Annotated in this window: 104 protein-coding genes and 2 tRNA genes (1 of these 106 only partly in view); 46 read left to right on the forward strand and 60 right to left on the reverse strand. The window is 68.0% G+C overall.

Annotation, left to right across the window (positions count from 1 at the left end; all coding sequences use genetic code 11):
- The first annotated feature begins 76 nt into the window (after positions 1 to 76).
- Together ILP92_RS02895 and ILP92_RS02900 are read left to right on the forward strand one after the other, a co-directional pair.
- Positions 77 to 153 (forward strand) — tRNA-Asp (locus ILP92_RS02895).
- 35 nt (positions 154 to 188) lie between these two features.
- Positions 189 to 265: transfer RNA gene (locus tag ILP92_RS02900), tRNA-Asp, on the forward strand.
- Positions 266 to 274: 9 nt separating this feature from the next.
- Here the strand turns inward: ILP92_RS02900 and ILP92_RS02905 are convergent.
- Positions 275 to 1681, reverse strand: coding sequence for a hypothetical protein (locus ILP92_RS02905; RefSeq protein ID WP_235971055.1), 1407 nt, complete (start codon positions 1679 to 1681; stop codon positions 275 to 277).
- Between the two features lie 448 nt (positions 1682 to 2129).
- Between ILP92_RS02905 and ILP92_RS18375 the strand changes: the two genes are divergently transcribed.
- Positions 2130 to 5711 (forward strand): Hint domain-containing protein, encoded by a 3582-nt coding sequence (locus ILP92_RS18375; protein ID WP_268968477.1) that lies wholly within the window; start codon positions 2130 to 2132, stop codon positions 5709 to 5711.
- Here ILP92_RS18375 and ILP92_RS02935 read toward each other — a convergent pair.
- The 3 genes from ILP92_RS02935 to mazG all read right to left on the reverse strand — a co-directional run bounded on the left by ILP92_RS02935 (position 5708) and on the right by mazG (position 8172).
- The gene (locus ILP92_RS02935; RefSeq protein WP_198914883.1) at positions 5708 to 6085 is read right to left on the reverse strand and encodes a response regulator; all 378 of its coding nucleotides are present in this window, start codon (positions 6083 to 6085) and stop codon (positions 5708 to 5710) included. The genes ILP92_RS18375 and ILP92_RS02935 overlap by 4 nt on opposite strands.
- Positions 6086 to 6285: 200 nt before the next feature.
- On the reverse strand, positions 6286 to 7287 hold the full coding sequence (locus ILP92_RS02940; protein ID WP_198914884.1) for a Fe(3+) ABC transporter substrate-binding protein: 1002 nt from the start codon (positions 7285 to 7287) through the stop codon (positions 6286 to 6288).
- Positions 7288 to 7374: 87 nt separating this feature from the next.
- Entirely contained in the window at positions 7375 to 8172 is a 798-nt protein-coding gene (gene mazG, locus ILP92_RS02945; protein WP_198914885.1) for a nucleoside triphosphate pyrophosphohydrolase, read from the reverse strand.
- A gap of 62 nt (positions 8173 to 8234) precedes the next feature.
- Between mazG and ILP92_RS02950 the strand changes: the two genes are divergently transcribed.
- The 5 genes from ILP92_RS02950 to ILP92_RS02970 all read left to right on the forward strand — a co-directional run bounded on the left by ILP92_RS02950 (position 8235) and on the right by ILP92_RS02970 (position 12630).
- On the forward strand, positions 8235 to 9401 hold the full coding sequence (locus tag ILP92_RS02950) for a M20 aminoacylase family protein (RefSeq protein ID WP_198914886.1): 1167 nt from the start codon (positions 8235 to 8237) through the stop codon (positions 9399 to 9401).
- 22 nt (positions 9402 to 9423) lie between these two features.
- Positions 9424 to 9843 (forward strand): DUF1499 domain-containing protein, encoded by a 420-nt coding sequence (locus ILP92_RS02955; protein ID WP_198914887.1) that lies wholly within the window; start codon positions 9424 to 9426, stop codon positions 9841 to 9843.
- A 41-nt stretch (positions 9844 to 9884) separates the two neighbouring features.
- Positions 9885 to 10934 carry a peptide chain release factor 1 gene (gene prfA / locus ILP92_RS02960; RefSeq protein ID WP_198914888.1) on the forward strand — a complete coding sequence of 350 codons (1050 nt, stop codon included), beginning with the start codon at positions 9885 to 9887 and terminating at the stop codon, positions 10932 to 10934.
- On the forward strand, positions 10931 to 11782 hold the full coding sequence (gene prmC, locus ILP92_RS02965) for a peptide chain release factor N(5)-glutamine methyltransferase (protein WP_198914889.1): 852 nt from the start codon (positions 10931 to 10933) through the stop codon (positions 11780 to 11782). The genes prfA and prmC overlap by 4 nt, the downstream gene beginning before the upstream one ends.
- Positions 11783 to 11988: 206 nt before the next feature.
- Positions 11989 to 12630, forward strand: a complete 642-nt coding sequence (locus ILP92_RS02970) for a DUF4167 domain-containing protein (RefSeq protein WP_198914890.1) — start codon at positions 11989 to 11991, stop codon at positions 12628 to 12630.
- Between the two features lie 57 nt (positions 12631 to 12687).
- Here ILP92_RS02970 and rsmA read toward each other — a convergent pair whose 3' ends face one another.
- The 6 genes from rsmA to lptF all read right to left on the reverse strand — a co-directional run bounded on the left by rsmA (position 12688) and on the right by lptF (position 20182).
- Entirely contained in the window at positions 12688 to 13524 is an 837-nt protein-coding gene (rsmA, locus tag ILP92_RS02975; RefSeq protein ID WP_198914891.1) for a 16S rRNA (adenine(1518)-N(6)/adenine(1519)-N(6))-dimethyltransferase RsmA, read from the reverse strand.
- Positions 13525 to 13597: 73 nt separating this feature from the next.
- Complete coding sequence (pdxA, locus tag ILP92_RS02980; protein ID WP_198914892.1) at positions 13598 to 14566, reverse strand: 4-hydroxythreonine-4-phosphate dehydrogenase PdxA; 969 nt, start codon at positions 14564 to 14566, stop codon at positions 13598 to 13600.
- Complete coding sequence (locus ILP92_RS02985; protein WP_198914893.1) at positions 14563 to 15786, reverse strand: peptidylprolyl isomerase; 1224 nt, start codon at positions 15784 to 15786, stop codon at positions 14563 to 14565. Before ILP92_RS02985 ends, pdxA begins: the two co-directional genes overlap by 4 nt.
- Before the next feature lie 43 nt (positions 15787 to 15829).
- Positions 15830 to 17968 (reverse strand): LPS-assembly protein LptD, encoded by a 2139-nt coding sequence (locus ILP92_RS02990; RefSeq protein WP_198914894.1) that lies wholly within the window; start codon positions 17966 to 17968, stop codon positions 15830 to 15832.
- Between the two features lies 1 nt (position 17969).
- Positions 17970 to 19064: an LPS export ABC transporter permease LptG gene (lptG, locus tag ILP92_RS02995; RefSeq protein ID WP_198914895.1), complete on the reverse strand. Its 1095-nt coding sequence runs from the start codon at positions 19062 to 19064 to the stop codon at positions 17970 to 17972.
- Positions 19061 to 20182: an LPS export ABC transporter permease LptF gene (gene lptF / locus ILP92_RS03000; protein ID WP_198914896.1), complete on the reverse strand. Its 1122-nt coding sequence runs from the start codon at positions 20180 to 20182 to the stop codon at positions 19061 to 19063. Before lptF ends, lptG begins: the two co-directional genes overlap by 4 nt.
- A gap of 130 nt (positions 20183 to 20312) precedes the next feature.
- Here lptF and ILP92_RS03005 point away from each other — a divergent pair, with 130 nt between their 5' ends.
- Together ILP92_RS03005 and ILP92_RS03010 are read left to right on the forward strand one after the other, a co-directional pair.
- Positions 20313 to 21788, forward strand: a complete 1476-nt coding sequence (locus ILP92_RS03005; RefSeq protein ID WP_198914897.1) for a leucyl aminopeptidase — start codon at positions 20313 to 20315, stop codon at positions 21786 to 21788.
- A 4-nt stretch (positions 21789 to 21792) separates the two neighbouring features.
- Positions 21793 to 22251: a DNA polymerase III subunit chi gene (locus ILP92_RS03010; protein WP_198914898.1), complete on the forward strand. Its 459-nt coding sequence runs from the start codon at positions 21793 to 21795 to the stop codon at positions 22249 to 22251.
- A 63-nt stretch (positions 22252 to 22314) separates the two neighbouring features.
- Here ILP92_RS03010 and ILP92_RS03015 read toward each other — a convergent pair whose 3' ends face one another.
- The 4 genes from ILP92_RS03015 to ILP92_RS03030 are packed head-to-tail and all read right to left on the reverse strand — an operon-like array spanning position 22315 to position 25861.
- Entirely contained in the window at positions 22315 to 22890 is a 576-nt protein-coding gene (locus ILP92_RS03015; RefSeq protein WP_198914899.1) for a retropepsin-like aspartic protease family protein, read from the reverse strand.
- A 37-nt stretch (positions 22891 to 22927) separates the two neighbouring features.
- On the reverse strand, positions 22928 to 23557 hold the full coding sequence (locus tag ILP92_RS03020) for a MarC family protein (RefSeq protein ID WP_198914900.1): 630 nt from the start codon (positions 23555 to 23557) through the stop codon (positions 22928 to 22930).
- Positions 23554 to 24012 (reverse strand): DUF2267 domain-containing protein, encoded by a 459-nt coding sequence (locus ILP92_RS03025; RefSeq protein WP_198914901.1) that lies wholly within the window; start codon positions 24010 to 24012, stop codon positions 23554 to 23556. The genes ILP92_RS03020 and ILP92_RS03025 overlap by 4 nt, the downstream gene beginning before the upstream one ends.
- A gap of 1 nt (position 24013) precedes the next feature.
- Positions 24014 to 25861 (reverse strand): ABC-F family ATP-binding cassette domain-containing protein, encoded by a 1848-nt coding sequence (locus tag ILP92_RS03030; RefSeq protein WP_198914902.1) that lies wholly within the window; start codon positions 25859 to 25861, stop codon positions 24014 to 24016.
- 48 nt (positions 25862 to 25909) lie between these two features.
- Here ILP92_RS03030 and ILP92_RS03035 point away from each other — a divergent pair, with 48 nt between their 5' ends.
- A complete protein-coding gene (locus tag ILP92_RS03035) occupies positions 25910 to 26524 on the forward strand; it encodes a glutathione S-transferase family protein (protein WP_198914903.1) in 615 nt (204 codons plus the stop codon).
- 187 nt (positions 26525 to 26711) lie between these two features.
- The gene (gene ndk / locus ILP92_RS03040) at positions 26712 to 27134 is read left to right on the forward strand and encodes a nucleoside-diphosphate kinase (RefSeq protein ID WP_198914904.1); all 423 of its coding nucleotides are present in this window, start codon (positions 26712 to 26714) and stop codon (positions 27132 to 27134) included.
- On the opposite strand, the gene ILP92_RS03045 is transcribed toward ndk, so the two are convergent.
- From ILP92_RS03045 to ILP92_RS03075, 7 genes are all read right to left on the reverse strand, one after another.
- Complete coding sequence (locus ILP92_RS03045) at positions 27131 to 27565, reverse strand: DUF4112 domain-containing protein (RefSeq protein WP_198914905.1); 435 nt, start codon at positions 27563 to 27565, stop codon at positions 27131 to 27133. The two genes, ndk and ILP92_RS03045, sit on opposite strands and share 4 nt — an antisense overlap.
- 35 nt (positions 27566 to 27600) lie before the next feature.
- Positions 27601 to 27936: a TfoX/Sxy family protein gene (locus ILP92_RS03050; protein WP_198914906.1), complete on the reverse strand. Its 336-nt coding sequence runs from the start codon at positions 27934 to 27936 to the stop codon at positions 27601 to 27603.
- A 240-nt stretch (positions 27937 to 28176) separates the two neighbouring features.
- Positions 28177 to 30393 carry a hybrid sensor histidine kinase/response regulator gene (locus tag ILP92_RS03055; RefSeq protein WP_198914907.1) on the reverse strand — a complete coding sequence of 739 codons (2217 nt, stop codon included), beginning with the start codon at positions 30391 to 30393 and terminating at the stop codon, positions 28177 to 28179.
- The gene (locus ILP92_RS03060) at positions 30390 to 31577 is read right to left on the reverse strand and encodes an FIST N-terminal domain-containing protein (RefSeq protein WP_235971056.1); all 1188 of its coding nucleotides are present in this window, start codon (positions 31575 to 31577) and stop codon (positions 30390 to 30392) included. The genes ILP92_RS03055 and ILP92_RS03060 overlap by 4 nt, the downstream gene beginning before the upstream one ends.
- A gap of 23 nt (positions 31578 to 31600) precedes the next feature.
- Complete coding sequence (locus tag ILP92_RS03065; RefSeq protein WP_368667828.1) at positions 31601 to 32296, reverse strand: response regulator; 696 nt, start codon at positions 32294 to 32296, stop codon at positions 31601 to 31603.
- 89 nt (positions 32297 to 32385) lie between these two features.
- Positions 32386 to 33795, reverse strand: coding sequence for a GAF domain-containing sensor histidine kinase (locus tag ILP92_RS03070; RefSeq protein WP_198914909.1), 1410 nt, complete (start codon positions 33793 to 33795; stop codon positions 32386 to 32388).
- Positions 33796 to 33968: 173 nt separating this feature from the next.
- On the reverse strand, positions 33969 to 35738 hold the full coding sequence (locus ILP92_RS03075; RefSeq protein WP_198914910.1) for a PQQ-dependent methanol/ethanol family dehydrogenase: 1770 nt from the start codon (positions 35736 to 35738) through the stop codon (positions 33969 to 33971).
- Between the two features lie 247 nt (positions 35739 to 35985).
- Here ILP92_RS03075 and ILP92_RS03080 point away from each other — a divergent pair, with 247 nt between their 5' ends.
- Both ILP92_RS03080 and ILP92_RS03085 read left to right on the forward strand, forming a co-directional pair.
- Positions 35986 to 36960, forward strand: coding sequence for an ABC transporter substrate-binding protein (locus ILP92_RS03080; RefSeq protein ID WP_198914911.1), 975 nt, complete (start codon positions 35986 to 35988; stop codon positions 36958 to 36960).
- Positions 36961 to 37662, forward strand: coding sequence for an ABC transporter ATP-binding protein (locus ILP92_RS03085; protein ID WP_368667829.1), 702 nt, complete (start codon positions 36961 to 36963; stop codon positions 37660 to 37662).
- Here the strand turns inward: ILP92_RS03085 and ILP92_RS03090 are convergent.
- The 6 genes from ILP92_RS03090 to ILP92_RS03115 all read right to left on the reverse strand — a co-directional run bounded on the left by ILP92_RS03090 (position 37602) and on the right by ILP92_RS03115 (position 42438).
- On the reverse strand, positions 37602 to 38135 hold the full coding sequence (locus tag ILP92_RS03090; protein ID WP_198914912.1) for a tetratricopeptide repeat protein: 534 nt from the start codon (positions 38133 to 38135) through the stop codon (positions 37602 to 37604). The two genes, ILP92_RS03085 and ILP92_RS03090, sit on opposite strands and share 61 nt — an antisense overlap.
- Before the next feature lie 53 nt (positions 38136 to 38188).
- Positions 38189 to 38977, reverse strand: coding sequence for an ABC transporter permease (locus tag ILP92_RS03095; RefSeq protein WP_198914913.1), 789 nt, complete (start codon positions 38975 to 38977; stop codon positions 38189 to 38191).
- A gap of 97 nt (positions 38978 to 39074) precedes the next feature.
- Positions 39075 to 39788, reverse strand: a complete 714-nt coding sequence (locus tag ILP92_RS03100) for an ABC transporter ATP-binding protein (protein WP_198914914.1) — start codon at positions 39786 to 39788, stop codon at positions 39075 to 39077.
- Complete coding sequence (locus ILP92_RS03105) at positions 39789 to 40211, reverse strand: cupredoxin domain-containing protein (protein WP_198914915.1); 423 nt, start codon at positions 40209 to 40211, stop codon at positions 39789 to 39791.
- A gap of 11 nt (positions 40212 to 40222) precedes the next feature.
- A complete protein-coding gene (locus tag ILP92_RS03110) occupies positions 40223 to 41182 on the reverse strand; it encodes a YVTN family beta-propeller repeat protein (protein ID WP_198914916.1) in 960 nt (319 codons plus the stop codon).
- Positions 41183 to 41274: 92 nt separating this feature from the next.
- Positions 41275 to 42438, reverse strand: a complete 1164-nt coding sequence (locus ILP92_RS03115; protein WP_198914917.1) for an ABC transporter substrate-binding protein — start codon at positions 42436 to 42438, stop codon at positions 41275 to 41277.
- Between the two features lie 145 nt (positions 42439 to 42583).
- On the opposite strand from ILP92_RS03115, the gene pedF reads away from it, so the two are divergent.
- From pedF to ILP92_RS03145, 6 genes are all read left to right on the forward strand, one after another.
- Positions 42584 to 43279, forward strand: coding sequence for a cytochrome c-550 PedF (pedF, locus tag ILP92_RS03120; RefSeq protein WP_198914918.1), 696 nt, complete (start codon positions 42584 to 42586; stop codon positions 43277 to 43279).
- Positions 43276 to 44178 carry a substrate-binding periplasmic protein gene (locus tag ILP92_RS03125; protein ID WP_198914919.1) on the forward strand — a complete coding sequence of 301 codons (903 nt, stop codon included), beginning with the start codon at positions 43276 to 43278 and terminating at the stop codon, positions 44176 to 44178. The genes pedF and ILP92_RS03125 overlap by 4 nt, the downstream gene beginning before the upstream one ends.
- A 75-nt stretch (positions 44179 to 44253) precedes the next feature.
- On the forward strand, positions 44254 to 44805 hold the full coding sequence (locus tag ILP92_RS03130; RefSeq protein ID WP_198914920.1) for an SRPBCC family protein: 552 nt from the start codon (positions 44254 to 44256) through the stop codon (positions 44803 to 44805).
- 36 nt (positions 44806 to 44841) lie between these two features.
- Positions 44842 to 45333, forward strand: coding sequence for a (2Fe-2S)-binding protein (locus tag ILP92_RS03135; RefSeq protein WP_198914921.1), 492 nt, complete (start codon positions 44842 to 44844; stop codon positions 45331 to 45333).
- A gap of 67 nt (positions 45334 to 45400) precedes the next feature.
- A complete protein-coding gene (locus tag ILP92_RS03140) occupies positions 45401 to 47770 on the forward strand; it encodes a xanthine dehydrogenase family protein molybdopterin-binding subunit (RefSeq protein ID WP_198914922.1) in 2370 nt (789 codons plus the stop codon).
- A gap of 63 nt (positions 47771 to 47833) precedes the next feature.
- Positions 47834 to 48622, forward strand: a complete 789-nt coding sequence (locus ILP92_RS03145; RefSeq protein ID WP_198914923.1) for an FAD binding domain-containing protein — start codon at positions 47834 to 47836, stop codon at positions 48620 to 48622.
- A 155-nt stretch (positions 48623 to 48777) separates the two neighbouring features.
- Here the strand turns inward: ILP92_RS03145 and ILP92_RS03150 are convergent, their stop codons facing one another.
- Both ILP92_RS03150 and ILP92_RS03155 read right to left on the reverse strand, forming a co-directional pair.
- Positions 48778 to 49629 (reverse strand): FAD:protein FMN transferase, encoded by an 852-nt coding sequence (locus tag ILP92_RS03150; protein ID WP_198914924.1) that lies wholly within the window; start codon positions 49627 to 49629, stop codon positions 48778 to 48780.
- The gene (locus ILP92_RS03155) at positions 49626 to 51749 is read right to left on the reverse strand and encodes a 4Fe-4S binding protein (protein ID WP_198914925.1); all 2124 of its coding nucleotides are present in this window, start codon (positions 51747 to 51749) and stop codon (positions 49626 to 49628) included. The genes ILP92_RS03150 and ILP92_RS03155 overlap by 4 nt, the downstream gene beginning before the upstream one ends.
- 86 nt (positions 51750 to 51835) lie before the next feature.
- Here ILP92_RS03155 and ILP92_RS03160 point away from each other — a divergent pair, with 86 nt between their 5' ends.
- The gene (locus ILP92_RS03160; protein WP_198914926.1) at positions 51836 to 52621 is read left to right on the forward strand and encodes an ABC transporter permease; all 786 of its coding nucleotides are present in this window, start codon (positions 51836 to 51838) and stop codon (positions 52619 to 52621) included.
- Between the two features lie 235 nt (positions 52622 to 52856).
- Positions 52857 to 53096 (forward strand): EF-hand domain-containing protein, encoded by a 240-nt coding sequence (locus ILP92_RS03165; protein ID WP_198914927.1) that lies wholly within the window; start codon positions 52857 to 52859, stop codon positions 53094 to 53096.
- A 57-nt stretch (positions 53097 to 53153) separates the two neighbouring features.
- On the opposite strand, the gene ilvN is transcribed toward ILP92_RS03165, so the two are convergent.
- Positions 53154 to 53711, reverse strand: coding sequence for an acetolactate synthase small subunit (ilvN, locus tag ILP92_RS03170; RefSeq protein WP_198914928.1), 558 nt, complete (start codon positions 53709 to 53711; stop codon positions 53154 to 53156).
- Positions 53712 to 53800: 89 nt separating this feature from the next.
- A complete protein-coding gene (locus ILP92_RS03175) occupies positions 53801 to 55552 on the reverse strand; it encodes an acetolactate synthase 3 large subunit (protein WP_198914929.1) in 1752 nt (583 codons plus the stop codon).
- A gap of 378 nt (positions 55553 to 55930) precedes the next feature.
- Here ILP92_RS03175 and ILP92_RS03180 point away from each other — a divergent pair, with 378 nt between their 5' ends.
- The 4 genes from ILP92_RS03180 (at position 55931) to ILP92_RS03195 (ending at position 61602) form a co-directional block, all read left to right on the forward strand.
- Complete coding sequence (locus ILP92_RS03180) at positions 55931 to 56779, forward strand: YihY/virulence factor BrkB family protein (protein WP_198914930.1); 849 nt, start codon at positions 55931 to 55933, stop codon at positions 56777 to 56779.
- Between the two features lie 206 nt (positions 56780 to 56985).
- A complete protein-coding gene (locus ILP92_RS03185) occupies positions 56986 to 58068 on the forward strand; it encodes a TRAP transporter substrate-binding protein (RefSeq protein ID WP_198914931.1) in 1083 nt (360 codons plus the stop codon).
- 169 nt (positions 58069 to 58237) lie between these two features.
- Positions 58238 to 59230, forward strand: a complete 993-nt coding sequence (locus tag ILP92_RS03190) for a TRAP transporter small permease subunit (RefSeq protein ID WP_198914932.1) — start codon at positions 58238 to 58240, stop codon at positions 59228 to 59230.
- 17 nt (positions 59231 to 59247) lie between these two features.
- Complete coding sequence (locus ILP92_RS03195) at positions 59248 to 61602, forward strand: TRAP transporter large permease (RefSeq protein WP_198914933.1); 2355 nt, start codon at positions 59248 to 59250, stop codon at positions 61600 to 61602.
- Between the two features lie 84 nt (positions 61603 to 61686).
- Here ILP92_RS03195 and ILP92_RS03200 read toward each other — a convergent pair whose 3' ends face one another.
- The 4 genes from ILP92_RS03200 to ILP92_RS03215 form a co-directional block, all read right to left on the reverse strand.
- Complete coding sequence (locus tag ILP92_RS03200; RefSeq protein ID WP_198914934.1) at positions 61687 to 62514, reverse strand: arginyltransferase; 828 nt, start codon at positions 62512 to 62514, stop codon at positions 61687 to 61689.
- 78 nt (positions 62515 to 62592) lie between these two features.
- A complete protein-coding gene (locus ILP92_RS03205) occupies positions 62593 to 63039 on the reverse strand; it encodes an RDD family protein (RefSeq protein ID WP_198914935.1) in 447 nt (148 codons plus the stop codon).
- 76 nt (positions 63040 to 63115) lie between these two features.
- Complete coding sequence (locus ILP92_RS03210; RefSeq protein ID WP_198914936.1) at positions 63116 to 63529, reverse strand: DUF2852 domain-containing protein; 414 nt, start codon at positions 63527 to 63529, stop codon at positions 63116 to 63118.
- Between the two features lie 101 nt (positions 63530 to 63630).
- Positions 63631 to 64116, reverse strand: coding sequence for a YbaK/EbsC family protein (locus ILP92_RS03215; RefSeq protein ID WP_198914937.1), 486 nt, complete (start codon positions 64114 to 64116; stop codon positions 63631 to 63633).
- A gap of 76 nt (positions 64117 to 64192) precedes the next feature.
- Here ILP92_RS03215 and glnE point away from each other — a divergent pair, with 76 nt between their 5' ends.
- Complete coding sequence (glnE, locus tag ILP92_RS03220; protein WP_198914938.1) at positions 64193 to 67252, forward strand: bifunctional [glutamate--ammonia ligase]-adenylyl-L-tyrosine phosphorylase/[glutamate--ammonia-ligase] adenylyltransferase; 3060 nt, start codon at positions 64193 to 64195, stop codon at positions 67250 to 67252.
- 22 nt (positions 67253 to 67274) lie between these two features.
- On the opposite strand, the gene ILP92_RS03225 is transcribed toward glnE, so the two are convergent.
- Both ILP92_RS03225 and edd read right to left on the reverse strand, forming a co-directional pair.
- The gene (locus tag ILP92_RS03225; protein ID WP_198914939.1) at positions 67275 to 67916 is read right to left on the reverse strand and encodes a bifunctional 4-hydroxy-2-oxoglutarate aldolase/2-dehydro-3-deoxy-phosphogluconate aldolase; all 642 of its coding nucleotides are present in this window, start codon (positions 67914 to 67916) and stop codon (positions 67275 to 67277) included.
- Positions 67917 to 67983: 67 nt separating this feature from the next.
- Complete coding sequence (gene edd / locus ILP92_RS03230; protein ID WP_198914940.1) at positions 67984 to 69789, reverse strand: phosphogluconate dehydratase; 1806 nt, start codon at positions 69787 to 69789, stop codon at positions 67984 to 67986.
- 112 nt (positions 69790 to 69901) lie between these two features.
- Here edd and ILP92_RS03235 point away from each other — a divergent pair, with 112 nt between their 5' ends.
- Positions 69902 to 71095: an RSP_2647 family RNA methyltransferase gene (locus tag ILP92_RS03235; protein ID WP_198914941.1), complete on the forward strand. Its 1194-nt coding sequence runs from the start codon at positions 69902 to 69904 to the stop codon at positions 71093 to 71095.
- 127 nt (positions 71096 to 71222) lie between these two features.
- Positions 71223 to 71765, forward strand: a complete 543-nt coding sequence (locus tag ILP92_RS03240; RefSeq protein WP_368667830.1) for an RSP_2648 family PIN domain-containing protein — start codon at positions 71223 to 71225, stop codon at positions 71763 to 71765.
- On the opposite strand, the gene ILP92_RS03245 is transcribed toward ILP92_RS03240, so the two are convergent.
- From ILP92_RS03245 to ILP92_RS03255, 3 genes are all read right to left on the reverse strand, one after another.
- Positions 71762 to 72445: a M48 family metallopeptidase gene (locus ILP92_RS03245; protein ID WP_198914942.1), complete on the reverse strand. Its 684-nt coding sequence runs from the start codon at positions 72443 to 72445 to the stop codon at positions 71762 to 71764. The two genes, ILP92_RS03240 and ILP92_RS03245, sit on opposite strands and share 4 nt — an antisense overlap.
- Positions 72446 to 72490: 45 nt before the next feature.
- Positions 72491 to 74494, reverse strand: coding sequence for a DEAD/DEAH box helicase (locus tag ILP92_RS03250; protein ID WP_198914943.1), 2004 nt, complete (start codon positions 74492 to 74494; stop codon positions 72491 to 72493).
- Positions 74495 to 74684: 190 nt separating this feature from the next.
- Positions 74685 to 75113 carry an OsmC family protein gene (locus ILP92_RS03255; protein ID WP_198914944.1) on the reverse strand — a complete coding sequence of 143 codons (429 nt, stop codon included), beginning with the start codon at positions 75111 to 75113 and terminating at the stop codon, positions 74685 to 74687.
- A gap of 178 nt (positions 75114 to 75291) precedes the next feature.
- Between ILP92_RS03255 and ILP92_RS03260 the strand changes: the two genes are divergently transcribed.
- Positions 75292 to 75738, forward strand: a complete 447-nt coding sequence (locus ILP92_RS03260) for a MarR family winged helix-turn-helix transcriptional regulator (RefSeq protein ID WP_235971057.1) — start codon at positions 75292 to 75294, stop codon at positions 75736 to 75738.
- Between the two features lie 13 nt (positions 75739 to 75751).
- On the opposite strand, the gene ILP92_RS03265 is transcribed toward ILP92_RS03260, so the two are convergent.
- From ILP92_RS03265 to ILP92_RS03290, 6 genes are all read right to left on the reverse strand, one after another.
- Complete coding sequence (locus tag ILP92_RS03265; RefSeq protein WP_198914945.1) at positions 75752 to 76045, reverse strand: chorismate mutase; 294 nt, start codon at positions 76043 to 76045, stop codon at positions 75752 to 75754.
- Positions 76045 to 77229: a vWA domain-containing protein gene (locus tag ILP92_RS03270; protein WP_198914946.1), complete on the reverse strand. Its 1185-nt coding sequence runs from the start codon at positions 77227 to 77229 to the stop codon at positions 76045 to 76047. Before ILP92_RS03270 ends, ILP92_RS03265 begins: the two co-directional genes overlap by 1 nt.
- Before the next feature lie 10 nt (positions 77230 to 77239).
- Positions 77240 to 77407 (reverse strand): hypothetical protein, encoded by a 168-nt coding sequence (locus ILP92_RS03275; RefSeq protein ID WP_198914947.1) that lies wholly within the window; start codon positions 77405 to 77407, stop codon positions 77240 to 77242.
- Positions 77404 to 78780, reverse strand: a complete 1377-nt coding sequence (locus ILP92_RS03280; protein ID WP_198914948.1) for a DUF2927 domain-containing protein — start codon at positions 78778 to 78780, stop codon at positions 77404 to 77406. The genes ILP92_RS03275 and ILP92_RS03280 overlap by 4 nt, the downstream gene beginning before the upstream one ends.
- Positions 78781 to 78874: 94 nt before the next feature.
- Positions 78875 to 79774 (reverse strand): AEC family transporter, encoded by a 900-nt coding sequence (locus tag ILP92_RS03285; protein ID WP_198914949.1) that lies wholly within the window; start codon positions 79772 to 79774, stop codon positions 78875 to 78877.
- 109 nt (positions 79775 to 79883) lie between these two features.
- The gene (locus ILP92_RS03290; RefSeq protein ID WP_198914950.1) at positions 79884 to 80723 is read right to left on the reverse strand and encodes an AAA family ATPase; all 840 of its coding nucleotides are present in this window, start codon (positions 80721 to 80723) and stop codon (positions 79884 to 79886) included.
- Between the two features lie 171 nt (positions 80724 to 80894).
- Here ILP92_RS03290 and dksA point away from each other — a divergent pair, with 171 nt between their 5' ends.
- Together dksA and ILP92_RS03300 are read left to right on the forward strand one after the other, a co-directional pair.
- Positions 80895 to 81317, forward strand: coding sequence for an RNA polymerase-binding protein DksA (dksA, locus tag ILP92_RS03295; RefSeq protein ID WP_198915268.1), 423 nt, complete (start codon positions 80895 to 80897; stop codon positions 81315 to 81317).
- A gap of 74 nt (positions 81318 to 81391) precedes the next feature.
- Positions 81392 to 82546 carry an FAD-dependent monooxygenase gene (locus ILP92_RS03300; RefSeq protein WP_198914951.1) on the forward strand — a complete coding sequence of 385 codons (1155 nt, stop codon included), beginning with the start codon at positions 81392 to 81394 and terminating at the stop codon, positions 82544 to 82546.
- A gap of 22 nt (positions 82547 to 82568) precedes the next feature.
- Here the strand turns inward: ILP92_RS03300 and tpiA are convergent, their stop codons facing one another.
- On the reverse strand, positions 82569 to 83318 hold the full coding sequence (gene tpiA / locus ILP92_RS03305) for a triose-phosphate isomerase (protein WP_198914952.1): 750 nt from the start codon (positions 83316 to 83318) through the stop codon (positions 82569 to 82571).
- Between the two features lie 104 nt (positions 83319 to 83422).
- On the opposite strand from tpiA, the gene ILP92_RS03310 reads away from it, so the two are divergent.
- Positions 83423 to 84358 (forward strand): isopenicillin N synthase family dioxygenase, encoded by a 936-nt coding sequence (locus ILP92_RS03310; protein WP_198915269.1) that lies wholly within the window; start codon positions 83423 to 83425, stop codon positions 84356 to 84358.
- A gap of 60 nt (positions 84359 to 84418) precedes the next feature.
- On the opposite strand, the gene ILP92_RS03315 is transcribed toward ILP92_RS03310, so the two are convergent.
- Entirely contained in the window at positions 84419 to 85153 is a 735-nt protein-coding gene (locus ILP92_RS03315) for a DsbA family protein (RefSeq protein ID WP_198914953.1), read from the reverse strand.
- Positions 85154 to 85301: 148 nt separating this feature from the next.
- Between ILP92_RS03315 and ILP92_RS03320 the strand changes: the two genes are divergently transcribed.
- From ILP92_RS03320 to ILP92_RS03330, 3 genes are all read left to right on the forward strand, one after another.
- A complete protein-coding gene (locus ILP92_RS03320; RefSeq protein ID WP_198914954.1) occupies positions 85302 to 86447 on the forward strand; it encodes a pyridoxal phosphate-dependent aminotransferase in 1146 nt (381 codons plus the stop codon).
- Positions 86448 to 86620: 173 nt separating this feature from the next.
- Positions 86621 to 87781 carry an N-acetylmuramoyl-L-alanine amidase gene (locus ILP92_RS03325; protein WP_235971060.1) on the forward strand — a complete coding sequence of 387 codons (1161 nt, stop codon included), beginning with the start codon at positions 86621 to 86623 and terminating at the stop codon, positions 87779 to 87781.
- A gap of 117 nt (positions 87782 to 87898) precedes the next feature.
- Positions 87899 to 90397 carry a penicillin-binding protein 1A gene (locus tag ILP92_RS03330; protein ID WP_198914956.1) on the forward strand — a complete coding sequence of 833 codons (2499 nt, stop codon included), beginning with the start codon at positions 87899 to 87901 and terminating at the stop codon, positions 90395 to 90397.
- An 84-nt stretch (positions 90398 to 90481) separates the two neighbouring features.
- Here the strand turns inward: ILP92_RS03330 and ILP92_RS03335 are convergent, their stop codons facing one another.
- Complete coding sequence (locus ILP92_RS03335; protein WP_198914957.1) at positions 90482 to 90637, reverse strand: hypothetical protein; 156 nt, start codon at positions 90635 to 90637, stop codon at positions 90482 to 90484.
- Between ILP92_RS03335 and ILP92_RS18670 the strand changes: the two genes are divergently transcribed.
- Positions 90630 to 90764, forward strand: coding sequence for a hypothetical protein (locus ILP92_RS18670; RefSeq protein WP_268968479.1), 135 nt, complete (start codon positions 90630 to 90632; stop codon positions 90762 to 90764). The two genes, ILP92_RS03335 and ILP92_RS18670, sit on opposite strands and share 8 nt — an antisense overlap.
- 103 nt (positions 90765 to 90867) lie before the next feature.
- Entirely contained in the window at positions 90868 to 91995 is a 1128-nt protein-coding gene (gene prfB / locus ILP92_RS03340) for a peptide chain release factor 2 (protein WP_198914958.1), read from the forward strand.
- Here the strand turns inward: prfB and ILP92_RS18820 are convergent.
- The 7 genes from ILP92_RS18820 to ILP92_RS03370 all read right to left on the reverse strand — a co-directional run bounded on the left by ILP92_RS18820 (position 91992) and on the right by ILP92_RS03370 (position 98958).
- Positions 91992 to 93737: a fused MFS/spermidine synthase gene (locus ILP92_RS18820; protein ID WP_368667831.1), complete on the reverse strand. Its 1746-nt coding sequence runs from the start codon at positions 93735 to 93737 to the stop codon at positions 91992 to 91994. The two genes, prfB and ILP92_RS18820, sit on opposite strands and share 4 nt — an antisense overlap.
- Complete coding sequence (locus ILP92_RS18385) at positions 93665 to 94168, reverse strand: hypothetical protein (RefSeq protein ID WP_235971062.1); 504 nt, start codon at positions 94166 to 94168, stop codon at positions 93665 to 93667. Before ILP92_RS18385 ends, ILP92_RS18820 begins: the two co-directional genes overlap by 73 nt.
- Before the next feature lie 30 nt (positions 94169 to 94198).
- A complete protein-coding gene (locus ILP92_RS03350) occupies positions 94199 to 95494 on the reverse strand; it encodes a glycosyltransferase (RefSeq protein ID WP_198914959.1) in 1296 nt (431 codons plus the stop codon).
- A 176-nt stretch (positions 95495 to 95670) separates the two neighbouring features.
- Positions 95671 to 96213, reverse strand: coding sequence for a bactofilin family protein (locus ILP92_RS03355; protein ID WP_198914960.1), 543 nt, complete (start codon positions 96211 to 96213; stop codon positions 95671 to 95673).
- Positions 96203 to 97519: a M23 family metallopeptidase gene (locus tag ILP92_RS03360; RefSeq protein ID WP_268968480.1), complete on the reverse strand. Its 1317-nt coding sequence runs from the start codon at positions 97517 to 97519 to the stop codon at positions 96203 to 96205. The genes ILP92_RS03355 and ILP92_RS03360 overlap by 11 nt, the downstream gene beginning before the upstream one ends.
- Before the next feature lie 159 nt (positions 97520 to 97678).
- Positions 97679 to 98503 carry a ferritin-like domain-containing protein gene (locus ILP92_RS03365; RefSeq protein ID WP_368667832.1) on the reverse strand — a complete coding sequence of 275 codons (825 nt, stop codon included), beginning with the start codon at positions 98501 to 98503 and terminating at the stop codon, positions 97679 to 97681.
- Positions 98500 to 98958 (reverse strand): peroxiredoxin, encoded by a 459-nt coding sequence (locus tag ILP92_RS03370; RefSeq protein ID WP_198914962.1) that lies wholly within the window; start codon positions 98956 to 98958, stop codon positions 98500 to 98502. The genes ILP92_RS03365 and ILP92_RS03370 overlap by 4 nt, the downstream gene beginning before the upstream one ends.
- A 156-nt stretch (positions 98959 to 99114) precedes the next feature.
- On the opposite strand from ILP92_RS03370, the gene ILP92_RS03375 reads away from it, so the two are divergent.
- From ILP92_RS03375 to ILP92_RS03400, 6 genes are all read left to right on the forward strand, one after another.
- A complete protein-coding gene (locus tag ILP92_RS03375) occupies positions 99115 to 99375 on the forward strand; it encodes a hypothetical protein (RefSeq protein ID WP_198914963.1) in 261 nt (86 codons plus the stop codon).
- Between the two features lie 59 nt (positions 99376 to 99434).
- Positions 99435 to 102743: a DUF3971 domain-containing protein gene (locus ILP92_RS03380; protein WP_198914964.1), complete on the forward strand. Its 3309-nt coding sequence runs from the start codon at positions 99435 to 99437 to the stop codon at positions 102741 to 102743.
- The gene (gene queA, locus ILP92_RS03385) at positions 102740 to 103798 is read left to right on the forward strand and encodes a tRNA preQ1(34) S-adenosylmethionine ribosyltransferase-isomerase QueA (RefSeq protein ID WP_198914965.1); all 1059 of its coding nucleotides are present in this window, start codon (positions 102740 to 102742) and stop codon (positions 103796 to 103798) included. The genes ILP92_RS03380 and queA overlap by 4 nt, the downstream gene beginning before the upstream one ends.
- Positions 103799 to 103881: 83 nt before the next feature.
- Positions 103882 to 104535 carry a protein-L-isoaspartate O-methyltransferase family protein gene (locus tag ILP92_RS03390; protein ID WP_198914966.1) on the forward strand — a complete coding sequence of 218 codons (654 nt, stop codon included), beginning with the start codon at positions 103882 to 103884 and terminating at the stop codon, positions 104533 to 104535.
- A complete protein-coding gene (locus ILP92_RS03395; protein ID WP_198914967.1) occupies positions 104532 to 105965 on the forward strand; it encodes a TolC family outer membrane protein in 1434 nt (477 codons plus the stop codon). The genes ILP92_RS03390 and ILP92_RS03395 overlap by 4 nt, the downstream gene beginning before the upstream one ends.
- A gap of 98 nt (positions 105966 to 106063) precedes the next feature.
- On the forward strand, positions 106064 to 107380 hold the full coding sequence (locus ILP92_RS03400; protein WP_198915287.1) for a midas domain-containing protein: 1317 nt from the start codon (positions 106064 to 106066) through the stop codon (positions 107378 to 107380).
- Positions 107381 to 107386: 6 nt separating this feature from the next.
- On the opposite strand, the gene ILP92_RS03405 is transcribed toward ILP92_RS03400, so the two are convergent.
- Positions 107387 to 108850, reverse strand: coding sequence for a cobyric acid synthase (locus tag ILP92_RS03405; protein ID WP_198914968.1), 1464 nt, complete (start codon positions 108848 to 108850; stop codon positions 107387 to 107389).
- A gap of 56 nt (positions 108851 to 108906) precedes the next feature.
- On the opposite strand from ILP92_RS03405, the gene ILP92_RS03410 reads away from it, so the two are divergent.
- Positions 108907 to 109473, forward strand: a complete 567-nt coding sequence (locus ILP92_RS03410) for a cobalamin biosynthesis protein CobQ (protein WP_198914969.1) — start codon at positions 108907 to 108909, stop codon at positions 109471 to 109473.
- 72 nt (positions 109474 to 109545) lie between these two features.
- Here ILP92_RS03410 and ILP92_RS03415 read toward each other — a convergent pair whose 3' ends face one another.
- Entirely contained in the window at positions 109546 to 109863 is a 318-nt protein-coding gene (locus ILP92_RS03415; protein ID WP_198914970.1) for a DUF6280 family protein, read from the reverse strand.
- A 211-nt stretch (positions 109864 to 110074) separates the two neighbouring features.
- Between ILP92_RS03415 and efp the strand changes: the two genes are divergently transcribed.
- A complete protein-coding gene (efp, locus tag ILP92_RS03420; protein WP_198914971.1) occupies positions 110075 to 110638 on the forward strand; it encodes an elongation factor P in 564 nt (187 codons plus the stop codon).
- Here the strand turns inward: efp and ILP92_RS03425 are convergent.
- Together ILP92_RS03425 and ygfZ are read right to left on the reverse strand one after the other, a co-directional pair.
- Entirely contained in the window at positions 110635 to 111453 is an 819-nt protein-coding gene (locus ILP92_RS03425) for a fructosamine kinase family protein (protein ID WP_235971064.1), read from the reverse strand. The genes efp and ILP92_RS03425 overlap by 4 nt on opposite strands.
- Positions 111434 to 112071 carry the 3' portion of a CAF17-like 4Fe-4S cluster assembly/insertion protein YgfZ gene (ygfZ, locus tag ILP92_RS03430; protein WP_198914972.1) on the reverse strand. It continues 100 nt past the right edge of the window, so 638 of the gene's 738 nt are visible here — the last part of the coding sequence; the start codon falls outside the window, past its right edge; it ends in the stop codon at positions 111434 to 111436. The genes ILP92_RS03425 and ygfZ overlap by 20 nt, the downstream gene beginning before the upstream one ends.

Consider the following 112071-nt stretch of genomic DNA (forward strand, 5'->3'; position numbering starts at 1 on the left):
CACGCCGGGGGTCGCGGGTTCGAGCCCCGTCAACCGCGCCACCATTGCCCCACGATCCCCCGCCAAACGCCGATGCGCGGTTGTAGCTCAGTTGGTTAGAGTACCGGCCTGTCACGCCGGGGGTCGCGGGTTCGAGCCCCGTCAACCGCGCCACCATTGCCCCACGATCCCCCGCCAAACGCCGATGCGCGGTTGTAGCTCAGTTGGTTAGAGTACCGGCCTGTCACGCCGGGGGTCGCGGGTTCGAGCCCCGTCAACCGCGCCATCCATCCCGTCACAGATACGCGGCCACGGCGCAGATCCATCCCGATAGCACCAGCGCGCAGATCAGGGCATAGATCCCGTTCCAGCGCAGGCCCACATGCACGGCCGAGACGCCGCCATAATTGCCCACCAGCATCGTCGACGCGGTGAAGGGCGAGGTCGCGCCGCTCAGCGCCCAGCCCGCGGTGATCGCAGTGATGATCGCGGCGGGGCTGATCCCTAGGCTGGCGGGCGCGGGCAGCAGCGGCAGGATCAGCGATGCCGACAGGATTGGGTTCATGCCGATCTGTCCGGTGATCGGGATCACCCAGAACAGCGCGAGCAGCAGCAGGTAGGGCGACACGCCGCTCAAATCGATGCCCGCGTCGGCGATCAGCGGCGCGCTGAGCGCGGCGCCCAGCGTGCCGATGAAGCCCGCCATGGCCAGCAGCACGATCTCGGCGCGCATGGCGGGCAGCTCGACGAAGCCGTAATCCCAGGCGCGCCGGGCCACGTGGCGAAGCACGTGCGTTTGGCGGGCGGCCACGTCCTGCTGGGCCATCCACAGAAGCGACAGGACCGGCACCACCACCATGACGACGCCGACCACGCGCACCCCGGTCCAGAGGTGCAGCCCGGTGATGATCGTGCCCAACAGGGCCAGCAGCGCCAGCAGCGGCGCGAGCTTGGCGATCCAGCGGCCTTCGGGCGGCGTGAAGACGGGGCGCGGGCCGGTCAGCTTGGGCTTCACGGCGGTGTCCAGCGCCCACCCCGCACCGGCAAGGATCAGCCCCGAGACCAGGCAGGGCAGCAGCGCGCCCGCCCAGCTCGATCCCGGCACCAACGAGGTCGAAATCGCTATCGCGAAGGTCAGCGGCGACCAGGGCAAGGTCGCGATGAAGCCGCGCTGGATAGCGACCATCATGCGGCGGATGCGGATGCGGCGCACCTCGGGGGTGGCGTCGTCGCGCGCCCCGGTGGCCAGCGAGCCCAGCAGCGTGATCGCGCCGTAAAGCAGGATGATCCCGAAGAGCGCGCCGCCCAGGGTTAGTGCGAGGTAGCGGCGTCCGGGCGGTTGGCTGGACAGGAAGGCCCCGCAATCGGCGATGGGACGCGCGCTGATGGCGGCGCTGCGCAAGCTCGTCAGCGCCGAGAAGAACGCGATAATGAAAGCAGAACTGGCCAGCGCCCGGCGGATCGCGTCCAGCCCGTCGGGCAATCGGGCCAAGGCAAGGGCGGACAGCACCAGGCCGATCAGCAGGAAGGCCCGCCGCGACCGCGCGACATGCAGCGACAGAAGCGCGAGGGCCGAGACCGCGGTCAGCGCCGAGGCATGCGCGAACACGCGGCCGCCGCCCCACTCGAAGGCCGCCACGCAAACCGTGGTGGCGACAAGCAAAAGCCCCGCCAAGCCGTCTGTCTTGCGGGTATCGACCATCAGCCCCCCGGATGCACGCCGGGCCATGCTAGTGACCGGCCAAGGCGCTGCAAGGGCACGCCGACCCGGCACGCGCCCCGATCCGCCGAAATGTGGCGGAAGTAAGGCGGTCGGTTCGGGGCAGAATGGATGGCGCTGGCCGAAGCGGACGCGTTCGGCACTCAAGCCGGGGATCAGCGCGACATGCCACCTCCTCGATCGAACTCGATAAAATTTATCTAAAATAAATAGTTACTGTCAGTTTCTCACGTCGCCGATCCCCCTCCGCGCCACGGCAGAACGCATCCGGCGCCGGTCCGGGAAGATCGAACAGCATCCACTGCCACATTTCCGCCCCATTCCTCACCGGCTGCGAAAGATCGGGATTGGGCCACATATTCGTCCTAAATTTTAGGCAAATTAACCATGAGGCAGACGCAAGACCCAAGAACCAGAAGACGCAGACCCCATGGCCACAACATTCAGCGTATTTGCCCTCGGCGCTCGGGCGGTGATCGACCCGACCGAGGGCAACGCCTTCAGCGAGAACGCGGCGCTGCTGTTGGGCACCTACGGCTCGGTCGACGATCCCCTGTCGAACGCCATCAACAGCTTCTCGGGAAATTTCTCGAACGGCTCGACGACCGCCTACGACAGCAACGACGCGGGCGACACGTTCCGCATCAATGGCGGCCCCGCCCAGACTTATGACAGCGCCGTCGTCTACAATGCGACGATTACCTATGTCGACGGCTCGACGGCGTCGATCACCGCCGTCGTCTTCCAGGACGACCAGGGCAACACCTACTGGGCGCCCGAGATCACCAACAACGCCGACCAGGCGGCCATCCGGGCGCGGCCGATCCGCTCGCTGACGCTCGACAGCGTCGACAATGCCAACGTCAACCTGGGGGCCGACCGCTTCGCCGAGGATTTCGGCATCGTCGACGGCACTGGCGGCGACGACCTGATCGACGCCGGCTACACCGACCCGCAGGGCGATGTCGTCACGGCCGGGGACGATACGGTCCTGGCGGGCGCTGGCAACGACACGATCGAGGCGCTGGGCGGCAACGACGTCATCAAGGGCGGCGGCGGCAATGACAGCGTGCTGGCCGGCGGTGGCGACGACCGTGTGGACGGCGGCAGCGGCGCCGACACGCTCGAGGGCAATGCAGGCCGCGATACCATCGACGGCGGGGCCGGAAACGATTCGATCCTGGGCGGCGCCGACCAGGACACGCTGCGCGGTGGCGACGGCGACGACACCATCCTGGGCCAGGCGGGCGCAGATTTCATCGAAGGCGACCTGGGCGCGGACAGCCTGGTTGGCGGGGGCGGCGACGACACGATCTTCGGCGGCGCGATGCCGGTCGCCCGAAGCTCGGGCGGGACCACGACCGTCGGGCCCGAATGGTCGGCGATCTTCCTGGCCAACACCGCCGACGTGGACCCGGACGAAACCAACGGCATCTCGGAAAACGCGGCCGACCTGCTGGGCACCTATGGCGGCGCCGGGTCCGAGCTTTTCGACCGGCTTCGCAACGTCGTGGTCAACGACGCCAATGGCGACAACGTGCTGGCCGACAACGACAGCGGTGCCACGCCCGAGACGTTCACCATCGACGGGGCGGCCGACACGCTCGATTCGACCCATGTCTTCAACGCCACCGTCACCTTTCTCGACGGCTCGAGCGGAACCTTCACCGCGGTCGTCTTCCAGACCGCCAGCGGCGATGTCTACCTGGCGCCGGAATTCACCGACAATGCCGACAACGCGCTGCTGACCAGCCAGCCGATCGTGTCGATTTCCCTCGACAGCGTCGTCCAGGACAACACGGGCCTCGTGGCCCAGCGGGTGGATGCCGACTACCTGCTCTATGCCGATGAGGACGCGTCGAACGACACGATTTCGGGCGGCGCGGGCAACGACCTGATCGACGGCGGCGGCGGTGACGACCGGCTGTCGGGCGGTCTGGACGATGACACGGTCCTGGGCGGCGCGGGCGACGACACCATCGCGGGCGGCGCGGGCGCGGACAGCCTTGCGGGCGGCGCGGGTCGCAACCTGCTGGACTATTCCACCGACGGCAGCGGCGTCACGGTCGATCTGGGCCTGAACACCGCGTCGGGAGGCGATGCCACCGGCGATACGATTTCCGGCTTCGTCGACGCCATCGGCGGCTCGGCGGCCGACGACATGACGCTGTCGGACATGTCGGGCCAGCTTTGGGGCGAGGCGGGCGACGACACGCTGACCGGCGGTCTTGGCGACGACACCATCGAGGGCGGCCTGGGCGCGGACCGGATCACGGGCGGTGCGGGCAATGACGTCCTGCGTGGCGGCGCGGACCAGGACACCTTCCTGATCGGTGACGGCGCGGGCTCGGACACGATCGACGGCGGCGAGACCGGCACCGACGCCGATACCTTGGACCTGGGTGCAGTCACCGGCGCCGTCACCGCCATTTTCGACAGCGGCGAGGCGGGCACGATCGCAACGCCCACGGGCACCGTCACCTTCACCAATATCGAATTCTCGACCCTGACGGCCCTCAACGATACGGCGGATGGCACGGGCGCCACGACCGGCATCAATGTCGACGGGGCGGGCGGAAACGACACGTTGCTGGGTGGCAGCGGCAACGACACGCTGCTGGGCGGCGCGGGCGACGACCTGCTGTCGGGCGGCGACGGCAACGATCTGCTTTCGGGGGGTGTCGGCACGGACACGCTTGTGGGTGGGGCGGGCGACGACACGCTCGCGGGTGGCGACGATCAGGACCTCTTCGTCCTCACCGACGGCGCGGGCACCGACAGCATCGTCGGCGGCGAAGGCGGCGCCGACCAGGACGCCGTCGATTTCAGCGCGCTGAGCGGACCGGTATCGCTGAGCTACACGGGCGGCGAGGCGGCGACGTTCTCCACCCCCGGTGGCACCGGCACGTTCGAAGAGGTCGAGATCGCCGCGCTCACCGATTTCGACGACACGGTGGATGCGTCGGGCGCGACCGGCGGCATCATCGTGGGCGGCGGTCTGGGCGACGACACGCTGCTGGGCAGCGACTTCGGCGACATCCTGGCGGGCGGCGACGGCACCGACACCATCGACGGCGGCGCGGGCGACGACAGTATCGAGGGCGGCATCGGCGGCGACGTGCTGACCGGCGGCGACGGCGATGACAGCTTCTTCTACGCGCCCGGCGACGGCCTGGACACGATCACCGATTTCAACTTCGGCAATTCCGGGGCCATCGGCGACAGCGACCCGACCAACAACGACTTCATCGACCTGTCGATCTATTACGACCGCGTGTCCGAGATGCGCGCCGATTTCGAGGATGACGGCATCCTCAACCAGTCCAACGGCGCCACGGTGGACTATTCGGACAACACCGCTTTCGCGCCGGGCGACGGCATTGTCTTTGCCGGGGCGACCCGCGATGATTTCACCGCCGACACCACCGGCGTGGCCTGTTTCACCGCCGGAAGCCTGATCGACACGCCGGACGGTCCGCGCCCGATCGACGAGCTGCGCCCGGGCGATCTGGTCTTGACCCGCGACGACGGCGCGCAGCCCGTGCGCTGGATCGGGTCGACGCATCTGGACCGGGCCGCGCTGGACGCGAGGCCCAAGGATCGGCCCATCCGGATCCGCAAGGGCCGCTTCGGAGCCATCCGCGACACGCTGGTCTCCCCCCAGCACTGCCTTCTGGTCGAGGGCGAGCGCTTCGCCCGCGCGACGCACCTGGTAAAAGCGGGGCGGCGCGGCCTGCGCCGGGCCGAGGGCCGCAAGACGGTGACCTATGTGCATCTGCTGCTCGACCGGCACGCGGTGCTGCGGGTGGACGGGGTGGCGTCGGAAAGTTTCTATCCCGGAGCGCTGGCCTTGAAAGCCATGGCGCCCGCCACGCGCAAACGGCTGGAAAAGATCCTGCCCCCGGTCGCGCGGATCACCTGCCGCGACACCGCGCGCCTGGCCTATGGCCCCACCGCCCGGCCGGTGCTGAGCATGGCCGAGCTGCGCGCCCTGGTCCTTCAGGCTGCCTAGACCTCTGCCGGGTCGCCCGCGCCCAGCAGCCGCGCGACGGCGGCGCTGAGCTGGCGGTCGTTGAAGGGCTTGGCCAGGCTGGGTGCGCCGCGCAGGGCGTCGGGCAATGCGTCGGTGACGCTGGCCTGACCGCTCAGAAACAGGAAGGGCGCGCCCAGCGACGACAGCCGCTCGGCCACGGGCAGGCTGGTCGTGCCGGATCCCAGGTTCAGGCCCAGCACGGCCGCGCGCGGCGGATGCAGGGCGATCTGCTTCAGCGCGTCGGCCGCGCTGTCGCTGATCTGCACGGGGCCAAGGCCGCCGTCGCTCAGCGTCATCTCGATGTCCATCGCGATGAACGGTTCGTCCTCGACGACCAGGATGTAATCATTCATTGGCGATCCTCGCTGCGTCATCGGACAGGGGTAGGGGGGCTGCGGCGCGGTGTCGACCGGGGCACCGCCCAAGCCCCGCGCGCCATAGCGTCGCAGATCGACACCGTGCAAACGGGGAAATCTTGGGAACGGCCGCGTCAGAACCAAGAACGGGGCGCCAGGTTGTCCCGGCGCCTTCATTTCGCAGTTTCGGCAAGGCTTCAGCCGTCGAAATCGACCTCTTCGACCAGCTGCAGCGCCTGCGCGCGGTTGTCGGCGATGGCGCTCAGCGCCGTCAGGTCGGGCTCGAGATCGCCCCAGCCTGCCACCATTTCAGACGGCGCCGTGTCGGGATCGGCGGGGTATTCGTAGTTGGTCTCGGCATAGATCGCCTGCGCTTCGGGCGAGGCAAGGAATTCCATGAAGGCCAGCGCATCCTCGGGGTTGGGGGCGGACGCCGTCATGGCCACGCCGGACACGTTCACATGGGTGCCGCTGCCATCGGCGAAGGTCGGCATCTCGATGCGCACCGAGTCGGCCCAGGCCTGCTGCTCGGGGTCTTCGAGCATCTGGCCCATGTAATAGGTGTTGCCCAGGCTGATGTCGCATTCGCCCGACCAGATCGCCTTGACCTGCGCGCGGTCATTGCCCTGCGGGGCGCGCGCCAGGTTGGCCTTCACGCCTTCCAGCCACTCGCGCGTGGCCTCTTCGCCGTTATGCGCGATCATCGCCGACACCAGGCCCAGCGTATAGACATGGGTGCCCGAGCGGGTGCAGATCCGGCCCTGCCACTTCGGGTCGGCCAGGTCTTCGTAGGTCGTGACCTCGCCCTCGGGGACGCGGTCCTTGCTGGCATAGATCACGCGGGCGCGGGTGGTGACGCCGAACCAGTGGCCGTCATCGTCGCGCAGGCTTTCGGGGATGTTCTCGGTCAGGATGTCGGACGTGACGGATTGCGTGACCCCCGCTTCCTTGGCCTCGGACAGGCGCGAGATATCGACGGTCATGATGATATCGGCGGGCGAGCGCGCACCCTCGGCCTTCAGCCGCTCGGTCAGGCCCTTGTCGATGAAGGCGACATTCGTCTCGATTCCGGTCTTTTCGGTGAAGGCGGTGGTGATCGGCTCGATCAGTTCGGGCTGGCGGTAGGAATAGATGTTGACCTCGGCCAGCGCGGGCAGGGCTGTGGCGGTCATCAGGGTGGCAAGGGTCAGTGCGCGCATGGCGTTGCTCCGTTTGGTGCTCGTGTCTGCGGCGATGTAAATCCGACTCTTTTGGTCGGGTCAATACCCGACGAAAGAAGTCGGAAATTATTTTCCCGCCCGCTTGGCGTCGTTCCAAAGCGCGTCCATCTCGTCCAGGTCACTGTCGGCGGGGGTCTTGCCGACGTCGGCCAGCCGCGCCTCGATATGGGCGAAGCGGCGGGTGAACTTGTCGTTGGTGCCGCGCAGGGCGGCCTCGGGGTCGACGCCCAGATGCCGCGCCAGGTTGGCCAGCGCGAACAGCAGATCGCCCATCTCGTCGGCGATCTGCGCCGGGTCCGCGGTGGCGGCCGCCCCGGCCAGCTCGGCCGCTTCCTCTGCGATCTTGGCGGCGACCTGCGCCGTCTCGGGCCAGTCGAATCCCACCCGCGCCGCGCGCTTCTGCAGCTTCTCGGCCCGCGTCAGGGCGGGCAGTCCCAGCGCCACCCCGTCGAGCACGCCCGCAGGGCCGCGTTCGCGCGCTTTTGCGGCTTCCCAATCGGCGGTCTGCTGGGCGGCAGACTTGTCGCGGCTTTCGTCGCCGAAGACGTGCGGATGGCGGTCGATCATCTTGGTCGTGATGCCCGCGATCACGTCGTCCAGGTCGAAAAACCCGGCCTCTTCGGCCAGTTGCGCGTGATAGACGGACTGGAACATCAGGTCCCCCAGCTCGCCCCGCAGCTCGTCCATGGCGCCGCGCTGGATGGCGTCCGCGACCTCGTAGGCCTCTTCGATGGTGTAGGGCGCGATGGTGGCGAAGTCCTGCTCCAGGTCCCACGGACAGCCCGTGTCGGGGTCGCGCAGCCGCGCCATCACCGCGCGCAGGCGGGGCAGGCCGGGCGGCACACTGAAGATCGGATCGGGCATTGCGAAGTCCCTTCTCATGCGTGACATAGGCGTCGTTGCCCAATCCCGCCCGGAGTGTCCAGATGCCCGTCCTGAACCGTATCGCCGCCTTTGCCGACGACATGGCCAAGTGGCGCCAGCATCTGCACCGCAACCCCGAGCTGGGATTCGACTGCCACCGCACCGCGCAATTCGTGGTCGAACGGCTGCGCGAGATGGGCGTGGACGAGCTGCACGAAGGCATCGCGCAGACCGGCGTCGTGGCCCTCATCAACGGGCAGGGCGCGGGACCCACGATCGGGCTGCGCGCCGACATGGACGCGCTGCCCATGCCCGACAAGTCGGGCGCGGACCACGCGTCCAGCGTGCCGGGCCGGGCCCATGCCTGCGGCCATGACGGGCACACCGCGATGCTGCTGGGCGCCGCGCGCTACCTGGCCGAGACGCGCAATTTCTCGGGCCGCGCGGCGCTGCTGTTCCAGCCCGCCGAAGAAGGCGGCGGCGGCGGCCGCGTCATGGTCGAGGAAGGCGTGATGGAGCGCTTCGACATCGCCGAGGTCTATGCCCTGCACAACGCGCCCCAGTACCCGTTCGGCCATTTCCTGACGGCGCCGGGTCCGATCATGGCGGCGGTGGACGAGTTCGAGATCACCATCACCGGCAAGGGCGGCCACGCGGCGCATCCCGACGGCTGCGTCGATCCGATCCCCGCGGCGCTGGCGCTGGCCCAGGGCTTCGACACCATCGTGTCGCGCAACGCCGATCCCATCGACCGGCTGGTGGTGTCGGTGACCCAGGTTCACGCGGGCACGGCCTTCAACGTGGTGCCAGGCGACGCGCGTGTCAGCGGCACCGTGCGGACCTTCACGCCGCAGATGCGCGACATGGCCGAGCACCGGATCCGCGAGATCGGCGCGGGCATCGCCACCATGTTCGGGGTCGAGGTCCACGTGGACTACACCCGCGACTACCCCGCCACCGTGAACCACGCGCGCGAAGCGGCGCTGGCGGCGGACGTGGCGGCCGACGTGGTGGGCGAGGCGCATGTGGTGCGCGACAGCAAGCCCAGCATGGGGGCCGAGGATTTCGCCTACATGCTGGAAGCCCGGCCCGGCGCCTACCTGAACCTGGGCTCGGGCGGCGGGCCCATGTGCCACAACCCGGCTTTCGATTTCAACGACCGGATCTCGCCCATCGGGGCAAGTTTCTTCGCCCGGCTGGTCGAAATGCGCCAGCCCGCTACGTCGTAGGCCTTGGTATAGGGGCGCTGGGATGAAATGGATCATTGGGATCGTGGCGGCCGCCGCCGTCGTGGTCATCGCCCTGGGCATCTGGGTGCGCCTGAAACCGGTGCCGGACAGCGCGCTGGCGTTTCCGGAAGTGACGCAAGGGGTCGGCGATTACCCGTCGCAGGGCGGCTTCGTCGCGGTGCGCACGCCCGACGACACGCAAGCGGCGCTCGCCCGGCTGCTGGACGCGGCGCGCGCCACGCCGCGCACCGACATCGTGTCGCAGGGCGACGACCGTTTCGTGGCCATCACGCGCTCGCTGGTCTTCGGCTTTCCCGACGTGGCCCATGTCTGGGCCGAGGGCGACCGGGTGATCGTGCAAAGCCACCTGGTCATCGGCAAGGGCGACGCGGGCGTGAACGCGGCCAAGGTGCGCGGCTGGCTCGAGCGCGCGGGCCTTTAGCCGCTTGACGCTGCGGCCCGTTTCAAGGGATGACGCAGCCCATGGTTCCCCTTGATCGCCTTCAGCAAATCACCGAGCGGTTCGAATATGTCGAAGCCGCCATGTCGCAAAGCGGCGCCGACATCGCCGCCCTGGGCCGCGAATACGCCGAGTTGCGCCCGGTGGTGGCCGAGATCCACGAATATCGCGCGCTTCTGAAGGGCATCGCCGAGGCGGAAGCCATGCTCGACGATCCCGAACTGCGCGAGCTGGCCGAAGAAGAGCTGCCGCTGCTGCGCGCCCGCCTGCCGCAGGTCGAAGAAAAGCTGCGCCTGTCGCTGCTGCCCAAGGACGCCGCCGACGCGCGGCCCGCGATCCTGGAAATCCGCCCCGGCACCGGCGGCGACGAGGCGTCGCTTTTCGCCATGGACCTGATGCGCATGTACCAGCGCTTCGCGGAATCCCAGGGCTGGAAATTCAACATCGTCGAGATGCAGGAAACCGAGTTGGGCGGGCTGAAGGAACTGGTCGCCAACGTCGAGGGCGAAGGCGTCTTCGCCAAGCTGAAATTCGAATCGGGCGTGCACCGCGTGCAGCGGGTCCCGAGCACCGAATCCGGCGGCCGCATCCATACCTCCGCGGCCACCGTGGCGGTCCTGCCCGAGGCCGAGGACGTGGACATCCAGATCGAACCCGGCGACATCCGCATCGACACCATGCGCGCCTCGGGGGCGGGCGGCCAGCACGTCAACACCACCGACAGCGCGGTGCGCATCACCCATATCCCGTCCGGCATCGTGGTCGTGTCGTCCGAGAAATCCCAGCACCGCAACCGCGAGATCGCCATGCAGGTGCTGCGCGCGAGGCTCTACGACGCCGAACGCCAGCGGATCGACGCCGAACGCTCGGGCGACCGCAAAAGCCAGGTGGGCTCGGGCGACCGGTCCGAGCGGATCCGCACCTACAACTTCCCGCAAGGTCGCCTGACCGATCACCGGATCAACCTGACGCTCTACAAGCTCGACCAGGTCATGCAGGGCGATCTCGGCGACGTGGTGGATGCGCTCATCGCCGAAGACCAGGCCACGCGGCTGGCCGAGATCGACGGATGACCGACACCCACGCGCCGCGCACCGGGCGCGATGCGTTGGCCGCGGGGGTCGCCCGGCTCCGGCGCGCGGGCATCCCCACGCCCGAACGCGATGCGCGCCTGCTCATGGCGGCGGCCTGCGACACCGATCCCGGGCTGCTGGTCGCGCGGCTGCCCGACCCGCTGGACCCGGCGACGGGCGACCGGTTCGACCGCTTCATCCTGGCGCGATGCGACCGCGAACCGGTCTCCCGCATCCTGGGTCGGCGGGAATTCTGGGGGCGCCTGTTCCGCGTCACACCCGCCGTGCTCGATCCCCGGCCCGAGACGGAAAGCCTGGTCGAGCTTGCGCTCGCCGAACCCTTCGACAGCGTGCTCGACCTCGGCACCGGGTCGGGCTGCATCGCTCTGACGCTTCTGGCCGAACGGCCCCGCGCTCGCGCCACCGCCACCGACCTGTCGCCCGACGCGCTGCAGACCGCGTCGGCGAACGCGGCGCTTTTGGGGGTCGAGGACCGCGTCCGGTTCGAGCGGTCCGACTGGTTCGACGCGGTCCAGGGCCGTTTCGATCTGATCGTGTCGAACCCGCCCTATATCCACCCGCGCGAGCGGGGCGACCTGGCACCGGAAGTGGTGCGCTTCGATCCGGATCTTGCGCTCTTCGACACCGAAGACGGGCTGTCGGCCTATCGCCGCATCGCGGCCGGTGCGCGGTCCCACCTGGCTCCGGATGGCCGCCTGCTGGTCGAGATCGGCTGGCAGCAGCGCGACGCCGTGATCGCGATTTTCAGGTCCGCGGGCCTTGCGCAGGTCGCCTGCCATACCGATCTTGGAGGCAGGGATCGTGTGATTTCCGCCCGACTGGCGTGAAAACGCTCGATTATCGAACAGATTGCGGCGAATCGGGTTGTCAACGAACCGATTGCGTGGTCTGACATTGCGCACAGCGGCGGGACATCGACATTGTCCCCCTGTTATCGCCAGAACATCGACGCCAAGGGCCCCCTTCCGCAACAGGCGGATCATCAAGACAACGGGCTGGCGCGTGTCACGAACAAGGCCGGAACCTCTTTCACATGCGATCTTCGAACAAACGCTCGCGGAACAAGAACAACCGCAATCGTCCGTCGGGCGGTAGTATCATCAATCGTGTCTTCGACAGCTCGGGACCCGAGGGCAAGGTGCGCGGCACCCCCCAGCAGATCATCGACAAGTACAACCAGCTGACCCGCGACGCGCAGCTTTCGGGCGACCGGGTCAACGCGGAAAACTTCGCCCAGCACGCCGAGCACTACACCCGGATGCTGGCCGAGGCGCAGCGCGAGATCGACCAGAAACGCGAGCAGCAGGAGCAGCAGAACCAGCCGCGCCAACAGCAGAACAACGACCCGCGCCAGCAGAACGAGCCGCGCGGCGACGACGGCGGACAGCAGGGCGGCAACCAGCCGTCGGGCGATGCGCAGCAGGGCGGCGGCGATCAGCCGCAGCCCGCCCAGGCCGATGGTGGCGCTTCGAACGAGCAGCCCCGCAAGCCGCGCAACCGGCGCAAGCCCGCGCCGCCCAGCGACGTGATCGACACCAAGGATGGAGACAGCTCGGGCCTGGTCGAGACGCCCGAGAACGCGCCCAAGCCGCGCCGGACGCGCAAGCCGAAGGCCGAGGCTCAGGGCGGCGATGCGCAGAATCCGGATGACGGCAAGAACGCCGCCGCCGAGTAGCATCTTTTCAACCGACGGATCCAACGGCGCGCCCTGACCGGCGCGCCGTTTTCCGTTTCATCCCAGCGACCTGGCGATCGCGCAGAATTCTTCCAGCGACAGCTCTTCGGCGCGGCGGGTGGGCGCGATGCCCAGGCCCTCGAGCCGCGACACGATCTGCGGATCGAGCCCTTTCAGCGATGCGCGCAGCATCTTGCGGCGCTGGTTGAAGGCGGCGGCCGTGACGCGGAACAGCGTGGGCGCGGGCGCCGGGAAGCGCGGCTCCGGCAGGGCGGTCAGGTGAACCACGGCCGAGCGGATCTTCGGCGGCGGCGTGAAGGCTTCGGGCGGCAGCTCCATCACGATGCGCGCGTCGCTGCGCCATTGCGACAGGATCGCCAGCCGCCCGTAGGCCTTGCTGCCCGGCCCCGCGACGATGCGCTGGGCGACTTCCTTCTGGAACATCAGCGTGAGCGAGGTCCAGAAGGGCGGCCAGTGCACGGGATCGAGCCAGCGGGTCAGAAGCTCGGTGCCCACGTTGTAGGGCAGGTTGGCGACAACCCGGATCGGCGGCGTCAGATGCGCGGTCGGATTGAGCTGCAGCGCGTCGGCGTTCAGGATATCCAGGCGCCCGGGATAAGCGTCTGCGATCTGGGCCAGCGCGGGCAGGCAGCGGGCATCCTTTTCCACCGCCAGCACCCGGCGCGCGCCTTCGGCCAGCAGCCCGCGGGTCAAACCGCCCGGACCGGGGCCGATTTCCAGCACGTCGCACCGGGTCAGATCGCCCGCCTGCCGCGCGATCTTGGCCGTCAGGTTCAGATCCAGCAAGAAGTTCTGGCCCAGCGATTTCTTGGCGCTGAGCCCGTGTTCCGCGATGACGGCGCGCAGGGGCGGCAGGGTGTCGATGGCGCTCATGGCCGGGATCGGCGAGGGGCGCGGCCCCGAGCGGCCCTGCCGAGCCCCCGGGGCATGTGGCGAACAGGGACGATCATGCGCGGCGTCGGGCCATGTCGGCGGCCATCCTGAGGGCGGCGATCAGCGACGTGGGATCGGCCGTGCCGGTGCCCGCGATGTCGAAGGCCGTGCCGTGGTCGGGCGACGTGCGGATGAAGGGCAGGCCCAGCGTGACGTTGACGCCGCCCGCGAAGTCGATGGTCTTGATCGGGATCAGCGCCTGGTCGTGATACATGGCGATGGCCGCGTCGTAGCGGGCGCGGGCGGCGGCGTGGAACAGCGTGTCGGCCGAGGCGGGGCCGCGCAGGTCCATCCCTTCGGCCGACAGGCGCGCGATGACCGGCGCGATCACGTCCGCGTCCTCGGACCCCATGGCGCCGCCTTCGCCCGCGTGGGGATTGAGCCCGGTCACCGCGATCCGGGGGGCCGGGATCCCGAAATCGCGGATCAGGGCGGCGTGTGTGATGCGGATGGTGCGCTCAAGCAGATCGGGGGTCAGCGCTCGGGGCACGGCGCTTATGGGGATGTGGATCGTGGTGGGCACCACGCGCAGCGCGTCGCAGGCCAGCATCATCACCACGTGGTCCACGCCCGCCAGTGCGGCCAGGTATTCGGTATGGCCGGGATAGGCGAAATGCGCGCCGTCGATCAGCGCCTTCTTGTGGATGGGCGCGGTGCACAGCGCCGACGCGGCGCCCGATCGCACCAGGTCCACGCCGCGGGAGATGACGTCGATCACGCCCTTCGCGTTGGCCGGATCGGGTTTGCCCGGGGTGGCGGGCGCGTCGAACCCATGGGGCAGGACGGGCAGGCCGGTGGCCGTGGCCATGGCCGCATCGCGCGGATCGTCGAGCAGGACGGTGGGTGTGCCGCCCGGCAGGTGTCCCGGATCGCCGATCCAGAAGAACGGCAGAGCGGGGCCGAGCGTACGCCAGGCGGCCACCGCGATTTCCGGGCCCACGCCCGCGGGCTCGCCACAGGACAGCGCGACCGCCGCGCTCATGGATAGGTGATGGTGGCGTTCGCCCTCAACTCGGCCAGGTAGGCCTCGGCGACCCGTCCGATGCGCTGTTGCACCAGCGCGTTGCGCACGGCGGGGCGGTCGGCCTGCTCGATCTCGTCTTCGGTCTTGTAGAACCGCTCGCACAGCATGAGATAGACCAGCGTCTGCCCCTCCGCGCGGGTCAGCGCGATGGACACCTCGTTCGCGTCCAGCTTGGCCAGCTCCAGCGCCACGTCCGCGGGAATGGCGCCCGGCGCCAGCGTGTCGCGCTGCAGACGCTCCGCGGGCAGGCCCTGGGCGATGCCGTAAAGATCGTCGCAGGTCTGCACGTCGGCATTCAGGCGCGCCGCGGTGGCCAGCGCTTCGGGACTGCGGCCACCGGGAATGTAGAAGGCGGCGTAATCTATCGCCTGGATCTGGGCCTGGGGCTGGGTTTCCTCCAGCGCGCGCAATTGGAAGAAGGCCAGCGCGTTCGGGACCGAGATCGGGTCGGTGACCTGGCCGGGCTGCAGGGCGCGAATGGCGGTGGCGATGGGCCCGGGCAGGTTCGACAGCTCCAGCCATTCAAGCCGACCGCCCCGCTCGCGCGAGGGCGAGGCCGAATATTGCCGCGCGGCGGCGGCGAAGCCGGGCAGGGTGTTGATGGCGCTGATGCGCGGCGCAAGCGACTGGGACCGGGCCGCGTTCTGGGGCGTGTTGGCGGGCAGGATGATTTCGCTCAGCAGCACGCGCAGGCCGGGCTCGGGGCGGGCGCGGATCCGCTCTTCCACGTCGTCCTCGGTGATCGTCAGCGCCTGCGGGCCGAACCGATCGCGCACGATCTGGCGCCAGGCGGTGCCCGCGCGGACGAAATCCTGGAAGGTCGAGACATCGACCCCGTCCGCCGCCAGGACCTGCACGAATTCCGCCCCGGTCAGGTCGGTGCGCCCGGCGAATTCGTCCATCCCTTCAAGCACTTGCTGGTCGGTGATGCGGATGCCCATGCGCTTGGCTTCGGCCATCTGCAGGCGCTCGTTGATCAGCGCCTCCAGCGCCTCTTCGCGCGGATCGCCGGGCGCACGGAACAGCGTCAGCAGCCGCGCGCGCTGGTCCAGCTCGAACTGGGTGATGACACTGCCGTTCACGCGGACCACGGGCGCGAACATGTTCTGCGCCTGCAGGGCCGGTGCCGCGAGGCAGGCAAGGCAAAGGATCGTCAGAAGTCTGGCGAGGTAGGTCATGGGGCGCGGGCTTCCGTCATCGGTGCAATTCAGCACGGTCATATCATCCCTTGCAGGTTTTGCGATAGCTCGCGTCGCGCTGGCCGCCGCCGAAGCCGACAAGCGAGACGCCGAATCCGAACTCGGTCGACGGGTCGACCCTGGCGGATTCGGTGAAGCGGCGCGACACCGACAGATCGACGGTGATGCATTCCGAGCGGTATTCCAGGCCCAGACCGGTGCTCTGGGCTTCGTCCTGGTCGAAATCGTAGCGGGTGTTGAACTTGCCGATCCAGTGGCGCGACAGGCGCAGGCTGCTGTCCAGGGTCAATTCGTGGGTGTCGCGGGGGCGGTTCTCGAACGGCTCACCATTGAGAAAGACGTAGGTCGCGTCCAGCGTCAGCCGGTCGCCGGTATAGCCCATCCGCGCCTCGTTCTTGGTGATGACCAGCTGGTCGTCGAACAGCGCGCGGGCCGTGATCGAGAAGCGATCGCCCAGGCGCAGCTGCGCCGCGGCCAGCCAGTCCGACCGGCGGCCCGACAGGCCCGAGCTTCCGGTGAAGCCGCCGAAGACCGGTTCGTCGGGGTCGATGTCGTTGAGCGCGTCGTCGCGCAGCACGCGGCCGCCCACGGCGCCCAGCGTCCAGCCCGACGGATCCGTGCGCGTGTAGCGCAGCCCCAGGTTGGCGCGCAGGCCCGTCTCGATCCGATCCCGGCCCGGAAACCGGCTGAGCGCGAACAGGTTGCCCTCGTCGAACTCGACCAGGATGCTGTCCTCGTTGGGAACCGCGCTGCCGGACACGTCCGACCAGGCCAGTTGCACGACCGGCTCGAGCAGGTGGCGCACGCCGCCCGCGCCGCTGCGTTGCATGGGCAGGCGCAGCGTGGCTTCCACGTGGGGCGACACTCGCTCGGTGATGTCGTCGAAGCGGCTGTCGTCCTTGGTGAAGAACAGATCGCCCGACACCCCGGCCCGCGCGTCGCCGACCAGGCCCGACGGCAGGATCCAGCCGCGCCGGTATTCCGCCGACAGGCCCACGCGCGACGTGTCCCTGCCGTCCTGGTCGGCGGACGATTCGCGGGCCAGGGCGGCCAGGTTGGCCCCGAAGACCAACTCCCCCGCACCCAGCGGCACGCGGCGTTCGTAATCCACCGTGCCGTAATAGCGCGGAAGCTGCTCCTCGATCGCGAATTCGGCGTCGCGCAGGGTGTCGAAGCCGACGAGGCTGGCGTTGAACAGGTCCTTGTCGCGCGCCCGGAACACCCGCACGCCGGTTTCCAGCCGGTCCTGGTCCGAATAGCCGTAATCGATCAGATAGGCCTCGTCGGACAGCAGCTCGAGGTCGAATTCCAGCTTGAAGTCCCGCGGCAGGTCGAACGCACCGCGTCCGAACAGGTAATAGCGCGACACGTCGGGCAGCAGGTCGTCATTGGTGAACGCGCCGTCGAACTGGACCCGGCCGTTGCGGAACACCTGGCGGTATCGCCCCTCCAGCGTCGTGGTCGAGCCCGAAAGATAGGGCGTCAGCGTCAGATCCGCCCGCCGCCCGATGGCGATGAAATAGGGCAGCTTGATCCCGGTGCCCAGCTGCGACGTGGTGCGGACGCGCGGAATAAGCAGCCCCGTGGCGCGGTCGCGGGTGCTGTCGGGCAGGCGCAGGCGCGGGAAATAGGCGATGGGAAGGCCCAGCACGCGGAACGTGGCGTTCTCGAAATACAGCTGCCGCTCTTGTTCGTCGTGGATCACCCGGCGCGCGCGGATCTCCCAGGTGGGCGTGGGGTTGTTCGCGCAGATCTCGCAGGACGACGCGACCGTGTTGTCGAGCTGGGTATAGCGCCCGCCCACCCGCGCCAGCTGCGTGGCGGCCAGCTGCAGCTGCTGGTCCAGCACCATGCGAGCCGATTGCAGGATGCCGTTCTCCAGGTCGGCGTCCAGCTCGGCCGCGTCCGCCAGCACCAGGATCGCGTCGCCGTCGTCCAGCGTGATCGGGCCCTCGATGAACAGCCTGTCGCTGGGCTGGTCGTAGCGGATCCGCGATGCGCGCAGGCGCACGCCGTCGTAGAACACCTCGACCCGGCCGGTGGCCACCAGCTGATCGCCACGCTCGACGCTGACCCGGTCGGCCACCAGCGTCGCAAGCTGCTGCGCGCCGGCGATAAGCGGCGCGCAGCAGATCAGAAGGGCAAGGCAGATTGCGCGCATGTCAGCCGTCTTCCCAATGCAACAGCAGCCCCAGCGGCAGCAGGATCGCGGCCACGGGCGGGCCCCAGGCCGCCAGGGCGATGGGGATCTGCCCGCTTTCGCCAAGGATCTGCGCGAAATTGCGGATGAAGAACAGGGTAAAGCCCATGGCCAGCGCCATCAGCACCATCACGCCCGTGCGCCCGAACCGGGTGTGGCGCATGGTGAATCCCGCACCCACCAGCACCATGGCCGCCAGCAGCAGCGGCGTCGCCAGCTCCATCTGCAGCCAGACGCGGTGCTTGCGGGCCGAGAATCCCGCCCGCTCGAGCTGCGCGATGAAGGCCGGCAGATCCCAGATCGGCACCGCCGACGGCGTGGCGAAACTGTCCAGGATCTGGTTCGCCGTCAGCGTCGCGGGCAATTCCAGCAGGTCGTGCTCGCGCGCGCCCGCTTCGGGGTTGGGGCTGTCGAACCGCCATTCCTTCGCGTCGGTCAGCTGCCAGGTGCGGTCGATCAGCGCCGCCTCGGCGGCTTCGATGCGAAAGGCGGCATCGCCGCTGGCCGAGATGCCGATGAAGCTGACCCCGAACAGCCGCGTGCCTTCCAGGTTGGCCCGCGCGGCGCGGATCACGGTCTGCCGATTGCCGTCCCCCTGGCGCAGCCACAGCCCTTCGTCGTCGAGGGACAGCGCGTTGCCGCTATCGCCCGAGATGCGGCCCGCCAGCGTGTCGTATTGCTTCGACGTCGCGGCAACGATGGGATTGAAGACCGCGACCGCCACGGTGCCCAAGGCCAGCGCGACCAGCACCGGCGCGATCAGGCTGTGCAGCGCCGATCGGCCCGAGGCGCGGGTCACGACAAGCTCGGACGTGCGCGCAAGGTTCAGAAACAGCGCCAGGGTCGCCATGATGACCAGGAGCGGCAGGATGCGATAGAGCGTCTCGGGCACGCTCAGCAGCGTCAGGCCCAGGATGGTGGCGAAGCCCGCGCCGTCGTCGTCGAAGCGGCGCACCTGGTCGACCAGGTCCAGCAGCGTCAGGATCCCCAGGAACACGGCCGCGACCAGCGCGAAGCTCAGCGCGAAGCGGCGGGCGAAATAGCGGTGCAGGATCATGCCGCGGCCTCGCCCGCGAATATGGGTCCGCGTGGACGCCCCGCGATCCACAGGACCAGCACCGTCAGCGCCAGCCCCAACAGGGTCGAGAGATAGGCCAGCGGCCATGGCGCGCCCGACAGGATCAGATCGGCGGCCAGGTTGTCCACCAGCTCGATCCCGATCAGCGCGCAGACCGCGCCGACGATGGGACGCCACGCGTTGAAGCGCGAAAAGCCGCCCAGCATCATGACAGAAAACCCGACCAGGGGCGTGACCAGCGCGGCCAGCGCCTGGGTGAAGCGCTCGTGCCCCTGCAGCAAGAGCTCCTGCCGGGTGTCGTTCGTTTCAGCCTCGAGCGCGGCGCTGGGGTCCAGCAGCTCCCATGTGGGGACCTCGTCGGCACTTCGGTCGGCGTCGGGGACGATTTCCACCAGGTCCGAGATGTCGAAGGCGAAGCGGTCGAAGCGGGTGACGGCCAGCCGACCGGTCGCCTGGTTCAGGTTCTGCACCAGACCCGAAAACATCACCAGCCGCGGGCCCTCGTCCGCGCGCACCAGAAGCCCGCGCTGCGCGGAATAGGTGACGTGCCGGGCCGGATCGCGGGCATCCGACAGGAACAGGCCCAGAAGCTCGACCCGCGGCGTGATCTCGCGGATGAAAACGGTGACGTCGTCGGTGGGATGCAGGAATTCGCCATCCGTCAGCAACCCGGCGGTCACGTCCTGGGCGATCTCGGCGCTGCGCTGGTCCAGGCGGCCCACGGAAACCGGCACCAGTAGATGCGTCAGCACCATGGTGACGGTCGCGCAGAACAGACCGAACACCGCGACCGGGCGCGCCAGCCGCCTTGGCGAAAAGCCGGCCGCCTGGATCACCACCAGCTCGCTTTCGCTGCGCATCCGGTTGGCGACGTAGACCGACGCCGCGAAGGCCGATACCGGCAGGACCACGCGGATCACGTTGGGCAGCGACAGGGCGGTGAATTCCAGGAAGACCAGCGCCGATTGCCCGTTCGAGATCAGCCGGTCGAACAGCACCACCGCGCGGTTGACCCAATAGACCAGCACCAGCACCAGGCTGAAGAAGCCGAACAGCGTGAGCAGCTGCGACAGCAGGTACCTGTCGAATCGCGCCACCGAAAATCCCCGATCCAATCCTTCGCTCGGGCAAGCCTAGCCCATGGGCGGGTGCGGTGAAACTGCCTTCTGGCCAAGCCGCGCGGGCGCGCTTAGGAAGGGCGCGACCCTGCCAGCCGGAGAGCCGCCCATGACCCGCCCCGCCACCCTGAAAATCGTCGCCATGGACCTGGATGCGCTTGCCGATGCCGAAGGCAGCGTCGCCGTCCTGATGGGCGAGGACGGCGCGCTGGGCGCGCCCGCCAAGCGGGTCAACAAGCTGGCGAAAGGGGCTGTGGCGCGCTTCGCGGAAAGCAAATCGGCCGCCAAGATGAAGCCCGGCGACGCCAAGGCCATCGCCTGGCCCGCGGGCATGGCGGCCGAAAACGTGCTGGTGGCGCGGCTCGACCGCAAGTCCGACCCGGACACAGCGCGCCGCGCGGGCGTGGCGCTGGCCAGGCAGGCGGCGGGCGATCTGACCATCGTCGCGGGCAATCACCGCGATGCCGAGGCGCTGGCGCTCGGCGCCTTGCTGCGCGGCTACAACTACACCGACCAGAAGTCGAAGGTGGACGACGAGACCGGGCCGGGCGAGCACACGCTGACCCTGATGGTCGCCGATCCCGACGCGCTGTCGCAGGGCGCCGAAGCCCTGGGCGCCGTGGCCGAGGGCGTGTTCTTCACCCGCGACCTGGTGAACGCGCCCGCCAACGTCCTGACCACCACGGCCTTCGCCGATCAGCTGGTGGCGCTGGAACGATACGGGCTCGAGGTCGAGGTGCTGGAGCAGGACAAGCTGGCCGAGCTCGGCATGGGCGCGCTGCTGGCCGTGGGTCAGGGCAGCGACAGCCCCAGCAAGGTCGTCGTGATGCAGTGGAAGGGCGGCGGCTCCGAAGCGCCGTTCGCGCTGATCGGCAAGGGCGTCGTGTTCGACACCGGCGGCATCTCGCTGAAGCCCGCGGGCGGCATGGAAGACATGACCATGGACATGGGCGGCGGCGGCGTCGTGTCGGGCGTGATGAAGACGCTGGCTCTGCGCAAGGCGAAGGCCAACGTGGTGGGCCTGGTGGGCCTGGTCGAGAACATGCCGGGCCCCAACGCGACCCGTCCGGGCGACGTGGTCACATCCATGAAGGGCGACACGATCGAGGTCATCAACACCGACGCCGAGGGCCGCTTGGTGCTCTGCGACGTGATGTGGTACGCACAGGAACGCTTCAAGCCCAGCGGCATGATCGACCTGGCGACGCTGACGGGCGCGATCATCATCGCGCTCGGCCACGACAATGCGGGCGTCTTTTCCAACGATGACGGGCTGTGCGAGGCGTTCCTGAAAGCCGCCCGCGCCGAGGACGAAGGCGCGTGGCGCATGCCCCTGGGCGATCCCTACGCCAAGCAGCTCGACAGCAACATCGCCGACGTGAAGAACGTGGGCGGGCGGCCCGCGGGCTCGATCACCGCGGCCGAGTTCCTGCACCGCTTCGTGCAGGACGACGTGCCGTGGTGCCACCTGGACATCGCCGGGGTCGCGTCCACCAAGGCCGACAGCCCCTATGCGCCCAAGGGGGCGTCGGGCTGGGGCGTGCGGGCGCTGGACCGGCTGATCCGCGATACGCTGGAAAAATGACGCCATGGGGGCCGCGTATTTCTACCACCTGACGCGGCGACCGCTGGAAGACGTGCTGCCGACGCTGCTGGAAAAGGCGCTGGGCGCGGGCTGGCGGATCTGCGTGCGCGGCGGCAATGACGCGCGCCTGCGGCAGTTGGACGACGCGCTTTGGACCTATCGCGACGACAGCTTCCTGCCGCACGGGATGGCCGGGGGCGACACCGACGCGGCCCAGCCGGTGCTGCTGACCACCAGCCCGGACCTGCCCGCGGACGTGGTGTGCCTGATGAGCGTCGACGGCGCCCAGGTGACGGCCGACGAGGTGGCGCGGCTCGAAAGGGTCTGCGTGATCTTCGACGGAACCGACGCGGCCGCCCTGGACAAGGCGCGCGCGCAGTGGCGGGCGCTGACCAAGGCAGGGATTTCGTCGCAGTACTGGTCCGAAGAATCGGGCAAGTGGGAAAAGAAGGCAGAGGCCTGAGACCTTCGGATCGAAGAATTTCCGTGCGAGGCGGGGAGCGATTTTTCGGCGAAAAATCGGCGCCTAGCGGGTCAGGGTCAGGGTATCGTTCTCGATCTCGATGCGACCGAAGCGGCCCAGATAGCTCATACCCAGAAGCGAGCCGTCCATGTCGCCGCCATTGACAGACGCGCGCACGTTGCGCTCGGTCACGCCGCCCAGGCTGACCTCGTCCAGGACCACGCGCGCCAGCGGCACGGTGCCGTTGGCGGTCTGCGCCTGGCCCAGATAGGCCAGCCCGTCGGGATCGATCCCGGCGCGCGTCGCGTCGCGGCGGCTCAGCACCATGTCGGTCGCGCCGGTATCCACGATGAACTCGATCGGTGTGCCGTTGACGCCCAGCGTCATGTGGTAATGCCCGTCGAAGCGGCGCGGCACCTCGATGCTGCCGTCGATGGCGACGCTCTGCCGGGTCATCACCCGGTCGCCCACATCCCCCCACAGCGCGAAGGCGGCGATGGCGCCAAAGAAGATCAGCGCCCAGATCGCGGCCTGCTGCATGGACTTGCCCAGGTTCGCGCGGCCCACGAAGAAGTAGCCCGCGATGAAACAGCCGAGTAGGACGAGGTAGAGGATGGATGCGATGGAGTCTCCGGTCATGCGCTCAAAATAGGCATGCCGGGCGCGCTTGCCAATGTCAGGCCAGCCCGCTGGATCGCAAACCGTCGATCACGAATTGCACCGACAGCGCCGACAGCAGCATCCCCAGCAGCCGCGTGACCACCAGGATGCCGGTGTCGCCCAGCGCCCGCTCGATCGGTCCGGCCATCATGAAAAGCGCGAAGACCAGCGCGTAGATCGCCAGCATGATCCCGAAGACCGCGCCCACGGACAAGGGATCGCTGCCCGCCTGGTCGGTCAGCAGGATGATCGACGTGATGGCACCGGGACCGGCCAGCAGCGGGATGGCGAGCGGGAAGACCGACGGATCGTCGTCGTGCTCGGGGTCGTCGAGCTCGCTCTGGTCCTGGCGGCGCTTGGTGCGGCGCCCGAACAGCATCTCCAGCGCCGTGAGAAACAGCAAGATCCCGCCCGCGATGCGGAACGCGGGCATCGAGATGCCGACGAAGCCCAACAGCTCTTCGCCCAGCAGGCCGAAGAGCAGCAGCACCCCCAGACCGATCAGGCAGGCCCGGATCGCGATGCCGCGGCGCCGCTTGGGCGCTTGCCCTTGGGTGAGCGCCATGAAGATCGGCGTCGTGCCGATGGGGTCGATGATCACGAACAGCGTCACGAAGGCCGTGATGTAGAATTCCATGCCGATCATATGATCCCGGGCTCCAGCGTGGCCGGGTCGGTTCCCGGGGTCGACCAGAACTCGGTCGCGAAGGCGGGCAGGTCTACGATCACCGGGTCCAGGTCGCGTGCGCGGACCGTCCGTCGCAAGGCCATTGCGGTGGCCGCCACGCAATTTGCGGGGGCCAGGTTGTGGGACCGGCGCAGCGCTTGCGCGTCCCGCGTCCAGTCGACGCGGGTGCCGGGCGGAAGGGGGGCCGCGTCGATGTCCCAGCCCGCCACGAAGATCGCGCGCGGTACCGATGGAAGGACCTGCGCGAAGGCCACCACGTCGCGGGGGGCAAGGCGGCTGCGGAAGGCCGTCAGAACGCCCTCGATGGCGGTGAAGGTGGCGTTGTCGGTGGGCGTGTTCATCTCGTCCCGCGCCACCGACAGGAAATGCGCCCATTCGCGGCTGGCGTGGCGATAGGTCCAGGGCATGGGCATGTCACGGCTCGGCCCGCTCCAGCTTCTCCAGCGCGGCCATCCACAGTCCTTCGGCCCGCTCGAGCCCGTCCATCACCTCGGCGTATTTGCGGTTCCAGGTCTCGAGCTCGCCCAGCCGCGCGTCCTCGTAAAGCGCCGGATCGGCCAGCTTCTTGGCCAGCTTGTCGCGCATCTCGGTCAGCTTCTCGACGCGGGATTCGCCCTTGCGGACTTCGGATTTCAGCGCCAGCAGGTCGTCGCGGCTGGCCTGCCGGACCTGCGGTTTCGGCTTGTCCTTCTTGGGCGGCGCGTCGCTTTGGAGCAACATCCGGCGATAGGCGTCCAGGTCGTCGTCGAAGGGTTGCACGCGCCCGTCCTTGACCAGCCACAGCCGGTCGGCCACCAGCCCCAGCAGGTGCATGTCGTGGCTGACCAGGATCACCGCGCCGGAATAGGCGGTCAAGGCCTCGACCAGCGCCTCGCGGCTTTCCATGTCCAGGTGGTTGGTCGGCTCGTCCAGGATCAGCATGTGCGGCGCGTCGATGGTGGCGATCAGCAGCGACAGCCGCGCCTTCTGCCCGCCCGAGAGCTTGCCCACCAGCGTTTCGGCCTGGTCGGCGCCCAAGCCGAACCCCGCCAGCCGCGCGCGGTGCTTGGCCGGAGCCTCGTCGGGGCGCAGGCGTCGGATGTGGTCGATGGGGGTCTCGTCGATATGCAGCTCGTCCACCTGGTGCTGCGCGAAATAGCCCACGCGCAGCTTGCTGGCCTTGGTGATGCGCCCGCCCATGGGGTCAAGCTTGTCCGCCAACAGCTTGGACAAGGTCGATTTTCCCTGCCCGTTGCGGCCCAGAAGCGCGATCCGGTCGTCCTGGTCGATGCGCAGGGTCATCTTGCCCAAGACGGTGCGATCGCCGTAGCCGACGCTGGCCGATTCCAGGTTCACGATGGGCGGCGACAGTTCCTCGGGTTCGGGGAAGGTGAAGGCGCGCAGGGCGGCTTCCTGCGGGGTCTGGATGGTTTCCAGCTTCTCGATCATCTTGATCCGGCTCTGCGCCTGCTTGGCCTTGGTGGCCTGCGCGCGGAAGCGGTCGACGAATTTCTGCAGATGCGCGCGCCGTGCGTCGGTCTTCTTGGCCTGGCTTTCCAGCGCGGCCTGCTGCGCGGCCTTGGTGCGCGCGAAGGTGTCGTAATTCCCGGTATAGAGCGTCAGTTTCTTGGCTTCGAGATGCAGGATCGCGCCGACCGAGCGGTTCAGCAGCCCGCGGTCGTGGCTGATTATGATGACCGTGTGCGGATAGCGCGTCAGGTAGTTTTCCAGCCACAGCGCGCCTTCGAGATCCAGGTAGTTCGTGGGCTCGTCCAGCAGCAGCACGTCGGGCCGCGAAAACAACACACCCGCCAGCGCCACGCGCATCCGCCAGCCGCCCGAAAAGGCCGAGCACGGCATGGCGATCTCGGCTTGGGTGAAGCCCAGCCCGCGCAGGAGCTGAGTCGCGCGCGCCTCGCCCGACCAGGCGTCGATATCGGCCAGGCGGGTCTGGATCTCGGCGATCCGGGTGGCATCGGTGACCGTGTCGGCATCGGCCAGAAGGGTCGCGCGCTCGGTATCGGCTTCCAGCACCGTGTCCAGCAGCGACACTTCCGAGGACGGGACCTCTTGCCGGACGCCGCCGATGCGGGCGCGGGCGGGCAGGGTGATGCTGCCGCCCTCGAGCACCAGCTCGCCCCGGATCAGGCGGAACAGCGTGGTCTTGCCGGTGCCGTTGCGCCCCACGACGCCCACCTTGTGACCTTCGGGGATCGAGGCCGACGCCCCTTCGAACAGGGTGCGGCCTTCGACGGCATAGGTGATATCGTTGATCCTGAGCATGGCCGCGGGTTAGCAGAGCGGCAGCGCCGTTGGAAGCAAGGAAGCACCATGACGATCAAGATCCATTCGCTGCAATATTCCCGGGCCATGCGCGTCGCGTGGCTGTGCGAAGAGCTGTCGGTGCCCTACGACGTCATCCATTACGACCGCACCGACGCCTATACCGCGCCGGACGCGCTGAAGAAGGTGCACCCGCTGGGCAAGTCGCCGGTGATCGAGGACGGCGACCTGACGCTGGGCGAATCGGCGGCGATCCTGCGCCACATCCACCGCCAGCACGGCCACGGCCGCTTCACGCCCGGACCGGGTGGCCACGACCTGGCGCTGCACGATGAATGGCTGGACTACGCGGAAGGCACGCTGATCCGGCCAGTCGGGGCCGCGTTCTGGGCGAAGAAGGGCGGGACCAGCCTTGATGCCAAGACCCAAGGGCAGATCGACCTGCACATGGGCCATATGGATGCGCACCTGTCGGACCGCGAGTTCCTGATGGGCCACGCGCCGATGCTGGCCGACATGCAGCTGTGCTACCTTCTGGCCATGGCACGCTTTGCGGGCGTCCTGAAAGGCGCACACGTCACCGCCTATCTCGACCGGTTGCTGCAGGTCCCGGCCTTGCAACGCGCGCTGGAGGCAACCGGGCCGATCATGCCCGACGGCTGACGGCGGGCCGGGCCGGGGGATTTCGGGTATTTGAAGAGCAGTGATGGGGCCGGGCGCGGCCGCGCGGATCGCACCGCGCGGGCGAAGGGACGCGGCGATGCGCTTTTCAATGGGGGGGGCGCATGGTATCGGGGCCCGAAAATCAGGGCCGGACATGGGGTTCGCCCGCCATCACAAGAGGCATATCATGGCCACCGAGCACACACTTTCGATCATCAAGCCCGACGCGACGAAGCGTAACCTGACGGGAAAGATCAACGCCAAGTTCGAAGATGCGGGCCTGCGCATCGTGGCGCAGAAGCGCATCCAGCTGACCAAGGCGCAGGCGGGCGAGTTCTACAAGGTCCACGCCGAGCGTCCGTTCTACGACGAGCTGTGCGAGTTCATGGCCTCGGGGCCGGTGGTGGTGCAGGTGCTGGAAGGCGACGGCGCCATCGCGAAGAACCGCGAAGTCATGGGCGCCACCAACCCCGCCGATGCCGATGCGGGCACGATCCGCGCCGAGTTCTCCGAAAGCGTGGGCGAAAACTCGGTCCACGGATCGGACGCGCCCGAAACGGCCAGGGAAGAGATCGCGTATTTCTTCTCGGGTCTCGAAATCGTGGGCTAGGCCGACCCGCCCGGATCGCCCACCTGCGGGTGGTGCGACGATAGATGACCCTCGCCCGTGGCGGGGGTCTTTTCGTTTCGGGCCATCTCTTGCTCGAAATGGTCGCGCAGGATGGCCACGTTGCGCCGGTTGGCCTTGAAGCCCATATCGAACAGGTCGCCGATCAGCGGCACGCTGCCCACGGCCAGGTCAAGCACGCAATTCACCCCCTGGCGCACCAGCTTGGCGCGCGGCAGGCCCATGCGGTGGCTTTCCAGCACGATATAGGCGGCGGGCGCGAAGGCCAGCGCGTCGCCGATGCCGGGCACGAGGCCGATCAGCGAATCCCACCCGATCCGGAACCGCGTGCCGGGAATGCCGAAGGCGGTGTCGAGGGTGCGCGACAGCCGGTCGAGCCGGGCGATGCGCGGGGCATGGGGATGTTCCGTCATGGTTAGGCAACCCGGCGGGATGCGGCGCGGTTCCGTCAGGACGCGTCGGGATCGCGCACGCCGATCCGGTCGAGAAAGGCTTCAAGCTCCGAGGCGGGGGGCGCCGCGTGGCGCGCCTTCAGCGCATCGAAGCGCGCGCGCAGGGCGGTCTTCTCGTCGCCCTTGCAGTCGTTCCAGGGGCGTCCCTGCAACGCCATCTCGATGACGTAGAAGGGGATGAAATGCGGCTTGGCCCCGTGCCGCAGCAACCGCGCGTAGGCGGCGTCGGCGCCCAGGTCGCGCAACGTCTCCGCGTCTGGGATGCCCGCCTTGGCGAAGGCGGCTTCCATGGCGGGGCCCATGTTGCGCAAACTCGAGATCGGCGTGCCCATACGCGCCAGTCTAGGGGCGTCGCGGGCGGCGCGTCAAAGTCAGATCATGGCCCAGTCGGTGAAGCGCACCGGCTTTTGCGGCGTCTCGCGGACGGGCTTTTGCTGCGGCTTCGGTTTTGCTCGGTTTTCCATTGGATTCGTTCCAGAGGTTGGCGATTAACCTAAGCTGCGCTTCAATTAGGGCAACTTCAGGACCGTGGAACGCCAAATTCGCGGATTGTTTCCGGAATGTCACAAGTCTCAGGCGGCCGACGCGGCGCAGTCCTGGTCGATCAGGCCGATCAGGCTGTCGCGGTGGATCGGCTTCGAGATCAGGTCGACCCCCGCCGCGGCGCAAAGCTCGGCGATATCGGGGCGGCGGCTGGCGGTGATGATCCGCGTTGGCACGGTGCCATGCTCGGCGCGCAGCCGTCCCAGCAGCTCCAGCCCCGTCATCCCGTCGCCCAGCTGGTAGTCCAGCAGCACCCGGTCCGGCGCGATGTCGATCTCGTCCAGCAGGGCCAGCGCCGCCTCGCCGTTGGCGGCGTGGACCACGTGGCTGCCCCAATCCTCGATCATCAGGGTCAGGGCCTGCGACAGCTCTTCGTCGTTCTCGACCAGCAGCACCACCAGGTTCGACGTGGCGGGCCGCGCTTCGCGGGTCGCCGGGCGGCGCGCGGGCGGGTCCTGGCGGGCGATGGCGATGCGCTCGGCCGTGACCGAGAAGCACGAGCCGCGCCCTGGCACCGAATGCAGCGCCAGATCGTGGCCCAGCGACGCGCAGGCCCGCTCGACGATGGTCAGCCCCAGCCCCAGCCCTTTCGAGCCCGACATATAGGGTCCTAACTGCTTGAATTCCTGGAAGATCGTCGTCTGATCCTCGGGCGCGATCCCCGGACCGGTATCCCAGACCTCGACCCGCGCCTGGCCGCCATCGCGGCGCACGCCCACCAGCACCCGGCCGCGATCGGTATAGCGGATCGCGTTCGTCACAAGGTTCTGCAGGATGCGCCGCAGGAAGACCGGGTCCGAGCGGACGATCTGCGACGACGGCATCACCTGCAGCACCAAGCCTTCGGATTGCGCCAGCGGCGTCAACTCCGAGCTGAGCGAGGTCAGGATCTCGTTCAGCGACACGTCCTGCATCTGCATGGTGGCTTGGCCGCTATCGAGCTTCGAGATATCCAGCAGCGCCTCGATGATGTTCTCGACCGACGCCAGCGCGGAAATGGCCTTGTCGGCGGTGTCCTGGCCCAGGGCGTCCTGGCTGCGCTCGGACAGGAAGGACACGAACAACTTGGCGGCCGACAGGGGTTGCAACAGGTCGTGGCTGGCCGCCGCGACGAAGCGGGTCTTCGACGCGTTGGCGCGCTTGGCCTCTTCCAGCGCCTCGTTCAGCTCCATCGTGCGGGCGTGGACGCGCCGTTCCAGCGTCTCGTTCATTTCGCGTAGCGCGCGGGCGGCTTCGCGTTCGGGCGTCACGTCGGTGAAGCTGATGACGAACCCCTTGTCGGGCATTTCCTGGGCAAAGACGCTCAGGGTCTGGTTGCGCCCGCGCGTGACCTCGAAAGTGATGGGCTGGCGCGGCCGACGGGTGCGATTGGCCCAGGCCAGCAGGTGATCGCTGCCGAAATACTCGGAAAACGCGATCTGGTCGTCCAGCCGACGCAGCAGCGCGGCGAAGTCGATGCCCACCAGCCCGCCGTCGATGGGACGGTCCAGAAGCGCCTCCATCCCGGCGTTCCAACCCACCAGCCGCAGGTCGGTGCCGAAGATGCAGACGCCCTGGTTCAGGTGGTCCAGCGTGGCGCGCACCATCTGCGCCTGGCGGTCCATCAGCCGGTCGCGCTTCTCGCGCTCGGCGCGCATGATGTCGCTGACATCGGTCTGGAGGATCACGGTGCCGCCCGACGCGGTGCGATGCTCGCCCACTTGCAGCCAGCGGTCGCGCGTCAGGCGCACGTTGAAGATCACGCGCTTGTCGCGGTGGCGCAGCATCCGCTTCTCGCGCCACTGCGCCTGGCTTTCGTCGTCGGGCAGCGCCAGGTAGATCGACTGGCTGACCAGCTGCACGTAGTGATGAAAGCTCAGGCCCGGCTCGATATTCTCGGCCACGTCCAGAAGATCGCGGCAGAAGCGCGAATTGCTCATCACCAGGCGGTCGTGCTGGTCGAACAGGGCGAAGCCCTCGTTGATGGATTCGACCGCCTCGGCCAGGTTCGAGCGCGCGGCCTCGGCAGCGCGGTTGGCGATGCCCAGCCGCGCGTTGGTCTCGTGCAGAAGCTCCAGCGTGCGTTCCAGGTCGTTGGTGCGCTGGCGGACCTGCGCTTCCAGCATGGCGGCCCGTTCGAACTGTGCATAGGCCAGACCCGGCTGATCGTTCTGCTGCTCGACCTTGCGCATCAGCGCCTCGGTGATCTGCACCAGCTTGGCGTTCTGCTGCTCGACGCTGTCGGTGGGATCTATCAGGTCGGTCATTCGCGGGTCCGCGGCGGATAGATCGCCACGCCTGTCATGGTCTGGTTCACGTGCATGGGGCCAATCTGCTCTCCGTAAGTGGAAAAGCCAATGACCCGGTGACGCGACAGCACGTCGCTGACGGCGCGCACGCTCTGGCTTTGCTCGGCGGCGATCCGGCGCAAGATGCAGTCGCAGGCCAGGATGTCGCCGGGCGGCTGGTCCTGGCTCAGCCCCGACAGGGCCCGGTCCAGGTGGTCGGGCAGGTCGTCGGCATGGGCCACGCGCAGCACCATGCCTTCCTCGATGGCCGAGAAGAAATGCAGCTCGCCCGCCGCGTTCACCCGCTGGATGGCGCGGACATGGTGCCGGTCGCCCAGCTGCACCGCGACGGGATGGGCGGCGAAGGTGAACTCGTCCAGCTGGTCGGGATCCTTGCCGATCAGACGCGCGTATTCGCGCGCGGCGGGGGCGGCGTTGATATGGGTGACCAGCCGCCGCTCGGGATCGGCGCCGGTGACGACCATGCGCGTGTCGGCGGGCCGCAGGTTGTCCAATGAGAAGACGCGCGTCTCGCAATCGGTCGCCACCAGCGTCAGCACCGCGGCCTGGTCCAGCACGACGCCGTCCAGCGCCAGGTGCGTCTTGCGGAACCTGCGCCCGTCGCCGGTCGAGCCGCCGAACAGCGGCAGCGTGCCCAGCCCCGGCAGGATCGCCGACAGAAGCGTGTCCTCGCGCATGGACAGTCCGTCCACCAGCAGGAAGGCGAAGCCGCCGGGCAAGTCGGGATGGTCGGTCGACAGCGCCATGCGCTCGCTGACCAGGTGGCCCGACAGCCCGTCGGGATCGAGCCCGTCCAGGGGCGCGATCGCCAGGGTGCGGCAGCGGAAATGGGCCTGCGGCAGCGCCACGGCGATGATCGTGGCCTCGGCATAGCCTTCGGGCCCAAGCTCGCCCGCCGTGCTGGCCAGCAGGGTCGACGTGCCGGGAAACGCGTCGCGGGCGCGCAGGCTCAGGGCGGCGAAATCGCAGGCGGGGCTCACGAAGAAGAAGACCTGCGCGAAAGGGCCGGGGCCGAGCTGATCCTTCAGCGCGCCGATCGGATCGTCCAGATCGCACGGGACGGTCGCATTCCTGATCAGATGCGCCGGAGCCCGGCCATCGGCGGTCGGCATTGGCGCGCGCGTGATATCGATCTTGGTCATCCTCCCCGGTGGGGATGATGACCTCAGCCGTCGGTGTTTGGCAAGATCGCCGCGAACTTGGCCTGCTGGGCGACCAGCACCGCCTGGGTGCGGCTTTGCACCCCCAGCTTGCGCATGATGGCCGTCACGTGGGCCTTCACCGTGGTCTCGGCGATGGACAGGTCATAGGCGATCTGCTTGTTCAGCTTGCCGTCGCAGATCAGCTCCAGGATGCGCGCCTGTTGCGCGGTCAGCGACGACAGGCGCGTCACCGCGTCGGCGCGATCCTCGGGCTGGGGGCAGGACACGAAGCTTTCGGGCAGATAGGTCCGGCCCTCGGCGATGGCGTCGAGCGCCGCGCGGAATTCCGAATGGGGCGAATGCTTGGGCACGTAGCCCGACGCGCCCGCCTGCATCGCGGCCGAGATGATGGCGTTCTCGGTCATGGACGACACCACGATCACCGGCGTCTCGGGCGCCTGGGTGCGGATGCGGATCAGGCCGTCCATGCCGGTCACGTCGGGCAGGTTCAGATCGAGCACGACCAGGCTGGGCGCGCCATCCTCCGCGATGATCTGGAGGCCCGATTTCAGGCTGTCGGTGGTGGCCACCGCCCGGAACGCCGCGACGTTGCGCAAGGTCAGCTCGAGCGCGTCGCAGAACAGCGGATGGTCGTCGATCACCAGCGCCCAGTCCGCCCCCGGGAAGATGGGTTTGCCTCGGGCCGAAGGTGTGTTCACTGTCGCATGCATGGCCCGAGCGTAGGCACGGCGTGCGGCAATTGCACCTGTCAAATGGTCCTATTCCGAACCTTCGCGGACGCGCGCGGTCACATGCGCCAATCGGGCATCAGGATCGTGAATGTCTTGCCCCCGTCGCCTTGGGCCAGCGAGATTTCGCCCCCGTGCATCTCGACGATCCGCTTGGTCAGGGCCAGCCCGAGCCCCAGCCCCTCGCGCCCGCGATTGTCCAGCCGAGCGCCGCTTTTGAAGGGTTCGAAGACCTGGCGCGCCTGGGCGTCCGAGATCGGCGCGCCGTCGTCCTCGATCTGGATCGACAGGTGTCCCGCATCCGTCAGGGCGGCGCGGAAGCGTATGCGTTTGCCGCCATGGGTCACCGCGTTCTTCAGCAGCGACACCAGCACCAGCTTCATCTGCTCGCGGTCCACCGTGACCTGACCCTGCGCACCGCGGCTGTCGACGACCAGCGTCTTGCCCGCCACTTCAACGCTGGGCCGGATCAGGCTGGCGCAGTCTTCCAGCAGGGCTTCGATATCGTGCCGATCCTCGTTGAGCATCCGCTCGCCCGAGACCAGGTCGCTGTAGGTCAGCACGCTTTCCACGACGGCGTGCAGGTGGTCGCCCATCCGCGTGATCGCCGATGTCATCACCTTGTCGGGGCCGTCCGACACGCGGTGTTCGAGCAGCTTGGCGTATCCCATGAGCACCGTCAGCGGGGTGCGCAACTCGTGCCCGACAAGGCACAGGAACTCGCGGCGGGCAAGCTCGGCCGCGTCCACGTCGTCCACGCTTTGCATGGCGGGGCTTTCCGGCGGGGCGGCCCGTTGCCGCGCGGCGTCGTCGCGCGGCGCTGCCGGGTCTGCGGGTGAGGGGGCGGGGGCGGCCGGTCGGCGCCGCCGGAAGCTGAGCGGGACGATCGCCGCGGTCTCGGGGATCGCGTCGGTGGGGGAGTCCAGGAATTCCTCGCTGAAGACGTTGTCGGTGGCGCCGGGATACATGGCTTCGCCGGGGCTGGAGCACGAGATGATCTGCCCCACTTCCACGGCCCGGCGCGTCAGCAGGTCCACCGCCTCGGGGCTCGGGGCCTCGCGCGGCACGAAATCCAGCACGCACAGCGATCCCGCGCGAAAGTTGTTGTGCAGGATGATGGGCGTGCCCGCGTAGAACCGGACATTCGGCGGATCGACGACGACGGGATGGTTGCGAAAGCGCGGGTCGGCATGGGTGTCGCGGATCACCAGCTGTCGCGGCGCCATGATGACATGGGCGCAGATCGATTTCTCGCGCGACGTTTCGCACGCGTCCAGGCCGTAACGGGACCGGAAATACTGGCGGTCGGTATCCACGATCGACACCAGCGCGGTGGGGCAGTCGAAGGCAGCGGCAAGCTCTTCGGTGATCTCGTCGAGCCGCCCGTGCGGCGCGTCGCCCAGCGCGTCGGTCGCGCGGATCGCGGCGATGCGGCCGTCTTCGTTCGAGGGGATGGGATAGCTGCGCATGACATTCGCTTTGAAGGGACCGGGGCGGGGGCCCGCAAAGCAGTAGGCGCGAATCGTAAACGGGGCCTGAAGGACCGGGCGATAACGCTCACGTTTCCGTGAAATCCAGGCGCCGCATGAAAAAGGCGCGCCCGTGGGGGCGCGCCTGCGTCAGCCCGCAAGGGCCGATGGTGTCACTCGGCCGCGGCCAGCTGCTTGGGCAGCTTGAACGTCCAGAGCAGACCGCCTTGGTTGAGGTAGTTGACCTTCTTGGCGACCTCGCCGCCCCAAAGCGGCACGGCGCCGCCCCAGCCCGAGATCACGGTGACGTATTGCTCGCCATCGGCTTCCCAGGTGACGGGCTGGCCGACGATGCCGGACCCGGTCTGGAACGACCACAGCTTTTCGCCCGTCTCGTCGTCGAAGGCGATGAACTCACCCTCGGGCGTGCCGGTGAAGACAAGGCCGCCCGCGGTCGCCATCACGCCACCCCAGAGCGGGGCGTCGTTCTTGAACTCCCACTTCCATTCGCCCGTGACGGGGTCGATGGCCTTGAGCGATCCGATATGGTCTTCGTAATTGGGCTTGATGGTGAAGCCCGAGCCCAGGTAGGCCGCGCCCTTCTTGTAGGAAATCGGCTCGTTCCAGATGTCCATGCCCCACTCATTCGAGGGCACGTAGAAGAGGCCCGTCTTGGGGCTGTGGGCCATCGGCTGCCAGTTCTTGCCGCCCAGGAACGACGGCGAGCTGAACACGATCTCGCCCTTGTTGCCGTCGGCTGCCTCGGACGGATCGCCGGGGCGGTTCGCCTCGACGAAGATCGGCCGCCCGGTGTCGTCGATGCCCTCGGCCCAGCTGATGTCCTTGACGAACGGGAAGGCGTCCACGAACGATCCGTCCTCGCGGTTCAGCACGTAGAAGAAGCCGTTGCGGTCGGCGGTGCCGAACTTCTTGTTGCCCTCGGGATCGGTGAAGGCCACGACCTCGTTCACGCCGTCATAATCCCAGCCTTCGCGCGGGGTCGACTGGAAGTGCCACTTGATCTCGCCCGTCGCGGGGTCGAGTCCAAGGCGGCTGGCGGCATACAGGTTGTCGCCGGTATTGCCTTCGACCGGGGTGCCCGCGTTGCGCAGGTGGCTGTTCCAGGGGGCGGGGTTGCCGGTGCCCATGACGATCGTGTCGGTGTCGGCGTCATAGGATCCGCCCAGCCAGGTCGCACCGCCGCCGGTCTTCCACATGTCGCCCGGCCAGGTGGCGTTGAGCTCGCCGGTCATGGTCGAGTCTTCGCCGTTCAGCGTGCCCATGTGGCCTTCGATGACGGGACGGGTCCAGACCAGCTCGCCGGTATCGGCTTTGCGCGCCTGCACTTCGCCGACGATGCCGAATTCACCGCCCGAGTTGCCGGTGATCACCAGCCCGTCCACGATGATCGGCGCGGCGGTGTAGGAATAGCCGGCCTTGTAATCGGCGATCTCGTCGCGCCACACCACGTCGCCGGTCTTCAGGTCCAGCGCCACCAGGCGCGCATCCAGCGTGCCGAAGATGATCTTGTCGTTCCAGATCGCGCCGCCGCGGTTGACCACGTCGCAGCACGGCAGGATGCCTTCGGGCAGGCGGGCGTCGTACTGCCACAGCTCTTTGCCGGTGATAGCGTCGATCGCGTACATGCGGGAATAGCTGCCGGTCAGGTACATGACCCCGTCATAGATCAGCGGCTGGGTTTCCTGGCCGCGCTGCTTTTCGCCGCCCAGGCTGAAGGCATAGGCGGGCACCAGGTTGGCCACGTTGTCCTTGTTCAGCATATCCAGCGGCGAATAGCGCTGCAGATCGCGTCCCATTCCGTTGGTCAGGATGTCGCCCGGCGTCGCGGCATCGTTGGCCAGCATTTCCTCGGTCACGCCCTGGGCGTGGGCCGTGCCGGAGATCATCAGGCCCGCGGCCACGATGGTTACAAAGCGATTCATTCTTGTCCTCCCTAGATGTTGGACGGTCTCCGCAAACCGCTTTCGCACGGCCCGCAATACGTCGGGTGGGATCATCGGCGGGATGGGCTGCGACAGATATTGTGCAATGGTCGTAAGACCACGCGGCCCTTGACAGCAAGGCGTGCGACCATGGTCGCGGGGTGGGACGGGCCTGCCGCGCCTTTGGTCGTATTCCGGGCGGCGCGCGCGCTGCTACGATCGCGCCAGCCAAGAGGGAGAGACTCGCATGAGCTTCATCAGACACCTGGGCGGCGCCACCATCGCGCTGGCCCTGAGCGCCACCGCCACGTTGGCCGAAACGCCCACGCTGCGCGCCGCGGTGCTGGAATTCGGCACCGTGAACTGGGAGCTCGATACCATCACGCACTACGGCTTCGACACCGATCACGGCTTCACGCTGGACGTGAACGGCGTGGCCTCGGGCTCGGCCGGGGAAATCGCGTTCCAGGGCGGCGCGGCGGACGTGATCGTGTCAGACTGGCTGTGGGTCGCCCGCCAGCGCGCGGCGGGGCGCGATTACGTCTTCGTCCCCTATTCCAAGGCCGTGGGCGGCGTGATGGTGCCCGGTGACTCTTCGGCCGAAACGCTGGCCGACCTGGCGGGTGGCAAGATCGGCATCGCGGGCGGGCCCTTGGACAAGTCCTGGCTGATCCTGCAGGCCTATGCCCAGTCCGAGCTCGGGTTCGATCTGAAGGCCGAGACCGAGCAGGTCTTCGGCGCACCGCCCCTGATCTACAAGACCGCGACGGGCGGCGACCTGGAAGGCGCGATCAATTACTGGCACTTCATGGCCAAGATGGAAGCGGGCGGGATGCGGCAGCTGATCGACATCTCGACCGCCGCGACGGCGCTGGGCCTCGATCCCGAAACGCCGCTGCTGGGCTACGTCGTGAAGGGCGAGATGCTGCGCGACAATCCCGATCTGATCGCGGGTCTGGCCGCCGCGTCGCGCGACGCCAAGGACCTGCTGGCCGAGGACAGCGCCGCGTGGGAGCGTCTGCGCGACCGCATGAACGCCGACACCGACGCCGAGTTCGACGCGCTGGTCGCAGGCTTCCGCGCGGGCATCCCCGCATCCGGGCCGGTGGACGAGGCGGCGGCGTCGAAGATGCTGTCGCTCATGGCCGAGCTCGGCGGCGAAGAGCTGATCGGCGAGGCGACCGAACTGCCCGAAGGCACCTTCCTGGATACGGGCATGTAGGTGACGGGCACGGTCACGCAGCTTCAGCCGGGTGCCGCGACGCGCCCGGTTCTGCATGTCCGGCTGCAGCGTCTGGACCTGAAGGGCACGCAGGTCCTGGCCGCGCTGGATCTGCGCGTGACGAAGGGCGAAACGGTCGCCATCGTCGGGCCCTCGGGGATCGGGAAAAGCACCCTGTTGCGGGCGATCGCGGGGCTGACGACCCGGTTCAGCGGCCAGATCGACGCGCCCGAGCGCACCGCGCTGATCTTCCAGGAACCCACGCTGCTGCCGTGGCGCACGCTCACGGACAATCTGCGCGTGACGGCCCGGATCGGTGCCGAGGACGCGCGCCACTGGCTGGGCGCGGTGGGCCTGGCCGGGCGCGGCGACGACTTCCCGGGCCAGCTGTCGCTGGGCCAGCAGCGCCGCCTGGCGCTGGCCCGCGCCTTCGCCATGCGGCCCGAGCTCTTGCTGATGGACGAGCCCTTCGTGTCGCTGGACCCCGAGCTGGTGGACGAGATGATGGGGCTGTTCGCGCAGCTTCGGGCCGAGACGCAGACGACGACCCTGTTCGTCACCCACGTGGAGGACGAGGCGCGGCGTCTGGCCAGCCGGATCGTGACGCTGGGCGGCCCGCCCGCGCGGATCACTGGCGACGCTCAGAACAAGGGCGCGTATTTCCAGTTGTCGGCGTCGGGCGTGACCTCGTCCAGGTCGTAGCCCGCGCCCTGCAGGCGCTTGGCGACCAGCAGCCCGTCGGCGGCGGCCTCGTCCACGTATTGCCGACCGAGTGCGTCGTCCTTGCCGATGCCGTGACCGCGCATCAGGTTCAAACCGTGGTTGAACTTGCCCACCGGGTCGCCCAGGTCGGCGGCGCGGCGGTCCCATTCGGCGGCGGCGTCGGGGTTGTAGTCGCCGCCCAGGCCGTTGTTGTCGAGCTGACCCATCCAGGTCATGGCACCGGTATATCCCGCCTCGGCGCAGCGCTCGAAGATGGCGCGGGCGGTGGCGTGGTCGCCTGATTTGGTCATCATGTAGCCCGATGCGCACATGGTCATCGACGTCTCGCCCCGCGCGGCCTTGTCGCGCATGGATTGCCACGTCAGCTCTTCGGGGTTCAGCGTGCCCAGCTCGTCGGCCATGGCGGGCAGGGCGATCAGGCAGGCGAGTGTGGCCGTCAGGAAATGTCTCATATCCGCGGATATAGTCCGTTCCGCCGGGTCGCGCCATGCCACCATGGTCGCCGTCAGGCGCGCTTGCGGGTCAGGCCCCGCTGCGGATCGTAGCCCCAGATCGCCAGCGCCGAGAACAGCGCGGCGGCGAGCAGGGTCCAGAGCAGCGACCACGGCGCCAGCTGGGTGTAGAGCGCGAAGCGGATCAGCTCGACCGCGTGGGTGAACGGGTTCACCGCGCAGATGTCGTGCAGCAGTTCCGAGGATTCCGCCATCTTCCAAAGGGGATAGAGCGCGGAGCTGAGAAAGAACATCGGGAAGATCACGAAGTTCATGACGCCCGCGAAGTTTTCCAGCTGCTTGATGAAGGACGACAGCGCCAGCCCCAGCGCGCCCAGCATCAGCCCCGCGACGATCAGGGCCGGAAGGACCGTCAGGTAGCCCAGCGGCGCCACGGTGATATCGAACAGCGCGGCGATGGCGAGGAAGGCATAGACCTGCAGGATCGAGATCGCGGTCGAGGCCAGGAGCTTCGACAGCAGCAGCCACCAGCGCGGCAGCGGCGCGGTGAGCAACAGGCGCATGGACCCCATCTCGCGGTCGTAGACCAGGCTGAGGCTGGATTGCATCCCGTTGAACAGCAGGATCATGCCGCAGAGGCCCGGCACGATGTAGGTCTCGTAGGTGATGTAGGTCTGGTAGGGCGGGATGATGCTGAGGCCCAGCGCGGCGCGGAAGCCCGCGGCGAAGACCAAGAGCCAGACCAGCGGTCGGACGAGGGCCGCGACGAATCGTTCGCGCTGGTGGACGAAGCGCAGCGCCTCGCGGGCGACGATGGCGGCGAGGGCGGTGAGCCAGGTCATGGCTGGCTGGCCGGTGCGGGGGGCTGTCCGCCCCCCCGGCCTGCGGCCGTCCCCCCGGAAGGTATTTGTGGAAAGATGAAGCAGGGGGTGCGGCGCGTCATGCGGACGCTTTCGTGAGACGCAGGAAGGTGTCGGAGAGATCCGATCCCTGCGCGATCTCGGCGGCGGGGCCGTCGCGCAGGATGCGGCCCTGGTGCAGGATCAGAAGGTGGTCGTCGGGCCGGACCTCGTCGGTCAGGTGGGTGGCCCAGAGCACGGTCAGCCCCTCGGCGGTCAGGTCGTGGACGTGGTCGGTGATCGCGCGGCGCGACGCGGCGTCGAGGCCGACGGTGGGCTCGTCCAGCAGCAGCACTTTCGGTGCGTGGAGAAGGGCGCGGGCGATCTCGGTCCGGCGGCGGTGGCCGCCATTGAGGGTCCGGGTCTTCTCACGGGCGCGCTCGCGCATCCGCAGCCGATCGAGCGCGGCGTCGATGCGGGTCGCGGCGGTTTTGCCCGACAGGCCATGCAGGGCGGCGAAATAGGACAGGTTCTGGCGCACGGTCAGGTCCAGGTCCAGCGTCTGCTGCTGGAACACGATGCCGAGCGCGGCAAGGGCCTGAAGGGGGTGTCGCGACAGGTCCTGGCCCGCGATCTCGACCCGGCCGTCGGGCGTGGTGAAAAGACGGGTGAGCAGGCCGAACAGGGTGGATTTGCCGGCGCCGTTGGGGCCCAGCAGGGCGCAGAAGCGGCCGGGTGCGATCGAGAAGGAGACGTCGTCCAGCGCCCGTTTCGGCCCGTAGGTATAGGAAAGGTTGGCGACGGCGAGACTCATTCAACGGATCGTGATGTCGAGGCGCTGGGTGTCGCCATCCGAGCCGGGGATGCGCAGCTCGTAGCGGCCGGGCTTGATGGCGATGAAGCCGATCTCCATCGTGCCGGCCTGGTCGAATTCCACGCTGTCGAGGCCGAGGGGGCGGACTTCCAGGCCGTTGATGACGATCTCGTCGATCCAGACGGCGCGGAAAAAGTCCGCGCCGGCGAGCGCCAGTTCCTGGCTGCCGTCCGCTTCGATCAGGACTTCGTAATAGGTGCCCGATTGCAGATACCAGGGCGCGTCCGACAGGGGCTGGCCCGCGGACAGGGTGACGGGCGGCAGGTCGGCCTTGTTGCCCGCCGACAGCAGGCCCGCGAAGCCAAGATCATGCGCGGCGGCGGGCAGCGCGGTTAGGGCGAGGATCGTCAGGACACGGAGCATGGCGCGGGCTTTCAATTGGTGGGGCGGAAGGCGGCGCCCCAGGGGAAGCGGCCGACCTTGATGGTCTTGATCGGCTTGCGCGACGCCACGTCGACCACGGTCACGTCGCCCGAGATGCCGTTGGTGGTGAAAAGCCGCGCGCGGTCGGCGTCGAAGGCCATGTGCCAGACGCGGCGGCCGACGAGGATGTAATCCTCGACTTCGTAGGTCTCGGCGTCGACCACGGCCAGGTGGTTGGACGGGCCGAGGGCCACGAAGGCGTGGGTGTCGCCGGTGGTGAACTCGAAGCCCACGGGCTGCACCCGGTCGGGGTGGATGTTGGGCAGATCGAAGTCGATCTTGGCCTTTTCGGCCTGGGTGGCCACGTCGAAGACGGTGATCGTGCCGCCGATTTCCGAGCTGACCCAGAGCTCGGTGCCGTCCTTGACGAATTCGGCGTGGCGGGGGCGGCTGTCGACCAGGGTGTTGGCGAAGAGCTCCTGCGTTGCGGTGTCGATCCAGTGGGCCATGTTGGTGGTCTCGGACGTGGTGATGGCGATGGTGCCGTCGGGGCTGATGGCCATGCCCTCGGGTTCGATGCCGACGTCGATCTGGGCGACGACGGTCCGCGTTTCGGTGTCGACCACGGTGGTGATCGCGTCGTCCTCGTTGGCGATGTAGAGGTGGCGGTTGTCGGGGGCGAGCACGAATTGCTCGGGATCCTCGCCCGAGGGCAGGTCGTGCAGGATTTCGCCCGATACCGGGTCCATGACCTGCACGGCGTCGCTGTCGGACGCGCAGATATAGACGACGCTGTGATCCTTGCTGAAAGTGATGCCGCGGGGGCGTTCGCCGGTCTCGATCGTGCGGGTCACTTCCAGCGTGTCGGTGTCGATGACCGAGATCGTGTCGTCGTGTTCGTTGGTCACCCAGATCTCGTCGGCTTGGGCAGGCAGGGCGAGGACGGTCGCGATGCAAGCGGCGCGGATCATCGGCAGGGGATTGCGGCGCGCGGGGGAAGGGGGGCGCTGCCCCCCGTCCTTCGGACTCCCCCCGAGGTATTTCGGGAAAGATGAAGCTGGGATCATGGGGCGAAGGCCTCGCATCGGGATTCGGGGGCGTCGAGGCCGATCGTGTCGAGCTCGGTCACCGGGTGGAGGAACCCGTCGAGCGGGGCTTGGGCCACCAGCGCGCGGGGGTGGACCAGCGGGATCGGCTGGCGCATCTGGCCATTCCACGCGCGGAAGGTCAACGGGCGGCCCAGGAAGCCGCCGAGCTCGAAGTCGGGGGACAGGATGTAGGCGCGCAAGGTCGCGGCGTCGGTGGCGCCGGTGCGGGTCACCGCCTCGCCCAGCGTGCGGATGGCGGCCCAGGCGGCGTAGTCCCTGGGCTGCATGGCGCGGGCGGCCAGGTCGGTGAAGCGGTTTTGCAGCTGGGCCGCGCCCCATTGTTCGACCACGCGGTCCCAGCCCACCGGGGTCAGACCTTCGGAGCCGGTGACCGGGCGCGGCTCCCACGTGTTGTAGAGGATGTAGCGGCCGAAATCGTGGATCTCGTCGGCCACGATCAGCGCGTCGTAGCGGCCGAAGCCTTGAGTGAAGAGCGGCACCTCGGCCGACGCGTTGCGGCGCATGTTGGCGTCGAAGCGCCATTCTTTCCGGGGGCCGGGCTTCAGGCCGTATTTCGCGAGCGAGCGTTCCATGCTGGCCGCGAAGGCCTGGTCGGACGCATGGCCGCCCGCGATCATCGGCAGGTCCGTCCACTTCTTCAGCACGAAGAACTGCGCCAGCGCGTCGGTGCGCATCTGGGTCGAGGGCAGCGTATGCAGCAGGTTGGCGCGGCAATCGGCGTCGCGCAGGTTCGTGTCGGGGGCGGCCACGTTGAAGATCAGCGCGCCCCGGGCTTCGGGCAGGTCGGCGACCGCCAGCACATCGTCGGCGGGCGCGTCGAGGATCAGCAGATCGGTCCCGGCCAGGGCCGCCCGCGCCGCGGCGGCCAGGTCCGCGTCCGCGGCGACCCTGGTCGCGTCGAGCGCGTAGCTCTGGCCCAGGAACCGGCCCGTCGTCGCGTTGTCGTCGATGGCCAGTCGCGCGCCCGCGACGCCGAGATCGCCGGGCGGTGTGTCGAGGTCCGACAGCGTTGGCGGCGGCGGGACCGCGCGCTGCAGGTAGTGGATGCGCGCGTCGGTTTGCGCCGCGCCCGCAAGGGGCAGCACGCAGAACGCCAGGGCTGTCAGGACAAAGCGCATCGATCCCCTCCGGAAGGCCAGCCTAGACATCGGGGCGGCCGCCAAAATCCGACTTTGGTGCAGGGCGTCCCAAGGTCTAATGGTGCGCGCCATCGCGGCGGCTTACCAAGGGGCCGAAGAACAGCAACCCCGAGGGGGAGACGACATGCAATCCACCAAGCTTGCCATCGGTGCCGCGATCCTGGCCGCAACTGCGACGCTGGCCTATGCCGCGGGTCCGCCCATGACGCCGCAGGCGATCGACACCACCGGCCTGCCCGAGTTGGGCGACGAATGGCTGTCGGAAAACCCCTATCGCGCCGAGGCCGCCGACCAGGAGGTCTGGTTCACGGCCGTGGAGATCGGCGCGTCGGGATACAACCAGAACTGCGCGCGGTGCCACGGGATCCAGGGCGTGTCGGGCGGATTGGCGCCGGACCTGCGCTACCTGGAAGCCAGCGCCTATGACGACGAATGGTATATCGAGCGGTTCCGCTCGGGCGTCACGCAGAACGGCACCACCAAGATGCCCGCTTTCGGCGAGCTCTTGGGCCAGGAAGCGGCCTGGGCGATCCGCACCTATGTCGAAAGCCGCGCCGACGATGCGCAGGTCGTGGCGAAAAGCGACGCGCTGAAGGGTGTGCGCGATCAGCTGGCGCGCTGGGCCGACGACCCCACGGGCGCCGATCCCGACGCGGTCAAGGCGCAGCTGGACGAGATCGCGGCCACCATCGACACGCTGTCGGGCGCGCCGCAGGCCGATTCGGTGGCCTGGCGCGCGAGCCTGGAAATCGACGGATCGCAGGCCGGGTACTCCACCGCCGCCGATACGCTGACCGTCGGGCTGTCGGCCGCCGAATGAGCCTGCTGCGCGGGGTCTTCGCGGCCTTGCTGGCGGTGGGCCTTGCGGGGCCCGTCGCGGCGCAGGATCCCTGCGCCGATTACGTGCCCCAGCCGAGGCCCCAGAACGCAAGCCGGGACGAGGTGGGGCAGGACCTGGACACGATCCTGGAGCGCGGGCACATGAGCTTCGCGCTTTACGAGGATTACCCGCCCTATAGCTGGCTGGAGGGCAGCACCCCGCGCGGTGTCGACGCGGAAATCGCGCGCCTGATCGCCGAATACGTGGGCGTCGAGCCGCGGTTCAACTTCGTGGCCGCCGCCGAGAGCCTGGATTCGGACCTGCGCAACAACATCTGGCAGGGCGGGATCGTGTCGGGGGCGGTGTCCAACGTGATGATGCGCATACCCTACGACAGCAAGTTCGCCTGCCGGGTCGAGCAGGTCGTCTTCACCGGGCAATACGCGGTGGAGCGGGTGGCCATCGCCTATGCCAAGGACGCCTATCCCGACGACTTGCCGGTGCCCGCTTACTTCCGCTTCGACACGGTGGCGGTCGAGAACGACTCGATCGCGGATTTCTACCTGTCGAGCTTCGCGGGCGGGCAGCTGAACGCCCAGGTGCGACGCTTTCCCGACATGGTCGCCGCCATGGAGGCGCTGGCGGGCGGCGAGACGAAGGCGGCGATGGGGCCGCGCGGGCAGCTGGAATGGGGGCTGACCGACGCGCTGGGCGTCCATGCGCCGCCGCTGGCGGGCTTCGCGATCAGCCAGTGGACGCTGGGCGTCGCGGTGAATTTCCGGTTTCGCCCGCTGGGCTATACCGTCGACGACGCCATCCGCGAGGGCCTGGACAGCGGCGCCATCGCGGCGATCTACGACAGCTACGGCCTGACCCACGAAGCGCCCGCCTTTCGCTAGGTCTTGGCCATTGGTCTTATAGTCGCGCCGGGCGCGCGACCTTAGCGTGAACCCCGAAACAGGAGCATGATCCCCATGGAACTGACTGGCAGCCGCACGATCGAGGCAGACCGTGAAACCGTCTGGAACGCACTTCTGGACCGCGACGTGCTGAAGGACTGCGTGCCCGGCTGCACCGAGATGTCGGGCAATGCCGAGGACGGTTTCGAGGCCACGGTCGTCCAGAAGGTCGGCCCGGTGAAAGCCACGTTCAAGGGGCAGGTGACGCTCGAGGACATGGAAAAGCCCGCCAGCCTGAAGATCTCGGGCGAGGGCAAGGGCGGTGCTGCGGGCTTCGCGTCGGGCGGCGCGAAGGTGAAGCTGCGCGAGGAAGGCGGGGCGACGGTGCTCGATTACGACGTGGAGGCCAAGGTGGGCGGCAAGATCGCGCAGCTGGGCAGCCGCATCATCGACAGCTTCGCAAAGAAGATGGCCGACCAGTTCTTCACCGACTTCAAGGACGCGGTCGAAGGGCCGGGCGATGACGCAGAGGCGACCGGGCCCAACGCGGCCAGCGACGACGCGGCCGCACCCGCCGAAGCGAAAAAAGAGAAAAAGGGATGGTTCGCGAAGCTGAAATCCAGCTGAGCCACCGACAGAACACCAGAAATAAGGGAGGATGATATGAATTCCATCAAGATGCGGGTGAACGGCAAAGAGGTGTCCGGCACCGTCGAGGGCCGCACGCTTTTGGTCGATTTCCTGCGCAAGGATCTGCGGCTGACCGGCACCCATGTGGGCTGCGACACGACCCAGTGCGGGGCGTGCGTGGTGCACGTGAACGGTAACCCGGTGAAGGCGTGCTCGATGCTGGCGGCGGAAGCCGACGGTGCCGAGGTGGGCACCATCGAGGGCCAGGCCAATGCCGACGGGTCGCTGTCGGTGATCCAGGCGGCGTTCCAGGAGCATCATGGGCTTCAGTGCGGCTTCTGCACGCCGGGGATGATCATGGCGGCGGCGTCGCTGCTGAAGGAAAACCCCAAGCCCAGCGAGCACGAGATCCGCGAATACCTGGACGGCAACATCTGCCGCTGCACGGGCTACCACAACATCGTCAAGGCCATCCTGGCGGCATCGGGCCAAGAGGTCGCGCCGCCCGCCATGGCCGCCGAATAAGTCACAACGGAATTTCGGGGCGCGATTTTTCGCCGAAAAATCGGTCCCGCATCAGGAGGATACCCACATGCCCAAAGATGGTGGCATCGGAAGCAGCACGAAGCGGCGCGAAGACGTCCGTTTCCTCAGCGGCACCGGCAATTACACGGACGACATCAACCTGCACGGCCAGCTCTACGCGCATTTCGTGCGCTCGGACGTGGCCCATGGCCGGATCAATTCCATCGGGGCCGAGGCGGCGGAAGCCATGCCCGGCGTCGTGAAGGTCTTCACCGCGAAGGATTTCGAAGGCGTGGGCGGCGTGCCCTGCGGCTGGCAGATCACGTCCATCGACGGCAATCCCATGCAGGAGCCCAAGCATCCCGTGCTGGCCGAGGGCAAGGTGCGTCACGTGGGCGATCCCATCGCCGTGGTCGTGGCCGAAAGCCTCGAGCAGGCGCGCGACGCGGGCGAGGCGCTGGAGATCGACATCGAGATGCTCGACGCGGTCGTGGACATGAAGAAGGCGCTCGAGCCGGGCGCCACGAAGGTGCACGACGACCTGGACAGCAACCTCTGCTACGACTGGGGGTTCGTCCAGGAAAACAAGGATGCCGTGGACGAGGCGATCAAGAACGCCGACCACGTCACCACGCTGGAACTGGTGAACAACCGCCTGGTCGCCAACCCGATGGAGCCGCGCGTGGCGGTGGGGGACTACAACCGTTCGACCGACGAGCACACGCTCTACACCACGTCGCAGAACCCCCATGTCATCCGCCTGCTCATGGGCGCCTTCGTGCTGGGCATACCGGAACATAAATTGCGCGTCGTGGCCCCCGACGTGGGCGGTGGCTTCGGCACCAAGATCTTCCACTACGCCGAAGAGGCCTTCTGCACCTTCGCCGCCAAGGCGCTGAACCGTCCGGTCAAGTGGACCTCGACCCGCTCGGAAGCCTTCATGTCCGACGCCCATGGCCGCGACCACGTCACCAAGATCGAACTGGCGATGGACGCGGACAACAACTTCACCGCCGTGCGCACCGAGACCCACGCCAATATGGGTGCCTACCTGTCGACCTTCGCGCCGTCGGTACCCACTTGGCTGCACGGCACTTTGATGGCGGGCAATTACAAGACGCCGCTGATCTACGTGAACGTGAAGGCGGTGTTCACCAACACCGTGCCGGTCGACGCCTATCGCGGCGCGGGCCGCCCCGAGGCGACGTTCCAGCTGGAGCGGGTGATCGACAAGGCCGCGCGCGAGCGGGGCGTCAGCCCGATCGAGCTGCGGCGCCAGAACTTCATCACAGAATTCCCCTACGCCACGCCTGTGGCGGTGGAATACGACACCGGCGACTACCACGCCACGATGGACAAGGTGCTGGAGATGTCGGACCACGCGGGCTTCGAGGCGCGCGCGGCGGAGTCCAAGAAGAACGGCAAGCTGCGCGGCTTCGGCATCGCGCACTACATCGAGGCTTGCGGCATCGCGCCGTCGAACCTGGTGGGCCAGCTGGGCGCGCGGGCGGGGCTTTACGAGTCCGCCACGGTCCGGGTCAACGCCACCGGGTCGATCAGCGTGATGACCGGCAGCCACAGCCACGGCCAGGGGCACGAGACGTCGTTCGCCCAGGTCGTGTCGGAAATGATCGGCATCGACGCGAACCAGATCGACATCATCCACGGCGACACCGCCAAGGGTCCCATGGGCATGGGCACCTATGGCTCGCGGTCGATCGCGGTGGGCGGCTCGGCCATGGTGCGGGCGACTGAGAAGATCATCGCCAAGGCCAAGAAGATCGCCGCGCACCTGATGGAAGCGAGCGAAGGCGACATCGAGCTGAAGGACGGCCAGTTCACCGTGGCGGGCACCGACAAGTCGGTGGCCTGGGGCGACGTGACGCTGGCGGCCTACGTGCCCCACAACTACCCGCTGGAAGACATCGAGCCGGGCCTGGAGGAGACCGCGTTCTACGACCCGGCCAACTTCACCTACCCGTCGGGCGGCTATGTCTGCGAGGTCGAGGTGGACCCCGAGACCGGCAAGGCGGACGTGGTCGCGTTCTCGGCGGCGGACGATTTCGGCAATGTCATCAACCCGATGATCGTCGAAGGCCAGGTGCATGGTGGTGTCGCGCAGGGCTTCGGCCAGGCGATGATGGAAAACTGCGCCTATGACGCGGACGGGCAGCTGATCTCGGCCAGCTACATGGATTACGCCATGCCGCGCGCGCTGGACCTGCCGATGATCCAGGTGGACCATTCGTGCCAGACGCCCTGCACCCACAACCCGCTGGGCGTGAAGGGCTGCGGCGAGGCCGGTGCCATCGGATCGCCCCCCGCCTTCGTGAACGCGGTGATCGACGCGCTGAACCGCGGCGGCCACAAGGTCGACCATATCGACATGCCGCTGTCGCCCGACCGGATCTGGTCGGCGATGCACGCCGCGAAATAGGGGCCAACGGCCAGCGACCCCGGCGCGCCCGCGCCGGGGATCCCAGCCATCAAGGAGACCAAGATGCATAATTTCGAATACGTCCGGCCCAAGACCATCGACGAAGCCGTGTCGGCGCTGTCCTCGGACGAGGCGCAGCCGCTGTCGGGCGGCCAGACCCTGATGCCCACCATGAAGGCGCGCCTGGCCGCGCCCGAGAAGCTGGTGAGCCTGACCGCCATCGACGAGATGAAGGGCGTCCGCATGGACGGCGATCAACTCTGGATCGGCGGCGGCACCACCCACGCCACCGTGGCGCGCGAAACCGCAGACAGCTACCCGGCGCTGTCGTCGCTGGCAGGGCGGATCGGCGATCCGTCGGTGCGCTCGATGGGCACGATCGGCGGGTCCATCGCCAACAACGATCCCTCGGCCTGTTACCCGGCGGGTGCGCTGGGCTCGGGCGCGACCATCGTCACCAACACGCGCGAGATCGCGGCGGATGACTTTTTCCAGGGCATGTTCATGACCGCGCTTGAGGAAGGCGAGATCGTCACGGCGGTGAAGTTCCCGATCCCGCAAAAGGCGATCTACCAGAAGTTCATCCAGCCCGCGTCGCGGTTCCCGCTGACGGCGGTCTTCGTGGCCCATTTCGGCGACAATGTCCGGGTGGCCGTGACCGGGGCGTCGGGCGGCGGCGTGTTCCGCTGGACCGAGGCGGAAGAGGCGCTGGCGTCCAACTTCACGGGCGACGCGGTGGCGGGGCTGAGCGTGTCGGCCGAGGACATGATCTCGGACCTGCACGGCAGCGGGGAATACCGCGCGCACCTGACCAAGGTGATGACCAAGCGCGCGGTGGACGCGCTGGCCTGAACGGCTGGCCTTTGGAATTGATTACGGGTCCTGCCGGGAACGGCGGGGCCCTTTTTCGTGGTGCTGCGCGTGGGGCGCGGCTGCGCCGGGATATTTCGTGAGAACAAAGATGGGGGTGCCGGGCGTCGATCCGGCGGTTTGCGCCAGCTGCCAGGTCAGAGGAGGCGGTGGCGGCCCTGCGCGTCGATGACGTGGGCGGGGCCCGCGCCCGCGCGGTGGCATATGCGGGCGATGCTGGCGGGGGGCAGGAACAGGCAGGCCGTGGAGAGGGCGTCGGCCAGCGTGGCGTCGGGCGCCTCGATCGAGACGGTGGCGTGGCGCGGCGCGCGGCCGCGCGGGTCGATCAGGTGCGGAGCGGCGCTGGTCGTGGCGATGGCGCCCGTGGTGAGCGTCGTCCGGGCGACCAGACCGTGGGTTGGATCGGCGATCCCCAGGCGCCACGGGCCGCCCGAGGCGGCGAATTCGCCGATATCGACCAGGATGTCGCCGAGCCCGTGGGCCAGCAGGGTCGCGCGGACGCGGTCGGTGGCGAAGCCCTGGGCGATGCCGTTGAAGGTGAGTTGCTGGCCGGGACCAAGGGTGATCGCGTCCGGCGCGCGGGCGATCTTGTGCCAGCCGAGCGGTGTGAGATCGGGGGCGCGGCCTTCCGCGATATCCGCCCAGGCCGACTGCACCGTCGGATCGAAAACACCGCCGGTGAGGGAATGGGCGCGGTCCACGTGGTCGAGCAGCTCGGAAAAGAGCGGGAACGGGGCCAGCGTGCCGGTGGTGTTGAGCCGCACCAGCTCGGAATCGGGCCGATAGAGGCTGAAGGCGCGCTCGACCGCGTCGATGTCCGACAGCGCGGCGGCGATGGCCGCTTCGGCGACGGGACGGGGGGCGCGCAGGGTCATCGAGACCTCGGCCCCCAGGGCGAAGCCGGACCAGCGCACCGGCTCGATCCGCGCCGCCGCGGCGGGCAGGCAGAGGGCTGCGGCGCTGAGGGCCAGGAAGCGGCGGCGTTTCATTCGGCGGGCACCCCTTCCGCGTTCGGGTGGCCGGAGGCGGCGCGGCGGCGTTTCTTGGCGTCGTTGACCAGGGGCACGCAGCGTTGGGGGTCGTCGTGGATCGCCACGCAGTCGAGGCACTGGAAGCATTCGGAATAGTCGATGCGGCCCGACTTCTCGATGGCGCCGTAGCTGCATTTCACCCGGCAGAGCTGGCAGGGCGATCCGCATTCGGGCCGCCGCGCGATCCAGTCGCGGCCCCGGACCAGTCCGCCGATGGCCATGACGGCGCCCAGGGGGCAGACGTAGCGGCAGAAGCCCTTGAAGAGCGTCATGGACAGCAGCAGCCAGAAGGCGGCGTAGACCACGTAATACCATTCGCGCAGGAAGAACGTGGTGATGGCGGTCTTGAAGGGTTCCACCTCGGCCGCCTTGTCGAGCCGGGCGGGCGCGGTGAAGACGACGATGACCAGCGCCGCGAGGATCGCGTATTTCAGCCATTTCAGGCGGTTGTCCCTGGCCGCCGACGGCTCGACCTGGGGGATGCGCAGCGCGCGGCCCAGGTGGGCGGCGAATTCCTGCAGCGCACCGAAGGGACAGAGCCAGCCGCAGAAGAGCCCGCGCCCCCACGCGACGAAGCCCGCGAGGGTGACGGCCCAGATCAGCAGCGAGAACGGATCGTAGAGCAAGAAGCTGTAGGATCCGCCCTGGATCGCCGTTCGGATCACGCCCAGGGGTGTCACGATGCTAAGCTGCCCCTGGCCCCACCAGCCGATGAAGACGGTGACGAAGGCCAGGATGCCCAGGCGGATCGGGGTGAAGTGGCGGTGCGCGGCCAGCCGGTTCATGGCGCCGCCCAGCAGCATGACCAGCAGCGTCAGGAACAGCGCCAGCACGATGAGGTCCGGCGCGCGGTTCTTCAGCGCCTCGACCCAAGGTGGGGCGGGCTTCTGCACCTCGGGCCGGGTGAAGAACCGCTCGGGCGAGGTGATGTCCGTCGCCAGCGTGACCGATCCCAGTTCGGGTTTGAACATGCCGTGCTCGCGCACCGCCTCGATCTTCAGGGTCCAGGGGGCGGCGGGATCGAAGCCCAGTCGCCGGTCGGTGCGCAGGATCAGGGCCTTGCCGTCAAGGACCGCGTCATGCAGCGCGTCCGGCACATCGTCGGCCAGATCGATCAGCAGGTCCGCGTCGCGCAGCGCCACCGGAAAGCCGCCCTGCTCGGCGCTGATCCAGTCGGGCGACGTGTTGCGGGTGAAATCCTCGCTGACCAGGCCGTGGCGCGCGGTCTCGACCACCAGGATGGGCTCGTCCGAGGTCGATATCTCCTGGAAGGCGCGCAAGGTCTGAAGCCCGCTATCAGACAGCACCGCGCGCGCGACCGAGGGCGGGCCGAGATCGACGACCCAGAGGTCGAGATAGGGCGCGTCAGGGTCCGCCTGCGCGTCGGGGTCGTCGTTTTCCCAGATCGTGCCCGCGAATTCGGCGTTCATCTGGGCGTTGCTGACGGTCAGCCGGGTGACGATGCCCTGGGCCACCAGGTCGTCCCAGGTGAGGTTCTCGGCCACGGTCGGATCGGGCACGGCGGGCGGGCCGATGCTGACGCCGCCCATCTTTTCGCGCGCGACCTGCAGCGTGGCGGCCAGAACGCTTTCGTGGGCGATGCGCACCGACGCGGTGGCCTTGGTCACGCCGTCCAGGTAGACCAGCGCGCTGCCGTCGTCTCCGTCGCCATAGGGGTTGCCGACCACCAGCGTCTCGTTGATCGAATGGCCGCGATACTGGTCGAAAAAGTCGTAGAACATGTGCTCGGGCAGGCCGGACACGAAGATCGGCTCGTTATGCGAGATCAGCTTCACGTCCAGGAACCGCCCGTCGAGGTCCAGCACCACCAGCACGTTGACGGGCGCGCCGGAAAAGCCGGGCAGGGGGGCCATGGGCTCGGTCTCGAACACGTAGCCCGCTTCGGCCCCGCCCGAGTTCAGCAGGCTGTAGACGCCCTTGTCGTTGATCGCCGGTCCCAGCGCCATGGGCGCGCGGATATAGGGGGCGAGGGCCTCGCGCGGCAGCGGCTCGGCCGCGGCGCAAAGCGCGCCCAGCGTCAGGCACAGCGACAGGATCAGGCGGGCGGCGCGCAGCATGGAGCGCAGCCTATGCGCGCGCCCCGCGGCCCCATATGCGACGAAGGTAGAAATGCGGCCGCGGGGGCGGCGACGCAGGGTGTGTCATGGCCCCTGACACCAGATCCGACCGCGAGCCGCCGCCCCTGACCATCGCGCTGTCGCTGGCAGCCCTTGTCGTGGCGTGGGCCGTGGCCGCAGAGGTGTCGGCCGACCCCGAGATCCTGCCGGGCCCGCGCGAAGTCTGGCGCATCGCGGTGGGCGAGGTCGCGAAGGGCGCGCTGCAGTTCCACGTCGCGGCCACGCTGGCGCGGGTGGCCGCGGCCTTCGCCATCGCCATGGGCCTGGGCGTCGCGATCGGGCTGGCGCTGGGTCTGAGCCCGCGCGCGAACCGCTGGTTCGGGCCGTGGGTCGTGGTGCTTCTGAACGTGCCCGCGCTGGTTGTGATCGTGCTGTGTTACCTGTGGATCGGGCTGAACGAGGTCGCGGCCATCACCGCCGTGTCGGTCAACAAGACCGCCATGGTCGCGGTGAATATCCGCGAAGGCATCTGGGCGCTGGATCCCAAGCTGACCGACATGAGCCGCGCGTTTCGCATGGGCGCGTGGTCGCGGCTGCGCCACGTCATCGCGCCGCAGCTTTGGCCGTTCGTGGCGGCCAGCACCCGCAACGGGCTGGCGATCATCTGGAAGATCGTGCTGGTGGTCGAGTTCTTGGGCCGCTCAAACGGGGTGGGCTTCCAGATCCACCTCTATTTCCAGCTGTTCGAGACCGGCTACGTGCTGGCCTATGCGCTCAGCTTCGTGGGGATCATGCTGGTGATCGAATACGTGCTGCTGCAAGGCTTGGAGCGGCGCGCGACTCGCTGGCGGCGGGGCATTGTCACGGGCTAGTGACAGCCCATGCGCGAAGGCTTGCCGTGACGGTATATTTGCCTGCGACGGTTTCCGCGCATGATCCGCGGGGCGATTTTTCAGGCGCCCTTCTGCCAGCGTCGCGTCTGGATTTCGGCAGGGATTCGGACAAATCGGGTCGATCCTTCACCGGTGGATGACGCACCGCGCCGGGCCTGCGCAGATAGCGTCACGCCCAGCCAAAAGGGCGATAACCAAAGTGGAGAATACCAAAATGACCAAACTTCCCATGATCCTGGCCGCGATGGCCCTGACCGCGAGCGCGGCAGCGGTCAGCGCACAGGTCGACGCCGACACCGACGGGGACGGCATGCTGAGCCTGGAAGAGATGCAGGCGGCGATGCCCGATGTCACCGAAGAGACCTTCCTGAGCGTCGACGCCAACGGCGACGGCATGGTCGACGCCGACGAGCTTGCCGCCGCGCAAGAGGCCGGCACCCTCCCGGCCGGCTGACGCGGCTTCGCGCGATCCGGGACCCCGTCCCGGGTCGCGCACCGCGCGCGCCGGGCCCTAGCCGCGTGCCAGGGCCGCCACGCCGGTGCGCGCCATTTCCGACAGGCCCAGGGGCCGCATGAGATCGGCGAAGGCGTCGATCTTCTCGGGGCTGCCGGTGATCTCGAACGTGAAGCTTTCCAGCGTCGAATCGACCACGCTGGCGCGGAACACGTCGGCCATGCGCAGCGCCTCGACCCGCTTGTCACCGCTGCCCGTCACCTTGAACAGCGCCAGCTCGCGCTCGACCGATGCGCCCTCGACCGTCAGGTCGTGGACCTCGTGCACCGGCACGATGCGTCCGAGTTGCGCCTTGATCTGCTCGATCACGGCGGGTGTCCCGGTGGTCACGATGGTGATGCGCGAGGTGTGGCCGGTATGGTCGATCTCGGCCACGGTCAGCGATTCGATATTGTAGCCGCGCCCGGAAAACAGCCCGATCACCCGCGCCAGCACGCCCGCCTCGTTGTCGACGATGACAGCCAGCGTGTGCCGCTCGATCACGTTGGAATGCGGGTCGCGCAGGTCGTAGGCGGAATGCTTCGACGTGCCCTTCTTGATCTTCAATGTGCTCATTCAAGCCTCCCGGGCGCGCGCGCCCCTGTCTTCATCTTTCCGGAAATACCTCGGGGAGCGCGAGGGGCCGGCCCCTCGCTCCCGCCGTCTCACACCAGCACCGCACCGGTGCCGGTGATCTGGCCTTGCGTCTCGGCATTGGCCAGCAGCATCTTGTTGTGCGGCTCGCCGCTGGGGATCATCGGGAAGCAGTTCTCGTGCTTTTCCACCAGGCAATCGAAGAGCACCGGGCCGTCGTGGCGGATCATCTCCATGATCGCGTCGTCCAGGTCCTTGGGATCCTGGCACTGGATGCCTTTTGCGCCGAAGGCTTCCGCCAGCTTGACGAAATCGGGCAGCGCTTCCGACCAGCTTTGCGAATAGCGCTCGCCGTGCAGCAATTCCTGCCACTGGCGGACCATGCCCAGCCGTTCGTTGTTCAGGATGAACTGCTTGACGGGCAGGTTGTACTGCACCGCGGTGCCCATTTCCTGCATGTTCATCAGCCACGACGCTTCGCCCGCGACGTTGATGACGAGTGCCTCGGGATGGGCCAGCTGCACGCCGATCGAGGCGGGGTGGCCGTAGCCCATGGTGCCGAGCCCGCCGGAGGTCATCCAACGGTTCGGATCCTCGAAACCCAGGTATTGCGCGGCCCACATCTGGTGCTGGCCGACCTCGGTGCAGATATAGCGGTCGTGGTCCTTGGTCAGGGCTTCCAGCCGGGCCATGGCGTGCTGGGGGCGGATCGTCGCGCCCTTTTGCTCGAAGGCCAGGCAATCGACCGCGCGCCATTCGTCGATCTGTTTCCACCACTTGGCGATGGCTTCGGCGTTGGTCTTGCGGCCCTGCGCCTTCCAGACCCGCAACAGGTCTTCCAGCACGTGGGCCACGTCGCCGATTATGGCCATGTCAACGTGGATCACCTTGTTGATCGAGCTGGGGTCGATGTCGATATGGGCCTTCTTCGAATGCGGGCTGAAATCCTGGATCCGGCCGGTGATGCGGTCGTCGAAGCGCGCGCCGACATTGATCAGCAGGTCGCAGCCGTGCATGGCCAGGTTGGCCTCGTAAAGCCCGTGCATCCCCAGCATGCCCAGCCAGTTGTCGCCCGACGCCGGATAGGCGCCCAGGCCCATCAGGGTCGAGGTGATGGGGAAGTTCGTCTCGGCCACCAGCTCGCGCAGCAGCTGCGACGCGGCGGGGCCCGAGTTGATGACGCCGCCGCCCGAGTAGATGACCGGCTTTTTCGCCTTGGCAATCGCGTCGGCCAGCGCGGTGATCGTGCCGATATCGCCCTTCACCTGCGGCGCGTAATGGGTCTTCATCTTCTGCTTGGGGCTGTATTGGCCGCTGGCGAACTGCACGTCCTTGGGGATGTCGACCAGCACCGGGCCGGGGCGGCCCGAGCTTGCCACGTGGAATGCCTCGTGCAGGACCTGGGGCAGGCGGTCGGTTTCCTTGACCAGCCAGTTGTGCTTGGTGCAGGGCCGGGTGATGCCCACGGTGTCGGCCTCCTGGAAGGCGTCGGTGCCGATCATGAAGGTGGGCACCTGGCCGGTCAGCACCACCAGAGGGATCGAATCCATCAGCGCGTCGGTCAGGCCGGTGACCGCGTTGGTGGCACCGGGCCCGGACGTGACCAGCGCGACGCCCACCTTGCCGGTCGAGCGCGCGTAGCCCTCGGCGGCGTGGATCGCGGCCTGTTCGTGGCGCACCAGGATGTGGCGGATTTCGTTTTGCTGGAAGATCTCGTCGTAGATCGGCAGCACCGCGCCGCCGGGATACCCGAACACGACCTCGACCCCCTGATCCTTCAGGGCCTGCACCACCATCCTTGCGCCTGTCATCGGCTTGCTCATCGTCCTGGTCTCCGCATCTTATGCGCGTGCCGCGCATGAAAAAGCCCCCGAGGATCAGTCGAGGGCGCGTGTCTTCCAATCGGGTCGGTTCTAACCGGCCCGGCGCCTTTGGCATCCTACGACCACCGGGGCGCGCGTCATGGAAGTCTCCTTTTCCGTTCGTTTTTTCTGCTTAGTCAGCGCGGTGGGCGGGGTCAACCGCCGATCGGGGGAAAACATGTCGCGGCCGCGCGTTTTTTTGAACTTTTGTTGCGCGCCGCGGGTCGAAAACGGCGTTTCACGAAAAATTCAGTCCATTGCCCGCGATCTGGGCCGCTTTCGGAACGGCCTTGCGGCGGTCACGTTGTGTTCACGCCATTGTATAATTCCGGAGCTTTCATGTCCGATACCACTTCGACACGCACGAGCGGGGGCGTCCTTTCGCTGGCCAAGTCCGTCAAGGACGAGGCTGACCGCATCAAGCTGACGCTGATCGGGGCGGGGGTCGCGTTCTTCGGGCTGCTTGCGCTGTTTCCCGGCATCGGCGCGCTGATGGCGGTGTCCGGTCTTCTGGTCGAGCCCGACGTCATCGTGGGCCAGATGGAGACGCTGGCGACCGTGCTGCCCGAAGCGGCGGCCGAGATCATTCTGGGACAGGCGCGGGCCGTGACGGGCGGCAATTCGCAAGGGCTGGGTCTGGCGGCGCTGGCGGGTCTGACGCTGACCTTCTATTCGGCGTCCAAGGCGATGCAGGGCCTGATGGACGGGCTGAACCTGGTCCACGACACGACCGACAACCGCGGCATGATCGGCCGGACCCTGACCAAGATGGGGCTGACCCTTGGACTGATCCTGGGCGTCCTTTTGTGCGTGGCGGTCGCGGCGCTGGTGCCGATCGTGCTGTCCTGGCTGCCTTTCGCCCGCCAGACCGAGATGCTGGTGATGGTGCTGCGCTGGCCCGCCTTGCTGGTGATCGCGGCCTGCGGCATCGCGCTGACCTACCGGGTCGCGCCGTCGCATGATTTCGCGGGCTGGAAGATGATCTTTCCCGGCGCGGCGCTGGCCTGCGTGCTCTGGATCGTCGGCAGCCTGGGCTTCGCGATCTACGTCCGGTATTTCGGCTCGTACAACGAAACCTTCGGCGCCATCGGCGGGACGATCATCCTGCTGGTCTGGATGTGGCTATCGGCGTGCATCGTGCTTCTGGGGGCGGTGCTGTCGAAGATCCTGGAAGACCGGGCAAAGTGACGCATCCATCGCGGCAGGAAAATTGCGCAATTTCATCGGCGCCACCCATCGAGGCGTCATAACGTAGCGTCATCTTGCAACTAAGTTGCGCGATCCGGGCGACTTTCGGTGTTTATCCCGCCAAAAACCGCGGCTAGGGTCCGCGCACCGAAACCGATCCGGGCAGGGCGGCAAGACCCTGGCCCGTTTTTTCTGGGAGGAAATTGATGGATCGTCGCTCATTTCTGAAAACGTCCGCGCTGGGCGGCTCGGCTGCCGCCGCGTCGACGCTGGCCGCGCCCGCCTACGCGCAGGGCAACCGGACGTTGACCATGGTGACCACCTGGGGTCGCGGCCTGGCTGGCGTGCATGACGCGGCGCAGCGCGTGGCCGACAGCATCACCGCCATGTCGGACGGTCAGCTGACCATCGATCTGAAGGCGGCCGGTGAGCTGGTGGGCGCGTTCGAGGTGTTCGACGCGGTCACGTCCGGCCAAGCCGACATGTACCATGGCGCCGACTACTACTTCGTCGGTCAGCATCCGGGCTATGCCTTCTTCACCGCCGTGCCCTTCGGCATGACGGCGCAAGAGCTGGCCAACTGGTACTACCAGGGCGAGGGCATGGGCTTTCACGACGAGCTGGGCCAGATCTTCGGGCTGAAGTCCTTCCTGGGCGGCAACACCGGCGCGCAGGCTGGTGGCTGGTTCCGCAACGAGATCAACGGACCCGAGGATTTCAACGGCCTGAAGTTCCGCATGCCCGGCCTGGGCGGCGAAGCCCTGGGCAAGCTGGGCGCATCGGTGCAGAACCTGCCCGGCGCGGAAGTGTACCAAGCGCTGTCGTCGGGGGCCATCGACGGGACCGAGTGGATCGGACCCTGGGCCGACGAGAAGGCCGGTTTCCAGGAGATCACCAAGACCTACTACGCCGCCGGCTTCCACGAGCCCGGCGCCGGTCTGTCGGTCGCCACCAACCGCAACGTGTTCGAGGAACTGTCGCCGGGCCACCAGAAGATCATCGAGATCGCCGCGGCCGAAGCGCACCAGTGGAACCTGTCGCAATTCCTGTTCAACAACGGCGCGGCGTTGCAGCGTCTGCAATCGGGCGGCGTGAAGGTGCTGGAATTCCCCGACAGCGTCTGGGACGCGTTCGGCAAGGCATCGGCGGAAACGCTGGACGCCTACATGGACGACGAGCTGTTCGCGCGCATCCGCGCTTCGGTCATGGACACCATGTCCGCGTCGTCGCGCTGGATCAACGACAGCGAAGGCGCCTACCGCTCGCAACGCGACCGCGTTCTGGGCTGAGCGCGTGGCCGGGGGCGCTGGTCGCCCTCCGGCCCGCCACAGCAGCGTCGGACGGGGCCCCGCACGGGCCCGTCCGCACCCGGCCGCGCGCCCGCGCGGCCCGATCTGTCGAAAGGCCGGGTGACCGGCTTCGGGCCGGGGGACCGGTCCCGTCCTCGGGGGGCCTCGGATGGCTGAACACGACGCGGAGTGCACCGGCTTCTTTTCGCCTGCGGCAGAGGGCACGACCGCCTGTCTTGACGCCTTCAAGGAGGACGGCGCGCTCCAGTGGATTGCGGGCCATTTCTTCGAAGCGCCGTTCAACATCTTCTTCGCGCTCGCCGATCCGGGCGCCTGGCTGGGCTGGCTCGCGGATTTCAGCACGCCGGAGGCCAAGCAAAGCCTGATGCGCTTTATCTATTACGGCGCGTCGGCCGAGCTGTTCTTCGTCATCCTTCTGGCCCTGCTGGTCCTGACGGGGCTGGGCCTGTGGAAGCGGGCGATCATGTGGGGCAGCGTCCGCGTGCTGGAAGGCTTTGCCAACGGCGTCGGGCGTTTCTTCGCCTGGGCGGGTCTGCTGATGGTGCTGCAGCAGATCGTCATCGTGTTCTCGCAGCGCATCTTCGCCGCGTCGAACCTGACCTTCGGCTTTGGCAGCGCCATGACCTTCGATCTGAGCTGGTACGCCGAAGAGCTGAAGCTTTACAACGCGTTGATCGTGGCGCTCTGCTGCGCCTACACCTTCGTGCAGGGCGGACACGTGCGGGTCGATCTGCTTTACGCGCCCGCCAAGTACCGGACCAAGAAGATCATCGACATGTTCGGCGCGGTCTTCTTCATGATGCCCTTCGCCGTGCTGGTCTGGCTTTACGGCTGGTTCTTCCTGTGGCGCGTGCTGGTGGTGCCGAACCCGTCGGTCAGCGACACGCTGGACAGTCTGCTGATGAAGGCCCGCGCGCTGCGCTGGAACGTGGAGACCATCGGTTTCTCGCCCAACGGGTTCAACGCGTATTTCCTGTTCAAGGTGCTTCTGGTCACCTTCACGGCGATGGTGTTCCTGCAGGCGATCGCGGTGTTCTACCGGTCGTATCTCGAACTGGTCGAAGGCCCCGAAAGCGATGGCAAGTACCTGGACCGCGACACGCTTGGCGCGGGGGAAGAAGCCTATGAAGGCACGCATTAAGACGTAAGGGCAGGGACATGCTTTTCGGTTTGGACGGGGTCGAGATCGGCCTGATCATCGTTTTTCTGTGCCTGTTCGGCGGGATCCTGTCGGGCTTTCCGGTGGCCTTCGCCATCGGCGGGTCGGCGGTGATCTCGTTCGGCATCATCGCGGCGCTGGACAGCGCGGGGATCCTGATCCACCAGGCCGTGGACACCGGCTCGGACGCCTACCGCGCGCTGATCGCCGAGGGCGTGCGCCCCGAGACCATATCGAAGTTCCGATACCCAGACCTGGCGCTTTACGCCGAGCCGCTGTTTCCCCGCGGCTGGGAGGTCGCGCTGGACCGCAACGTGGGCTTCATCGTCAACCGCATCAACGAGCGCGTGCTGGCGGGCCAGTCCATCGAGACGCTGCTGGCGGTGCTGATGTTCGTGCTGATGGGCATCACGCTGGAGCGCTCGAAGATCGCCAACGATTTGCTGACCACCATGGCGCGCGTCTTCGGCCCGCTGCCGGGCGGGCTTGCCGTGTCGGTCGTGGTGGTGGGCGCGTTCCTGGCCGCGTCCACCGGGATCGTCGGAGCGACGGTCGTGACGATGGGCCTGCTGTCGCTGCCCACGATGCTGCGCAACAACTACTCGCCGGAACTGGCCACCGGCGTCATCGCCGCATCCGGAACGCTGGGCCAGATCATCCCGCCGTCGATCGTCATCGTGCTGCTGGGCACGCTGGCGGGCGATATCTACGCCACCGCGCAGGAACAGCGCGCGCAGCTCGTGGGCTGCTCGGACGCGCTGACCTATCTGGGCGAAGCGGCGGTGGTGTCGGTGGGCACGCTGTTCCAGGCGGCGCTGCTGCCCGGCATCCTGCTGGCGCTGCTTTATGGCGGCTACGCCTTCGGCTACGCGGTGCTGAACCCCAGCAAGGCGCCGCCGGTGAATACCGGCGAGACCACGGGCGAGATCATCACCCGGAACGAGGCGCTGACCTGGTTCCTGGGCGTGCCGGTGGCGCTGATCGTGGGCTTCGTGGCGCTGTCGGGCGCGGGGCTGATCGGATCGCAGAACTACAACGTCGACAGCTTTTCGGACGCGTCCGAAGGCGCGTCGCTGCGCACCAACGTGTCGCCCCAATGCCAGGAGGCGATGATCGAGCTGCACGGACAGCAGGCATGGGACACCGCCGTGGCCGAGCAGACGGCGATCAACGATGCGGGCGGGGCCACCGCATCCGTTAGGCTGAGCGAGGACGAGCTGACGGCGGCCATCGCCGCCAAGATCGCCGACCGCGCGCCGCTGGGCACCGGCATCGCGCTGGGCCTGCTGCTGGCGGGGCTGGTGCTGGCCTTCGCGCGGGGCGTGGCGCCCGTCGACGATCCGCGCCCGCTGGCCGTGGGGGCGTTCGGACTGGTGTTGGCGGCGCTGCTCGACATCGTGCTGATCGGTCCGACGACGACGCCGGGGGTCACGTTCCTGATCCTGCTGCTGCCGATCCTGCTGGTGCTCTACGGGTTGAAAGCGGGTGCGGCGATGCTGGGGCGCAACGACCTGGTGCGTGTGGTCTTCCCGCCGCTGGTGCTGATCGTGGCGGTGCTGGGCTCGATCCTGGGCGGGATCACCAACCCCACGCCCGCCGCGGCGCTGGGTGCCGGCGGCGCGATCCTGCTGGCCGCGTTCCGCAAGCTGCAGGATGACGGCAGTTCGGGACGCATCATCCTGTGGACCACCTACGCCATCGTGCTGATGATCCTGGTGGGGGTGAATTTCGACCTGCGCGTGGGCGTGGGCGAGACATCGTTCGAGCAGTGGGTGGCCTTCCTGGTCGCGCAAGGGGCCTATCTGTTCGCCATGTTCGGGCTGCTCTATGCCTGCTTCGTGCTGTGGTATGGCGGCGTGCTTCCCGCCATCGTGCGCGAGACGGCGAAGGTCACGTCGATGGTGTTCACCATTCTGATCGGGTCGCAGCTGCTGAACCTCGTCGTGATCTCGTTCGGGGGCGAGCACTACATCCAGCAATTCCTGCGCAGCTTCGACAACGAGATGGTCGTCTTCCTGATCGTGATGCTGGTGCTGTTCTTCTTAGGGTTCGTGCTGGATTTCCTGGAGATCATCTACATCGTCGTGCCCATCGTGGGTCCCGTGATCTATGGCGGGACGATGGACCCGAAATGGGTGACGATCATGATCGCGGTGAACCTGCAGACATCGTTCCTGACGCCGCCCTTCGGCTTCGCGCTGTTCTACCTGCGCGGCGTGGCCCCGAAACAGGTGACGACCGGCCACATCTATCGCGGCATCGTGCCCTTCGTGCTCATCCAGGTGCTGGGGCTGGCGCTGTTGTGGTTCTTCCCGGGCGTGGTGACGCTGGTGCCCGCGCTGTTTCCGAACTGATCGCGCACCGGTGGGGCGTGGGCGCGGATTTCTCGAGAAATCCGTGACGTTTTCCTCGAGGAAAACGATCCCCCGGCGGTGCGGTCAGTCCCGGCGGGTCATGCTGTCGGGCAGGGTGATCCGGGCCACCTGTTCGGCGATGGGATCATTGGACAGGGTGTGCTCGTCGGCGGCGAAGGTCTCGGGGTTGCGCAGGCGTTGCCAGGCGCGGCCCAGGTAGATCTCGAGCGCGTCGAACTTGGCCTTGTAGCCCATCTTGTCGCTGCCCGGCACCCAGTAGCCCAGGTAGACGTAGGGAAGCCCGGCCTCGCGCGCGATCTCGACGTGGTCGAGGATCACGTAGGTGCCCAGGCTGTCGCTCGCGCGTTCGGGATCGAAGAACGAGTAGACCATCGACAGCCCGTCATCGAGCACGTCCGTCAGGCACACCGCCGCCAGGTCGCGCGCCGCCGATCCCGGGGCGCTGTATTCCACCACGCGGCTGCGGATCGGCGTTTCTTCGATCATGGCCGCGAATTCGAAGATATCCATGTCCGCCATCCCGCCATCGGCGTGGCGGCTGTCGAGGTAGTCGCGGAACAGCGCGTATTGCTCTTCGGTGGCCCAGGGCGCGTTGGCCTTGCGGTCGAGATGCCCGTTCTTCCGGGCGACCCGGCGCTGGGTCCGCGAGGGCTTGAAATCGGCGACGCGGATGCGGGCCGAGAGGCACGCCGAGCACTCGGCGCAGCTGGGTCGGTAAAGGACGTTCTGCGACCGGCGGAAGCCCTGTTTCGACAGGCTGTCGTTCAGAAGCTGCGCCTCGTCGCCCTGCAGTCCGGTGAACAGCTTGCGCTCCATCCGGCCCGCCAGATACGGGCACGGTTGCGGAGCTGTCACGTAGAATTGCGGCGCGATTGGCAGCGTATGGCGCATCGATGTCCCCCAGGGTGAAACACCAGCCTAACGGCGTGTTTCGGCGCCGCCAAGCCCCTGTGTTTACCTTGAGTTCACTCAGGTTACCGATCGGTTAATGGCCGCGCTGCCCATCACCATGTCGGTCAGGCCCTGCGCGCGGGGCGTGGCCAGCATCGTCACCGCCGAGATCAGTTGCAGCGGGAACATCGCGATCGAAAACGCGTAGCCCGTGGTGTGCAGGAACGCCGTGCCAAGGCTCAAGGGCGCGCCGCGATGATCGCGGATCTCGATCGACATCAGCCGCATGCCCCATGTGGCAGATCCGCGCGCCAGGGTCGCCACCCGGTAGGCGTAGCCCACGCAGAAGTAGAAGACCGGGAAGTAGAAGAGCGACGTGAACAGCGTCAGCGGGGTCAGCAGAAGCGAAAAGGCGCAGATCGCGATGACGTCCACCACCCAGGCAAGCGCGCGCTTGCTGGGAATGTCCGCGTAGAACTCGGGCAGGGTGTCGGGATCTGGTAATCCAAGGGTCATGGTCGTCATGGGAACCTCGCTGAAAGGACGGGCGCCCCCGCGCCGGTCGGCTGGCGCGGGGGCGGGGTTTGGCAGGGGTGCCGGATTACGCGTCGACGGGGCTGTCGTTGCCGGTGTCGCGCTTGCGGGCGCGGTCTTCCATGAACTGGTCGAACTCGGCCTTGTCCTTGGCTTCGCGCAGCCGCTTCAGGAACGATTCGAACGCTTCCTGCTCTTCTTCCAGCCGCCGCAGCGTCTCGGTGCGGTAGGCGTCGAAGGCGGCGTTGCCCGAGCTGCCGCGCGCGGTGAAGCGCGGGGCGCGCCGCGACATGGCGCATCCGCCCGAGAACTTGCCCGCGAAGAGCATATACGCCAGAAGCACCAGGCCGATCGGCCAGAACACGATGAAACCCACCACCATGGCGGCGATCCAGGCGCCTTTGCCGCGGGCATCGAGCCAGTCTTCGGCCCGGGTCAGCCAGTTGCCCTGCCGGGCGGGAACATCTGCGAAAGTGGTCATTGGGTCAGCTCCTTTGCTGCGGTTGAGGTATGTAAATCACGTTCACATCATAGCAGATGAGATCGCGGTGCGGCGGCTTCAAGGCCAGATGTGAAGGTATTTTACATTTTCCCGGATAGGCAGGCGAAATCAGCCACTTGAAGGCCGAATTTTTCGCTCAGATCCCGTGGCGCGATCCCGAAATTATGGCGTGGCGTGCCCGCGGCGCACCAGATCACGTCGAAATCGAGCAATCGGCGATCCATCCATGCGGGCGTGTCGCCGGTATGGCCCACCGGGCTGACGCCGCCGATGGCGAAGCCCGTCCGGGCGCGGATATGGGCGGCGTTCGCGCGTTCGAGCGGCTCGCCCGCCAGCCGCGCGGCGGAATGGGCATCGACCCGGTTGCCGCCCGCCGTCAGGAACAGCAGGGCGCGGCCGCTCTCGGCGCCCCGGAAGATGATCGACTTGCCGATCTGGTCGGTTTCGACCCCGAGCGCCCGCGCGGCCTCGGCGGCCGTCTTGGTGGGCGCGTCCGCCTCGACGGGGGTGATCTGCAATCCGGCGGCGTCGAGGGCGGCCAGCACGCGTTTCAGGCTTTTGCTCATGGCGCCTTTGCTGCCAGCCGTGCCGGTTCGGTGCAAGCCGCTTGACCGGGCCGAGGGCTGCGGCGCAGGTTCTGCCATGACCTTTACAAGCCGTCTGACCCGCACCCCGCGCCCGTTCGAGCAGGATCCGGCCGCCGAGATCGCGGCCGCCTTCGACGACCTGTCGCCCGACCTACGCGCGCTGTTGTCGGGAACGGCGGGCTGCAGCCCGTATCTGCGCGGGCTGATGATGCGCGACGACGCATGGCTGCGCGCGGCGCTTCAGGCCGACCCAGAAGAGGCCGTCGACACGGCGCTGGATGACATCGACAACGACGGCGATCTGGGATCCGCGTTGCGCAGGGCCAAGCGGCGCGTGGCGCTGATCGTGGCGCTGGCCGATCTGGGCGGTGTCTGGTCGCTGGGCCAGGTCACGGACGCGCTGACGCGGCTGGCCGACCGGGCCACCGACCTGGCCTTCACCGACGCGGTCGCGGCCCAGATCGCGCGCGGCAAGCTTCCGGGCATCGACGACGCGCATGGGGCGGGCGGGCTGGTCACGCTGGCCATGGGCAAGATGGGCGCGTTCGAGCTGAACTATTCCAGCGACATCGACCTGATCGTGCTGTTCGACGAGACGCGGTTTTCCGCCGACGACTACCCGGCGGCGCAGACGGCCTTCACCAAGGCCACCCGCGCGGCCTGCCAGATCCTGTCCGAGCAGACCGCCGAGGGCTATGTCTTCCGAACCGATCTGCGCCTGCGCCCCGATCCCGGCGTGACCCCCGTGGCGATGGCCATGGCGCGGGCCGAGCGTTACTACGAGTCGGTCGGCCGGACGTGGGAGCGGGCGGCCCACATCAAGGCGCGGCCTTGCGGCGGCGACCTGGCGGCGGGCGCGCGCTACCTGGACGCGCTTTCGCCCTTCGTCTGGCGCAAGCACCTGGATTTCGCGGCGATCCAGGACGCCCACGACATGCGGCTGCGGATCCGCGACCACAAGGGGCTGGGCGGGCCGATCACGCTGCCGGGCCACGACATGAAGCTGGGCCGCGGCGGCATCCGCGAGATCGAGTTCTTCACCCAGACCCGCCAGATCATCGCGGGCGGGCGCGACCCGTCGCTGCGGGTGCGCGGCACGCTGGAAGGGCTGGACCGGCTGTCTGCTGCGGGCTGGATCGAGCGCGGTGTGGCCGACACGCTGGCCCGCCACTACACCGTCTTTCGCGATGTCGAGCACCGGTTGCAGATGATCGCGGACGCCCAGACCCACGCGCTGCCCGACACCGGCGACGGGTTCGAGCGGCTGGCCTGCATGATGGATACCGACGCGGCCCGCCTGACCCGCGCGCTCGATGATGCACTGACCGAGGTGGCTCAACTGACCGAAGGCTTCTTCGCCTCGGACCGCGCGCCGCGTGCCGAGCTGCCCGACATGACCGACGCGCAGGCGCGCCTGGTCGATGCCTGGCGCCGCGTGCCCGCGCTGCGCTCGGAACGGGCGCTGGACATCTTCGACCGGCTGAAGCCGCGGCTGCTGCAGCGGCTGCTGGACGGCCCGCGCCCCGACCAGGCGCTGGCGCGGTTCGACGATTTCCTGCGCGGGCTTCCGGCGGGGGTGCAGCTTTTTTCGCTGTTCGAGGCCAACCCGGACCTGATCGACCTGATCGCCGACATCGCCGGGACCACGTCGGACCTGGCCGGGTACCTGGCCAGGAACGCGGCCGTCCTGGACGCGGTGATCGGTGGGGCGTTCTTTGCCGACTGGCCGGGGCAGGACGCGCTCGGGACTGCGCTGGGCCAGCGGCTGGACCGCGCCCGCGACTACGAAACCCGGCTGGACGCGGCGCGCGCCTGGACCCGCGAATGGCACTTCCGCATCGGCGTGCACCACCTGCGGGGACTGATCGACGCCGCGACGGCCGGGGCGCAATACGCCGATCTGGCGGGCGCGGTGCTGCGCCGGATCTGGCCGGTCGTGGTGGATGAGTTCGCGGCCAAGCACGGGGATCCGCCGGGACGGGGCGCGATGGTGCTGGGCATGGGCTCGCTTGGGGCGGGGCGGCTGAACGCGCGCTCGGACCTGGACCTGATCGTGATATACGATGCCGACGGGGTCGACGCGTCCGAGGGCCGCCGCCCGCTGCCGTCGCCGCTGTACTACATCCGGCTGACGCAGGCGCTGGTCACCGCGCTGCAGGCCCCCATGGCAGAGGGCCGCCTTTACGAGGTCGACATGCGCCTGCGCCCGTCGGGCCGCCAGGGTCCGGTGGCCACGTCGCTGCCGTCCTTCGCCGCCTACCAGCGCGACGAGGCCTGGACCTGGGAGCATCTTGCGCTGACCCGCGCGCGGCCCGTGGCGGGGTCCGAGGCGCTGGGCCACGCGGTCGCGTCGGTGCGCGACGCGGTGCTGGCGCAGATCCACGACCGCGCGCAGGTGGCGCGGGACGAGGTGGACATGCGCGCGCGGCTGTTCCAGGCCAAGCCCGAAACGGACTGGGATCCGAAGGCCGGGCCGGGGCATCTGCAGGATATCGAGCTGATGGCGACCCTGCTGGGCCTGCTGGCGTCTTATCCGGGCCAGGACGCGCCCGGCCAGATCGATGCCGGGCAGCGCGCGGGGCTGATCGAGGCGCGGGAGGCGCGCGATCTTGCGGCCGCGCACGCGGCGCTGGCCGATTTCAACACCGCCGCGCGGCTGCTGGAAGAAGGCCCGATCGACCCGGACGCGCTTGGCGGGTCGGGCGAGGCGCTGATCCTGCGGGGCACGGGGCAACTGGCCATTGCCGACTTGCGGCCCTATCTGAAGGATCACGCCGCGCGCGCGGCGGACCTGATCGACCGGGCGCTTGCCCGCTTCATCGCCGAGCCGGAGATTGCCGTGAGCCAACCCGCCGACCCCGTGGACCCAAAGGGCCTGATCCGCGAAGCCTTCCGCATCGACGGGATCGGGCTGTCGGAATGCCGGTCGATCTTCGTGGACTGGGCGCTATCACTGCCCGCCGACATGCCGCCCATGCGCGGCATCAAGGCATTGCTGTCGCGCCACCAGGGAGATCCGCTGGATCATCCCATGCAACAGGTGCTGCGCGACGGGTTGGACGCACCGCCCGAGCCGAAACGGCGCGGCGGGCGCGCGGGGCGGCTGTCTTCCTGATCCGTGAAAGCGGGGTGCGTGGCTAGCGGGAGAGCGCGGCGGCTTCCTTCGCCAGCGCGGTGATGCCGTCCCAATCGCCAGCCTCGACCAGGTCCTGCGGTGCCACCCACGAGCCGCCGACGCAGAGCGTGTTGGACAGGCCCAGGTAGTCGGGCGCGTTCTTCAGGCTGACGCCGCCGGTGGGACAGAAGCGGATCTGCGGCAGGGGCGATCCGATCGCCTTCAGCGCGGGGGCGCCGCCATTGGCCTCGGCCGGGAAGAACTTCAGCACGGTGTAGCCGCGTTCGAGAAGCGCCATCGCTTCGGTCGAGGTGGCCACGCCCGGCAGCATCGGCAGGTCCGCGTCCTCGGCCGCGTCCAGCAGGCGCGGGGTCGAGCCGGGCGAGACGCCGAAGCGCGCGCCCGCCTTGACCGCGGCAGCCACGTCCGACGGCGTCAGCAGCGTGCCCGCGCCCACGGTGCCGCCCTCGACCTTCGCCATCTCGGCGATGACCTCGAGGGCCGCGGGCGTGCGCAGCGTGACTTCCAGCGCGGGCAGCCCGCCTGCCACCAGCGCGCGCGCCAGCGGCTGGGCGTGGGCGGCGTCGTGGACCACGAGGACGGGGATCACGGGCGCGAGGCGGCAGATCTTCTCGGCCTGTTGCGAGGCGGCGGTCGGGGTCATCTCGGGCGCTCCTTGTCGTGGGTCGGTCTTGGATATTTGGAAGAACAAAGATGGGGCAGGGCGCGGGTCAGACCACCGTGCCCGCCCCCTGGCTGGCCAGGCCCACATTTTGGCGGAAGACCTCGAAGAGCTCGCGTCCGACGCCGTGGCCGTTGTCGCTGAGATCCGCCTTGACCGCATCGCGCGCGTCGAGATCCACGCCCAAGGCGTCCAGCGTGCCCTTCGTGGCATCCACGCGCACCACGTCGCCGTCGCGCAGCTTGGCGATGGGCCCGCCCAGTTCCGCCTCGGGCGAGACGTGGATGCAGGCGGGCACCTTGCCGGACGCGCCGGACATGCGTCCGTCGGTGACCAGCGCCACGTTCAGGCCCTTGTCCTGGAGGTTGGCCAGAAGCGGGGTCAGCGAATGCAGCTCGGGCATCCCGTTGGCGCGCGGGCCCTGGAAGCGGACGACAACGACGGTGTCTTCGGTGATCTCGCCCGCCTTGCAGGCCGTCTTGACGCTTTCCTGGTCGTGGAAGATGCGGCAGGGGGCTTCGATCACGTGGTATTGCTCTTTCACGGCCGAGATCTTCATGGCGCCGCGCCCGAGATTGCCCTTGAGATCCGCAAGCCCGCCGGTGCGCTGGAACGGATCGGAGGCGGGGCGCAGGATCTTGTCGTTCTGTGTGCTGCGATCGGCGTCTTCCCAGGTGATTTCGCCGTTCTTCAGCTTCGGCTCTTTCACGTAATCCTTCAGCCCGTCGCCCATGACGGTCAGGGTGTCGTCGTGCAGCAGGCCTGCATCCAGCAGCTCGCCGATCATGTAGGTCAGGCCCCCCGCCGCGTGGAAATGGTTCACGTCGGCAAGGCCGTTGGGATAGACCTTGGCCATGAGCGGCACCGCGGCCGAGATGTCGGCGAAGTCCTCGAGATCCAGTTGCACGCCCGCGGCGCGCGCCATGGCGGGTAGGTGGATCAGCAGGTTGGTGGACCCGCCGGTGGCCATGAGCCCGACGATGCCGTTCACGAAGGCCTTTTCGTCCAGCACCTGTCCAGCGGGGCGGTAATCGTTGCCCATTTGGGTGATCTGGGTGGCGCGCTGGACCCCCGCCACGGTGAGCGCGTCCCGGAGCGGTGTGTTGGGGTTGACGAAGCTGGCGCCGGGCAGGTGCAGGCCCATGAACTCCATCAGCATCTGGTTCGAGTTCGCGGTGCCGTAGAAGGTGCAGGTGCCGGGTCCGTGGTAGGATGCCATTTCGGCCTTCATCAGCGCGTCGCGGCCCACTTCGCCGGCGGCGAATTGCTGGCGCACGCGCGCCTTTTCGTCATTGGGCAGGCCCGACGTCATGGGACCCGCGGGCAGGAAGACGGCCGGGATGTAGCCGAAGGTGGCGGCACCGATCACGAGGCCCGGCACGATCTTGTCGCAGACGCCCAGGTAGAGCGCCGCGTCGAAGACGTTGTGGGACAGCGCGACACCCGCGGCCAGCGCGATCACGTCGCGCGAGAACAGCGAAAGCTCCATCCCGACCTGGCCTTGGGTCACGCCGTCGCACATGGCGGGCACGCCGCCCGCGACCTGCGCCGTGGCGCCCGCGTCGCGCGCGGCCTGGCGGATCAGCTCGGGGAAGCGTTCGAACGGCTGGTGGGCCGACAGCATGTCGTTGTAGGCGGTGACGATGCCGATATTGGGCTGGTTTTCCGTGGCCAGTTTCGACTGGTCCTGTCCGGCGCCCGCATAGGCGTGGGCCTGGTTGCCGCAGGTCAGGTGGGCGCGGCGCGGGCCGTCTTCGGCGGCGCGGGCCATGCGGTCGAGATAGGTGGCGCGGCTGTCCTTCGAGCGCTCGACGATGCGGGCGGTGACGTCGGCGATGGTGGCGTGCAGGCTCATGGCGTGACCTCTTCTGTGCGGGATCCCGTATCTCGTAACATAGCGCAGGTAGCGCTACCAGCCAAAGCCCGAGGACTTTTCAAGCCCGCGCGTCTGACCTATGGGCTGCGGTATGACAGATCAGACCCTTCCCGTCGTGCGGCTCAGGCCCAAGGCCAATGCGCGCGCCATCCGCCATGGCTTCCCGTGGGTGTTCGCCAACGAACTGGTGGTGGACCGCCGCACGGGCGCCCTGGAAGCGGGAACCATCGCGGTGCTCGAGGATGCCGAGCGCACCCCCATGGGACTGGTCGCGGTGAATCCGGGCTCGAAGATCATCGCGCGGATGCTCGAACGCGATACCGGCGCGCGCATCGATCGCGACTGGCTGGCCGCGCGGATCGCGCGGGCCCAGGATCACCGTGCCCGGCTTTACGATGCGCCATTCTACCGGCTGGTCCATGCCGAGGCGGATGGTCTTCCGGGCGTGGTCATCGACCGGTTCGGCGATGCGGCGGTGATCCAGCCGAATGCCGCCTGGTCCGAGCGGCTGCTCGACGACCTGGTCGCGGCACTTTGCGAGGTGACGGGCGTCACTTGCGTGGTCAAGAACGCCGCGGGGCGCGCGCGGGGGCTCGAAGGCCTGGACGAGGACAGCCGCGTGGTGCGCGGGGCGCTGGACGGGCCGGTTCCGGTGGCGATGAACGGCGCCACGTACCTGGCCGACCTGGCCGGTGGACAGAAGACGGGGCTTTTCTACGACCAGCGCGACAACCATGCCTTCGCGGCCAGGCTGGCGCAGGGCGCGCGGGTGCTCGACGTGTTCTCGCATGTGGGCGGCTTCGGGCTAGCCTGCCTTGCGGGCGGGGCCGCGCGGGCGCTTTGCGTGGACGGTTCGGCGCCCGCGCTTGACCTGGCGCGGGCGGGGGCCGCGGCGGGGGACGTGGCCGAGCGGCTCGAGACGCGGCAGGGCGACGCATTCGCGGTGCTGGAAGACCTGGGCCGAGCGGGGGAGAGCTTCGATGTCGTCATCTGCGATCCCCCCGCCTTTGCCCCGTCGAAATCGGCGCGCGAGGCGGGATTGCGCGCCTACGAGCGTGTCGCCCGCCTGGCCGCGCCGCTGGTGACGCGGGGGGGCTACCTGGGGCTGTGTTCGTGCTCGCACGCGGTCGACCTGCAATCCTTCAGGAACGCTTCCGCGCGCGGGATCGGGCGCGGCGGTCGGCGGGCGCAGCTCATCCACACGGGCTTTGCGGGACCGGACCATCCGCAATTGCCGCAACTGGCCGAAACGGGGTATTTGAAAGCCCTGTTCTTCCGGGTGTGAGCCGCACCGGGCGGGCCGCATGGTCGCAGGTCATGCCGGATATTTGTGAGAACAAAGATGGGGAAGGGCGCGCTTTTGCCCATCTTTGTTCTTCTCAAATATCCCGGCGCACCGGGGTGCCAGGGGCGTGACGGTGGTGTGTCTGGATGCCTGCGTTCTTTATCCGACCGTGCTGCGCGAGATCCTGATGGGCTGCGCCGCGCGGCGGCTTTTTCGGCCCGTCTGGTCACCGCGCATCCTTGAGGAATGGGCCCGCGCGACCCGCAAGCTGGGACCCGGGGCCGAGGACGTGGCGCGCGCCGAGATCGCCCTGCTGCGCGACCGGTGGCCCGGCAGCGAGGTGACGCCACGGGCCGGGGACCTGGTGCGATTGCATTTGCCGGATGCCGACGACGTCCACGTGCTGGCCGCCGCGATCGCGGGGCACGCCGAAATCCTGTGCACGTTCAACGCGAAGGATTTTCCCAGGGGCATCCTGGAGCAGGAAGGGCTGCGCAGGCTGGATCCGGACCAGCTGCTTCGCGGCTTGCTCGACCGGGACGCCTGGGCCGTGCGCGACGTGGTGACGGGCGTTCACGCGACGGCCGAGCGGTTGTCGGGCGAAGTCCTGCCGCTGCGCGAACTGTTGAAGCGGGCGCGGTTGCCCAAGATCGGAAAGGCGCTGGGCTAGGCGCGCAGCCACTTGGCTTCGTTGGCCTCGATGGCGGCGACACGCTCGGCGGTCTTGGGGTGGCTCAGCAGCCAGGCGGGCGCCGTGCCTGAATTGCCGGTCAGCGCGTCGAGCTTGGCGAAGAGCGATTTCTGCCCGGCCGAGCCGATACCGGACTTGATCAGAAGCGCCGTGGCATAGGCATCGGCTTCGTATTCGTCGCCGCGCGACAGCCCGGCGGCCAAGAGCGAAGCCAGCGCGTTGGCGATCATCACGCCGATCCCGGGAATGAACCGCCCCAGGATCATGATTAGGGCCGTCCGCAGCGCGTTCTGGCCCGAGAAGTCGATCATCCGGCGCCGCGAATGGCCCAGCGCCACGTGGCCCAGTTCGTGGGCGATGACCGACGCCAGCTCCGCGCCCGTCACCTCGCCCGACCGGTATTTTTGGTAGAATCCGCGGGTGATGAAGATGCGCCCGTCGGGGGCGGCCAGGCCATTCACCGGGTCGATTTCGTAGATGTGGACCTTGATCCGCTCCAGGTCGAGCGCGGCGGCCATGCGGTCGGTCAGCTCTTTCAGCTGCGGATCGGCCAGCTCGGTGGACTTGGCGTCAAGCTCTTTCGAGGTGCGCCAGACCGAAAAGCGGTACATCGCAAGCCCGTAGAGGATCGCCAGCAGGATCGGGGTAAACTTCAGCATGCCCCGAATGTGGGGTGTGCGGCCCCCAAGCGCAATGCGGCAAAGTCAGCGCGGTTTGCGCTTGGGCGTGTCGTTTCCCGATGGCCGCTTGCCTTTCGGTCCGGGCTTTCGGGGTTTGCCGCCCTTGCCGCCGGGACGCTCCATCCGTTGCGACGGATCGGCGGCACCTTTGCGGAAGGTCTTGGCGGGGCTGGCGGGTTTGGCGGCGTCCGGGCGCTTTGCCTTGGGCTTCGCGGGCCGTGTGTCGGGCGCGGGCTTCACGCCGCCATCGCGGGTGGGGTCGACCGGCGCGGGCTTGTCGAAGCGCGGCTTCGGCTTGGGCTTGGGCGTGTCGGAGGGATGCCAGTCCGCCTTGGCGGGCTTGGGCTTGCGCGGTTTGCGCTCGGGCATCGCGGCGTCGGCCTGGGGCGCCGGATCGCGGCGCGGGCGCTCGGGCTTCGGGCCACGCGCGGGGGCGGCAGAGTGGGCGGAACGCTCGGGCGGGGCGTCCATCTGGCGCGCGGTCACGCCCTTTTCGACCTCGCCGCCATCGCCCAGCGCGGAGAGGAACCCGGGCAGGGCCGAGGCGAGCAGTTCCACGTGGGTTTCGGACGGTTGCACCCGGATCGCGCCGATCTGCGACTTGTCGAGATTTCCCGCGCGGCACAGGAGCGGCAGGATCCAGCGCGGCTCGGCCCGGTCGTTGCGGCCGACCGACAGGGCGATCCAGGCCGACGGTCCGAAGGGCGCGCGGTCGCGCGGCTCGGGGCGGGTGTCGGGGGGCGACAGGTCTTCGGGGGCCGAGATCGCGCGGCGATGCAGGCGCAGGAACGCGGCGGCGATGGTTTCGGGCGCGTGCAGGTCCAGCAGGGTGGCGGCGAAGGCGCGTTCGTCGCCGGTGATCTCGTCGGTCCAAAGGGGATCGGCCAGCAGGCGCGCTTCGTCGGCGCGCAGCACGTCGTCGGCACCGGGCGGTACGGTCCATTCGGCGGTGATGCGGGCGAATTTCAGCAGGCGTTCTGTCTTTTTCACCGCCTTGGGCGGCACGATCATGGCCGAGATGCCCTTGCGTCCCGCGCGTCCCGTTCGGCCGGACCGGTGCAGCAGACCTTCGGCATTGGACGGCAATTCGGCGTGGATCACCAGTTCCAGGTTGGGCAGGTCGATCCCGCGGGCGGCCACGTCGGTGGCCACGCAGACCTGCGCCCGTCCATCGCGCATGGCTTGCAGCGCGTGGGTGCGTTCGGTCTGCGACAGCTCGCCCGACAGGCTGACGACGCGAAAGCCGCGGTTCGACAGGCGCGCGGTCAGGCGGGCCACGGTGGCGCGGGTGTTGGCGAAGACGATGGCATTGGCCGCATCGTGGAAGCGCAGCACGTTGACGATGGCGTTTTCCGCATCGCTTTGGGCCACGCGCAGGGCCTGGTAGGTGATGTCGGCGTGCTGCGAGCCCTTGGACACGGTCGAAATGCGGGTCGCGTCGCGCTGGTAGGTTTCGGCCAGGCGCGCGATCTGTGGCGGCACGGTGGCCGAGAACAGCAAGGTGCGGCGTTCGGGCGGCGCTTCGCCCAGCATGAATTCGAGATCCTCGCGGAAGCCCAGGTCCAGCATCTCGTCCGCTTCGTCCAGCACGATGGCGCGGATCGACGACAGGTCGAGCGAGCCGCGCGCGATGTGGTCGCGCAGCCGGCCCGGCGTGCCGACGACGATATGGGCGCCGCGTTCCAGGGCGCGGCGTTCGTCGCGCATGTCCATGCCGCCCACGCAGGACACCACGCGGGCTCCGGCCTGGGCGTAGAGCCAGGTCACCTCGCGCATGACCTGCAGCGCAAGCTCGCGGGTGGGTGCGACGATCAGCGCGAGCGGGGCGGCGGCGGGGGGCAGCGCGTCGGCATCGCCCAGCAGCGTGTTGGCGATGGCCAGGCCGAAGCCCACCGTCTTGCCGGACCCGGTCTGCGCCGAGACTAGCAGGTCCGCGTCCGAAAGCGACGGGTCTGCGACCGCCTGTTGCACCTCGGTCAAAGTGTCATAGCCCCGCTGGGCGAGGGCGGCCTGAAGTGTCGGGTGCATGGGGATCGATCCGTTTGGTCCGCGACGCGCGGAGGGCGCAGCGTCCATAGGCGCGACGCGCCGGGAAGTATAGGGGGAAACCGACGCTGCCTGCGTGCGGAGACAGGAACGCCGCCCCCGTTGCCGGGGACGGCGCCTCGCCGCTCACTTGTTACAGATGATACCTAACGCGGCGAGCTCGTGGCGGTGGTCAGACCATCTTCGCGTCCATCGTGATCTCGGCACCGGCCAGCACCTTGGAGACGGGGCAGCCTTCCTTGGCGGCCTGGGTCGCCGTGTCGAACTGTTCCTGGGTCGCGCCGGGAACCGAGCCGGTGACGTCCAGGTGGATCTTGGTGATCGCGAAACCACCGTCGACCTCTTCCAGCGACACCGTCGCCTTAGTGTCGATGTTGTCGGGCGTCAGGTCGTGCTGGCCCAGGATCATGCTGAGTGCCATGGAAAAGCACGCGGCATGTGCGGCGCCGATCAGCTCTTCGGGGTTGGTGTTGGTGCCGCCCTCGAACCGCGACTTGAAGCCGTAGTTCTGCTTGTCGAGCACGCCGGTTTGCGTGGAAACGATGCCGGTCCCCTCTTTCAGGGGGCCTTTCCAGTTTGCGGTGCCATGCTTCTTGATCATTAGTGTCTCCTTGTTCGAAATGCGTTGCGGTCCCGGAAACGCAGCGCTTTTGTCTTGTGTTCCCGCTTCAGGGTGCGGGGCGCAGAAATAAGTTTACGCGATATTGTCGTAAACGATATAAGTTCAGGCGCGGAATGTCAAGGTTGCGATCTGATCGCGCGCGATCTATTTTCGCGGCATGATCGATGCCAAGACCACCTGCCTGACGCCCGAGGACATGCTGTGCTTCGACGTCTATGCGCTGAACCACGCCTTCGCGCGGCTTTACAAACCGCTTCTGGCGCCACTTGGCCTGACTTATCCGCAATACCTGGCGATGTCGGTCCTGTGGGATACCTCGCCGCTTCCCGTGGGTCGGATCGGGGCGCGCGTGGGGCTTGAGACGTCGACGCTGACCCCGCTTCTGAAGCGGCTCGAGTTGCAGGGGCTGATCACTCGCACCCGCGCCCGCGACGACGAGCGCCGGGTCGAGATCGGGCTGACCGAGGCAGGCCGCGCGCTGTCGCAAAGGGCGGTCGACATTCCCGCCTGCGTCGAGCGGGCGACCGGCCTGGACGCGGACGAGATCAGCGCGCTGCGGGCGACCCTGTCGAACCTGCGCGCGGCGATCGAGCCCGCGGGCTGATCGCGGAGCGGCCTTAGTCGATGGTGCGCTGCTCGCGGCGGATCGACCATTCGATCAGGATACGCCACAGCTCTTCGGCCAGGTCCGGATCCAGCGCCTTGTCGCGGGCCAGCGCGCGCACGTTGTCGATCACCTGCGCCACGCGATCCTCGGCGCGGGCGGGGATGCCTTCGCCGGGCTTCAGCTGAACCGCGCGATCGATATGCGCGGCGCGCAGGGCCAGAAGATCCACCAGTTCGCCGTCGATCCGGTCGATCCGGGACCGAAGCTCGGCCATGGTGCTGCATTCCTGCGGGTCGTATCGCATCAGCTCAGCGCCTTCATTCCGCGCGACAATCCTTCCAGCGTCATCGGCACCATCCGGTCGGGTCCGAAGATCTGGCGGATCATCTGGGTGGACTGGGTGTAGCCCCAGTATTTTTCGGGGGTGGGATTGATCCACAGGTGGCCGGGCCACTGGTCGCGGGCGCGGGTCAGCCAGGCCTCGCCCGATTCGGCGTTCCAGTGCTCGTTGGCGCCGCCGGGATACGCGATCTCATAGGGGCTCATGGCGGCGTCGCCCACGAAGATGCAGCGCCATTCGGGACCGTATTTGTGCAGGATGTCCCAGGTCGGGGTCTGCTCGGTCCAGCGGCGGCGGTTGTCGCGCCAGACGCCTTCGTAAAGGCAATTGTGGAAGTAGAATTGTTCGAGATGGCGAAACTCGGACTTGGCGGCCGAGAACAGGTCCGACACCGATTGCACGTGGTCGTCCATGGAGCCGCCCACGTCGAGAAACAGCAAGACGCGCACGGCGTTGCGCCGCTCGGGGCGGGTCTTGACGTCGAGGTATCCCTGCGATGCCGTCGAGCGGATCGTGCCGGGCAGGTCGAGCTCTTCCGCGGCACCTTCGCGGGCCCAGCGGCGCAGGCGCTTCAGCGCGACCTTGATGTTGCGCGTCCCAAGCTCGCGGTCGTCATCGAGATTGCGGAACTCGCGCTTGTCCCAGACCTTCACGGCGCGGCGGTGGCGCGACTCGTGCTGGCCGATACGGACGCCTTCGGGGTTGTAGCCATAGGCGCCGAAGGGCGAGGTGCCGGCGGTGCCGATCCACTTGTTGCCGCCCTGGTGGCGTCCCTGCTGTTCGCGCAGGCGCTCCTGCAAGGTCTCCATCAGCTTGTCGAAGCCGCCCAGCGCCTCGATCTCGGCGCGTTCTTCGGGGCTGAGGTGCTTTTCGGCCATCTTGCGCAGCCAGTCGTCGGGCAAGTCGACCGCGTTCATCACCGCCTCGGCCGGGATCGCTTCGATGCCCTTGAACGCGGCCGCGAAGGCCAGGTCGAAGCGGTCCAGGTGCGCCTCGTTCTTCACCAGCGCGGTGCGGGAAAGGTAGTAGAAGCCATCGACGTCGTAGGTGACGAGCCCGGTCTTCAGAACGGCCAGGAAATCCAGGAATTCGCGCAGCGACGCGGGCACCTTGTGGGCGCGCAATTGCTCGAAGAAGGGCAGGAACACCGCGCCTGCCTCAGGCCAGCAGCCGCTCGACGACGAGGGTCGCGATCAGGCCCAGAAGCGCCCCCGCGATGCCCGCTCCGGCCGCGTATTGCGCCATGTCCTTACGATTGCCACCACGCTTGCGGGCCGTCGTGATGCCCCACGCGATGCCGAGTGCGATACCGGCCAAAACGATCACGATGCAGTCTCCTTGCGCGCACGCGGGGAAATGGCGCTGATCTCGGCTTCCCGCTGCAGCACTTCCGCGTCAGAGCCGAAGCCGTACCGTGCCCAGCCCAGACCCTCAAGCCTGAGGCGTTGCGCTTCGGTGTCGCGGCCCAGAAGCTCCAGCGCTTCGGCCTTCACCAGCAGCAAGGTGGCCAGCAGCGCCGCGTTCTCGGCGGCCATGACGGCGTCCGTATTTGCGTCGACGATGGCCAGCGCCTGCTCGGCCTCGCCCGCGCTCAGGGCGAAGGCCGCAAGCTGCATGGCGATATGGGCTTCGTGCACCTGCGTGGCCGGGTCGGCGCCATAGATGCCCGCGGCCTGCAGGAACGAGCCCAGCGCCAGCTCGGGCTCGACGCCGAGGCTGAGTCGGCCCAGGGCAAAGAGCGAAAAGGCCAGCCGGTTGTCCCGCCAGCCCGATGCGCGCGCGATGGCGACCGCGCGCTTGGCCGCGTCGCGCCGCGCCTGCTGGGATGTGCGCGGGCCCAAGGCGCGCTCGATCTCGTCGATCCAGGCGCGGTTGGTGGCACCGCGATCCGCGCTGCGGCGCCGATCGCCCGCCGGGTTCAGCCGCGACAGGATCGCGGGCAGGCGGGCCGCGACCTGGTCCCGGGTCATGCCGCTGCGCAGCTCGGGCGCGTAGGTGGCGCGCAGCACCAGCATGTCGAAGCCGGTCAGGACGGTGTGGAAATTGTCGTCGTTGAACACGGAATCGGTCAGGCGATAAAGGTCGTTGAGCGGCCCCAGCGCTTGCGCCAGTTCTTCGTGCAGGCAATCGCGCAGCTCTTGCGGGGGCACGTCGCCGGGGATGAAGATCGACAACCGCTCGCGTGTCTCCAGCGTGGTCCAGTCGGTCACGCCGTTGCGGCGGTTGGCGCGGAACTCGTCCCAGCTGCCGACGCGAGGCACCACGAAACAGGCGGCTTCGGGCACCGTGCGCTGCAGGTCGCGGCGCGAAATCGTCTGGATCGTGATGTTGGCGGGCCGGTTGGCGGGCACCCGCGCGATGTCGATGCGCGCCTCGGTGCGGATGCGACCCAGCAGGCGGGTCAGATCCTGCTCCAGCGATGTGGGGATCGCGCCGGTCACGCGAAGGCTGACCGGCCCCTCGAAGCGCGTGAAGACCGGCAGCGTGCGGCCCGACTCGAGCTGGAAGGTCAGGTCCAGGAAATCCTGCGCGATGTCGCGGTTGCTGCGCGCGGGTCTGCTTACGCGCGGCGCCGCGAAGACCTTCATCGCGGGCAGCTGCGACGGCGCGGCCTCGCGGCGATCGGGAAGATCGCGCGGCACGGGCGCGCAGGCGGCGATGGCAAGCAACGCTGGGGGGAGGAGACGGCGCAGGCTCATGGCGGCCCATAGTCGGTGAAAGCCGGGCGATTGCCAACCCGATCTTGCGCGCGTTGCGCGATCGTTGCGTCCCCGCGCCACAGAAGCGGACGCGTCACGCCAGCGTCGCCAGCGAAATGAGCGACAGGATCGAGGTCCAGACGATGACCGGGGCGATGGTGTCGGTGCGCACACCGTATAGCAGCGCCAGCGCAAAGGGCATGGCGCCCGACGGACCGGCGGCGGTCAGCACCATCAGCGGCGACCAGTCCGAGCCGGGCGCGATCAGGGCCGTCACCCCGAAGACCAGCGCCGGGAAGGCCCCGAGCTTCAGCGCCGCCATGCCCGCGACGGTGGGGGTCGGCCGCACCGGTGTGCCCGACAGGATCACGCCCAGCGCGAACAGCGTCATCGGGGCGGCGGCCGGGCCCGCGAAGCCCAGCGCGTTGGCCACGGGCACCGGCAGCGCCAGCCCCGCCAGGTTGACCGCGCCGCCCAGCACGATGGCGATCAGCACCGGGTTGGCGGCGATCCGGCGCAGGGTGGCTTTCGTGTCGCCGCTGCCCGACAGGATCTCCATGCTCAGGATGAAGAAGGCGAAGAAGAAAGCGGTGTCCCAGATCACGATGGCGGTGATCGGCAACGCGGCCTCGCTGCCGTAGATCAGGAACGAGATCGGCCAGACATAGAGCAGCGAGTTCACGAACATGGCGGCCATGCCCAGAAGCCACGCCTCGCGCAACTCGCGCCCGAAGACATGGCGCGCCACCGCGAAGGCCGCCGCGAACATCGCCGCCTCGGACAGCGCGTAGCCCGCCAGCGGCGCGGGCTGGAACTCGGACAGATCGGCGCCGACCATGAGCGGCAGGATCAGCGCGGGCTGCAGCACCAGGAAGGACACGCGGTTGACCGCGCGCGCTTCGCTTGCGGCGACGATTCCGCCGCGGCCCAGACCGAAGCCCAGCGCCAGCATGGCGAAGACCGGCAGGATGTCCTGCACCAGGATCCCGATCACGGACGGGACCACACCGACAAACCGCCACCGCGGCGCGCCACTGCCCCATCTTTGTTCTTGCAAATATCCCGGTGCCACGCCGCGACCGGCGCCGCGGACGCGTGAGGCGTCACCGCTGGCCGCGCGCCATGAAGGCCAGCCGCTCGAACAGGTGCACGTCCTGCTCGTTCTTCAGCAGCGCGCCGTGCAGCCGGGGCAGGGCGGACGCGCCGTCGCGTTTCAGGTCCTCGGGCGACAGATCCTCGGCCAGCAGCAGCTTCAGCCAGTCCAGCACCTCCGAGGTCGACGGCTTCTTCTTCAGCCCCTGCTGGTCGCGCAGCTCGTAGAATTGCGTGAGCGCGGCGGTCAAGAGCTGCGGCTTGATGCCCGGGTGATGCACGTCGACGATGCGCTTCATGGTCTCCACGTCCGGGAAGCGGATGTAGTGGAAGAAACAGCGCCGCAGGAAGGCGTCGGGCAGTTCCTTCTCGTTGTTCGAGGTGATGATGACGATGGGTCGTTGCCGTGCCACGACCGTCTCGCCGGTCTCGTAGACGTGGAACTCCATCCGGTCGAGCTCTTGCAGCAGGTCGTTCGGGAACTCGATATCCGCCTTGTCGATCTCGTCGATCAGCAGCACGCATCGGTCGTCGCGGTCGAACGCTTCCCACAGCTTGCCGCGGCGGATGTAGTTCTTCACGTCATGGACGCGTTCTTCGCCAAGCTGGCTGTCGCGCAACCGGCTGACGGCATCGTATTCGTAGAGACCCTGCTGCGCGCGTGTCGTGGATTTCACGTGCCATTCGATCATCGGCAGACCCAGCGATGCGCTGACCTGTCGCGCAAGTTCGGTCTTGCCGGTGCCCGGCTCGCCTTTTACGAGCAGGGGACGTTCCAGCGTGATGGCCGCGTTCACGGCCAGCGTCAGATCGTCGGTGGCCACGTATCCGTCGGTCGAGGAGAATTTCATGCCTGCGCTGTCCTGCCTGTGTGTCGCGCGGACCATAGGCGCCCCGCAAATCGGCCGCAACCAATGCAACATGGCGCGTGACAACGGAAAGTCCATGGGGTATCCCCGCCCCAAGACGTAGCCAGTGGGACGACAATTCGGGCACAGACCCGAGGTTTTGGGGAGATGGATATGAAGGTAGAAACCTTTATCGCGGATGAGTATCGACCGGCCGAGGGCGAGCCGTTCATGAACGAACGCCAGCTGGAATATTTCCGCCGCAAGTTGCAGGACTGGCGGAGCGACCTGCTGGACGAAAGCCGCAGCACCATCACCGGTCTGCAGGACGGCACGCGCAACATTCCCGACGTGGCCGACCGCGCCTCCGAAGAAACCGACCGCGCGCTTGAACTGCGCACCCGCGACCGCCAGCGCAAGCTGGTCGCCAAGATCGACGCGGCGCTGCGGCGCATCGACGACGGCGAATACGGCTATTGCGAAGTGACGGGCGAGCCGATCTCGCTGAAGCGGCTGGACGCGCGTCCCATCGCCACGCTGAGCCTGGAAGCGCAAGAGCGCCACGAGCGCCGCGAGAAAGTGCACCGCGACGACTGATCGCCGGGCGACATCGATTTGATCTCAGCACCGGGGCGGCGACGCCCCGGTGTTTTGCATTGGGGGCAGCGGTCATGGACCAGCCGATCACCATCGTCGGCGGCGGCATCGGCGGGCTGGCCCATGCCGTGGCGCTGGCCCGGCGGGGCATCGCGGCCACGGTGCTGGAGCGCGCGCCCGCACTGGTCGAGGTGGGCGCGGGCGTGCAGATCAGTCCGAACGGCTTCGCGGTCCTGCGCGACCTGGGCCTGGGCGACGCGCTGCGTGCGGTGTCGGTCCGAAGCCAGGCGGTGCGGCTGGTGGACGGGCCGACGGCGCGCACCGTGGTGCGGATGCCGCTGGGCGGGCGCGACTACCACATGGTGCACCGCGCGGCGCTGGTCGATCTGCTGGCGCAGGCGGCGAGCGCATGGGGCGTGGCGTTGCGTCTGGGCACCCGGGTCGCCGGGGCCGAAGACGGTGCGACGGCCACGCTGCGCCTGGACGAGACGACCGAGCAGGTGGCGTTCGCCGTCGGGGCCGATGGGCTGAATTCTGTCCTGCGGGTCGCTTTGAACGGAAGCGATCCGGCGTTCTTCACCGGTCAGATTGCCTGGCGCGCCATCATCGATGCGGACGCGCCCCCCGAGGCGCAGGTCTGGATGGGGCCGGGGCGACACCTGGTGGCTTATCCGCTGGGGCAGGGGCGCTTGAACCTGGTGGCGGTGGAAGAGCGGGCGGACTGGACCGACGAAGGGTGGCACCAGCCGGGCGATCCGGATCGGTTGCGCGCGGCCTTCGCGGAGTTCGCGGCGCCCGCGCGGGACTGGCTGGGTGCTGTCGATCGCTGCCATCTTTGGGGCCTGTTCCGCCATCCGGTCGCGCCGCGCTGGCACGGTGGGGCGATGGCGCTGCTGGGCGACGCGGCGCATCCGACTTTGCCGTTCCTGGCGCAAGGGGCGAACCTGGCGCTGGAAGACGCGTGGTGCCTGGCCCGCGCGCTGGCGCAGCCGGACCGCGCCGCGGCGCTGGTGGATTACCAATCCGCGCGGGCGCCCCGCGTCGGCCGCGCGATCGCCGCGGCCAATGCGAATGCGCGGAATTACCACTTGCGCGGGGCGTCGCGGTTTGCCGCCCATGCGGCGTTGCGGGTGGCGGGGCTGCGGCCGGAGCTGTTGAGGCGGCGGTTCGACTGGCTGTACGACCACGATGTCACTGCGCGCGGTCCGAATGGGCCGCGCGATCGCTGACGCGGCAGGGTGCGCGGCAGTTCTAGGCGTCGAGCGCCGAGATGATGCCGCCGAAATCGTCGGCCTTCAGGGACGCGCCGCCCACCAGGGCGCCGTCCACGTTCGGCACCGCGAAGATGTCGGCCGCGTTGCCGGGCTTCACCGATCCGCCATAGAGCAGCCGGACCGTGCGGCCCACGCCCGCGCCGAAACGCTGTTCGAGCCGCGTGCGGATATGGTCGTGCACCTCGCCGATCTGGTCGGTCGAGGGCACCTTGCCGGTGCCGATGGCCCAGACAGGCTCGTAGGCGATGACCAGGTTGTGCCCGGTCGCGGCATCGGGCACCGACCCGGCCAGTTGCCCGTCGATGATCCCCAGCGTGTTCGACGCCTCGCGCTCGTCCAGCGTCTCGCCGATGCAGACGATGACCGTCAGCCCCGCGGCCCATCCCGCTTCGGTCTTGGCGCGTACGATCTCGTCGGTTTCGCCGTGGTCGGCGCGGCGCTCGGAATGGCCGGTGATGACGAAAGACGCGCCCGCATCCTTCAGCATGGCGGCCGAGATGTCGCCGGTATGCGCGCCCGATGCGGCCGGGTGGCAATCCTGTCCGCCCACGGCGATCTTGCCGTCGGCGCGCGCGACCATGCGGGTGATCAGCGTGGCGGGCGGGCAGATCAGCACCTCGCAGCCCGCGTCCCCATGCCCCGATACCAAGGCGTCGATTTCCGACAAATCGGCCCCGGTTCCGTTCATCTTCCAGTTTCCGGCGGCAAGTTTGCGGCGCTCCGACATGGGCGGTCTCCTTCGTTGATCAAGGCCTTTGCCCATGGCTACCGGGTTTGCGCGCGTGCCGAAAGGGCTTAGGTGAGGGCATGACCCCAGAGAAGGCCCGCCCCATGATCCCCCGCATCGACGCCGCCTGCCTGACCGATCCCGACCACGCGCGCTGCGGCGATGTGAGCGCGCAGATGCTGGAAGCCGCGACGGATGTGGGTTTCATGACGGTCCACAACACCGCGTTGTGCCGCGCCGATGTCGAAGCCGTGCTCGAGGCTTATCGGAGCTTCTTTCACCTGCCGCGCGCGCAGAAGGCGAAGATCGACATGGCGGCGACGGGGTCGAACCGCGGCTGGGGGGCGCCGGGGGCCGAGCGCGTCGATCCGGATGCGAACCCTGATTTCAAGCAGGTCTTCGACATGGGGTTCGAGCTGCCTGCCACGGACCCGCTGGCCGCGCACGGTCTGAAATACTACGCGCCCAACCGCTGGCCCGACGGAATGCCCGAATTCCGCGCCACGCTCGAGGCGTATTACGCCAAGGCGCTCGACGTCTCGATGCTGCTTCTGCGCGCGCTTGCCCGCGCCATGGGCCAGCCCGAGGACAGCTTCGGCGCCGCGTTCGATCGGCCCATGGCGCTGCTCAGGGGCAACTTCTATCCCGAACGCCCCGACTGGGCGGGCGCAAAGGATTTCGGCATCGCCACCCACACCGATTACGGTTGCCTGACCTTGCTGGCGACCGACGGCACGCCGGGCCTGGAGGTGCGCAGGCGCGGTGGCGGGTGGATCCCGCTGAGCGCGCCGCCGGGCGAGTTCATCGTGAATTTCGGCGAAATGCTCGAGATGTGGACCGGCGGCCGCGTCCGCGCCACGCCGCACCGGGTCGTGGGCACGACGGCCGAGCGGATTTCGGTGCCGCTGTTCTTCAACCCCAACTACGACACCAACGTCGCACCGCCGGGATCCGACCAGGTGATCCTGGCGGGCGATCACCTGTCACGCAGGTATGACGAAACCTATGTCCACCTCGCGGACAAGACGGGCCGGACTTAGCGGGCGGCGGTTCGGCCGCGCGTCATCCATCGGGACTGGGCGATGGCGGGCACGATGGCTTCAGCCCTCGGCGCGGGTTTCCTCGACGATCTCGCGCATGGCGTCGAGCGGGACGTAGCCGCGCACCATCTGGTCGCCGAAGACGAAGCTGGGCGTCCCGTTGATCGCCATGGCCTGTCCCAGCGCACGGTTCTGCGCCAGGATGGCCGTCACCTCGTCGCTGTCCATGTCCTGCATGATGGCCTGCGTGTCGATGTCCAGCTCTTCGCCGAGTGCTTCCAGGCTGTCCGCCGTCATGTCGCCGCGCATGGTCATCAGGGCGTCGTTCACCTGCTCGTAGGCCGCGTCGCCCGCCTGGCGCAGGGTCGCCACGGCGAAGCGCGAGGCCAGCACCGATTGCTCGCCCAGGATCGGGAATTCCTTCACGATCAGCCGGATATTGCCGTCGGAAGCCACCAGTTCGGCCACTTCCGGGTGTGCGCGGCGGCAATAGCCGCAGCGGTAGTCCAGGAATTCGACGACGGTCACATCGCCGTCGGGATTGCCGCCGACCCACGACACGCCATCGTCGAAGAGCGCGTCCGCGTTGTCGGCGATCAGGTCCCCGTCGGCGGCGGTCTGGGCCTCGGCCTCGCGCTGTTCCAGGAGGGCCACGGCTTCCATGATGACTTGCGGATTTTCCAGCAGGTACTGGCGCACACGCTCGCCGAAGGCCGCGTCGTCGTCCTGGGCGAACGCGATCGACCCGGCGAAGAGCGCGGGCACGAGGGCGGCGAAGGTCAGGGTGGTTTTCATCGGCGAAAGCTCCGTGGCGAAAGGTCGTCTGAAATCGTGCGCACTGTCGCAGATCGGGCCGGTTTCGCAACCGCGATAAGGCGTTTGTGATCCGCTTGACCAATCGGTCGCGGCAGCGCAGTCAGGACAAAAGACAGGAGGGCGGCGGATGCGCGTCTCGCAGCGCGGGCAGGTGGACCCGTTCATCGTCATGGACGTGATGGAGCGCGCCCGCGCCGCCGAGGCCGACGGGCGCCGGATCATCCACATGGAGGTCGGACAGCCCGGCACACCGGCCCCCGAAGGCGCGCGCGCAGCACTTTCGGCGGCCATGGCGGCGGGACCGCTGGGCTACACGGTGGGTTTGGGTTTGCCGGAACTGCGCGCCCGCATCGCGCAGCATTACGGGCAAAGCTACGGCGTCGATCTGGATCCGGCCCGGGTGGTGGTGACGGCGGGCGCGTCGGGCGCCTTCATCCTGTCGTTCACGGCGCTGTTCGAGGCGGGCGAGCGCGTGGCGCTGGGCCTGCCGGGCTATCCGTCCTACCGCCACATACTGAGCGCGCTGAGCCTGGCGCCGGTGGGCATCGAGACGACGCTGGAGAACCGCTTCCAGCCGGTGCCGTCGGAGATCCCGCGGGACGTGCAGGGATTGATCGTGGCGTCGCCCGGCAATCCCACGGGCACCATGCTGGACCGGCCCGCGCTGGATGCGCTGGTCGAGACCTGCGCCGACCGCGATATCGCGTTGATCTCGGACGAGATCTACCACGGCATCGACTACGAAAGGCGGCCCGTCTCGGCGCTCGAGATCACCGACGATGTCCACGTCATCAACTCGTTTTCCAAGTATTTCTCGATGACCGGGTGGCGCGTGGGCTGGATGGTGGTCCCGCCTAGCCACGTTCGGATGATCGAGCGGCTGGCCCAGAACATGTTCATCTGCCCGTCCCACGCGAGCCAGGTATCCGCACTGGCCGCCTTCGATTGCCGCGACGAGCTGAACCGCAACCTGTCGGTCTATGCCGCAAACCGCCGCCTGATGATCGACGGGCTGGCCGCTGCTGGCTTCGCGTCCTTCGCACCGCCCGACGGGGCGTTCTACGTGTACGTGGATGTCTCGGACATGACCGACGACGCGCTGGCCTTGTCGGCCGAAATCCTGGAAAAGGCGGGCGTCGCGGTGACGCCGGGCCTGGATTTCGACCCCCGCCGCGGCGGCCGGATGCTGCGCTTCAGCTATGCGGGATCGACCGAGGACATCGCCGAGGGGTTGGATCGACTGAAAACCTGGCGCGCCTCGCGTATGGGTTGATTTCCGCCTTCCAAAATTGCGATTTCGGCGGTATGCTGCCCAGCAGAGAGGCATCAAGACCTCCGGGCAGTGAACGAGGCGCAGCCATGCGGGTGGGACACCCAATTCAGGGATTTCTCAGGGCATTCATCGTTGTCGGCCTTCTGGCTGGACCAACCATCGCCCGGGCGCAGATGCCCGATCTTCGGGCGCTGGCCCGGATCGATGTCGACGCCAGCCGGATCGAGGATTTCGGACCCGATCTGCAGTTGGAACTGGCCCTGAGCCATCCGGTGCCCTGGCGGGTCTTCACGCTGGACAACCCCCGCCGCCTGGTTGCCGACTTCGCCGAAGTGGATTTCGCCGGAACCGACCTGACCACCGTGCTCAACAGCGACCTGGTTTCGTCCGTCACCCACGGGCGGTACCGGGACGGCTGGTCGCGGCTGGTGCTCGGGCTGGAGGCGCCCATGCGGATCGAAACGGCGGGCCTTGCCGTGGGTCCGACGGGCGGGGCCAACGCGCTGAAGCTATCGCTTGCCCCCACATCGGAACGGGAATTCGCCGCGACTGTCGGCGCGCCGGAAAGCGGGATCTTCGCGCTTCCCGCGCCGCAGAAGGTGGCCGAGCCGGTCGAGCGGCAACGCGGCGAGCGGCCCTTGCGGATCGTGCTCGACCCCGGGCACGGCGGCATCGATCCGGGTGCCGAGGCCGATGGCATGACCGAGGCGGACCTGATCCTGACGGTCGCGCGCGAAATGGCCGACGGGCTGCGCAAGGATGGCCACCACGTGACGCTGACCCGCGACAGCGACACGTTCGTGCCGCTCGAGCGCCGCGTCACCATCGCCCGCGAAGCGCGCGCCGATCTGTTCCTGTCGCTGCACGCCGATGCGCTGGCCGAGGGGCGTGCGTCGGGGGCCACCGTCTATACGCTCAGCGACGAGGCGTCCGACGTGGCGTCCCAGAAGCTGGCCGAGCGCCACGACCGCGCCGATCTGCTGGCGGGGATCGACCTGCATGCCCATGACGACCAGGTCGCACTGGTGCTGATGGACATGGCCCGGCTCGAAACCGCGCCGCGCAGCGAACGGCTGGCCGCGCATCTTGTCGACGGTCTGGCGCGACAGACGGGCGATCTGCACAAGCGCCCGCGGCTGAAGGCCGGGTTCTCGGTGCTCAAGGCGCCCGATATTCCGTCGGTCCTGCTGGAACTCGGCTTCCTGTCCAACGCCCGCGACCGCGCCAACCTGGCCGATCCCGCCTGGCGCGCCAACGCGATCAAGGGAGTCTGCGACGCCGTGCTTGCCTGGGCCCGCGAGGACGCGGCCGAGGCGCGATTGCTGCGCAAGTAGCCACGGTCTCAATTCCGCGTCATCGGGGTCGGGCCAGTCCGCCATCCCTTTTGATTTCCGCGTGCGTCCACGATATAGCGGGTCACGACCGGGCAGCATACCAGGAGTCCGCGACCCATGATGCGCTTCATCCTTTCGATCTTCGGCAGCCTGTTCACGCTGGTGACCATGGGCGTGCTGGCCGTCGCGCTGACCATCGGCGCGATCTTCTGGATGTACGGCGCGGACCTGCCCGATACCGACCAGCTGAGCAGCTATCAGCCGCCGACCATCAGCCGCATCTATTCCGGCAAGGGCGAGATCATCGACGAATTCGCCGAAGAGCGGCGCCTGTTCACCCCGGCCGAGGACATTCCCGACCTGGTCAAGCACGCCTTCATCTCGGCCGAGGACAAGAATTTCTATACCCACCAGGGCTATGATCCGCGCGGCATTGCCGCCGCGGCGATCGACGCGGCGCGGGGTGGCGATCTGCGCGGTGCATCGACGATCACGCAACAGGTCATGAAGAACTTCCTTCTGGGCGGCGAGCGTTCGGCCGAGCGCAAGGTCAAGGAACTGATCCTGGCCAGCCGGATCGAAGAGACGCTTTCCAAGGACAAGATCCTCGAGCTCTATCTGAACGAGATCTACCTGGGTCAGAACAGCTACGGCGTCACCGCGGCCGCGCAGACCTATTTCAACAAGGCGCTGGACGAGCTGAGCGTGGCCGAAGCCGCCTATCTGGGCGCGTTGCCGCAGCGCCCGGCCTATACCCACCCCGTCCGCAACCGCGAATTCGCCATCTCGCGCCGCAACTATGTCCTGCGCGAGATGTGGGAGAACGGCTATATCGACGAAGAGGCCTATCGCACGGCCCGCGTCGCGCCCCTGCTGTCGGTGCAAAGCGACGATTTCGACAGCTTCCGCTCGGAAATCCCGCCCCGCGACTATTTCACCGACGAGATCCGCCGCCAGCTGAGCCGCGACTACGGCGAGGGCGAGTTCTTTTCGGGCGGATTGTCGGTGCGCGCGACCATCGACGAAGAGCTGCAGAAGGTCGCCGCCGAAAGCCTGCGCCAGGCGCTGGAGCAATACGATCGCGGCATCGGCCGCTGGCGCGGCACCGGCAAGAGCATCGAGGCCGAACGGCTGGACACCTGGCAGGACGCGCTGGCCGAGGTCAACGTGGCGCGGGACATCGAGCTGGAAAACACCTGGTATCCGGCGGTCGTTCTGGAGATCGGCGACGAATCCATGCGCGTCGGCGTCGAAGGGCAGGGCGAGCAATCGATCCCGCGCGACGACATCTCGTGGATCCGGGGCAGCTTCGCCGACAATTTCGAGCGCGGTGACGTGGTGCATGTGCGCCAGATGACCAATGACGACGACGGCTCGCTGATCCGCTGGACCCTGCGGCAGGTGCCGCAGGTGCAGGGCGCGTTCGTGGCGATGGACGTGGATACGGGCCGCGTTCTGGCCATGCAGGGCGGCTTTTCCTACCAGCATTCGGTGTTCAACCGCGCGACCCAGGCGACCCGCCAGCCCGGATCGAGCTTCAAGCCCTTCGTCTATGCCGCCGCGCTGGATTCGGGCTTTTCGCCCGCCACGATCGTCGTGGACGCCCCGATCGAGATCAACACGCCGCAAGGTTTGTGGCGGCCCAAGAACTATTCCAACCGCTTCTACGGCCCCACGCCCCTGCGTACGGGCATCGAGCAGTCGCGCAACCTGATGACGGTGCGGCTGGCGCAGGAAGTGGGCATGAACATCGTGGCCAGCTACGCCGAGCGGTTCGGCGTCTATGACCGGATGGGCGGCTACCTGTCGGCGTCGCTGGGCTCGGAAGAGACGACGCTTTACAAGATGGTCGCCGCGTATTCCATGTTCGCCAATGGCGGCGAGCGGGTGGCGCCCACGCTGGTGGACCGGGTGCAGGACCGCTACGGGCGCACCGTCTATCGCCACGATCAGCGCGAATGCCTGGACTGCCAGGTGGCGTCGCTTGAGCCGGGACTGGGTCCGCGGATCGCGTCCGAACGCGAGCGGGTGATCGACGCGATCACCGCCTACCAGCTGACGTCGATGATGGTGGGCGTGGTCGAGCGCGGCACGGCCAAGGGCAAGGTGAACCTGAGCGTGCCGGTGGCGGGCAAGACCGGCACCACGAACGACGCCAAGGACGTGTGGTTTGTGGGCTTCACCAGCAACATCGCGGCGGGCTGCTATATCGGTTTCGACCAGCCGCGGTCGCTGGGGTCCAACGCGTCGGGCGGCGGCATGTGCGCGCCGGTCTTCAACCGGTTCATGCAGGAAGCGACGGCGAAATACGGCGGTGGCGCCTTCGAGGTGCCGCCGGGCGGACATTTCATCAAGATCGACCGGTTCACCGGGGCGCGTCTGTCCGACACGGCCGCGGGCGAGAACGTCATCGCCGAGTATTTCCGCCTGGGCGAAGAGCCGATGTTCGGTGTCGCCTTCGACGGTGGCTTCGCCATGGGGGCGAACCTGCCGCTGTTCGAGGAAGCCAGCGGCGGGAGCGGCGCGCAGCAGGTGCAAAACGGTCGTGGCAACACGGTCGTCATCCCGCAGGACAAGGCGACCTTCGGCTCGCTCAGCTCGGGCGGTCTTTACTAGCGCCGGTGAAGGCCCTTCCGGGGGCCTTTCGCTCGGCCGTCGGGCTTTCAATCTTGAATTTGTTTCCGGCAAGGACTTTCTTGTCTATGTTGCGCCCAGGCGCTTTGTTGGGGTCAGGCCCGGCTCTTCGGACCCCGCGGGCTCGATCACCGACTGCACGTCCTGCCACGGCTGCCACGCCACCGCGGCGATCAACCCGCAGACCGGGACCTCCTTCCCGTTCTCGGTGCTCGTGGGCACGATCCGGCCCGCCTATATCGGCACTGGCCAGACCACGCAGGATTGCGGCGCGTATCCGACCGCGCTGGGCGACGGCTACGCGTCGCTGGATTTCATGTGGCCCATCGTGTTCAACGCCAAGCCCTAAGACTGCCCGCCCAGCTAGTGGGCCTGGGCCGCGCGCGACATGCCCCGTTGCGGGCGGCCCATCGCGTTGTTACATCCTGCGCCGACAGGAAAGGCAGCCCCCCATGCGCGCAGAAACCCAGAACACCGTCGAGGCGATCGAGAAATCGCTGGAGCTTCTGCGCCAGCGCATGGATTGGGACACGGCGTCCCACCGGCTGGAAGAATTCAACGCCCGGGTCGAGGATCCGAGTTTGTGGGACGATCCCGACAACGCCCAGAAGCTGATGCGCGAACGCCAGGCGCTGGTGGATGCCATGAAGTCCTACGAGACCATGGCGCAGGATCTGTCGGACAATGTCGAGCTGATCGAGCTGGGCGAGATGGAAGACGACATCGAGGTCGTGAAAGAGGCGGAAACGGCGCTGTCCACGCTGAAGTCCCGCGCCGAGGCCGCCGAGATCGAGGCGCTGCTGAACGGCGAGGCCGACGCCAACGACACGTTCCTGGAAATCAACTCGGGCGCGGGCGGCACGGAATCCTGCGACTGGGCGGCGATGCTGGCGCGGATGTACGTGCGCTGGGCCGAGAAGAAGGGCTACAAGGTCGAATTGCAGTCCGAGACGTCGGGCGAAGAGGCGGGCATCAAGTCCGCGTCCTACAAGATCTCGGGGCACAACGCCTATGGCTGGCTGAAATCCGAATCCGGCGTGCACCGGCTGGTCCGCATTTCGCCCTATGACAGCGCGGCGCGGCGGCACACGTCGTTCTGCTCGGTCTGGGTCTATCCGGTGGTCGACGACAATATCGAGATCGAGGTCAATCCCGCCGATATCCGCATCGACACCTATCGCTCGTCGGGTGCGGGCGGGCAGCACGTGAACACGACCGACTCGGCCGTGCGGATCACCCACGCGCCCACCGGCATCGTCGTCACCAGTTCCGAGAAATCCCAGCACCAGAACCGCGACATCGCCATGAAGGCGCTGAAATCGCGGCTCTACCAGATGGAGCTGGACCGCCGCACCGCCGACATCAACGCGGCGCACGAAGCGAAGGGCGATGCGGGCTGGGGCAACCAGATCCGGTCCTACGTGCTCCAGCCCTACCAGATGGTGAAGGACCTGCGCACCGGGGTCGAGACCAGCGACACGCAAGGTGTGCTGAACGGGGATCTCGACCGCTTCATGGCCGCCACGCTGGCGCAGGACGTGTCCGGCAAGTCCCGCGCCGAAGCCACGGCCGAGGATTAATCCAGCAGCAGTTCCAGCAGGTTGGCGTGATCGTCGGTCCATTCCCGGCCGCCATCGTCGTCCAGCACCGCCCAGTCCGACGCGGCGGTGGCAGCCCGCACCGTCGCCACGTCGCGCGACAGGGCAACCACGCTGCTGGCATGGGCCAGGTGCTCGTCCTCTTCGGGGCGGTCGTAGCGATGCGCGCCCGCCAGGCCCAGCGTTTGCGCCGACCGGCCGAGCGGCACGGTCAGGTCGTAATAGCGGTTCGAGATGTGGTAGATCAGCAGCCCGCCGGGATTGAGCCGGTCGAGGTAAAGCTGCATCGCCTCGGTCGTCGTCAGGTGCACCGGCACGGCGTCCGATGAATAGGCGTCGATCACCAGGATGTCGAAGGTCTGGGGATCGCGCTCGAGCACCATGCGCGCGTCGCCCAGCAGGACCGGCGCGTCGGGGGTGCAGTCGCTGAGATAGGTGAACAGGGCGGGATCGCGGGCGATCTGGGCGACGACCGGGTCGATCTCGTAATAGGTCCAGTCCTGTCCGGGCCGCGCGTGGCAGGCCATCGCGCCGACGCCGAGGCCGACGATGCCCATCGATTGCGCCCGTGTCCCGACGGGCGAGTTGATGAGCTCGGCCAGGGGCAGGCCGCCGTGATAATAGCTGAGCGGGGTGGGACGGTCGTCTTCTTCCAGCAGCTGTGCGCCGTGCAGGGTGGTGCCGTTGGTGTAAAGCCGCACGCCGGTCTTTTCCTCGACCTTGTGCACGCCGAAGAAGCTGCGGTCGCGGAAGGCGGCGCTGTCGGGCAGGCTGGACATGGCGGGCGCGACGAAGACTGCCAGCGCCAGCAGCGCGGCCCCGATCGCGCGACGAAACAGCGCCACCAGGACCAAGGCCGTGCCCAGCAGGATCGCCTTGGCCACCAGGTCGGGCTGCGGCGCCACGGACGAGAGCACCAGCAGCGCCAGCCCTGCACCTGCACCGATAAGCGCGGTGCGCAGGGCAGTGCCGCGCGTCATCCGGAACGCGCCGGGGCTGAGTAGAAGGGCAACGGCGACCGCAAGCGTCACGGGACCCTCGGCCAGGGTGTCGAAGACCGCAGGCGCAAGAATCGAGTTGAAGAGACCGCCCAGCGCCCCGCCCACCGACATGGTCAGGTAGAACCCGGTCAGCCCGCTTCCGTCGGGCCGCGCCTCGTAGAGGCGGCGATGCGCGAACAGGGCCACGACGAAGAAGGACAGCCCCATCAATGTAATGATGGTCAGGCTCTGGTGGCCGCCCGTCAGGCCCAGGAATACGGCCGCCAGAAGGGCCAGCGCCACGACGGTCAGCAGGCGCAGGGTCATGGTCGGCAGGATCACACGGGCCCGGAAGGTCAGCACGAAGGACAGAAGATACAGCGACAGCGGCACCGCCCAGACCAGCGGGATCGAGCCGATATCGGTGCTGATCTTGGTGGTCACCGCCAGCATCAGCGACGAGGGCACGAAGGCCAGAACCAGCCAGAGGCCGATCTGCTGCGGGTGGGCCTTGGCCGCCTCGGCCCGGTGCCGCGCGACACCGCCGCGCGCCATGACCCCGGCGGCCAGCAAGCCCACGCCCAGCACCGTGTATCCGGCGGCGAAGCCCGCGCCGATGCCGCTGGTCCCCCAGATCGGCTCGGCGATCAGCGGAAAGCCCAGCAGCGCGATCAGCGAGCCCAGGTTGGACGCGCCGTAAAGGAAATAGGGATCGTCGGCGGCAGGCCCGCCCGAGCGTACCACGCCTGGATCAGCGGCGCGTTGGCCGACAGCGCCGCGAAGGGAACGCCCACGCCCGCCGCGAACAGCGCCAGCGTTTGCCAGGCGGCGGGCTGGCCAGGCGTCCAGCTCCAGCCGTCGGGGATGGCCAGCGGCAGGAACACCAGGCCCAGCGCCCAGACGGCCATGTGCAGCGCCACCTGTGCGCGCACCGGCAGATAGCGCGTCGACAGGTGTGCGTAGAGGTATCCGGCGATCAGAACGGTCTGGAAGAACAGCATGGCCGTCGTCCAGACGGACGCGGCGCCACCGATTTCGGGCAACACGATCTTGGCGAAGAGCGGTTGGACGAAGAACAGCAGCGACGCGGACAGGAAGATCGTCGCCGTGAAGACGACGGGCGCCAGCGTGGAAGGAAGGCCCGCCACCGGGCCGGTCTGGGTCGTGTCCGTCATCGATCTGCTCCTGCGGCTTCGCGCAGAAATCTATCGTGCCAATCCGTCAGAACTGTGTCCCAATCGGGGACGATCCGCGTCGAGCGCCGCCAGGATCGTGCGCGCGGCCATCCCCGCGCCGTCGGGAACAAGCCGGTCGGCCAACTTGCGGGCGGCGGCCGCCACTTCGGGTTTCAGGATGAAGGCCAGTGCCTGGGCGTCCGTCGCGGTCCGGATCCGGCGCGCCACGCCCAACCGCTGGGCGCGGGCCGCGTTGTCGGGCTGGTCGGCGCCCAGGGGCAGGATCAGCTGCGGACGGCCCGCATGCAGCGCCTGGCCGAGCGTGCCCATGCCGCCGTGGTGCAGGACGGCGCGCGCGTGGGGGAAGAGCGCGGCGTGCGGCGCGTAGGGCAGGGCGCAGATGTCGGCGCCGCTGGGAACCTTTGCCGCGCCCGACAGAAGCACGGCCCGCAGTCCCGCGCCCCGTGCCAGAGCGACCGCGTCGCGCCAGAAATGCGGCCCGGCCAGCTTGTGCGCGACCGATCCAAGCGTGACCACCAGCGGGGCTGGCCCCGCCTCGAGAAAGCGCTGCAGCTCGGCGGGCAGGACGGCGTCGCGCTGCTGCAATCGCGCGAAGCCCGTCAGGCGCAGATCCTGTGCGTCCGCGGGCCGCTGCGAGAATGCCGGATCCCATAGACCCAGGCGCATGTGCGGCGCAACCGCGTGGCCGAAGAGCGGCGTCGCGCGGCTGGGCGGCAGGCCGAGCTCGCGTCGCACGTGGGCCTGATCGCGCCCGTGGCGGCGTTGCATCTCGAGCGCCACGATCCGCAGCCATAAGCGGTTCCAACTGCGCGAAACGGCATTGCCGGGGCGCGGCACCATGGGCGGCGACAGGCCAAGGACACGGGGCGGATCCAGGGCGGATTGCACCATCACGGGCTGGAGCAGCAGGGGGATATGGGGCCGACCGGTGAGTTCCGCAGCCAGCGGCGCGGCCATGGCCAGCGCCGTGCTGCACACCGCGCGGGCGCCCTGCGCGTGGGGCAGGAGCGCGCGCGTCAGGTCGGCCAGGCGCGGATATGTGGCCCGCTTAAGCAGTTCGGACGGATCCCGGAAGACCGATGCCGCGATGGCGTCGCGATCCATGTCCAACTCGGCCACCAGCTGGGCTTCGCTGGGGCCGAACGCCACCGCCTCGAACCCGTGCGCGCGCGCTTCGTCCGCATCGTCGGGGCCCAGCAGCAGGCGGACTGGCTGGCCCGTTTCTTCGAGCGCCCGCGCCACGGCGAGGACGGGAAAGAGATCGCCCAGCGATCCGACGGTGGACATGAGGACAGGCGCGGTCATGACCCTGACCTAGCGCGCGGGCGCCGATGAACACTTCCCGCGTTTGCGGTTTCGCGAGATTTCCACCGGGGGGGTCCGCTGGCGGACGGCGTTCGGCGCCGGGTCCTTCTGGCAACGCGCATGAAAAAGGGCACCGCGGCGCAACCGGGTGCCCTTTGCGCAAGATGCGGCGTCGATCAGGCCTTGGCTTCGGATCCCGACCCGGAGCCGGGCGCGGGCGCAGGGGCGCCGCCGCCCTGGGCGGCAGGGCGTGCCCCGCCGGTGGTGTTCAGCGGATCGTCGCGGCGGGCGACTGAGCCTTCGAAATGGGCACCGCTTTCGATGGCGATGGTCTTGTGGATGATGTCGCCCTCGACCCGCGCGGTCGCGGTCAGGCGCACCTTCAGGCCGCGAACGCGGCCCACGACGCGACCGTTGACGACCACGTCGTCCGCCATCACTTCGCCCTTGACCGTGGCGCCTTCGCCGACGGTCAGCAGATGGGCGCGGATGTCACCTTCGACCTGGCCTTCGATCTGGATGTCGCCGGTGGTGCGCAGGTTGCCCTTCACCGTCAGGTCCGAGGACAGGATGGATGCGGGCGGCTTCGCCTTCGGCGCGCTGGAAGACGTGTCGGTGTTGGATTTCGGTGCGTTCATGGGACTCTCGCTTGTGGGACGGGTCACTGCCTCGCCGCCCTGTTTGGGGCCGGGCTCGTTGATCTTGCTCTTAGAAAACATCTTGCGCCGCCTTGATATAGGTCATCGGGTTGACGGGACGTCCGCCCACGCGCACCTCGTAGTGCAGATGCGTGCCGGTCGAGCGACCGGTATTTCCCATATCACCGATCCGCTCCCCGCGCGAGACCCTTTGGCCCACTTTGACATGCAGTCGGCTCAGATGCGCGTAGCGCGTTTCGATGCCGAACTCGTGCTTGATCTTGACCAGGATGCCGTAGCCGGACTGGCGACCGGCATGGGTCACGACGCCATCGGCGGTGGAGTGGATGGGCGTGCCATGGGACGCGGCGAAGTCAGTCCCGTTGTGCATCCGACCCCAGCGCGGACCGAATCCGCTGGTGAAGCGGAAGGACGATTTCACCGGCAGCGCGAAGGGCGCTTTCTGCGCGGCGATCCGGTACAGGTTCATGCGGTCCAGCTTTTCCAGGATGCCGTTGGCGCGCAGGCCGTCGGCGTCGGGCTCGGACCCCTTGGTCGAAAAGCTCATGGGCGTCAGCGGACCACCCTGGCCGGAATAGCCGCGGCGCACCTGGTCGAGCAGGTTTTCGGTGTTCAGCCCGGCGCTGCGGAACATCTTGTCCAGCGGCGACACCGAGATCGTCAGCGCGTCTTCAAGCTGGTTGAAAATCTTGTCGTTGCGGGCCTGTTTCAGCTTGGCCTCGAAGATCATCTCTTCGGCGAAATCCTCGGCCTCCTGGGCCTCGATCATCATCGAGTCGCGTTGGCCGGATGCGGCCGTCAGCGCCCCTGCCAGCAGGTCGACGGTCTTTTCCATGTCGCCCAGCCGCGCCAGTTCGGCCATTTCGGAGCCGTCGCCGTTCAAGCTGTCGTTGAGCTGCGCCACTTCCTGGCGGGCGGCGTCGCGCGCCAGAACGGCGTCGCGGAGTTTGCCGTAGGTGACATCCATGCCGCGCTCGAGCTCGGTCAGGCGCGTTTCGCTGTCCAGAAGCTGCGACTGCATGGTGCTGACCTGGCGCAGGGCCGCGTTGAAACGCTCGTGGGCGGCCGCGGCTTCGGCCAGGGCGGCGTCGCGCTGGTCGGACATGGCGTTCAGCCGGTCCTGGTAGAGCTGTTGTTCGCGCTGGGCCTGGTCCCGTTCGTGGCCCGATCCGATCGAGTCCATCAGCAACACCGACGAGGCGATGATCGTCCAGCCGACCACCACGGCGATGCCGGAAACGGTCATCACCTGGGTCGCGGGCGACAGGCGCACGTATCGAGTTTCGGTGTTGGAGCGAAGGAAAAGTCGCTTTTCCGGGAAGGCGCGCGCGAGGGCCGCACCCATCTTGTTGGTCAATGACGTCAAAAACCTGTCCCCTTGCTGTCCCGATTGGCAGCGTCCGCTTGGCGCAAACTTGTTATTGGGACCGTGACTAGCAACCGGAAAGCCACACCGCAACAATTTTGCAGGCTCTCGTGTGCCGCCGGCGGAGAGTCGCAGGGAATCGGCATTAATCCGCCGACTTTACTTACTTTGGGCCTTGGGTAAGTCCGCAAGTGGCCAGTAGAAATCGGGCGGAAGACCCGCATCGGCGCGCTTCTCGGTGTTGAAGGGCGGCTTCAGGGGCGCGTGGAAGTACCGGCGCACCAGGGCGTGGAAGGTGGGTTTCGGGTCGCAATTCTCGCGGCCGCAGAGGAAGTGGAACCACTTCGAGCCGTAAGCCACGTGCGCCACCTCTTCGGCGTAGATCGTCTCCAGTGCGGCGACCGCGCCCGTGGCATGCGCGCGGCGGAACAAGTCGATCATGCCGGGTGTCACGTCGAGCCCGCGGGCTTCCAGCACCATGGGCACCACGGCCAGTCGCGCCATCAGGTCGTCCGCCGTTTCTTCGGCCGCGCGCCACATGCCCGCATGGGCGGGCAGGGCGCCGTAGAAGCTGCCTTCTGCCTCAAGGCAGTCGCACATGAGGTTGAAATGCTTGGATTCTTCGTCTGCCGCCTGGACCCAGTCGTCGCAGAACCCGATGGGCAGGTCCAGGTGTCCGAACCGAGCGATCACATCCCAGTGCAGATCGACCGCGTTCAGCTCGATATGGGCGACTGCGTGCATCATCGCGATGCGCCCCTCGGGGCTGCCGGGCTTGCGGCGGGGCACGTCGCGCGGCGACACCAGGTCGGGCTTGGCGGGCCGGGCAGGTTGCAGCGGCGGCGCGGCGCGACCGATCTCGGGGCGCGCGTCGTCGCTGCGGGCCGCGCGCCAGGCGGCGGCGTGGGCATGCGATAGCGCCGTCTTTTCGCGCCCGTCCGCTGTCTGCAGGACCTCCAGCGCCATCTGCGTCAGCGGCTTCACAATGCGCGCGCCGCCTCGAGCACCTCGTCCACGTGGCCGGGCACCTTCACCTTGCGCCATTCGCGCACGACCTTGCCGTCCGCGTCGATCAGGAATGTCGCGCGCTCGATCCCCATGGAGGTCTTGCCGTACATGTTCTTTTCGACCCAGACGCCGTAGGCTTCGCACACCGCGCCGTCGGAGTCGGACAGAAGGGCGATCTTCAGCCCGTGCTTGTCGCGGAACTTCTCGTGCTTGGCCACGGTGTCCTTGCTGATGCCCAGCACGGTGACACCGGCGGCGGCGAAATCGTCCACCGCGTCGGTGAAGCCCAATGCCTCCTTCGTGCAGCCCGGCGTGTCGTCGCGGGGATAGAAATAGAGAACCACCGGCCCGTCGATGGCCGACAAGGTGACGTCGTCGCCGCCGTCGCGCGGCAGGGTGAAATCGGGGGCTTCTTGGTCCTGAAGGCTCATCGGGCTTGCTCCTGTCGGGGTTCATCTTCCTTGGGGGAACTAGGGCGCGTTCGGGGGCGGCAAATTATTAACGCGGCGCCCTTGCAGAGCGGGCCCCGGCGCCTCATCTGCTGGCCTGCGCACTGTCGCGCGGCTTTCATTCAAGGCATCCCGCCCATGACCCGTCTTGGTCTTCTTCCCGTCCTGGCCCTTCTTTCCGCAACGCCCGCCCTTGCCGACGAGGTCAGCGGCGAGGTGCTTGCCTTCGACCGCGTGGCGCAGATCATCGTGCTCGAAGACAAGTCGGTCTGGTCGCTGAGCGATGGCGGCGCGACCGCGCCCGAAGAGCTGGAAGCGGGCGACACCGTCACCATCGAGTTCCAGACCATCAGCGACAACGGCTTCGGCAAGATCCTGGGCATCACCCGCGCCGAATAAGCCAGATGTGATCGCCGACCCCTCTGGGCAGGGCGCGCCCAGCAGGTGATAAGGTCTGCATGAGCGATCCGTCCCAGCCGAACGCCAAGTCGCCCGGCCGCAAACGCCGGGGGCTTCGGCGTGCCCACGGGGTCGCCTGGAGCATCGTCGCGGGGCTTGCGGCGCTGCTGGTGGTCAGCGTCGCGGCCCTGGCGATCAGCGAGACGCGCCTGGTGCTGCCCCAGGCCCTGACCGAGCGGATCGAGCGGCGCATCAACCGCGATTCGCCCCTGCAGCTTGGGATCTCGCAGATCACGGTCGGGCTGGATCGCAGCGCGATCCCGCGTCTTTGGATCGACGATGTGGGTCTGGAAGGCGTCGGCGGGCAGACGCTGGCACAGGTGTCGCGCGTCGGCCTGGCCTTCGATCCGGGGGCGGCGATCCGGGGCCGTGTCGCCCCGCGGGTGCTGCGGGTCGAGGACGCGACGCTGACGCTGCGCCGCGACCGCAGCGGCGCGTTCGAGATCAGCTTCGGCGGTGGCGGACAGCGGCTGGAAGGGGGGCTGGGCGGGCTTCTGCAACTGCTCGACCGGGCGCTGCAAGCGCCGCCCGTGGACCGGGTCGAGCGGGTCGAGTTGACCCGCGCCACCATCACCGTCGAGGACGCGCGCGCCGCGCGGGTCTGGCAGTTGAGCGACGCGGGCGCCGTGCTGCGCCGGACCGAGCAAGGGCTGGAGCTGTCGCTGAACGCCGACATCTTCAACGGCTCGGACACGCTGGGCGCCTTGCAGGCGACCGTCACGGCGAAGGGCGGCGATCGCGGTGCCAGCGCGCAAGTGACGCTCAGCGATGTGAGCGCTGCCGATATCGCCCTGCAAAGCCCGGCCCTGTCGTTCCTGTCGGTTCTGGACGCGCCGCTGTCGGGGGCGCTTCGGGCCGAGGTCGGGGGCGACGGCGGGCTGACCGATTTCGCGGGCACCCTGGAGATCGGCGCGGGCACGCTGGCCCCGCGCACGGGCGGCACGCCGCTGGGGTTCGAGCAGGCGAAGGCCTATTTCACCTACGATCCCGACCGCGCGCGCCTGAATTTCAGCCAGATCAGCGCGACCGGCGCCCTGGGAGAGGGGCGCGTCAGCGGCCACGCCTACCTGGACGACCTGGGCGATAACGGCTTTCCCCGCACTTTGCTGGCGCAAATGGCGCTGGACACGCTGGCGCTGGACGCGCCGCGGCTGTTTCCCGCGCCGATCACGCTTGGCGACGGTCAGCTTGACCTGCGCATTCGCCTGAACCCTTTCCGGGTCGAGATCGGCCAGATCTCGTTGCCCGACGCGGGCGGCGCGCCGGGGCGGCATCTGCATGTGTCCGGGTCGGTCGAGGCGACGCCCGAGGGCTGGCAGGTCAGCGCCGATGGCCGGGCGGAGGCGCTGGGCATCGAGGCGCTTCTGCGGCTTTGGCCCTTGCCGATCGCCCCCAAGGCGCGCGGCTGGCTGAGCGACAACATCAACGGGGCCCTTGCCGAAAATGTCGTGGCCGCGCTGCGCTTTGCGCCGGGCGATGCGAAGCCCCGGCTGAACCTGACCTTCGGCTTCCGCGACGCGGATGTGCGCGTGATGAAGGGTCTGCCCCCGGTGACGCAAGGGGCGGGGCTGGGTTCGATCATGGACCATCGGCTGGTGATCCAGGTGGACGAGGGGGTGATGAAGACCGGGGCGCGGGGTGACCTGGACCTTGCGGGCAGCGTCTTCACGATCCCGGACGGGCGCATCAAGCCCAGCCCGGCCGTGATCGACATCGCGGCCGACGGCCCGCTGGGCGCGCTGTTCGACGTGCTGGATGCCGAGCGGTTCCAGCTGCTCAGCAAGTCGGGCCGCGATGCCGACCTGGCCACCGGGCGGATCACCGGATCCGCGCGGATCGGGCTGGTGCTGAAAAAGGGCAACACGAGCGAGGATATCGACATCGCGGCCGACGCGGTGGTGCGCGACTTCGCGTCGGACACGATCGTCGGGGGCCGCGCGCTCAGATCCGACCGGCTGGACGTGTCGCTGGCCGAGGCGCGCCTGTCGGCCAATGGCCGCGCCACTCTGGACGGCGTGGCGTTCCAGGGGGCCTGGCGGCAGGCGCTTGCGGGCCCGGACCAGGGGCAGGGCAGCGTCAGCGGGACCGCGGAGCTCGGCCCCGAGGCGCTGGAGCGGTTCGGGGTCAAGCTTCCGCGCGGCCTTCTGACGGGCAGGGGTCCGGCGCAGATCGACCTTGCGCTGCGACCCGGCGCGCCCGCGACGTTGCAACTGAGCTCGGAGCTGCGCGGGCTGGGCCTGAACATTCCCGCGGTGAACTGGTCGAAGCCCGCCGACACGCCGGGCCGACTGGATCTTGCGCTGACCCTGGCCGAGACGCCGCGCGTCGACGGGCTGTCGCTGAGCGCGCCGGGCCTGTCGGCCACGGGCGACGTGGTGCTGGGCCCCGGTCCCAGCTTCGAGGCGTTGGAGCTGGACCGCGTGCGGCTGGGCGGCTGGCTTGACGCGGCGGTGACGATCCGCGCGCGGGGCGCAGGCCAGCCGCCCGCCATCACCGTGCGCGGCGGCGAGATCGACATTCGCCGCGCCCAGCTGGGCGGAGGTGGCGGCGGATCCGGGGCGGCGCGCGGGCCGGTGTCGCTGAGGCTGGACCGGCTGCGGGTGACCGACACGCTGGCCTTGGGCGACTTTTCGGTGGATCTTGCGCCCGGCCGGGCGCTGTCGGGCGATTTCCGCGGCCGCATCAATGGCGGGGTCACGGTGGCGGGGGCGCTGGCGGGCGGGCCGAACGGCACGGCGATCCGCATCCGGGCCAACGACGCGGGCGCGGTGCTGCGCGACGCGGGCCTGTTTCGCAACGTCGAGGGCGGCGCGCTCGAGCTGACCCTGCGCCCCGGGGGCGGGCGCGGAATCTACGAAGGGGCCTTGCGCGTCACCGGCCCCCGCCTGCGCAACGCGCCGACCATGGCCGAGCTTCTCAGCGCCATATCGGTGGTGGGTCTTCTGGAGCAGATGCAGGGCCAGGGCATCCCCTTCGACGAGGTCAGCGCCGATTTCCGCTTGAGCCCGTCGCGCATCACGCTTTATCGGTCCTCGGCCACCGGCAATTCGCTGGGGCTGTCGATGGACGGCGTTTACGATCCGCAAAGCAAGAGGATGGATATGCAAGGCGTCGTGTCGCCGCTTTACCTGCTGAACCGCGTGGGGTCGATCTTCACGCGCCGGGGCGAAGGGCTGTTCGGGGTCAGCTTCACGCTGCGCGGCACGGTCAGCGACCCGGCGGTGGCGGTCAATCCGCTGTCGATCCTGACGCCCGGCATGTTCCGCGAGATCTTCCGCCGCCCGCCGCCCGAAAGGGTCGCCCGATGAAGCTGTCGGAGTTCGACTTCGATCTGCCCGAGGATCGGATCGCGCTGCGGCCTGCACGGCCGCGCTCGTCGGCGCGGATGCTGGTGGCCGAGGGCGCGCGGATCACCGACGCGCGGGTCAGCGACCTGCCGGACTGGCTGCGCCCGGGCGACCGGCTTGTGCTCAACGATACGAAGGTGATCCCGGCGCGGCTGTCGGGGTTGCGGCGGCGGGGCGGCGCGCAAGGCCCGACCGAGGCCCGGATCGAGGCCACGCTGCTGGAGCCGGGTGCGGATGGCAGCTGGTCCGCCCTGCTGAAGCCGCTGAAGAAGGTGCGGGACGGCGAGACCGTCGTTTTCTCACCCGATCTGTCGGCGCGCGTCGAAGGCCGCGATGACGGCTCGGCCCACATTCGCTTCAACCTGGAAGGCGACGATTTCGACGCGGCGTTGGCGCAGGCGGGTGCCATGCCGCTGCCGCCCTATATCGCCTCGAAACGGCCCGCCGATGCGCGCGACCGCGACGACTACCAGACCGTCTGGGCCGCGCGCCGGGGCGCCGTCGCAGCACCCACCGCATCGCTGCATTTCGATGACGCGCTGCTGGATGCGCTGGCTGCGCGGGGCGTACAGATTTCCCACGTGACGCTGCATGTGGGCGCGGGCACCTTCCTGCCGGTGAAGGTCGACGACGTGCGCGACCACAAGATGCACTCGGAATGGGGCGAGGTCAGCGCCGACGCCGCGGCCGAGATCGCGCAGACCATCGCGGCGGGCGGCCGCGTCGTGCCCGTGGGCACCACCGCGCTGCGCCTGCTCGAGACCGCCGCGACGGGGCCGGGACGGATCGCCGCCTGGCAGGGCGACACCGACATTTTCATCACGCCGGGCTTCCGTTTCCAGGTCTCGAACGGGCTGATGACGAATTTTCACCTGCCCAAATCGACGCTGATGATGCTGGTTTCGGCCTTCCAGGGCAGCGATGAAATCCGCCAGATCTATGCCCATGCCATCGCCGAGGGCTACCGTTTCTTCAGCTACGGCGATGCAAGTTTGCTATGGCCCGCCGATTTCTGAGCCCGCAGGACATCGGTCGTTGCCCTAAGGGCGGACCTGTGTCACTTCAAATCCAGTCGAAACAGAACGGATGAATTCTGCCGATGGTCGATTTCACAGCCCGCCGCCGCATGATGGTGGACACGCAGGTCCGGCCCTCGGACGTGACCGAGTTTCCCATCATCAACGCCATGCTGAACGTCCCGCGCGAGCTTTTCGTGCCGCAGGCGCTGGTCGAAGCCGCCTATCTGGGCGAGCATCTGCCGCTGGGCAAGAACCGCGTGATCCTGGATCCGCGGGTGCTGGCCAAGCTGATCGACGCGCTGGACATCACGCCATCGGACCTGGTGCTCGATGTGGGGCCGGGCATGGGCTATTCCAGCGCGATCCTGGCCCGCCTGGCCGAAGCCGTCGTCGCGGTCGAGCCAGAAGCGGCCTATGTCAGCGAAGCCCAGGCGGCGCTGACCGAGGCGGGCATCGACAATGCCGCCGTGAATGAAGGCGCGTTGACCGACGGGGCGCCGCAATACGCGCCCTTCGACGTGATCGTGATCGAAGGCGGCGTCGAGACGCTGCCCGACACCCTGCTCGACCAACTGGCCGAAGGCGGCCGGATCGGGTGCATCTTCATGGATGGCGCGCTTGGCACCGCGCGGGTCGGCCACAAGATCGACGGCCGAATGAATTGGCGTTACGCCTTTAATGCCAGCGCGCCCGTATTGCCGGGCTTTGCACACAGCGCGGAGTTTTCCCTATGATCGCCAGACACCTTTTGAAGACCACCCTTTCGCTTTCCATCGTTCTGGGCGCATCGCTCGGCGGGACGGCGGCCCGGGCCGAAACGCTGGCCGATGCCCTGGTCAGCGCCTATCGCCATTCCGGACTTATCGAAAAGAACCGCGCCGTTCTGCGGGCCGCGGACGAGGACGTGGCCATCGCGTTGTCGTCGCTCAGGCCCATCGTCGACTATACCGCCAACCTGCAACGCACCTGGACCTTCCCGAACGACCGCGAGATCCCCAGCGCGAACCCGGCGGTCGTCCCGCCGCGCCGGATCGACAACTCGGCCGAGACGACGACCAGCATCGGAATATCGGCGGATCTTCTGCTGTGGGACGGGGGCGCCACGCAGCTGGGCGTCGATGTCGCGAAAGAGCTGGTGCTCGCCACGCGCCAGGGCCTTGTTTCGGTCGAACAGCAGGTCCTGCTGAACGGGGTGGCCGCTTATCTGGGCGTGCGCGAGGCGATCGCGTTCGTCAACTTGCGCGAAAGCAATGTCAGCCTAATTTCCGAGCAGTTGCGGGCCGCGAACGAGCGTTTCGAAGTGGGCGAAGTGACGCGCACCGACGTGGCCGTCGCCGAGGCCAGCCTGGCCGCCGCACGCTCGACCCTTGCCGCGGCACGGGGCGATCTGGAACAGGCCCGTGCCAATTACGTGCGCTTCGTCGGCCGCAAACCCGGCAACCTGGCCGCCGTGTCGCAGCTTCCGCCCTTGCCCGCATCCCTGGCCGCCGCCGAGGCCGTGGCCCGCAAGACCCATCCCGACATCCTGCGCAGCATGCGCCTGGTCACCGTGGCGGATCTGAACGTCGCGCGGGCCGAGACGTCGATCAAGCCCCGGATCACCGGGCGCGCGTCGGTTTCGATCGGCGACGATTTCGAAGAGCAGGCGTCGGTCGGCGTCGCGATGACGGGCCCGATCTATCGCGGTGGACGCCTGACGGCGGCCTACCGCCAGGCCGTGGCGCAGCGCGACGAGACGCGCGCCGATCTGCATATCAGCACCGACAACGTGTTCCAGGACCTCGCGCAGGCCTACGCATTGCTGGAAGTGGCCCGCGCGCGGATCCGCTCGGGCCAGCTCGAGGTGCGCGCCGCCGAACTGGCGTTCCGCTCGGTCCAGGAAGAGGTGCGTTTCGGCACCCGGACCACGCTGGACATCCTGGACTCCGAGCAGGACCTGCAGGACGCGCGCGCCAACCTGATCTCGGCCCGCATTTCCGAGATCCAGGCGGCGTACCAGGTGCTGACGGGGATGGGCTTGATGACCGTCGATCACCTGAACCTGAACGTCGTGACCTACGATCCGTCGGCCTATTACAACGCCGTGCGCACCGCGCCGATCCGCAAGGTGTCGCCACAGGGTCAGAAGCTGGACCTGCTGCTGAAGTCGCTGGGGAAAAATTAAGATCTGTCGAATACCATCAGGGTTGCGTCGTCCGCCGCGTTGTGCGGCGTCGACTCTTTGCGTATCCTTGCGCCAGGCACGAGACAGAAGGCAGGCAAATGTCCGATCCGGCGAAAAGCACTGAAATCGAGGATGTCCTGGCGTCCATCCGCAGGCTGGTGTCGGTCGATCCCACGGGCGGGCTGAAGCCCCATCGCGGTGCGGTGACGCAAAAGCTTGTTCTGACCTCCGATCAGCGCGTGGGCGGTGACGACGGGCGATCGGACCGGGGGCAGCGCAACCAGGCAGCACCGCTGAGGCTTGAAGCGTCGGTCTCACCCGGCCTTGCCGAGGTCCCCGAGGACGCGGCCGCCCCGCGTGAGGATGATCGCGGTGCCGGAAAGCTGGAAATTGTGACCGAGAGCGGTGAAGTGGCCCCCGACGCGCCAGCGTCCGAAGATGTGCCCGAGCGTGATGAAGACGTTGTGCGGGACCATGCGGACGAGGCATCCGATGAAAGCGATGATGCCGGGACGCGCGATGACAAAGCGGCTGAGGACGCCCCCACGTCGGAGCAGGACAGTGACCTTGCGCTGACGCAGTCCGTCGAGACCTTCGTTTTCAACCTGCCGGACAGCAGCGAATGGGAATCCGAGGAGAAGATTGACGCGACCGAGGCCGAGGACGCGGTCCGCCCCGGATCGACACTGGAGGCGCGTATCGCCGAGCTCGAGGCCGCGGTGTCGTCGCAAGCCTCGGATTTCGAGCCGGACGGAAGCGAGGATCTGCAGCAGCACCGCCCCGAAAGTGTCCCCTCCAGGCGTCCTGCACCCTCGGCGGATACCGAACAGGCCATCGCCCAGTTGATTTCGGACGCGGCCCGCAGCGTTGTGACGCAGGCCCTGGATGACACCGGCGCGAACGCAGAACCGGACGCGCAGGGGTCGGCCCCCGATCGGGATACGGACAAATCCATCTTCAACCGCTTGCGGTCTTCACCGGAAGGCGCGTCCGAGGAAGATGCCGACGAAGGCTCCACCGAAGATACCGCCGCAAACGATGACACGGACGCCCGTGGCGCCATCGATAGTTCGGACGACGCAGATGCGTCCGACGATCTGGCCACCGCGGCGAAAGACGGCGAAGCCGTCGGTGAAGCGAGGAACGCGGATTCGGACGTCAGCGATCCGCAAGAGGCGTCTGTTTCGGAAGCGGACCCTGAGGCGGGGAAGAACACCGATGAGGACGGCGCGGGCCGGGATATGGACGTGGCGGAAGAGGGCGCGATCCTCGACGAAGCCGCGTTGCGCGACCTGGTTGCCGAAATCGTGCGCAGCGAGCTTCAGGGCGCCCTGGGCGAGCGGATCACCCGCAACGTGCGCAAGCTGGTGCGCCGCGAAATCATGCGCGCGATCACCGTGCGCGACCTGCAGTGATCGGGTCTAGCTGAACGGGCGCGACGTCAGGCGCAGCAATAGATCCAGATCGAGATGCCGCTCCAGATGGTCGGCCAGCGCGTCGAGCGTCTCGTCTATCCCGTGGTCGAAACCGCGCGCGGTGGGGCTGGCGCCAAGGCCCTTCAGATACGATTGCCGGAAGCCGTCGGCCGCGAAAAGCCCGTGGATATAGCAGCCCATCACGCGCCCGTCGGCTGACGCTGCGCCTTCGGGGCGGCCATCGAGGCTGAGCCACGCGCGGGCGCAATCCGGTCCGGATGTTTCGCCCAGGTGGATTTCGTAGCCCTGCACGTCCTGTCCGCTGGCCATGTGACGCGCCTGGCTCAGCGCCAGTCTTTTTGCGGGCCTTAGATGCGTTTCAATATCCAGGTGGCCCAACCCGTCCGCGCTACCGGGCGGGCCTTCCAGGCCGTGCGCGTCGGTGATTTTGCGGCCGAGCATCTGGTAGCCACCGCAGATCCCCATCACGTGACCGCCGCGCCGGATATGGGCGGCCAGGTCGATATCCCATCCCTGCGCGCGGAACGCGGCAAGATCGGCGATGGTGGTTTTCGAGCCCGGCAGCAGAACGAGATCCGCATCGCCGGGCAGGGGACGTCCGGGGGCGATGAGGTCGATCGTCACGTCGGGCTCGGCGGCCAGGGGGTCGAGGTCGTCGAAATTGGCGATCCGGCCCAGGCGCGGCACGGCCACCTTGAGCGCACCGGACGCGCCGCCCTTGCGTTCCAGGTCGAGCACGTCTTCGGCGGGCAGCCGCCACGCGTCGTCGAACCACGGCACGACCCCGAGCGACGGCCAGCCCGTCGCCCGCTCGATCACCCGCAGCCCATCGTCGAAGAGCGAGACGTCGCCCCGGAACTTGTTGATCGCAAAGCCCTTGATCCGCCCGCGATCCTGGGACGACAGGACCGCGTGGGTGCCCACGCATTGCGCGATGACCCCGCCCCGGTCGATATCGCCCACCAGCACGACCGGCAGGTCCACGGCCTCGGCGAAGCCCATATTGGCGATGTCGCCCGCGCGCAGGTTGACCTCCGCCGGGCTGCCCGCGCCCTCGACCAGCACCAGGTCCGCGCCCGCTGCGATCCGCGCGAAGCTTTCCACCACACGCGGCAACAGTGTCGCCTTCTGCGCGCCGTAGTCGCGCGCGCGCATGGTGCCGATGCGCTGGCCCTGCACGATGATCTGCGCGCCGTGGTCGGTTTCTGGCTTCAACAAGACCGGGTTCATGTCGACGAGAGGCGCGCGGCCCGCGGCGCGCGCCTGCAGCGCCTGGGCGCGACCGATCTCGCCCCCGTCTTCCGTCACGGCGGCGTTGTTCGACATGTTTTGCGGCTTGAAGGGTGCCACGCTCATGCCCCGCCGCAGGAAGGCGCGGGCGATCCCGGCGACCAGCATCGACTTGCCGACATTCGAGCCGGCGCCCTGGATCATGATCGCTCTGGCCATCGCCGCCCCCTTCATCGACACTGCCTTAGCCGCGCGGCTGCCTGGGGGAAAGAGCCTTGAACACACCCGTCCACCTGATCATGGGAGCAGCGGTTTTCGGGCGGCAGGGCGACAGGCACCGCACCTGGGGCGCGGTGCTGGGCGCCTTCGCGCCGGATCTGTCGCTGTACCTGATGGCGGGCGTGTCGATCCTGGTCCTGGGCATTTCACCGCAAAGGGTGTTCGGCACGCTTTATTATTCGCCCGAATGGCAGCAGGTTTTCGCCGTGGACAACAGCTTCGTGCTGTGGGGCATCGGCTTCGCCCTGGCGCTTTGGTCGGGACGCGGCTGGGCGATTGCGCTTACCGGGGCCGCGCTTTTGCACCTGGCCTTCGACTTTCCGCTGCATTCCCATGATGCGCGGGCGCATTTCTGGCCGCTGACCGACTGGAAATTCATCTCGCCCGTGTCCTACTGGCAGGGACCGACGGGGCAGGTGGTCGGGTGGATCGAGATCGGACTGACGGTATCGTTCTGCGCGATCCTGGTGATCCGGCACACCCATTGGCCCGCGCGCGCGGGCTTCTTGGCGCTAGGCACCAGCCAGATGGCGCCGTGGGTCATGTGGTCGTTCATCTTCTGAGCCACGCAAAGGAAAAACGCCGCGGGGTCGATCCGCGGCGCTTTCCGGTAACACGTGAAAGATGGGACGGCGTCAGGCGGCTTCGGCCTGCGCGGCGCTGCGACGTTCGCTTTCCTCGCGGCTGAGCGCGACCGAGGTGCGCACGCCCTTGCCGACGAAATCCATCAGGCCCGAGACGACGCGTTCGTTCGGGTCGATTCCGGCACAGCTTAGTACTTCGCGGCCATCGCGCGAGCGGGCCCAGCGGGCGATCTGCTCGGGGCCATTGCCGTATTTCTTGTCATCGGCAATCGCGTCGTCCAACGCAGCCAGCACAACGGCGGCAAACAGTTTGCGCGCGCGATTGCCCTGCTCGTGGTTGAATGCGGTTCCGTCAACGAAGTCGGTCATTCGACGATCCTTATTGCTCTTGCATTTGCGTCGTGAGCGCCCCTTATGGACTATCACGACAGCATGTGTCACTCTATTTCGGAATACCAGCTATGCGACTGATGCATGACTGAAGGCCCGAACACTCCAGATAGGCCGTGTTGCAGACCCTTGATGGTGCATATATAGCGTCCATCAATCATTCATCAACCTTTTGCCATGGTTTCGCCACATGCCCAAAATCAACGGGAACGAAATCCGTCCCGGAAACGTGCTCGAGCATAACGGCGGCCTGTGGGCTGCCGTGAAAGTCGACCATGTGAAGCCCGGGAAGGGCGGTGCCTTCGCTCAGGTCGAGATGAAGAACCTTCGTAACGGATCGAAACTTAACGAAAGGTTCAGATCGGCCGACAAGGTCGAGCGGGTGCGTCTGGAGCAGAAGGATCAGCAGTTCCTGTACGAAACCGATGGCATGCTTGTCTTCATGGATTCAGAGACTTACGAGCAGATCGAGCTGCCGTCTGATATCTTGGGCGAGCGGCGTCCGTTTCTGCAGGACGGCATGACGATCCAGATCGAATACTACGAGTCGGAAGCGCTGAACGCCACGCTGCCCCAGAAGGTCACCTGCAAGGTGGTCGAGACCGAGCCGGTCGTGAAAGGCCAGACGGCCGCCAACAGCTTCAAGCCGGCCATCCTGGATAACGGCGTGAAGGTCATGGTGCCGCCCTTCGTGGGCCAGGACGAGGAGATCATCGTCAATACCGAGACGATGGAATACGCCGAGCGCGCCTAGGCGCCGACCCGGGTCAGCAGGCTTTCGACCATGCCGCGATATCCCGCGCCGAAAAGCCGCAGGTGCACCAGCGCGGGCCATAGCTGGTAGATCGGCCGACGCGCGTCCCAGCCGTCTTCCAGTGGACCATAGGCGTTCCAGAAGGCGCGCGGTGGCTTGCCGAAGACGCAGAGCATCGCCAGATCCACCTCGGCGTGGCCGTGGTAGCAGGCCGGATCGATCAGGCCCGAGAATCGGTCGTCCTCCATCAGCACGTTGCCCTGCCACAGATCGCCGTGCAGCAGGCTGGGCGCCGGATCGTGGGGCAGGAGGTCGGGCAGGCGGGCGGCCAACCGTGCCAGCCGCGGACGCAGGTCGGCGGGCAGCGCATCGGGCCAGGCCAGCAATCGCCGCTCAGCCCAGAATTCGGGCCAATTTTTCGAGACTGCCGCGGGGCAGGGCGCCGGGCCGAAGGCCGTGTCCTCGGGCCAGCCGTAACGCGCGCCGTGGCTGGCGTGCAGCCGCGCGATCTGCGCGCCCGCGTCGGCCCATGCGGCATCCGAGCCGGAGCCCTCGGCCAGACGTGTCATCAGCAAGAGGTCGGCATCGGCGTGAAGAACGTCCGGGGCGCGGCATCCCGCCGCGGCGACGGCCTGCAGCATCCGCGCTTCGGTCCGGCAAGGGCCGCCTTGCTTCGCGATGATGTCGCGCCCGTCGTCGAGCGTCGCAACATACACGGCCGAGATATCGCCGCCCTGCATGGCGCGAAGGGTGACCACCGGCGCGCCGAGCGCGGCGGCGATGCGTGCCGACAGCTTATCCGTCGTAGTGGACAAGCGCCTGCCCCGCCTGCATGCCCGCGCCCGCGCGATCGAACCGAAGCCAGGCGAGGCCACGCCCGCCAGACTGGGTGAAGAGCGTGCCCGCGGGCTTGCCCGCCGCGGTGATTTCCGTTCCCGCCGGGACAACGCCGGTCACGCGCACCTGCACCAGCCCCTTTTTCAGCTCGGTCTTGTGCTTCATCCGGGCGGTGACTTCCTGGCCCACGTAGCATCCCTTGCGAAAGTCGATGCCGTGCAGCCGGTCCAGCCCGAATTCCAGCGGGTAGCTGTCATTGGGCTGCAATTCGACCAGCGATTGCGGAACCACATGCGCGACCCGGAGCGCGTTCCAATCCGTGCCGTCATCGCCTGCGGCCTGGTCGATCTTGCGCCAGCCCAGATCCGGGTGCCTTGGGTCCGGCACGGCGCCCTCGGGCGGATCGCCCGTGCCCCGCGACACCTGCAGGCCGGTCGTCTCGATCGTGACGTCCCGGCGCAGGCGATACATGGTCAGCCGTTGCACGAGGCTTTCGGCCAGGGGCGTGGCGACGTCGATCAGCAGCGCGTCCGCGCGGTGCGAGACGAAGAAATCGGCCAGGTATTTGCCCTGCGGCGTCAGGAGCGCGGCATAGA

Source organism: Palleronia pontilimi, from assembly GCF_016412875.1.
Classification (GTDB): domain Bacteria; phylum Pseudomonadota; class Alphaproteobacteria; order Rhodobacterales; family Rhodobacteraceae; genus Palleronia; species Palleronia pontilimi.

Bases quoted from the DNA above. Each gene is read 5' to 3' on its own strand.
- ILP92_RS02905 (WP_235971055.1), bottom strand. From the start codon at position 1,681: ATGGTCGATACCCGCAAGACAGACGGCTTGGCGGGGCTTTTGCTTGTC.
- ILP92_RS18375 (WP_268968477.1), top strand. From the start codon at position 2,130: ATGGCCACAACATTCAGCGTATTTGCCCTCGGCGCTCGGGCGGTGATC.
- ILP92_RS02935 (WP_198914883.1), bottom strand. From the start codon at position 6,085: ATGAATGATTACATCCTGGTCGTCGAGGACGAACCGTTCATCGCGATG.
- ILP92_RS02940 (WP_198914884.1), bottom strand. From the start codon at position 7,287: ATGCGCGCACTGACCCTTGCCACCCTGATGACCGCCACAGCCCTGCCC.
- mazG (WP_198914885.1), bottom strand. From the start codon at position 8,172: ATGCCCGATCCGATCTTCAGTGTGCCGCCCGGCCTGCCCCGCCTGCGC.
- ILP92_RS02950 (WP_198914886.1), top strand. From the start codon at position 8,235: ATGCCCGTCCTGAACCGTATCGCCGCCTTTGCCGACGACATGGCCAAG.
- ILP92_RS02955 (WP_198914887.1), top strand. From the start codon at position 9,424: ATGAAATGGATCATTGGGATCGTGGCGGCCGCCGCCGTCGTGGTCATC.
- prfA (WP_198914888.1), top strand. From the start codon at position 9,885: ATGGTTCCCCTTGATCGCCTTCAGCAAATCACCGAGCGGTTCGAATAT.
- prmC (WP_198914889.1), top strand. From the start codon at position 10,931: ATGACCGACACCCACGCGCCGCGCACCGGGCGCGATGCGTTGGCCGCG.
- ILP92_RS02970 (WP_198914890.1), top strand. From the start codon at position 11,989: ATGCGATCTTCGAACAAACGCTCGCGGAACAAGAACAACCGCAATCGT.
- rsmA (WP_198914891.1), bottom strand. From the start codon at position 13,524: ATGAGCGCCATCGACACCCTGCCGCCCCTGCGCGCCGTCATCGCGGAA.
- pdxA (WP_198914892.1), bottom strand. From the start codon at position 14,566: ATGAGCGCGGCGGTCGCGCTGTCCTGTGGCGAGCCCGCGGGCGTGGGC.
- ILP92_RS02985 (WP_198914893.1), bottom strand. From the start codon at position 15,786: ATGACCTACCTCGCCAGACTTCTGACGATCCTTTGCCTTGCCTGCCTC.
- ILP92_RS02990 (WP_198914894.1), bottom strand. From the start codon at position 17,968: ATGCGCGCAATCTGCCTTGCCCTTCTGATCTGCTGCGCGCCGCTTATC.
- lptG (WP_198914895.1), bottom strand. From the start codon at position 19,064: ATGATCCTGCACCGCTATTTCGCCCGCCGCTTCGCGCTGAGCTTCGCG.
- ILP92_RS03005 (WP_198914897.1), top strand. From the start codon at position 20,313: ATGACCCGCCCCGCCACCCTGAAAATCGTCGCCATGGACCTGGATGCG.
- ILP92_RS03010 (WP_198914898.1), top strand. From the start codon at position 21,793: ATGGGGGCCGCGTATTTCTACCACCTGACGCGGCGACCGCTGGAAGAC.
- ILP92_RS03015 (WP_198914899.1), bottom strand. From the start codon at position 22,890: ATGACCGGAGACTCCATCGCATCCATCCTCTACCTCGTCCTACTCGGC.
- ILP92_RS03020 (WP_198914900.1), bottom strand. From the start codon at position 23,557: ATGATCGGCATGGAATTCTACATCACGGCCTTCGTGACGCTGTTCGTG.
- ILP92_RS03025 (WP_198914901.1), bottom strand. From the start codon at position 24,012: ATGCCCATGCCCTGGACCTATCGCCACGCCAGCCGCGAATGGGCGCAT.
- ILP92_RS03030 (WP_198914902.1), bottom strand. From the start codon at position 25,861: ATGCTCAGGATCAACGATATCACCTATGCCGTCGAAGGCCGCACCCTG.
- ILP92_RS03035 (WP_198914903.1), top strand. From the start codon at position 25,910: ATGACGATCAAGATCCATTCGCTGCAATATTCCCGGGCCATGCGCGTC.
- ndk (WP_198914904.1), top strand. From the start codon at position 26,712: ATGGCCACCGAGCACACACTTTCGATCATCAAGCCCGACGCGACGAAG.
- ILP92_RS03045 (WP_198914905.1), bottom strand. From the start codon at position 27,565: ATGACGGAACATCCCCATGCCCCGCGCATCGCCCGGCTCGACCGGCTG.
- ILP92_RS03050 (WP_198914906.1), bottom strand. From the start codon at position 27,936: ATGGGCACGCCGATCTCGAGTTTGCGCAACATGGGCCCCGCCATGGAA.
- ILP92_RS03055 (WP_198914907.1), bottom strand. From the start codon at position 30,393: ATGACCGACCTGATAGATCCCACCGACAGCGTCGAGCAGCAGAACGCC.
- ILP92_RS03060 (WP_235971056.1), bottom strand. From the start codon at position 31,577: ATGACCAAGATCGATATCACGCGCGCGCCAATGCCGACCGCCGATGGC.
- ILP92_RS03070 (WP_198914909.1), bottom strand. From the start codon at position 33,795: ATGCGCAGCTATCCCATCCCCTCGAACGAAGACGGCCGCATCGCCGCG.
- ILP92_RS03075 (WP_198914910.1), bottom strand. From the start codon at position 35,738: ATGAATCGCTTTGTAACCATCGTGGCCGCGGGCCTGATGATCTCCGGC.
- ILP92_RS03080 (WP_198914911.1), top strand. From the start codon at position 35,986: ATGAGCTTCATCAGACACCTGGGCGGCGCCACCATCGCGCTGGCCCTG.
- ILP92_RS03090 (WP_198914912.1), bottom strand. From the start codon at position 38,135: ATGAGACATTTCCTGACGGCCACACTCGCCTGCCTGATCGCCCTGCCC.
- ILP92_RS03095 (WP_198914913.1), bottom strand. From the start codon at position 38,977: ATGACCTGGCTCACCGCCCTCGCCGCCATCGTCGCCCGCGAGGCGCTG.
- ILP92_RS03100 (WP_198914914.1), bottom strand. From the start codon at position 39,788: ATGAGTCTCGCCGTCGCCAACCTTTCCTATACCTACGGGCCGAAACGG.
- ILP92_RS03105 (WP_198914915.1), bottom strand. From the start codon at position 40,211: ATGCTCCGTGTCCTGACGATCCTCGCCCTAACCGCGCTGCCCGCCGCC.
- ILP92_RS03110 (WP_198914916.1), bottom strand. From the start codon at position 41,182: ATGATCCGCGCCGCTTGCATCGCGACCGTCCTCGCCCTGCCTGCCCAA.
- ILP92_RS03115 (WP_198914917.1), bottom strand. From the start codon at position 42,438: ATGCGCTTTGTCCTGACAGCCCTGGCGTTCTGCGTGCTGCCCCTTGCG.
- pedF (WP_198914918.1), top strand. From the start codon at position 42,584: ATGCAATCCACCAAGCTTGCCATCGGTGCCGCGATCCTGGCCGCAACT.
- ILP92_RS03125 (WP_198914919.1), top strand. From the start codon at position 43,276: ATGAGCCTGCTGCGCGGGGTCTTCGCGGCCTTGCTGGCGGTGGGCCTT.
- ILP92_RS03130 (WP_198914920.1), top strand. From the start codon at position 44,254: ATGGAACTGACTGGCAGCCGCACGATCGAGGCAGACCGTGAAACCGTC.
- ILP92_RS03135 (WP_198914921.1), top strand. From the start codon at position 44,842: ATGAATTCCATCAAGATGCGGGTGAACGGCAAAGAGGTGTCCGGCACC.
- ILP92_RS03140 (WP_198914922.1), top strand. From the start codon at position 45,401: ATGCCCAAAGATGGTGGCATCGGAAGCAGCACGAAGCGGCGCGAAGAC.
- ILP92_RS03145 (WP_198914923.1), top strand. From the start codon at position 47,834: ATGCATAATTTCGAATACGTCCGGCCCAAGACCATCGACGAAGCCGTG.
- ILP92_RS03150 (WP_198914924.1), bottom strand. From the start codon at position 49,629: ATGAAACGCCGCCGCTTCCTGGCCCTCAGCGCCGCAGCCCTCTGCCTG.
- ILP92_RS03155 (WP_198914925.1), bottom strand. From the start codon at position 51,749: ATGCTGCGCGCCGCCCGCCTGATCCTGTCGCTGTGCCTGACGCTGGGC.
- ILP92_RS03160 (WP_198914926.1), top strand. From the start codon at position 51,836: ATGGCCCCTGACACCAGATCCGACCGCGAGCCGCCGCCCCTGACCATC.
- ILP92_RS03165 (WP_198914927.1), top strand. From the start codon at position 52,857: ATGACCAAACTTCCCATGATCCTGGCCGCGATGGCCCTGACCGCGAGC.
- ilvN (WP_198914928.1), bottom strand. From the start codon at position 53,711: ATGAGCACATTGAAGATCAAGAAGGGCACGTCGAAGCATTCCGCCTAC.
- ILP92_RS03175 (WP_198914929.1), bottom strand. From the start codon at position 55,552: ATGAGCAAGCCGATGACAGGCGCAAGGATGGTGGTGCAGGCCCTGAAG.
- ILP92_RS03180 (WP_198914930.1), top strand. From the start codon at position 55,931: ATGTCCGATACCACTTCGACACGCACGAGCGGGGGCGTCCTTTCGCTG.
- ILP92_RS03185 (WP_198914931.1), top strand. From the start codon at position 56,986: ATGGATCGTCGCTCATTTCTGAAAACGTCCGCGCTGGGCGGCTCGGCT.
- ILP92_RS03190 (WP_198914932.1), top strand. From the start codon at position 58,238: ATGGCTGAACACGACGCGGAGTGCACCGGCTTCTTTTCGCCTGCGGCA.
- ILP92_RS03195 (WP_198914933.1), top strand. From the start codon at position 59,248: ATGCTTTTCGGTTTGGACGGGGTCGAGATCGGCCTGATCATCGTTTTT.
- ILP92_RS03200 (WP_198914934.1), bottom strand. From the start codon at position 62,514: ATGCGCCATACGCTGCCAATCGCGCCGCAATTCTACGTGACAGCTCCG.
- ILP92_RS03205 (WP_198914935.1), bottom strand. From the start codon at position 63,039: ATGACGACCATGACCCTTGGATTACCAGATCCCGACACCCTGCCCGAG.
- ILP92_RS03210 (WP_198914936.1), bottom strand. From the start codon at position 63,529: ATGACCACTTTCGCAGATGTTCCCGCCCGGCAGGGCAACTGGCTGACC.
- ILP92_RS03215 (WP_198914937.1), bottom strand. From the start codon at position 64,116: ATGAGCAAAAGCCTGAAACGCGTGCTGGCCGCCCTCGACGCCGCCGGA.
- glnE (WP_198914938.1), top strand. From the start codon at position 64,193: ATGACCTTTACAAGCCGTCTGACCCGCACCCCGCGCCCGTTCGAGCAG.
- ILP92_RS03225 (WP_198914939.1), bottom strand. From the start codon at position 67,916: ATGACCCCGACCGCCGCCTCGCAACAGGCCGAGAAGATCTGCCGCCTC.
- edd (WP_198914940.1), bottom strand. From the start codon at position 69,789: ATGAGCCTGCACGCCACCATCGCCGACGTCACCGCCCGCATCGTCGAG.
- ILP92_RS03235 (WP_198914941.1), top strand. From the start codon at position 69,902: ATGACAGATCAGACCCTTCCCGTCGTGCGGCTCAGGCCCAAGGCCAAT.
- ILP92_RS03245 (WP_198914942.1), bottom strand. From the start codon at position 72,445: ATGCTGAAGTTTACCCCGATCCTGCTGGCGATCCTCTACGGGCTTGCG.
- ILP92_RS03250 (WP_198914943.1), bottom strand. From the start codon at position 74,494: ATGCACCCGACACTTCAGGCCGCCCTCGCCCAGCGGGGCTATGACACT.
- ILP92_RS03255 (WP_198914944.1), bottom strand. From the start codon at position 75,113: ATGATCAAGAAGCATGGCACCGCAAACTGGAAAGGCCCCCTGAAAGAG.
- ILP92_RS03260 (WP_235971057.1), top strand. From the start codon at position 75,292: ATGATCGATGCCAAGACCACCTGCCTGACGCCCGAGGACATGCTGTGC.
- ILP92_RS03265 (WP_198914945.1), bottom strand. From the start codon at position 76,045: ATGCGATACGACCCGCAGGAATGCAGCACCATGGCCGAGCTTCGGTCC.
- ILP92_RS03280 (WP_198914948.1), bottom strand. From the start codon at position 78,780: ATGAGCCTGCGCCGTCTCCTCCCCCCAGCGTTGCTTGCCATCGCCGCC.
- ILP92_RS03290 (WP_198914950.1), bottom strand. From the start codon at position 80,723: ATGAAATTCTCCTCGACCGACGGATACGTGGCCACCGACGATCTGACG.
- dksA (WP_198915268.1), top strand. From the start codon at position 80,895: ATGAAGGTAGAAACCTTTATCGCGGATGAGTATCGACCGGCCGAGGGC.
- ILP92_RS03300 (WP_198914951.1), top strand. From the start codon at position 81,392: ATGGACCAGCCGATCACCATCGTCGGCGGCGGCATCGGCGGGCTGGCC.
- tpiA (WP_198914952.1), bottom strand. From the start codon at position 83,318: ATGTCGGAGCGCCGCAAACTTGCCGCCGGAAACTGGAAGATGAACGGA.
- ILP92_RS03310 (WP_198915269.1), top strand. From the start codon at position 83,423: ATGATCCCCCGCATCGACGCCGCCTGCCTGACCGATCCCGACCACGCG.
- ILP92_RS03315 (WP_198914953.1), bottom strand. From the start codon at position 85,153: ATGAAAACCACCCTGACCTTCGCCGCCCTCGTGCCCGCGCTCTTCGCC.
- ILP92_RS03320 (WP_198914954.1), top strand. From the start codon at position 85,302: ATGCGCGTCTCGCAGCGCGGGCAGGTGGACCCGTTCATCGTCATGGAC.
- ILP92_RS03325 (WP_235971060.1), top strand. From the start codon at position 86,621: ATGCCCGATCTTCGGGCGCTGGCCCGGATCGATGTCGACGCCAGCCGG.
- ILP92_RS03330 (WP_198914956.1), top strand. From the start codon at position 87,899: ATGATGCGCTTCATCCTTTCGATCTTCGGCAGCCTGTTCACGCTGGTG.
- prfB (WP_198914958.1), top strand. From the start codon at position 90,868: ATGCGCGCAGAAACCCAGAACACCGTCGAGGCGATCGAGAAATCGCTG.
- ILP92_RS18385 (WP_235971062.1), bottom strand. From the start codon at position 94,168: ATGACGGACACGACCCAGACCGGCCCGGTGGCGGGCCTTCCTTCCACG.
- ILP92_RS03350 (WP_198914959.1), bottom strand. From the start codon at position 95,494: ATGACCGCGCCTGTCCTCATGTCCACCGTCGGATCGCTGGGCGATCTC.
- ILP92_RS03355 (WP_198914960.1), bottom strand. From the start codon at position 96,213: ATGTTTTCTAAGAGCAAGATCAACGAGCCCGGCCCCAAACAGGGCGGC.
- ILP92_RS03370 (WP_198914962.1), bottom strand. From the start codon at position 98,958: ATGAGCCTTCAGGACCAAGAAGCCCCCGATTTCACCCTGCCGCGCGAC.
- ILP92_RS03375 (WP_198914963.1), top strand. From the start codon at position 99,115: ATGACCCGTCTTGGTCTTCTTCCCGTCCTGGCCCTTCTTTCCGCAACG.
- ILP92_RS03380 (WP_198914964.1), top strand. From the start codon at position 99,435: ATGAGCGATCCGTCCCAGCCGAACGCCAAGTCGCCCGGCCGCAAACGC.
- queA (WP_198914965.1), top strand. From the start codon at position 102,740: ATGAAGCTGTCGGAGTTCGACTTCGATCTGCCCGAGGATCGGATCGCG.
- ILP92_RS03390 (WP_198914966.1), top strand. From the start codon at position 103,882: ATGGTCGATTTCACAGCCCGCCGCCGCATGATGGTGGACACGCAGGTC.
- ILP92_RS03395 (WP_198914967.1), top strand. From the start codon at position 104,532: ATGATCGCCAGACACCTTTTGAAGACCACCCTTTCGCTTTCCATCGTT.
- ILP92_RS03400 (WP_198915287.1), top strand. From the start codon at position 106,064: ATGTCCGATCCGGCGAAAAGCACTGAAATCGAGGATGTCCTGGCGTCC.
- ILP92_RS03405 (WP_198914968.1), bottom strand. From the start codon at position 108,850: ATGGCCAGAGCGATCATGATCCAGGGCGCCGGCTCGAATGTCGGCAAG.
- ILP92_RS03415 (WP_198914970.1), bottom strand. From the start codon at position 109,863: ATGACCGACTTCGTTGACGGAACCGCATTCAACCACGAGCAGGGCAAT.
- efp (WP_198914971.1), top strand. From the start codon at position 110,075: ATGCCCAAAATCAACGGGAACGAAATCCGTCCCGGAAACGTGCTCGAG.